Below are 115,343 nucleotides of genomic sequence, written 5' to 3'. Positions count from 1 at the left end.
ATAAAGCAAACGTACTTCAAAGCTCTATCTTGTGGCGTGAAGTCGTCGAAGAGATCGCAAAAGACTACACTGATGTCGAACTCACTCATATGTACATCGATAACGCGACCATGCAGTTGATCAAAGATCCTGCCCAATTCGACGTCATGCTGTGTTCAAACATCTTCGGTGACATCCTATCCGATGAATGCGCTATGATCACTGGCTCTATGGGCATGCTACCCTCGGCGAGCTTGAATGAAAGTAAGTTTGGTCTTTACGAGCCAGCGGGCGGAAGTGCACCTGATATCGCGGGTAAAAACATCGCTAACCCAGTAGCGCAAATTCTTTCTGCTGCACTCATGTTGCGTTATAGCCTTGGTGAAGAAGAGGCCGCGCGTGCAATTGAGGCCGCGGTATCGCAGGCACTAGAAGCAGGCGAACTCACCGTAGATCTTGCAAAACAGGGCCAAGCATTAACCACCAGCGAAATGGGCGACAAGATTGCCGCTTACATCCGCGGATAACAGCAGCGACCTGCACCAACAAGCGTTGCTAGGCAACTTTGACCCGGCAACGTGAGTTTGAAAAGGCAAACAGACAAGGATAATTGAGCAATGTCAGCAAAAACCTTATACGAAAAAATTTATGACGCCCATGTCGCCGTGGCTGCTGAAGGTGAAAACCCTATTCTTTACATTGATCGCCACTTAGTTCACGAAGTCACCTCACCACAAGCATTTGATGGTTTGCGTGAAAAGGGACGCCCAGTGCGTCAAGTCAGCAAAACCTTTGCGACCATGGATCACAACGTCTCCACCACCACCAAAGACATCAATGCGTCAGGTGAAATGGCCCGTATCCAAATGGAAACGCTGGCTAAAAACTGTGAAGAGTTTGGCGTCACTCTGTACGATCTAAACCACCCCTACCAAGGTATTGTTCACGTCATGGGGCCAGAATTGGGTATTACCCTACCCGGCACAACCATTGTTTGTGGTGATTCTCACACCGCAACCCATGGTGCTTTCGGGGCACTGGCTTTTGGTATCGGTACGTCTGAAGTTGAACATGTACTTGCCACGCAAACCCTGAAGCAGCCTCGCGCGAAAACCATGAAAATTGAGGTAAAAGGCAAAGTTGCAGAAGGCATTACCGCGAAAGACATTGTGCTAGCCATTATTGGCAAAACCACCGCTGCAGGCGGAACAGGTTACGTGGTTGAATTCTGTGGTGAAGCGATTACTGACCTGACCATGGAAGGCCGAATGACGGTATGTAACATGGCAATTGAGTTAGGTGCCAAGGCGGGCTTAATCGCGCCAGACCAAACAACGTTCGACTATTTAAAAGGACGTAAGTTTTCACCAACCGGTCAAGACTGGGATGAGGCCGTAGAGTATTGGGGCTCACTAAAAACAGACAACGATGCAGAGTTTGATGCCGTTGTTACCTTGAATGGTGCCGATATTCGTCCACAAGTGACTTGGGGGACCAACCCGGGCCAAGTCATTGCGGTCGATGAAGCGATCCCAGCGCCAGATTCCTTTGCAGATCCCATTGAGCGTGCATCCGCTGAAAAAGCCCTTGCGTATATGGGCTTAGAGGCTGGCAAAAAACTGTCTGATTTTGAGATTGATAAAGTCTTTATTGGCTCTTGTACTAACTCGCGTATCGAAGATATGCGTGCGGCAGCAGCGATTGCCAAAGGTCGTAAAGTTGCGGCAAATGTTCAAGCGCTTGTCGTACCCGGCTCTGAACAAGTGAAGGCACAGGCCGAAAAAGAAGGCTTAGATAAAATCTTCCTTGAGGCGGGTTTTGAATGGCGTCTACCTGGCTGCTCTATGTGTCTAGCCATGAACAATGACCGCCTAGGCCCCGGTGAGCGCTGTGCATCAACCAGTAACCGTAACTTTGAAGGTCGCCAGGGCCGAGATGGTCGTACTCACTTAGTGAGTCCTGCAATGGCAGCGGCAGCGGCTGTTGCTGGTCACTTTATCGATATTCGTGAAATCTAAGGAGAGACAAGTATGTCAGGTTTTCAACAACACACAGGTCTAGCCGTACCATTGGATGCTGCGAATGTGGATACCGATGCCATCATTCCAAAACAGTTTCTACAAAAAGTAACTCGAGTAGGATTTGGTAAACACCTTTTCCATGACTGGCGCTTCCTTGATGATGCCGGAGAGCAAGCCAACCCTGAGTTTGTCATGAATGCCCCACGTTATGCTGGTGCCAGTATCTTGCTAGCTCGTGAAAACTTCGGCTGTGGTTCGTCACGAGAACATGCGCCATGGGCACTCGCTGACTACGGTATTCGCGTGATGATTGCACCAAGCTTCGCGGATATCTTCTATGGCAACTCTATCAACAACCAGATGGTACCCGTTCGCCTCAAAGATGCGGAAGTTGATGCACTGTTTCAGTACGTCGAAACCAATGAAGGCGCAGAGATCACCGTTGATTTAGAAGCGATGGAAGTACGAGCCAATGGCGAAGTCTACACCTTTGAGATCGATGAGTTTCGTCGCCACTGCTTACTGAATGGGTTAGACAACATTGGTCTGACACTGCAGCATGAAGAGAAAATAGCCGCCTATGAGGAGAAGATCCCCGCGTTTTTGCGATAATCGTCGTCTTACATCACGTAAAGCACAGGGAGCCGACTGGCTCCCTTTGCTATTTTTCAGCCTTTACGAAGATAGGCTCAAGGCTTACGCTGGTTAAGATCCCAGTCATACTCATAGTCAATGCGATGATCGCCAAGCAAGCTATCTCGACGATAGTGATTCACATGCGCTTTAACGCTCGGCTTAAAATCCACGCCATACCAGTCGTAGATCGAGCTTAACACCGCGCGATCACCGTTGATCAACACACCTTTATCACTATTGATAAAACGCCTTGCTGCTTCCTCTAGCAGTGTCTCTGTGTTTTGGGCCGTATAAGCATGTGGCAACAGATCAGGACAACCTAAGCTCGCGCAATTAACCGCATAGTGAATGCGAGGCTCTTGCCATATAGGGCGAAGGATTCTGTGTTCAATGTCGTTGAGCGTTAATGCTTCCCCCGCAATCACCACAAGCTCATCATCCCAAGGGCCAAACTGAAAGAAGCCTCCCAGTTTCGTTATCGAAGCGAGGGGATAGTTATCAATGATCAACTGTACCGTCAGAGCGTTATAGAGATTGACCCAATAAGCAAACTGCTCTTCACGGCTAAAACCTCGCGGGTCAATTGCAGTCAGCGTGGAGAGATACTGCTGAATGTCAGTTTGGCCACTGGCTTTGTATTTCCCATAATCAAAGTAGCTTTGCGATTGTTCAACGGAGACATACCGACTCAACACCTGCTGCCATCGATCATGTGAAATAGTGGCGTTTCCAGATTGGGAAGCGTCCCACATCGGCCACAAATCCGACTTGGGCGCTGCCCAAAGCGGCAACGTCACACACCACAGTAACCACCACCACTTTCTCATTGCTCACTCCTCACGCTATCATTTGTTCACGCTATACTGAGACCCGGTGATACCAAAAAGCTTTCACCACACCGACACAGATACAAATGGCGTCAATGAATTCAATACATTCACCGCACTATCGTTACAAACAGATGAAGAGTCGTTACAATAGCTTGTTCTCATGGGGAGCCAAGATACATGCGCAACAAGCATTGCAGGCTGAGAGAGTAATTGCTATTACGATACCCAATGAACCTGATCCAGTTTAAGCTGGCGTAGGGATTGAGACTCGCTGCTCATAACCTGTGCCGCCCGACACCTTGTTTGGAGCACCGATGAAAAAGACCGCTTTGGCCATACTGATGTGCGCAGCAACACTCCCAGCAGTAGCCGCGAATGACACATTAAACATTTATACCTACAGCTCGTTTGCCAGTGACTGGGGACCAGGCCCCGCAATCAAAACCGCCTTTGAAGCACAATGCGATTGCAATGTTAACTATGTCGCACTTGATGACGGTGTTTCTATTCTCAACCGCTTACGCCTTGAAGGCGAAAAATCCAATGCTGACATCATCCTTGGTCTGGATGACAACCTCATTGTCGAAGCAACACAAACCGGTCTCATTGCTAAACACGATGTCGATACAACCGCGCTAACACTGCCAGGCGGTTGGCAAGATAGCCACTTTGTTCCTTTTGATTATGGCTACTTCGCGTTCGTTTATAACAAAACCCAACTTGAGAATCCCCCAACAAGCCTAAAAGACCTCATTGAGCGCGACGACATTAAGATCCTGTATCAGGATCCTCGCACTTCGACACCCGGTCAAGGTCTCATGCTGTGGGTCAAACATGTTTATGGTGTGAACGCCTTTGAAGCATGGGGAAAGATTGCGAAGAAAACCGTGACCGTCACTAAAGGATGGTCTGAAGCCTACAGCATGTTCCTTGATGGTGAAGCCGATATGGTGCTCTCCTATACGACATCACCGGCCTATCACCTTATCGCAGAAGAAGACAGCAACTATGCTGCTGCACACTTCGACGAGGGCCATTATATGCAAGTAGAGGTTGCCGCCAAGCTCAAGCATGCACCGAACGCCAAACTCGCCGACGACTTTCTTCAATTTATGCTTTCAGAGGGATTCCAACAACATATCGCTACAGGCAACTGGATGTATCCCGTGATTGATGTTGATCTGCCTGCGGGCTTTGAAACACTCACTGTACCCAAGACACCGCTGAACTTTAGTGCAGAAGAGGTGAATGAGAAACGCCGCGGTTGGATTCGTGAATGGCAAACTGCCCTCATTCAATAACCGTCATGATGCTATCTCAACAATATAGCGGACAAGTACGCCATGCTTAACTCGCGATATTGGTCAACGACCCTGCCCGGCCTCCTCAGTGCCGGGCTTATTGTTTGCTTTATTTTTGGCGCACTCCTCTCTTTATGGTTAATTGCACCCACCTTTGATATCCAACAGATTTGGCAAGATCCCTACCTTCGCCACATCACCGCATTCAGCTTTATTCAAGCAACCTACTCCACCTTGCTAAGCCTAGCCATTGCTATCCCTCTGGCTGAGTCACTCTCTCATCGACGCTTTCCGGGACGTCGCTGGTTACTTCGTCTTTTCTCACTAACGCAAGTGTTGCCTGTGTTGATCGTCGTCGTTGGTTTGCTGGCGATTTACGGCAACAGTGGCTTACTCAATCGCTGGTTAGGTACCTCGTTTTCGATCTATGGCTTATCGGGCATACTGCTTGCGCATGTGTTTTTTAATGCGCCGCTTTCTGCCAAGCTACTATTAATCAGCATCGAATCTATTCCCGTTCAACAACACCAGCTCGCTGCGCACCTTGGCCTCAATCGATGGCAGCGTTTCCAGCGCTTGGCTTGGCCTCGAATCCGACAGCAAATTCCACACGTTTGCGGCTTAGTTTTTATGCTCTGCTTTACCAGTTTTGCGACTGTCATGGCATTGGGTGGAGGGCCAAAAGCGACGACAATTGAGTTGGCCATATATCAAGCGATTCGTTTTGATTTCGATTTAGGCTTGGGGGCGATGCTTGCCGTGTGGCAAATGGGGATCTGTACATTACTGGTACTTGTCATAAACCGTTTTGCGAAGCCAGTAGAAAGCGCTCCTGCCCAAGGCTTTTCACGCTATCCGCATCAGGATTCATTGCCACAACGGGGCTGGGACATCATGTGGCTGAGCATAGGCTTCTTGCTTGTGCTTCCTCCTTTCATCGCCGTTGTTAGCGCAGGCATTAACACCCGCACCTTTGACGTTTTGTTAAGCCCACAACTGTGGCAAGCCACCTTGCACTCACTACATATCGCCCTGTTTGCCAGCCTGATTGCGATCGCTTTAGGTATCACCCTCTTAAATACCAGTCGCCACTGGCGGCTAGCAAATAAACGCCGTGCTGCCGATAGTTTGGAACTGGCCGGAAGCTTAATTTTGGTCACGCCAGGGTTGGTCATTAGCACGGGGCTATTTTTAATGGTTCGTCACTTCAGTCGCGTCTACGATCATGCCCTGTGGCTTGTCATCACCGTGAATGCGCTAATGGCAATGCCGTTTGTCCTAAAAGCCCTATCGCAACCGCTACTTCACTGTGCTCAGCAGTTCAATCCACTCTGTGAAAGCTTAGGAATGCGCGGGGTTCAACGTTGGCGACGCGTCGAGTGGCCTTTGCTCGCGCCAACATTCGTCCATGCTTTTGCGCTTGCTTTTGTGCTGTCACTTGGTGATCTTACGGCTATCGCCTTGTTTGGTAGCCAAGACTTCCAAACCTTGCCCCTCTATCTTTTTCAATTGATGGGCAGCTATCAGCTTGAAGCGGCTGCCGTGGTTGCGCTCGTACTCCTTGTGCTCAGCCTCAGTCTTTTTGCTCTCGCGGAGAAATGTCTTGTTAAACGTCAATCAACTTAGTTACACCTATCTGCACGAAGATAAAAGTCAATCACTGACGTTTGATTTCGCATTACAAAACGGTGAAGTCTTGGCCGTGCTTGGCGCAAGCGGCGCAGGAAAAAGTACACTACTGGCGCTACTGGCTGGTTTTCTGACACCAGAGTCTGGTGAGGCCAGCTTGAATAAGCAGACATTTACCGATCAAGCCCCGCATAAAAGGCCGCTTTCCATGCTTTTTCAATCACATAACCTGTTTCCGCATTTGAGTGTGAAAGAGAACATTGGGCTGGGTATTCATCCGGGACTAAAGCTCACTACGATGCAGTGGCAACAAGTCGATGAGGCTTGTGAGAATGTTGGCTTACATCAGTTGCAAGAAAGATTACCGACCACACTGTCCGGTGGCCAGCAGCAGCGCGTGGCTTTAGCGAGGGCGTTAGTCCGTCAGCGCCCACTGCTGCTGCTAGATGAGCCATTTTCTGCCCTCGACCCCGCGTTACGTAAAGAGATGCTCATTGTCGTTAAACAAATCGCTCAACAGCAAAATACGACGGTGATCATGGTCACCCACAGTCCAGAGGATGCCCACGCTATCGCTGACAAAGTGGCCTTTATCGATAGTGGTCACATCCTTGCGTTTGACTCGGCGGCGACCGTCATCGGCCACCCCACCCATGAATCAGTTAAGCGTTATCTAGGCACACATTGACATGACACACTATAGATTTTGTTCGGCATATTCTGCCAAACGACTGCGTACCACGCCATTGAGGTAGAGGCTGGCACTGCCTTCAAAGTCTTTAAAACGCTCAACGATATAGGTGAGCCCAGAGGTTACCGGGGTTAAGTAGGGGGAATCAATTTGCGCCAAATTACCAGAGCAAACCAGTTTGGTTCCTTCCCCACAACGGGTAATGATGGTTTTAATCTGCGATGCCGTTAAGTTTTGACACTCATCGAGTAGGACAAAGGCATTTTGAATCGACCGGCCTCGCATGAAGTTGATCGATTTAAACTGCAAGTTTGCCTTCTCATAGATGTACTTCATCGAACCTTCTGTACAGACATCATTCTTATGCAAGGCTTCCATTGTGTCGGTGACGGCGGCAAGCCAAGGCATCATCTTCTCTTCTTCTGTGCCCGGCAAGAAGCCAATTGACTCCGCAATATCCGGCGTGTTTCGCGTCACGATGATCTTGTCATACATCCCTTTTTCAATCACTTGCTCTAAGGCCGTGGCCATCGCCAAAATGGTTTTACCACAGCCGGCAGGCCCTGTAAGAATCACGAGATCAATACTTGGATCCATCAAGGCATCCATCGCCATTGCTTGGTCAATGTTCTTAGGGTGTACATCCCACGCCGTGCGACTCATCAGGCGTTCACGGCTAATGTCTTTAATCTCGACCGTCTCCTCATTGACCGCCTTCACCCGCGCAGCAAATTCTGTTCCCTCGTCGAGTAGATATTGATTAATGAATGGGTTCTCGAAATAGTGTTTAGGTAAAGTATGAATCGTACTTCGTCCACGGTTTTCACTGTGGCATTCATCAATTTTTTCCCAAAACAGGCCGTCGTGCTCGACATAGCCTTTCGTCAAAAAGCGAATGTCTTCAATTAACTGGTCGGTACGATAGTCTTCAACAAAGCGTACGCCAGCTCCTTTCGCTCGCAACCGCATATTGATGTCTTTCGTCACCAGTACTACCTGTCGCGGTGTACGTTTGTTTTGCAAGTACAGCGTGGCATTTAAGATACGGTTGTCACCGTGCTTATCGGCAAAGGCTTGAACAGTCTCCTTAATTTCGTAGTCTGCCAGAATGGCGATTGTCCCTTTACTTTCTTCTTGCGTACCCAGTGGAATCCCTTCAGAGATTTGATCTGGGGTCGCATCGTGGAACAGGTCCTCTAACGCACGAATCGCGACGCGTGCATCGCGGGAGACATCACGTTTGCTGTCTTTAATGCGGTCGAGTTCTTCGAGGACAGTCATGGGAATGACAACATCATGTTCTTGGAATGAGTATATGGCTAGGGGTTCGTGCAGCAGGATATTCGTATCGAGAACAAAAATCTTCCGATCAGTGTCGCCCATAGGCACCTCCTTGGTGGTGTTAGGCAAAGTTGCACCACTAACTAAAGCGTAAGCCATATTGAGTGAGCAATTGATAAAAATGTCACATTTGAGACGCACCTTGGCAAATCGATGGCCTCCTCTCGCCTCTTCCATAAAAACAAGCTAAATTGACAAGAATGTGACAATCAAAACCCCTTCATCACCGGATGTGCAGACTGTTTGAAAACTATGCAGATTCCCGCAACAAAAACGTGTAAATCACCGTGACGTCAATCACATCATGCAGTACCATTAGCCCCCTTTTGTTTGGACTGAGCGACTACACTTATCTGTCAGCGCTCGCTGATATAGGCAGCGTCGTTCATTCTCCCCGTTTCACAGCAATAAATAGATATAAGAAGAAGGTGTGCTCTTTATGCCATTTACTCTGGGACAACGTTGGATCAGTGATACCGAGCACGAACTCGGCTTAGGTACCGTCGTCGCCGTCGATGCTAGAACCGTGACACTGATGTTTCCTGCCAGCGAAGAGAACCGCGTCTATTCGCGCAATGACGCGCCAGTAACACGCGTGATGTTCAATGTGGGTGATGTTGTCGACAGCCATGAAGGCTGGTCTCTCAAGGTAGAAGAGGTGGTCGAAGATAAGGGCGTATTTACCTATCTTGGCACACGCACCGATACGGAAGAACCGGGTGTGGCGCTGCGCGAAATTATGCTCAGCCATCAAATTCGTTTCAATAAGCCACAAGATAAACTGTTTGCGGGTCAAATCGATCGTATGGATCGTTTTGCCTTGCGTTTCCGCGCGCTTAAGAATCAATATCAGCAGCATCGCAGTCCACTACGTGGCCTCTGTGGTATGCGCGCAGGGTTGATACCTCACCAGCTTTACATTGCGCGTGAAGTCGGACGCCGATATGCCCCTCGTGTATTACTGGCCGATGAAGTTGGCCTTGGTAAAACCATTGAAGCGGGTATGATCATCCACCAGCAAGTCCTCTCAGGCCGAGCTGAACGCGTATTGATTGTTGTGCCAGAAACGCTGCAGCATCAGTGGCTGGTGGAAATGATGCGCCGTTTTAACCTGCACTTTTCTATCTTTGATGAAGAACGCTGTGTCGAAGCCTTCGCTGATGCCCATAACCCTTTCGACACTGCACAGTATGTCCTTTGCTCGCTCGATTTCTTGCGTAAGAGCCGTCGACGCTTTGAACAAGTTGTCGAGGCGGATTGGGATCTGTTAGTGGTTGACGAGGCGCATCATCTTGAATGGAGCGAAGAGAAGCCAAGTCGCCAATATCAAGTTGTCGAAGCACTCGCTGAAAAAACGCCAGGGGTATTATTGCTAACTGCAACCCCTGAACAGCTTGGCCGCGAGAGCCACTTTGCTCGATTACGCTTACTCGACCCTGACCGTTTCTTTGAATTTGAGACTTTCATTGAAGAAGAGCGCCAATACGCGCCTGTCGCTGATGCTGTTGCAAGCCTGCTTTCTGGTAATAAGCTCAGCAACGAAGAGAAAAACGCGATTGGTGAGCTACTGTCAGAGCAGGATGTTGAACCACTGCTGCGCATCATTGAAGCCAGTGATGTCGCTGAAGAGCAGCGTGCGGCAACTCGCCAAGAGCTTGTTGAGCATTTGATGGATCGCCACGGCACAGGCCGAGTCTTGTTCCGAAATACCCGTGGTGGCGTTAAAGGCTTCCCTAACCGGCACCTTAACCTCTACCCTTTGACCATTCCAAGCCAATATCAGACGGCAATGAAAGTCGCTGGCATGATGGGGGGAGCGACTGGCGCAGAAGAGAAAGCACTGCAAATGCTCTACCCAGAAGACATCTATCAGCAGTTTGAAGGGGATAGTGCAACGTGGTGGAACTTCGACCCACGCGTCGATTGGTTGATCAGCCACTTGCAAGCCAACCGTCAAGAAAAAGTGCTAGTGATCTGTGCTCGTGCTCAAACGGCATTGACTCTCGAACAAGCGTTACGTGAGCGTGAAGGTATCCGTGCCACTGTGTTCCACGAAGGCATGTCAATCATCGAGCGAGACAAAGCCGCAGCTTACTTCGCCGATGAAGAGGGCGGCGCACAAGTCCTACTGTGTAGCGAGATCGGTTCAGAAGGTCGCAACTTCCAGTTTTCGAATCAGCTGGTCATGTTTGACTTACCGATGAATCCGGATCTTCTCGAGCAGCGCATCGGTCGTCTTGACCGTATTGGTCAGCGCCGTGATATCGAAATTCACGTCCCTCACCTTGAAAATACATCACAAGCAACATTAGTGCGCTGGTACAACGAAGGTTTGAATGCCTTTGAAGAGACGTGCCCAACAGGACGCTCTGTCTTTGATGCAATTCAAGGTGAACTCATTGAGTTACTCGGTAAGGGTGGCAACGATCTCGATGCCTTGGAAAGCATGATTGAGCGCAGCGCTGAAATGCATAATCACTTAAAGGCGAAACTCGACCAAGGGCGGGATCGCCTACTCGAGATGCACTCTAACGGTGGTGATGACGCACAAGCGTTAGCCAAAGAGATTGAAGCACTGGATGGGGACACCGATCTTGTCACTTTTGCATTGGGTCTGTTCGATACCATCGGGCTTAACCAAGATGACCGAGGCGACAACGCCATGGTCGTCACCCCTTCCGAGCATATGATGGTGCCAAGTTACCCTGGTCTTCCTTACGAAGGCTGTACCATCACCTTCGATCGCGACACAGCACTGTCACGTGAGGACATGCATTTCGTCAGTTGGGAGCATCCCATGATTCAGGGCGGCATCGACCTGCTACTAAGCGAAGGTGTCGGTACGACCGCTGTCTCGCTGCTCAAGAACAAAGCACTACCCGCAGGTACTCTATTACTGGAACTCATCTATACCATTGAGGCGCAAGCACCAAAGCAGTCAGGCATCGGTCGCTTCTTACCCCAAAAACCAGTGCGCATTTTACTGGATGGCAAAGGCGGTAATCTCTCTGCCAATGTGGAGTTTGAAGGTTTCAACCGTCAGCTCAGCCCAGTCAACCGTCATCTCGGCAGCAAACTGGTGAACTCTGTTCAGAAAGAGATCCATAGTCTCATTACCGTTGGCGATAAAGCGATTGAAGCAGAATTAGCGCAGGCTAAAGAGGAATCAATCCAAGAGATGAAACAGTCGCTTGGAGAAGAGCTCGATCGCTTACAAGCATTGAAAGCGGTCAACCCGAACATTCGCGATGATGAGTTAGAACAACTCGAAGAGCAGATGAAAGCGCTAACTGGTTATATTAATAGTGCACAAGTCCAACTTGATTCATTACGATTAATTGTCGTAAGCCATAATTAATAATTCCAAATATGGGGTGTGGATATGTATATCCACACCTTAATCCCTTTCCGCGCATCAAAAGATAACTGCCAAAAATAAAACAACCAATAAACAAAAATTAAATTAATATTCCGCCTTCAAAACAATCATCTTAACCAGAGCGTCACTTTAGATTTTGCAGCTATATATTTACTTACAGTTCACTTAGACTTACCTCGCAATAATTTCACCTTTCTTAACATGAGCATTAATTAGTCGATATTATAGACTCTCACCTAAAATAGGGAGATAACAATGCTAAGAAAAATAGTATCCCTGCTGTCTATTACGATGATTTTAGCTGCTTGTAATAGCTCAGGATCGGGGGATATTAACTCAGAAATTGACACCCCAGATAACACTCTCATATCAGGCACACCCGACTCAGAAGAAATTAAGTCTGTCATGGAATCCGGTACTGTCAATCATGACACGACAATATTAGTGCCCGAGTCAGATTCAGGTGAAAAGGTATTTACCCTTTCTGCTGATATGAATTCAAAAGGAACTCTGACTGTCTCTGAGAGCACATTAACAATTAAGTCATTATAAAAGGACGCATAATGAATAAACTTGCTTTGATACCACTGCTAATCTCTAGCGCAGCGCTAGCAGAGGGCACCGCCATTTTAAATGTTGAGGGTGAAATCCAGATTAATGGTCAAACTGTTATCAACTCAGAAGGACAGGTTATTTCGTCTGACACCCTTAATATTGTGGACTATCTCGCCGCTTCGGGCTCGAAAAAAGTCACATTAACCGCTTCAACGAGTCAGGGTGAAAAGCAGCTTGTTACCCACTGGAAAGATGGACAATGGAAAGAGGAAATTACAACACTAGATGGCGAAATAGAATTCGCGATTAACGTTTTATCAGTAGAAGGAGATACTGTTACTCAAGAAGTAACGTGGGGAAACTGCACACAAACTCGCACTATTGAGACACTAAATTTCTCAGGCTACACAGATGTTCGCCTTGATCAAACCACGACTCGATATACTGAATATATCATGACTGAACTCACTAATAGTTGTGGTGAAGTCTATGCAACACCACTGCACAATGATGAATTATTTAAAGTCACCCCAATTGCAAAAACCAGCTATCAATATGATGGTGGCAGCTTGGACAACTGTATTTTTGTTCTCCAAGAGAACATCAACTTTGGAGATGAATTTTCTAATCCATCTCAAAAATCGTATCGGACATACTGCGAAGGTGTCGGAATGGTCGAGCTTCGATTATCTCAACCCTACGATTTCGACTCAGAATTCTTAAATACGAGTTATGAGCGTGTTACCTACAAACTGACATCGGTAGAATAGTGGCGTTGTCATAGTATTGATGCTGGCATGGTATTGTCAGCATCTCTTACGAACAAAGCACCTCACCTTGCTTTTTATCCATCAGTAAATCACACTACGGACATCCTTTATTTCTATTAACTTGCTTATCTGTTTTGTCCAACTTCATCTATAACCCACCCACAGACCCTTGGTTGGATGTCTTGCACCTTGATAAAGACATTATTGCGGTTAACAAGCCGTCTGGCTTACTGTCGAATCCGGGACGAGACCCGATTCACGCTGACAGCGTCTGGACTCGAGTACGCGAACACCACCCCAACTCACAAATCATCCACCGCTTAGATATGTCCACATCGGGACTCTTGGTACTCGCTCTGCGTAAAAAAGCTGAGCGCCATATGAAGATTCAGTTCATGAACAGAGAAACTCGCAAGCTATATTACGCGAGGGTGTGGGGCGAAATGGCCCAAGATACTGGATTGATTGATCTGCCCTTAATTTGTGACTGGCCCAATCGACCAAAGCAAAAAGTTTGCTATCAGGAAGGAAAACCCTCACAAACTTACTTCGAAGTGATAAAGCGTGAGAATGGCACCACCCTCGTTGCTCTCTACCCAATCACCGGTCGCTCTCATCAACTTCGCGTCCACCTTTTGTCACTTGGTCATCCCATTCTTGGCGATCGTTTTTATGCCCATCAAGACGCACTGGCGATGGCTCCACGTTTACAGTTGCATGCGGCTGAGCTTACGTTCAAGCACCCTTATTCTGAAGCCCCCATGCACCTCTTTGCCCCCTGTAACTTCTACCCTGAGGCAAAAAAAGCGCGGCTACTGCAAGATATAAATACCTACAGGGAATTTATAAAATGATAACTTTTATCATTTTATTCAGTGAGATATTTCATTTATAAAAATATCATTTTCAAATACAATTCCTTTCATATTCCTTTTAAGCATCTAAACTAGAAGAGCTGTTTTCTAGTTAAGGTGTAAGGAACGATGAGCACTAAGGTAATCATGTCATGGGTGTTTGGCGCTATCTGTCTCAGCGCTATCATCACTATCATATTAATGGCGCAGTTAATCTCCGGGGCTGACCAATTTAAGGAAAATGCCGACCGTCGCTACGCCTCCTATCAAGCCGCTGACGAGCTAAGACAAAGCTCAGATGATCTCACTCGTTTAGCACGAACCTATGCCCTCACAGGTAACGAAGATTACGAAAGGATGTATCTCGATATCCTGTCGATCCGGAATGGCGACTTACCTCGCCCGGTCAATTACCACCAGATCTACTGGGATCTCGTATTAACCTATGGCAGTAAACCCAAACAAGACGGGCCCAGGCAGGACCTCCTCGCACACATGCGAGAGCTCGGCTTCAGTGACAAAGAGTTCAACCTGCTCAATACCGCAAAAGCAAACTCCGATGCGTTAGTGGCGCTCGAAGTGAAAGCCATGAATGCGGTAAAAGGGATCTTTGCCGACCCAACAACGGGGGAATATAGCGTTCGTGCAACGCCTGACACGGCGCTCGCGGCAGAATTACTCCACAGCCCAACGTATCATTCGGAAAAAGCCAAGATCATGCGTCCTATCGACGGTTTTTTTACCGAACTTGAGCAACGCACATATGCCGAGCAAAGTGCCTCTTTCAAAACCCTTAAAGCCGAGGTAAATGCCACACTTGTCATGGCGTTCATAGTATTCTTCGCTTCGATTGCTGGCTTCATATTGGCGCATAGAAACGTTTCCAAGCCAGTCACCGAACTCAATGCCCAGTTGAAAGCACTGCACAACAACGCATCACTTGATACTCGAATTGATATCAAGGCCAAAGGGGACATTCAGGATATCGCTATTGAGATCAACCATTTACTCGAAGCCATTGCAAGAAACCAGCAGGCTTCGACCGAGATCTCTCGCACTGTCAGTCAACTTGCCTCTGATACGCATCAAAATGTGACGTCAAGTAAAGCACGCTCAGACGAGCTTGAGCATCAATTTGAGAGTGTTTCCGTTGCCATAGAAGAGATGTCAGTGACGCTAAAACGTGTCTCAGATGTCACTAACGATGCTGAGTCCATTGCAAGAGACAATGAAGGCAGTGTCATTAATGGCCAAGAGTCGATGCAAGTGGCCATTGATTCTATCCAAACCCTTAGCCAAGAGTTTTCAAACACACAAACTGCAATGGAAGATTTGGCATCTGAAAGCGCACAAGTCAGTAGTGTCCTTGATGTAATTAAAGCCATTGCCGAGCAAACCAACTTACTTGCCCTTAATGCTGCAATTGAAGCGGCGAGAGCAGGCGAACAAGGACGGGGATTTGCAGTCGTTGCCGACGAGGTTCGCTCACTGGCACAACGTACTCAAGACTCAACGCAAGAGATCGAGACGATTATTGGTAGTTTACAAAACAAGACCAATCAAGTCGGTGAAACCATTAACCGCGCAGCTTCCTTGATGGAAAGCTCAGAGCAGAGCATTTCACAAATAGGCGGTGTGTTTGATGCGATCAAAGAGTCGACTGGCCAGCTGTTTAGCCTCAACTCTGAAATCGCGTCTTCGACCGATGAACAATCAAATGTGTCACACTCACTCGCCGAAAGCATCAGCTCTATACGTAATATATCGAGCGACGTTGCAGAAACCCTTGGACGTATCGAGCAAACCGCGCAAGAGCTTGATGAGAGCTCACATCGCCTCTCTAGTTAACTGCTCTACAATAAAAAAGCGCAGCCTATTTGGCTGCGCTTTTATACTCAAACAGCGTTAACGTGCATTCATCTCTGTGAGTTTTTGACCGACAGGTCCAGAGAAGTTGAAGCCATCATGTTGGTCCCAGTTGATTGACCACGTCATCACACCACCAAAGTTTGGATACAACTTGGTCGGCACAACCGAACTACATTTCTGCCCTAATGTCAGACAATCCAACGCATCGACTATGTTCTGAATGGGCGCTTGTCCCGAGTTTGCAGAGCTTGGTCCCGAAGGCAAGCCAATCGCCACTTGGTCATCACGTAGTGGACTAAACCAAGTGCCATCCGCTTTCTCAAACCCTTCAACCAACATTTTCGCAGATGCAACCATCATGTCGACTGAACCTTCAGGTGCGGCGCCATTGGTATAAGGGTTTGCAAGACCACCATTGTTATAAAGCTGAACATGCAGAAGATCGAGCGTACCGCGCAGTTCATCAATCAATGGGATGTAAGCGCCCCAAATTCCCGAATAGGCCACCATACCACCCTGTACATACGGATGCTCAGGCGCCATGGTTAAGTACATATCTCCGCCAGTATTCGCTTCAATTTGCTTCAGCGCACGTGGCAAGCGCGCCTGAATTTGCGAACCATGGACGAGGTTAGAACCACTCTCGAGATCAATATCTAGACCATCAAAACCCCACTCTTTAATGATGTCAGTCAAGCTTGAAACAAAGTTAGCTTCATCTGAGTCAGTATTAAGCGTAATCGTACCTTCCGCGCCACCAAGAGAGAGAACAAACACTTTCCCTTCTGCTTGGAGTGCTTTGATATCAGCCTTAAAGCGCACAGGATCAATAGGTGCACAGTCACTGTAGATATCGCCATTGTAGAGGTTGAAGTGCACCGTGCCGTTGGAGTTACGATCGTTATCCGCAAATGCAATATCGATCACATCCCAATCTTTAGACATCTCACTGAGGTTCATTGGACAACCCGCACCGTTAACAAAATTGTGCCAGTAACCAATTAGCTGATGGCGCTTACCGGAGATCGCTCTTACGGATACTGAGGCCGCGTCTGACAATGCCGTGCTTCCAGCGCTGTCCGTCACTTGGGCGGCAACAGAGTAACTACCCGCAGCGGCTGGCGTCCACACACCATCGAAAGGTGCGACCGTATCCGTTGCAACGATGCTACCATTGACAAGGAAATCCACTTTTGCCACACCACCGGTCAACGCAGCCGCGTCGGCAGCAAGGGCAACCGTTTTACCCAACGCAATACTGTCACCACTCGATGGGGATGTTAAAGAGACCACTAGCGGCTGGTCGGTTACACTGACTTGAATTTGGCTTTCACCTTTGTTGCCTTCATTGTCTGTTGCAATCGCTGTCAATACCGTGTTGCCGATAGTGCTAGGCTGCCACTCAACTTGATAAGGTGTAGAGATGGCAGAGCCAATGGTTGTTGCCCCTGCTTTAAATTCAACCCCTGTCACTGAGCCGTCACCATCGGTTGCATCAACACCCACCGTTACCGGAACGCCCGCGAGTAATACGCTGCCGGGCGCTGGTGACGTAAAGCTCACTTCTGGGGTAATGGCACAGATGCCTTGCTCAGTCCACGCATCCTGCCAATGTGCACCTGTTCCTGGTGCGTAAGCCCAAGCCGCATCAGAAGAACACCAGCCGGCAACATCGCAGCGGTAACTATAGTTATCCACCTGCACGACATCACCCGCGGCATAATTTTGCCCGGCGACATACGTCGGCACGCCTGCGCAACCGCCGCCCGACACTTCACCTTTAACACTGAATGAGACAACAGAGGAGGTCGTCGCGGCGAGTTCGTTATCAATCGCTCGGGCATACAGTGCGTAATTACCTATCACTGCTGGCCAAGTCAACGTATAAGGTGCAACAGTATCATCGCCTACAAGGACATCGTTCAAGTAGAACTCAACGCGATCGACGGCGCCATCAGCATCACTGGCATCCGCAGTAAAGGTAATCTGAGTGCCATCCGTCAACTGTGCGCCATCGCTTGGTGCGGTCACAGCGACCTGTGGTGGTTGATTCCCTCCTGCCGCCGTTACTGTGACACTCACCGTGTCGCTGCTGCTTAAGCCGCTATCACTAAAGACGGTCGCTTCAATCGATGCATTGCCTACCACAGCCACCCACGGGAGCTCGTAAGGCGCTGAAAGCACAGATCCGATCCGGTTGCCATTCACGCTAAATTGCACTTCAGTGATCGAATGCACAGCATCTTTCACATCCACAGCCAGTACGATGGTCGAACCTTCGACAAACTGCCCCCCCGCTTGAGGCGAGGTCACGGTAATTTCAGGGGGTAGCGTTCCTATGACATCACACGCTGAGACCCAACTCCACTCCTGCCAATCACCTGAGTTCGCGGCCGGATCCTGACCTTGTGTCCACCAGTTTGCTTTATAGATGTCGCCTTGATGCTGAACCTCTGTTCCACCACCATACGCGGTTGCACTATCCCAAACGGCCAAGTTACTGCAATCTGCTGCAAACAATGGCGGCGCAAAGATGAGTGCTATCGCACTCGCTAGTATCGCTTTCTTCATTCTGCTATCCCTATGTCTATATCCAATCAGTAATCTGTCTGTTACCCAGACAGAGACGTCATATTGAGTAGTAGAACGATTAAAATCCGTTTGCTAAAAATGTGTATTGAAAATTGTGACTCTTTGCCTCACAGTCACAACACACTGGCGAAAAATTACAGCTCGCGACTAGGGACTTTCGAGTCACTTCAAGAAAAAAATCAGTGTATTTCCAAGCAACTTCACAAGCGCAATCATGATTGCACTCTCGCATGAGTTACGCATTGTACTCACTATTCGGTATGATGATTCAAACCCATCTCAGCGAACGTCATCATGAGCCATAAGATTGTTTTTCTCGATACCGCAACAATTCCAACACACATTACTCTCCCTACGCCGTCGTTTCCTCATCAATGGCAAAGCTACCCAATAACGACATCCGATCAGATAGTTGAACGTTGCCGCGACGCAAGCATCCTCATTACCAACAAAGTTATGCTCAACAAAGACACCTTGTCTCAACTCCCCAAGCTGCAATTGATCGCGATTGCTGCGACAGGGACGAACAACGTCGACTTAGCCGCCTGCCAAGCGCTTGGTATCAAGGTATGCAACATTCGCAACTACGCCGCACAGTCAGTCACTGAGCATGTGATGGGGATGATATTTTCATTACGTCGAAATCTCTTCGGTTACCACAGCGATATTCAGAACGGCGAATGGCAACGCCATGGCCAGTTCTGCTTCTTTACGCATCCGATTGGCAATGTCTCAGGCACAACGCTGGGGATAATCGGGAGAGGAAATTTGGGACAAGCCGTCGGTACAACGGCAAAAGCATTAGGTATGAAAGTCATGTTTGCCGAACATAAAGGGGCGGATCATTGCCGTGATGGGTACTATCCGTTTGAAGAGGTTATTACCCAAGCCGATGTCATCAGCTTGCACTGCCCGCTTACCGAAAAGACGCAAAATATCATCGAAAAAACGACGCTCAAAGCGATGAAGAACAACGCGATACTCATCAATACTGGGCGAGGAGGACTTGTCGATGAAGAGGCGCTCGTACAGGCTTTACAAGAAGGTGAAATCGCGGCTGCGGGTGTCGATGTATTCACAGAAGAGCCTGCCAATGAACTAAATCCGCTCATCGCGCAGGCTCATTTACCCAACTTGTTACTGACCCCACATGTTGCTTGGGGCAGTGATTCGGCGATAACAACCTTGGTACACCAATTGTTCGAAAACATTCAATGCTTTGTCGAAGGTCGTCCTCAAAACCTCGTGGTTTAAGTGACGTTTACAAGCAACTTAGCGCAGCAAATGTTATTTAAAGCCGCGTTCTTTCTTGATCAAATCGTAGGCGGCTTGAATCTCTTGCGCTTTCTGCTTGGCAACTTCCATCATCTCCGGAGGCAGACCTTTCGCGACAAGCTTATCGGGATGGTGTTCATTCATCTGCTTACGGTAAGCGCGTTTTAACTCTTGCTGGGTTGCTGACGCCTCAACCCCAAGCAATTGATAAGCATCCGCCAATTGGTCGCGACTTGGCGGCGCTTGATAGTGCCCGCCACCATGCGACTGATGTTGATGGTATCCCCCTTGTTGAAAGCGAAATGCCGCTTCTTGCATCCGCAAACGCTGGTCTAACTGACGGTGCGAGTACCCCAAATGCTCCGCAATTCGATACAATAGCGCTTTCTCAACTTGCTCTAAATTACCATCAGCATAAGCAGATTGGATTTGTAGCTCTAAAAAGAACTGCAATAGGTCGGAACGTCCTCCACAGTCCTGACGAACTTCATCGAGCACATCATCCAGTGGAAAATCACTCTCTTTACCCTCTCGAAACGCGTCTTGAGCTTGACGACGCGCTTCACCACGCAATCCCATACGATCCATAAACAGTGTCGCAAGGCGTATCTCTTGTTCCGTCACTCGACCGTTAGCTTTCGCCATATGTCCCATGACAGCAAAAGCATTGCGAAAAAACGCGGCTTGTTTTGCTTGCGGATTCCCACCACTCCCAAAGCCGCCCATACCACGGCTGAAATAGAGTCGACGACGGGCGATATCAAATTGGTGCCCGAGGAACAAGCCAAGCAGAAAGCCCGGAAACCCCATCAAAATGATACCAAATAGTGCCCCAATCAATTTACCCATAGGTCGCCTTTATCACTCACTGTAATTTTAATTCACTGATTTAAAGTAGAAGGGTGTCGCGAAACTGAATATCGATTATGATAACATCCATTTATCAGGAAAGCGGTCGCTGCGCCCTTGCAGTGCACAGCATAAACTACAGGAAAGTTAAATTAAATGTCATTGACCTCCCGCAGTGTTATCGCGACTGCGATCTCCTTAGCGCTTTATGGGCCTCATGCCGTTGCAAAAGATTGCCTGCAACGCCCCGGTATTGATCAACCCGTTGAAAATATCTGTATGCAGGCGCCGTCTCCTAGTGAGATCAATGCCATGCCCGTTGTTATCGAAGCCGATTACGCAGAGGCGCATCAAGACAATAAAGCGACTTATCAAGGCAATGTGGTTGTCACTCAAGGTCCGCGTCGTATGGAAGCCGAGCAGGCTATTATCCGCCAACCTGAAAATGTGGTCACCGCCTATGGCGATGTGTTAGTCACAGATCCACAGTTCGTCGTCAATGCAGATCGGGTTCATGCCAATCTCACTGACGAAACTGCCACTATGTATCAAGCTGACTACAGCTTAATGTGTGAACTTGGCCGTGGAGAGGCGGGACTAATTGCCAAAGAAAGCGCAACTGAACTGCGCTTAAAAGAAGCCAGCTTTACCACTTGCCCCGTCAATGATAACAGTTGGTCATTCTCCGCAGAAAACATCGAGTATGATCAAACTCAACCTTATGCTGATCTGTATGGCGCCAAGTTTGCCATTAAAGATGTCCCTGTCATGTATATCCCCTATATTCGCTTACCGGTCGGCGAAGAGCGTTTAACGGGCTTTTTATACCCGAATGCAAGTTACGGCTCTCGCAATGGTCTAGAAATTGAAACCCCCTTTTACTGGAATATTGCGCCTAACTACGACTTGACGCTTACCCCAACCTTTATGCAACGTCGTGGGGTGTTAGGTCATGCCCAGTTCCGCTACCTCAATGCTGTCGGTGAAGGCTCGTTGACGGGGGAATATATTCATACCGATCGCGAAAGCCGTGCTGACGGTGCTATGTGGGCTTACAACTGGACGCACAACGCTACCTATGCACAGCACTGGAGCTTGAGTACCAACTTCAGCGAGGTGAGTCAGTTTGACTATTTTGAAAAAGGACTAGGTTCAACGCTCGGTAGTCGTGAAGATTCAAGCTTATTGCAAACGGGGTCGATCGGTTATCGCAGTGCCAACTGGGATACCACATTGACAGTAAAGGACTTCCAATCTTTAACTGTTGACGGCACCAGCAACCTTTATCGGGTCATGCCGCAGTTCACTGCGAACTACTATGATCTCATGCTGCCGCTGGGGTTAGAAGCGTCGATAATGGGGCAAATGAGCCGCTTTGAGAACGATGATAAAACCAAACCGTCGGCTGGTCGTCTTCACTTGGAGCCAACACTCTATTTCCCTTATGCCGCTTCTTGGTGGACGCTCGAATCTGAAGCAAAACTCATGTACACCCGCTACGATCAGGAATTTGATCCTGTCCTGAATCCGGACCTCGTTGGATTACGTGAAAATGCCACACGAACCGTGCCGAGCATTCGCGTTTTGTCCGGCGTCACACTTGAGCGAGAAGCCAATGCCTTCGGCAGTGCTTACTTACAAACACTCGAACCTAAGGTTCAGTATCTGTTTGTCGAAGAAGTCGAGCAAACCGGTATCTACAACCCGCTCAATGCTGGGCAGACTGGCTATGACACTAGCTTACTTCAGCTTGACTACCATGGATTATTCCGTGACCGCCAATACAGTGGCGTAGACTACATCGCTCCCGCGAATCAATTTACTATTGGTGCTTCAACACGATTTTTTGATGAGCAATACCGCGAACGCTTTATCTTCTCCTTTGGACAGATCTTCTATCTCAACAAGGTGACCAACTTTACTGGAAACGAAGTCGATTATTCAGCATCGGCGTTTGAAACAGAGTTTAACTACGGTGACCGCACCTTCTTCACCGCAGGACTGCAATATGACGGCAGTGAAAAAGAGATCCAATATGGCCATGTCACGGGTGAGTACCGTATAGGCGAAAACTACTTACAAGCGAACTATCGTTACATCTCGCAGTCATACCTACAACAGAGCTTACCGGATAATGATATCAGTAGCTTTACAGAAGAAGGGATTTCACAAGCAGGTTTCTCTGCCGGTTTACGCCTGACTGACAGCTGGTTTGCGTATGGCGATGTCTTCTACGACACCAATGAAGCCATCATGTCAGAAAGCCAAATCGCGCTAATCTATGAGTCCTGCTGCTGGGCGGTCTCATTTGGCTACAATGAATACCTTAAGTTCCGTGAGAACCTAACAGCAGAGCCTGAATACGATACTAACGTCAGCTTGTCATTCCGACTGCTTGGCCTCGGTGGACGTAGCGGGTTTGAGTATAAACAAGCGAGCGGTAATGCCCTGAGTTATGGCCGTCCGTTTTACCTGAACAACTAATCGCCTGACAATCTCAGGGCGTCGAAACGCAAATTAGGATGTATATGAACAATTGGAAGCAGTGCGTGGCCGGCTTGGTCATGGCAAGTCTCAGCCTTACTGCCAATGCAGCACCGCAAGAGCTTGATCGCATCGTCACTATCGTGAACAACGGCGTGATATTACAAAGTGACATCGACAATATGTATGACAGTGTGGTTCGCAATGCGACCAGCAGTGGTCAAAGTCTCCCACCGAGCAACATTTTGCGCGAGCAGATCCTCGAACAGCAAGTACTGGAAACACTACAGATCCAAGAAGCAGATCGCTACGGTATCCGCATTGATGACAACATGCTCGACCTGGCTATCCAAGATATAGCGGAAACACAACAGCGCACCGTTTCCGAACTGCGCCGCATGATTGAATCTGATGGCATGAGCTATAGCGCTTTTCGTGAGCAAGTACGTCGTGAGTTAACTGCATCAGAAGCGCGCAATGCATTAGTACGTCGCCGCATTAACATATTACCTCAAGAAGTCGAATCTCTCGCTGACCGTATCAGTGAGGAGACTCTGTCAAACGTGCAATACAATATCAGTGATATTCAACTGCGTTTCCCTGATGGGGCAAGCAAACAGCAGCGTGATGATGTCAAAGCGCAGGCTGAGCGCCTCGTCGCACAGCTTGAAGCTGGTGCAAATTTTGCGGAACTCGCTATTGCTTACTCGAAAGGGCCGCGCGCGCTACAAGGGGGTAGTTGGGGATGGCAACGCAAAGAAGAGATGCCTACCGTCTTCGCTGACGAAATCGATGCCCATGGAAAAGGCGCCATCATTGGGCCATTCATGAGTGGTGTCGGTTATCACATCCTCAAAATTGATGATGTCAAAGGACTTGAGTCTGTTTCAGTGATGGAAGTCAATGCGCGCCACGTGCTCGTTAAAACCTCCGTCATTCTGAGCGATGAAGGCGCGCAACGCCAACTAAACCGTGCTCGTCAAGCGATTATCGAAGGTGACAAGATCTTTGGCGATGTTGCCGCAGAACTGAGTGCTGATCCTGGTTCAGCAGCCCAACAAGGTGAGCTCGGTTGGCAAACACCTGACCTTTACGTACCTGAATTTAAAGAGATGGTAGAAACACTGCCTGTCGGCATCGTCAGTGAGCCCTTCAAAACCGTCCACGGTTGGCACATTGTTGAAGTCATCGAGCGTCGTAACGTCGACCGAACAGATGCGGCATTTAAAAACCGTGCCTACCGCATATTGTTCAACCGTAAGTTCAACGAAGAGGCGCAAGCTTGGATGCAAGAGTTAATGGCTGGCGCCTATATCGAAAATGTCGAGGCTGATAATGACATCTAACTGTCAACGTTTAGTCATTACACCGGGAGAGCCCGCTGGTATCGGCCCCGATTTAGTGCTCGCGTTGTTGCAAGAGGCGTGGCCTCACCAACTCGTTATCGCCGCAAGTGCTGCGATGTTAGAGCAGCGAGCCATAGAACTTGGTCTGCCTCTTACCATTAAAGAGTATCGCGCTGACGAGTCCCCTCAGCCCAATCAACCCGGCGTTGCGATTGTCGATGACATTCCCCTTGGTTCTCCCGTTGTGACGGGAGAACTCAATGAAAAGAATGGTCAGTATGTTCTCGATACGCTCGCGCGTGCCGCACAAGGCTGTTTAAGTGGTGAATTTGCTGCGGTCGTCACGGGTCCTGTACACAAGGGGGTCATTAACCGCGCTGGGATCTCCTTTAGTGGCCACACCGAGTTCTTTGCCCAGCAGTCCAACACCCCACAAGTGGTCATGATGCTGGCAACAGAAGGATTGAGAGTCGCCTTAGTCACGACTCATATCCCACTTGCTTATGTCTCTCAAGCGATCACCCCAGATCGCCTCAAAGAGGTCATTCGCATCCTACATCAAGACTTGAAAAACAAGTTTGGGTTAGCGGATCCAAAAATCTATGTCTGCGGGTTAAATCCTCACGCAGGCGAAGATGGCTGTTTGGGCACCGAAGAAATTGATACTATTACGCCAACATTGGCGACCTTACGTGATGAAGAGGGTATGACCCTGATAGGTCCCCTGCCTGCAGACACCATTTTCCAGGAAAAATACTTGGCAGATGCTGACACTGTACTCGCGATGTACCACGACCAAGGGCTTCCTGTCCTAAAATATAAAGGTTTTGGTAAATCCGTTAACATTACGTTAGGCTTACCATTCATTAGAACTTCAGTAGATCATGGTACCGCACTGGATTTAGCCGGTACCGGACAGGCAGACTTGGGCAGTCTTCGGACAGCACTGGCCCACGCCTTAGAATTGGTAGAAAAACATAAATGAGTAGTGATCAGGTTCACTTAGGTCACCGCGCTCGTAAGCGCTTTGGTCAAAATTTCCTTCATGATGAATACATCATTGATGGCATCGTTTCCGCCATCAACCCACTTAGTGACGATATATTAGTTGAGATCGGCCCTGGTCTCGGTGCATTAACTGAGCCTGTAGGCCGTGAAGTTGACCACTTTCATGTCGTTGAGCTGGACCGTGACTTGGCAGAGCGTCTTCGTCACCACCCGTTTCTAAGCAGCAAATTGACCATCCACGAAGGGGATGCCATGCAGTTCGACTTCGGTCAGCTACTGCAAGAAGATAAACAACTGCGCATCTTCGGTAATCTGCCGTACAACGTATCGACACCCTTGATTTTCCACCTTCTAACCTTCCACGACAAAGTGCAAGACATGCACTTTATGCTGCAAAAAGAAGTGGTCAATCGCCTTGCTGCGGGACCAGGCACCAAAGCCTATGGTCGCCTTACGGTGATGGCGCAATATTACTGTAAAGTGGTACCTGTTCTCGAAGTGCCGCCTTCAGCATTCAAGCCAGCCCCCAAAGTTGATTCGGCGGTAGTCCGCTTAGTCCCCTATGATGTCCTACCACATCCAACCACCAGCCTAAAGTGGCTGGAGCGCGTATGTCGAGAAGGCTTCAATCAGCGCCGTAAAACAATACGGAACTGCTACAAAGGGCTTTTGAGCGCCGAAACCTTAGAAGAGTTGGGGATCAACCCTTCCATGCGCCCAGAAGGCTTAACCATTGAACAGTTTGTTGCGATGGCAAACTGGTTGGATGCCAACCACAAAGCAGCCTAATCAAATGGTCCTACGCCCCACGTTTGGGGCGTTTTTGTCAGGAAATATCGTCTATGGAAAGCAAACCACTATTTACCTACCACGTCGTTACCCACTACATTGAAGATCAATCTCAGCCCGACCAAGATCGTTACGCGTTTTCCTATACGATTACGATTCGCAATGTCGGCACCGTAGCAGCAACGCTCCAGTCACGACGCTGGCTAATCACCGACGCCAACGGCAAACAGAGTGAAGTCGAAGGGCCTGGCGTGGTTGGGAAGCACCCGCATATCTTGCCAAATGATACCTTTACTTACACGAGCGGCGCTGTCATCGAAACCGAAGTCGGCGTCATGCAAGGTTTCTACCTTTTCGAAGATAATGCTGGCCAGCAGCACCAAAGTGACATTCCTCCTTTTCGCTTAGCGATACCTAACATTCTGCATTAACGAGCGTCTATGGCTAATTACATTATTGGCGACTTACAAGGCTGCTTCGAGGAGTTCGATGCCCTCCTCGCGCAAGTTCAGTTTCACCCCAAGCGAGACACACTATGGTTATGTGGCGATCTCGTCGCGCGTGGTGAGGACTCGCTGCAATGTCTGCGAAAAGTGATCGCATTAGGGGACAGCGCAAAAACCGTCCTCGGCAATCACGACTTACATTTGCTAGCGACGGCTGCCGGATTTAAAAAGGCAAAGCCCAAAGACAAGGTTCAACCCATTCTGGATGCAGAAGACAGTCATGCCCTGCTTCACTGGCTGAGTGAACAACCTCTGTTGCTGGAACACGAAGCGTTCGTGATCACCCATGCGGGTATCCCGCCGCAATGGGATATAAAAACGGCTAAAAAACAAGCCCAAAAAGTCAGCGACATCTTACGATCAGAACGAAAACACTGGCTGTTAGAAAACATGTACGGCAACCAACCTGATCGCTGGCAACCCGATCTATCGGAAATTGAATCGCTACGTTTTACCATTAACGCTCTAACACGAATGCGTTTTTGCTATCCTGACGGCACCTTGGATGCGGAGTGTAAATTTGCGCCGGATGATTTACCGAAAGAGAGCCCGCTTGCACCTTGGTTTGAACTCGCTGATAGAAAGCCGCTCAAAAAGCCGGTCGTGTTTGGCCACTGGGCCGCTCTCAATGGCAAGTTTGATGGTCCAGAATATGGCTTAGACACCGGATGTGTCTGGGGAAATGTACTCACCATGCTACGTTGGGAAGACAAGCAACGCTTTACCCAACCCGCGCTCCGCTAGACCTCCCCGTTTGCTCATTTCGTTGAAACTGTGGGCTTAGTCGCAACAGGACTCCACTCAACTTGATGAGCATCAACAAAATCCTTGTTGAGTTCTTTGATACTAATTCCACATACTGCTCACATCACCGCCATCATTAACATAGAAACCGTGACAATAATCCAGGCCGTGAGTGCGCATTGACCCTCGCTGAGCACAAGCCAGCAGTATCAAGGAAGATAACTATGAGCAAGTTCTCTCTTCGCAATATCTCTATCTTTAAGAAGCTTAACGGCTTGATAGCCATTGCGATACTGACCCTTATCGTCTTGGTTGCGATCAGTGTCAATGCACTGAGAAACACCGCATTTAATGAGCGCCAAAGCCAACTGCAAGCACAGGTCGAAACGGCGATCAGTGTCGTTGAATCGTTTATTGCGCAAAGCAACTCTTATGGGCGAAACAGTGCAGAATCGCTTGCAAAAGTAACACTCAACTCCATGCGGTATAACGAAGATAACTTCTTTTGGATCATTGATAACAAAGGCCGTATGGTTAACTACCCGATTGATAAATCTCAAGAAGGGAAAGTGATGACCAACGACCTTGATGCGAATGGATTTAACTTTTGGCAAGTGATCATCAATCAAGCGGCGGCAGAGCAACAAGGCTACATCGAATATACCTTGCTTAATGCCAATGGCCAGCCCGTCGATCTCCTCGGTTACTTTGAATATGTTGAAGAGTGGGATTGGATTGTTGGCACGCGCTTGCATATTGAAGACATCAATCAACAGGTGATCACCGATACCTTGCCACAAATCATCATCACTTTGATCGCTTCGCTCTTTTTATTGATCGTCGGCTACTTCTTCACGCGAGACATCACTCGTCCTCTGAGTCGCATCATGAGCCAGTTTGAGCAGATCTCAGAGGGGGATCTACGCGTCGATCTAAAACTCAAGCGCAAAGATGAGCTGGGACAAATGGCTGAACGCCTCGATGAGTCCATCGATAATATCCGTGCCATTCTTTCGCTCGCCAATGAGTCCGCTCAAAAGTCAACGGCGATGGCGGCTTCAATCGCCTCTGCCTCTGAAGAAACGGCACAGAGCGTCACCGCACAGCAATCCGAACTAGAACAACTTGCTGGCGCGATGTCACAAATGACATCCTCGATATCTGACGTCGCGAAGAATGCGGAGCTAGGTGCGCAGAGTAGTCGAACCGTCGCCGCTCAAACACTGGAAGGCAGAGACGCGATGCAGCAAACCGTCGCCACCATCAACAATGTGCAGGCGCAAATTGGCCAAGCTGGCAAAATCGTCGATACCTTAAAACAAGGCGTGCTACAGATCGGTGATATCACCACTGTCATCGGGGGGATTTCCGAACAGACCAACCTACTCGCGCTTAACGCCGCCATTGAAGCGGCACGTGCTGGTGATCAGGGTAGAGGTTTTGCTGTGGTAGCCGATGAAGTAAGAAACCTCGCAGGACGCACATCAGATTCAACCGGGGAAATCGAGCGCACCATTGAAAGCCTCACCCAAAGTGCATTGGATGCGGCAGAAGCCATGGAACGGAGCCTCAATGACACTATCGCCAGTGTTGAACAGGTCAATCATAGCCAAGGCGATTTAAATAACATTGCCACAGAAGTCAGTGAAGCGAGCGATATGGTTTCTCACATCGCAACATCAGCAGAAGAACAAGGACAAGTTGCTGCAGACGTGAATCGCAGTGTTGGCAACATCCGCCAATCTGCAAATGATGTCAGTGAAGCCGCCCAGCATCTCGCTGAGCAGAGTAAAAGCCTCGCGTTTACTGCAGAAGAGCTCGGCAACCAAATTCAGCTCTTTAAGATCTAACCCACTCAATCACGCCGCCGCGTTTCACACGCGGCGGCGTCAAGCTCAATGACATCTTCTCACAATGCCAGAACTGCCATCACTCACTGCGTTCCCACACCGTAAAGGTCAGGTTATACGCATTTTTCTCATCTGCGTTATGCATCTCAGTGTGCGTCGTTTGCCACGCTTCACCCCACTCAGGGAAACGCGTATCCCCATCGATATCGGCATCGATAAAGGTCAAATAGAGTAAGTCCGCCTCAGGTAAACAGTGCTCGTAAAAACGTCCACCACCGATGACCATTAACTCATCCTCACCTTGTACCAAGGCTTTTGCCGCATCAAATGAGCCCACAACATCCACACCTTCAATCTGAAGTTCAGTATTTCGGCTCACTACAATATTACGGCGCCCTGGCAATGGTCGACCGATAGACTCGTACGTTTTTCGCCCCATCACAACAGGCTTGCCCATAGTACAACGCTTAAACCAAGCGAAGTCAGCGGGCAAATGCCACGGCATATCATTGTCTTTACCAATGACTCGATCATTTGCCATCGCGGCGATCATGCTAATTTTCATACGGCTCCTCAACACTGCCATTACACCACACTGCGGCGACGATAAAACAATAGCCCGGGCAATGCTAGCCCTATTGCCAATCCTGCGATAATAAACAAAGCTTTTAACAGATTCTCAAACAGTGCCGCCAACAAAGGCTCACTGAAGCCTTGTTGATTGATCTCTACCAACGCAATCATCGCTTTAAACGCAAACACACCCGGCACCATAGGGATAACTGCGGCGACAGTGAAGACTTTCGGGTGTGCCAAAAAGCGCTGCGACCAATACACACCGAGAAAACCAATTGCCGCTGCGGCAATAAAACTCGACATCTCAATCGACAGCCCACAGTCAATTAACAGGTAACGAAGCATATGGCCTAGCGCACCGCCCATCGCACAGAACTTTAATGCCTTAACTGGCACGTTAAAAAGCAGTGCAAACCCCACGGCTGGCACGATGGCAAACAAGCCATTATGTAGCATCATCATCACGGTGTTCATGCCAACCACCCCCAGACATCAAGCAAGTTCATTGCTAATACAATGCCTAAACATGTGGATAGCGTCAGTAGAGAAGCCATTGTCCAGCGTGCAATCCCCATATTGATAAACCCTTTCACCATGTCAGAGACCGCATTAATCAGCGGTACACCTGGAACTAACATCAATACAGATGATGCCATGACGAGAAAAGGTTGATTCCCTAATTGAAAACGCACGCCTAGGGCCGCAATCGCAGTCGTTACAAACGCAGTCGCACCAAAATTGATCAATGGATTAAAATGGCGATGGGCTAAGGTCTGTCTCACCAGCATGCCACAGCTGGATGCCGTAAAGGTGAGCGCCATGATCAGCAAGTCCCCACCCGCGATCCGCGCAAAGCTTGCACAGGAAAGTCCGATCATGATCAGAACAAGCCAACGGTTGTAGCGCATGGGCACGAGCCGCTCTAGCTTCTCCATCACTGCGCGTCGATCTGCGATACCATGCTCCGCCATAATACAGATCCGTTGCACTTGCGTGATCATCTGCATGTTAATGCCGCGATCTGGGCATCGGCGGGCGGTGGTAATACAGTGACCATCAGCCAATGTTGTTAACACCATCGAGCTCGCAGATAGCGAGACCTCAACACTATCGACGCCTAAAGCCAACCCCATTCGTCGCGTAAGATCAACAACCAAGGCACTCTCCGCACCATGCTGCAATAAGATCTGCCCTACTTTTACACATACACGTGCGACGGCACGCTGCTCTTCTTGCGTCGTCGAATCCCTCATGACTGCATCATTCCTTGTCGTTAGAAACAAAAAAAGCCGCATCGCTGCGGCTTTTTGTTCACTGAGTTGATTAAGGCTTGTAGATGATTTCGACATCGTAGTCGTCTTCATTCCAGTCGTCCCAATCATCGTCGTCATCGTCATCAGACTCAGCTTGTTCAGACTCACGCAGCTTCTGCTCGTGATAGTCGTCCCACTTAAAGTCGACTTTATCTTCTTCGCTCTCTTCCGCTTCCAACTGGCGTGGTAACGTCTCAATGAAGGCCATCAAGTCATAGATAAGCGGCTGCGTATTCAGACGGTTCAGCGCAGAAATACAATAGTAATCACCTTCCCAGCTCAATGCATCGAGGATTTCATCAATCTTAGCTTGCGCCTCTTCTTCAGGAAGTAGATCCACTTTGTTGAAGACGATCCAGCGCGGCTTATCAGACAGCTTCTCGCTATATTGCTCTAGCTCATTGATGATAGTAAACGCATTTTCTATTGGGCATGACTCATCCGCTGGCAACAGATCGATCATGTGCAACAATACACGACAGCGCTCTAGGTGCTTCAAGAAGCGAATCCCAAGACCCGCACCATCGGCGGCACCCTCGATCAAACCCGGGATATCCGCGACAACAAAGCTACGATCACTGTCGACACGCACCACACCCAGACTTGGAATTAGGGTGGTGAATGGGTAATCAGCCACTTTGGGCTTCGCCGCTGAAACCGCACGAATGAAGGTCGATTTACCGGCATTGGGTAAACCCAACATACCGACGTCAGCAAGCAATAGCAGCTCTAAACGTAAGTGACGAACTTCACCTTTTGTCCCCATCGTCTTTTGACGCGGAGCGCGGTTCACCGATGACTTAAAACGGGTATTACCCAGGCCATGGAAACCCCCTTTAGCCGCCATGATCTTCATACCGTGCTCAGTCAGATCAGCGATCACCTCTCCGGTATCTTCATCCACTGCACGTGTTCCGACAGGAACATGCAATACACAGTCATCACCACGCTTACCCGTACAGTTACCACCGCGACCGTTCTCACCGCGGCCTGCCGCATAGAAACGGGTAAAACGATAGTCAATCAAGGTATTCAGGTTCTCATCAGCAACCAGATAAACGTCACCGCCGTCACCACCATCACCACCGTCAGGGCCGCCTTTAGGCACGTACTTTTCACGACGGAAGCTGACTGTACCGTTACCGCCATCACCCGCATCAACGCGAATGACCGCTTCATCTACAAACTTCATGCTATTTCTCCACGCTATCGCGTCTCGTTGTGCTCACCTGTAAACAACAGAAACACGGCTTTTCCACAGTATATACCCAAGTCGCTCAGGTATCGTGCATGGGCACTTCTCTCACCGCTCGCCCGTCTGTCCTTAACGCTACAGGGCACTTGGATGTGCTTAGCATTCCCCACTACCCATTTGGCAGTGCTACCCCGACTAGGTATCAGAGAATGCTAAACAATCCGCCCAATACGGATCCATGTCACAGTGAAAAAAGCCTTTCACTGAAAAAGAAAAACCCCGCCATTAAGGCAGGGCTTTTAGAATTCTATTTCGGAGCTAAAATTACTCAGCTTCGATAGAAATGAACTTACGGTTCTTAGGACCTTTAACTTCGAACTTCACTTTACCGTCTGCTAAAGCGAATAGAGTGTGGTCTTTACCGCAACCTACGTTGTTACCAGCGTGGAACTTAGTACCACGTTGACGAACAATGATGTTACCAGCAAGAACTGATTCACCACCGAAGCGCTTAACACCTAGGCGTTTACTTTCTGAATCACGGCCGTTACGAGTAGAACCGCCAGCTTTTTTGTGTGCCATCTCTTAAATCTCCTCTAATTAAGCGCTGATGCCAGTAATTTTGACTTCAGTGAACCACTGACGGTGGCCCATTTGCTTACGAGAGTGCTTACGACGACGGAACTTAACGACTTTAACTTTATCGCCGCGACCGTGAGAAATAACTTCTGCAGTTACTTTGCCGCCTGCAATTAGAGGGGCACCTACAGTTACTTCTTCGCCATTTGCAATCAGAAGAACGTTGTCAAACTCTACGCTTGAGCCAGTTTCAACGTCCAGTTTTTCCAAGCGTAGGGTTTGACCTTCGCTTACTCGGTGTTGTTTACCACCACTTTGGAAAACCGCGTACATATCTAATACTCCGATTCCGCATAAGCCAGTGTTTAGATTCTAAACGTGGGTATGCGCTTAAACTTGTCATCAATAGGGCGCGAATGTTACGCGAAAACATCGCCTCTGGCAACTAATTCAGTAAAGAAAATTGGTGAAATGCTGCTCAGCGATGTTTAAACCACTTAAATGATTGATTCAGGGTATGTAGAACACCCAGAAATGGTGTAGTATTGGAAACAATTTATCAATAATAAAAAGAGTACAAACTCTTTGATATAAAGGTCGCAAGCCGAATGGATTTCAAGACTATTCAAACACTTACAAACGATGACATGGCACAGGTCGATCAAAAGATCCTTGCTCAACTTAACTCCGATGTAGTGCTTATTAATCAACTCGGCTTTTACATCGTAAATAGTGGCGGAAAACGTCTTCGTCCCATTCTTGCCGTTTTAGCCGCTCGCGCACTAGGCTATCAGGGTGAAAATCATACAACGGCAGCCGCCTTTATAGAGTTCATTCACACCGCCACATTATTGCACGATGATGTCGTGGATGAATCCGATATGCGACGCGGAAAAGCAACCGCGAATGCCACTTTCGGTAATGCAGCAAGCGTTTTAGTCGGTGACTATATCTACACCCGCTCTTTCCAGATGATGACAAGCCTGCGATCTTTAAAGATCCTCGATATTATGAGTGAGGCAACCAATGTGATCGCTGAAGGTGAAGTACAGCAACTCATGAACATTCATGATGCGAACGTCACCGAAGAAAACTACATGCAAGTCATCTACTCGAAAACCGCGCGTCTCTTTGAAGCAGCGACGCAAATTGGCGCCATCTTAACTGACGCAGATGAATCGACAGAGACGGCAATGCAAGATTACGGCCGCTATCTGGGTACTGCCTTTCAGTTGATCGATGACCTACTCGACTATACCGCCTCAGCGGATGAGATGGGGAAAAATGCCGGTGATGATCTAGCCGAAGGAAAACCAACCCTTCCCCTACTTCACGCTATGCAGCATGGTAATCAAACGCAAGCGGCAATGATCCGCTCTGCGATCGAGAAAGGGGATGGACGCGATCTCTTAGCGCCTATCCTCTCGTGTATGCACGAAGTCGGTTCACTCGATTACACCCGTCAACGCGCAGAAGAAGAAGCGCAAAAAGCCATTGATGCGATTGCCATCATTCCAGAGTCAGAATACAAGACTGCACTCATCGCGTTAGCGGGTCTTGCGGTTAATCGCAGTAAATAGAACGCCCATCAAACCCAATTGCCCTGTTGTGGCTCTTATTACGTAAGCATAAGGGCCAAAACACAGCAGGAGCACCCGATGAAAGTAGCAGACTTACACAAAGGCAGCCGTATCGACTCAACCCATGGTCTGGCCGATATTATCGACATCGATAGCGACAACAACACCATTCTGGTTGAACGATGCCAAGATCATCAACAAATGATCCTACAAGAAGAAGAGATCCTTATCGAACCACAACTTCACCTTGGCTGCGATAAGTATTACTAGAAATAAAAAAAAGCGGCCTAGGCCGCTTCAGATTGATGACGAACCCCGCTTTTTAAGCGGGGTTCTTTTTTGGAAGCGACCGTAGGTCGCGATCGCGATATTTTTTGCTATGTCGTGCGCAGAAGTTTCCGTTCATTACATAGGCATACAGAAGCAAGTATTTGCCTCATTTCTGCCATGTTTAAGCCTATTTTTCGGAGATAGTTCATCACCAGCGCTATCTTCTTGATGTTTTGGGCTGCCGCTGCCAACCAACATTGCATTTGCACATTGGCTAGACCGCGGAAGCGAGCATAACGATGACCGTGATGTTGCTTAGCGTCTGCAAAGCTACGTTCTACTGTTTCACTTCGACGTCTATAAGTCTTCTTGCCGTAGGAAGAGAGCCGCATTTGGTTTGCCCTCTCTACTGCGTCACTATAGATATGCCGTGTAATCACTTTCTTCATATTTCTGCTTTGAGTACAGTCATCCCTCATTGGACAGAGCGCACATTCTTTGGGGCTGAGTGGTATTCTCGATACGCATCGCGTGAGGTAGTTTTATAAAGCAACTCCTGACCATTCGGACATTGGTAGCTGTCTCTTTGCGCATCGTAAGTAAAGTGTTTCTTTTGAACGTATTTTTCGTTCTAGATGGACGTCGATAACCGAACACGCCAAGAATAGCTCGACGTTCAAGTGACTCCGCCACTGGAGCAGTAAAGTAGCCCGCATCCAGTCCAACAGCTATCGGGTTCAATTGGAATGTGGCAAGCGTGTAATCTAAGCGTTGAACGTAAGGCTGTGAGTCATTGATGTTACCCGCGGTGGTGTAGGTATCGAGAATAATTCCGTGTTGACCATCAACGGTTCGATGGTCGAGATAAAAGAAGCCTTGAGGCTTATTATCACGAGTCATGAAGCCACTCTCTGGGTCAGTGGTGCTGGTTTTAGTATTCTTTGTTTTTGGCTCTGACTCCCGAGCCTTAAGTGGCTTCTTACCTGCTTTTTCTCGGTCTAAAGCGACGTCTTCATCCAGCATATCAAGATAGGTACTGGCACGAACCGCCGTGACTTTATTGGTGTGTTTATTCTTGTTGGCGTTCGCTTTGAGATGAGTACTGTCCGTAAAGAGCTCTTGACCCGCGACCAAGCCTTTCGACATGGCTTGCTCTACGATATTGATAAAAATACGTTCGAATACATCCGTGCCATTAAAGCGACGAATGCGGTTCTGGCTGAGAGTAGAAGCGTGAATGACTTTCTCTGTTAATGACATCCGCAAGAACCAACGGTAAGCGACATTCACTTCAATCTCTTTGACGAGCTGACGCTCACTTTTTATGCCAAAGATGTAGCCAAGTAAGATGATTTTGAAGAGGTGGACAGGGTCAACAGGTGGGCGTCCATTATCTTTACAGTAAAGATGAGCGACTTCATCTCGAATGAATTCGAAGTCGATAGCATTATCGATTTTACGCACTAAATGGTTTTTAGGAACTAACTGTTCCATCGTCACCATTTCCAGTTCGTATTGTTGCGGAGTAGGCTCTTGAAGCATAACGGAGTGTCCATATTTCGATACCCCTATTAGATCAAAGGTCTAGCTCGAAAGCTAGACCTTTGTCAGCAGTCTGAAGCGGCCTAGGCCGCTTTTCTCTTTTCAGATGATGTCGCTTACTTCGCGAACTCTTCACCCTTAGCAATATCGCCTTGTAGTGTGTCAAGCATACCTTCAAGTGCTGCTTGCTCGAAACCGCTAAGCTCACCGTAGCTCAATACTTCTTCCACGCCTTCTTTACCTAACAGTACAGGCTGCGCGAAGAAACGAGCATGTTGACCATCACCTTCAACATACGCACACTCAACAACGTTTGACTCACCTTGCAGTGCTCTTACAACAGAAAGACCAAAACGGCATGCTGCTTGACCCATAGACAGGGTTGCAGAACCACCACCCGCTTTCGCTTCAACCACTTCGGTACCCGCGTTTTGAATGCGAGGTGTCAACGCTTCGATCTCTTCTTGTGTAAACTCAACACCTTCTACTTGAGAAAGTAACGGCAAGATAGTCACACCCGAGTGGCCGCCAATGACTGGCACGCTTACGTCTAGTGGGCTCTTACCTTTTAATTCGGCAACGAAAGTTTCAGAACGAATAACATCCAGTGTCGTCACACCAAATAGGCGACGCTTATCATATACACCTGCTTTTTTCAGCACGTCAGCGGCGATAGCAACAGTAGTGTTCACTGGGTTAGTGATAATACCTACAATCGCTTTTGGACAAGTTACTGCAATTTTTTCAGCAAGCGACTTCACGATACCGGCATTCACATTGAACAAGTCTGCGCGATCCATACCAGGCTTACGCGCAACACCCGCAGAAATGAGGACAACATCCGCACCTTCTAATGCAGGCGTCGGATCTTCACCACTGAAACCTTTAATCGAAACAGGGGTTGGGATATGGCTAAGATCAACAGCGACGCCAGGTGTAACTGGAGCGATGTCGTATAGCGCTAGGTCTGAGCCCGCTGGTAGTTGATTTTTCAACAACAGAGCCAATGCCTGGCCAATACCACCTGCAGCGCCTATAACAGCAACTTTCATGTTCATTCTCCTTAATTCAGACGTTTCACGATTTCTATCTTTGGTTAGACCGTATAGCAAGCCTATTGTAAATACAATCAGACAGCTCCGGCTTTGCGACCTTACGCATGGTGGATAATATACGTGCTACAAACTTGTAACAAGCCGTGTCACAACAACCTTTATCGAGGTCTCAAAAATCGCTATTCATCGGTACATTTTTTCCTCAATCCGCCATACTCCCCCATTAAAGTTTCTAAGGAAGATGTTGATTATTTGTCACGAAATCCAGCAAGTTATTCATACCGATATATGGATTAACATGCAAAATCATTGAATGTCGAAGCTTCAACAAACACCTTTAACATGCTGTTTGACTGTCCAGCAGGTAGAGTTGTGTAAACATATATGTCCTATTCTGTCTGATGAATCACATTGCCTGTTTCAGTCACTATGTGCCACAATATCCACAACAGTTATCGAATAAGAAAAAGTAATAGATATGCGAAGTGCCGATAAACAAGAACGCTTGATCAAAGCGTTTAAAGCGATTCTGAAAGAAGAAAAATTCAGCTCCCAAGGTGAGATTGTTGAAGCGCTGAAAGGCCAGGGCTTTGAGAATATTAACCAGTCCAAAGTCTCACGCATGTTAACCAAGTTTGGTGCTGTGCGTACTCGAAACGCGAAAATGGAGATGGTCTACTGCCTGCCCGTTGAGCTCGGTGTGCCCACGACGTCGAGTTCGCTCCGCGAGCTCGTGATGGACATTGGTTACAACAATGCCTTGGTGGTGATTCATACTGGCCCTGGTGCAGCACAGTTAATTGCCCGCTTACTTGATTCACTGGGTAAAGCAGAGGGCATCTTGGGCGCCGTTGCTGGCGATGACACCATCTTTATCACGCCGACTCAGGAGATGACCACTAAAGAGCTCTATGACTCAGTTTGCGAGCTTTTTGAATTCAGCGGCTAAATGCTTCCTAACCCAATAATGGGTAAGACATACAGGCAAGGCATACCACCTTGCCTTTTTTGTTGCTCGCATTTCAGTCGAAAATAGATGTTTCTCCCCGCCTTTGCTCACAAAAACATCAAAAAAATACTATTAATACGTAACTAAATAATATTTTACTCTTCCCTTTCTGTTACACACAGGTAAAATTTAACCGTTTTTTAATATCGGAGATGTCTTCTCAATCCATCCGACGCATTCAAATACAACATCAAACGCATAATAAGGAATCCCATGAACAACATCATCAAAGCGACCGCCTTCCTCACCGCGGCCTTCGCGAGTTCACCGGCATGGAGTAGCCAAGAGTTCATTACTATCGGTACTGGCTCTGTCACTGGTGTGTATTATCCAACGGGTGGTGCGATTTGCCGCCTCATTAACAAAGACCGTAAATCACACTCCATTCGCTGCTCTGTCGAATCAACAGGTGGCTCCATTTACAACGTCAATACCATCCGCTCGAAGGAGCTTGATTTCGGCATCGTACAATCTGACTGGCAGTATCACGGCTTCCATGGCACCAGTAAGTTCCAAGAGCAGGGCCCTAATCCAAATCTGCGAGCAGTATTCTCTCTCCACACCGAACCGTTTAACATCATTGCGCGCAGCGATGCTGGCATTGATAAGCTCGAAGACTTGAAAGGGAAACGCGTCAATATCGGTAACCCAGGTTCCGGTGACCGCGCCACGATGAGCATGGTCATGAACGCGCTTGGGTGGGAAACGTCAGACTTTAAACTGACCTCAGAGCTAAAAGGCTCTGAACGCTCACAAGCGCTGTGTGACAACAAAATTGATGCCTATGTGTATGTGGTTGGCCACCCAAATGGTGCCATCAAAGAGGCAACAACCTCTTGTGATGCCAAGTTAATTTCAGCTGAACACCCTGCGATCACCAAAATCGTAGAAGACACCCCCTATTACGCAATGAGTACTATTCCAGGCGGCATGTACCGTGGTACTGATTCTGACGTAAACAGTTTTGGCGTTGCTGCAACACTCGTCACTACATCTGATCTCAGTGAAGAGACGGTGTATCAGGTTGTGAAATCTGTCTTTGAAAGTTTTGACACCTTCCGACGCCTCCACCCAGCCTTTGCTAACCTGAAAAAAGAAAATATGGTTAGTGATGGCCTATCCATCCCTCTTCACCCGGGTGCGGTGAAGTACTACAAAGAAATTGGTCTGCTGTAAATAAGCTTAAAACGGCTATGATTAAAGGGGCTTCGGCCCCTTTGATATTTAGACCGCAGACATCTCATTTCCATCATTCCAAGGATGTTCTATGGCAAAAACAACTCCTGACGTACAGGATATGGTCGCACAGGCAGATTCCGGTGCACGAAATCCTAGTGGTATTGCAGGCCGTATTTTATGGCTTGTGCCTTTGTGTTGGTCTTTATTCCAACTCTGGTACGCCTCACCACTACCTTTCATTTTTCGATTTGGTGTACTAAACGATACGGAAGCAAGGGCCATTCACTTGGCATTTGCCATTTTCCTCGCTTTTACGGCCTACCCGGCACTCTCTCGCTCACCGCGTGATTACATTCCTTTTCAGGATTGGATTCTGGCGCTGGCAGGGAGCTTCTCGGCGGCTTATATCTACCTATTCTACGAATCACTAGCGGGTCGTTCTGGTGCCCCAACCAGTTTTGATATCGTTATCGCAGTGACAGGAATGGTGCTTCTACTCGAAGCTACCCGCCGTGCCTTAGGCCCACCATTGATGGTGGTGGCATTGGTGTTCCTGCTCTACACCTTCGGCGGCCCACATATGCCCGATGTCATCGCGCATAAAGGCGCAAGCTTGAACAAAGCGATGTCACACTTGTGGCTCACCACGGAAGGGGTGTTTGGCGTTGCACTAGGAGTCTCAACCTCGTTCGTCTTTTTATTCGTGCTCTTTGGGGCGATGTTAGAAAAAGCAGGCGCTGGCGCTTACTTCATCAAAGTCGCCTTCTCGCTACTTGGACACATGCGTGGCGGTCCAGCAAAAGCGGCGGTTGTTGCCTCTGGCTTATCTGGGCTGGTATCTGGTTCATCTATCGCAAACGTTGTGACAACAGGTACGTTCACGATTCCATTGATGAAGAAAGTGGGCTTCCCGGGCACCAAAGCCGGTGCGGTCGAAGTGGCAGCTTCTACCAATGGCCAGTTAACGCCTCCTATCATGGGTGCTGCGGCATTCTTGATGGTTGAGTATGTAGGCATCTCCTACGTCGAAGTTATCCGTGCAGCCTTGTTACCGGCACTCATCTCCTACATCGCCCTGCTCTACATTGTGCATCTCGAAGCCTGTAAAGCGGGAATGACAGGCTTACCGCGTCGTTACAAACCGACCTTAGCGCAAAGCCTACTCTCCTTTGTGGGTACGATTCTTGGTCTTGTCGTGATAAGTGGTGCTGTTTATTACGGCATTGGCTGGACGAAAGATGTCTTTGGTGCTGCCGCGACGCCGATCATTGCAGTATTGCTACTGGTGGTTTATGTCGCGCTTGTGAAAATCGCAGCTGGCTACCAAGACATCGCTGAAGCGCCAACCGAATCTTTAACTGAAGTTCCTCCTCCGGGGCCAACCCTCAAGTCAGGTTTGCACTTCTTGCTGCCAATCGTCGTGCTTGTCTGGTGTTTGACCGTTGAACGTTTCTCACCTGGGCTTTCGGCATTCTGGGCGACGGTGTTCATGATTTTCGTCCTGTTAACGCAGCACCCATTACTGTCCTTCTTCAGTCAAAAACACACCTTGTCTGAAGCGGTTCGTAAAGGCATCGATGATCTTGCAGGTAGCCTTGTGACGGGTGGCCGAAACATGATCGGTATCGGTGTTGCAACGGCCGCCGCTGGTACAGTTGTCGGCGTAGTTACCCTGACCGGTATTGGCTTAGTCATGACCGACTTCGTTGAGTTCATCTCTGGCGGTAACATCATGCTGATGCTGATCTTTACGGCGATCATTAGTTTGATCTTGGGTATGGGTCTACCAACAACCGCTAACTACATCGTGGTCTCCACCTTGATGGCCCCCGTGATTGTGACGCTTGGCGCACAAAATGGCCTGATCATTCCATTGATCGCGGTGCACCTTTTTGTGTTCTACTTCGGTATTCTTGCCGACGATACACCGCCCGTTGGTTTAGCTGCGTTTGCTGCTGCTGCCATCGCCAAGTCGGATCCAATCCGTACCGGTATCCAAGGTTTCACCTACGATATCCGTACCGCCATATTGCCCTTTATGTTCATCTTCAACACACAGCTGCTGATGATGAACATCGACTCGGCATGGCACCTTGCGCTCACCGTTATCTCGGCGACAACAGCCATGCTCACCTTCTCGGCTGCGACGCAGGGGTGGTGGTTCACTAAGACCAAGTGGTGGGAAGTCGTACTGCTACTTTTAATCACCTTCTCTCTGCTCCGCCCGGGTTACTGGTGGGACAAAATCTACGAGCCCAAAATTTTGCTCGCGGGGAGTGAAATCACCGAGGTCGCGGGTGAGCTACCTATTGGTGCCCCACTGGAGTTACAAGTGCGCGGTGAAAACCTTGAAGGCGATATCATCAGTAAACACGTACTACTGCCTTTCGATGAAGACGCCGTTACCGCGGAAGATCGTGTTGCCTCTACAGGCCTGATGCTGATCGAAAATGATGGCCGTACGCTTGTCGATATGATCGAGTTTGGCAGTCCTGCAGAAGCCGCAGGCATCGATTTTGATTGGGAGATTGTTGAAGTCAGTTTACCAACAGATAGACCAATGAAAGAGTGGGTTTTTGTTCCAACCCTACTACTCTTAGGTGTATTAGCATGGAATCAACGTCGTCGAGCCGTTAAGCTAGCAGCGGACCAATAACTAATAGGGAGCTTTGCTCCCTAATATATAGAGTGACCCTATGTATAAACAGATCTTAGTGCCTGTCGATCTCAACGAAAAAGGCTTTGCTGATAAAGCAGTACAACTTGCCGTTTGGCATGCTAAACACAGCAATGCGCATATCCATCTTCTCAATGTGCTTCCCGGTATTCACATGTCGATGGTCTCGACCTATTTCCCAGCCGATGCGGTGAAGACCATGCGTAAAGATACCGAAGCGCAATTGACACAGTTTGCAGAGCAATTCATCCCTGAAGAGTTGATCTACCAAACCCATATTGCGGAAGGTAAGCCTTATGCGACGATCTTGGATCATGCTGAGCGACTCGGTGCTGATCTGATCATACTGCCAAGCCACAAGCGCTCTAAGCTGGACAAAGCGATGCTGGGCTCAGTGGCGGCTAAAGTGGTCGAAAACTCAATGATCAATGTGCTTGTAGTAAAACCTCAAGGGGCGTTACCGCCCGAGCATGAAGATTAAGTCTCACTCTTAACAAAGTAAAACGGAAGGCGCACTGCCTTCCGTTTTTATTTCTGCTCCGGTTAGAAATCAACAACGCTTTCTCTTTTCCGCCTTAAAACTGACTGAGCCATCGACGCAAAACAATCCCCATCGGGGTAGTGAATCCTGTCGTCACATGCCTAACTTCGCCTTGATACACAATCGCAATGGTTGGCGTGACTTTGACCGACCAATCGTGACTCCACTCCCCTCGGCTATCATTGAAGGTCAGCATCTGATATTCATGCGCATCAATATAGCCTTGCAAGCGTTCATCATCACCCGAACGTAATGCCACGGATACAACAGGCATAGACTGACTCAACCAATCCACACTCGGTGACACCCATTTGCAAACACCGCACCATGTTGCCCAGAAGTAAATCACCACAGGCGTATCTTCACTCATTTCTGCAATGTCTAACTGCTGACCATTAAGCAGTGCGATCTGGGTATTCACATTCAAGGTGTTGGGCATATCTCTGCCTCGCCATATGTCGATAGCGATAGTCATAACGACCAGCAATACAAGGCTGACAGCGATCTCTTTTAGCCATTTTCGTTTCATCATGACGCTCCTTTTGCTTTTGCAAGTGCCTCGATAACGGCCTCTTTGCTGAGAATCGTGGGCAGAGGTATGCCTAGTGGCGCGCCGGGACCATAAACAATATTGAATGGCACGCCATACTGACCATGCTGCCTTAACAAATCGGTCACCGTCTCGTTGGGGACCGTCCAGTCGGCATGTAAGGTCGTCACGCCTTCAGCTTGCAGCTCACTGTAGACAGGCTCTTGCAACAACACCCCAATCTTGTTGGCCTTACAGGTAATACACCAATCGGCGCTCGCATCGACAAACACGATATCACCAACAGACAACGCCTTGTTCACCGCCTGCGACGAGTAGTCTTGCCACACCCAGTCTTTCGGCAATGGCGTCGCCCAATGGTGCGCATTCAGGCTCAATAACAGCGCCATCAAGCCTGAAGTCAAGAGCGACAGCGAAAAGCAGATCATGGCAAGCTTGGCACCATGTACGGTTTTAACTCTGACCAAAATCACGGTAGCAATGAGCAGGGTTGCCATACCCAAAACCCCCGCATTCACATGATGCCGTAGCAGAGTCAGAAGCCATACGGTGGTCAACGAGATCATCAATCCCATGATAACCTTAAGCGTCGACATCCAACGGCCAGGCTTAGGTAACCAAGCGACACAAACCGGAAATAGTGCGACCACCAGCCACGGCAATGCCATCCCTAAACCGAGCAAAGTAAAGATCAACAGCAGCATGCCAGTCTCAGCCCCTAAGGCAAATGCCACAGCCGTGCCAAAAAAGGGGGCACTGCACGGGGTCGCCAACAACGTCGCAAATGCACCTTGGGTAAAGTGTCCAACACGTGAGTCTCCCCCCTGTTGCGCTATCCATGTCTGCCAACTGCTAGGGAGATTAACCTGCCAAAGCCCCCATAAGTTGGTCGCAAACAGCAAGGTGATGACAACCATAAACAGTAAAAAATACGGACTTTGAAACTGTATTCCCCAGCCGATGCTTTGCCCTGCAAGCTTCAGCCCAATTAGCATTGCCGCGATCAACCAAAACGAACAGAGAATACCAAAAGCAGAGGCGACAAATTGCTGGCGAACACGACGCTTCGCTTTGCCTGCCACCGCAGTCACGGATGTCAGCTTCAACCCTAAAACGGGCAGTACACACGGCATGACATTGAGAATAAGTCCACCTAACAGAGCAGCAATGAGTACCTGCCAAAAAGGTTGGTGCTGGCTAACAGGTCCAAGCACAGCACGCACCGTCTGCTCGGCAATAAAATGCTGATCACTGAACGTCACCGCCAAGGGTGCTGACATTAAATCGACGGCGTTTAACCAAGATGCCACCTCAAACTGTGCTTCGAGGTAGTGCCCCTCAACGGTCAAATTTAATGGCTTAAACGTCACATCATCCAATCCTTCACCATCGATTAATACCTTTGGCGACAGCCATGGGATGGTACGCTCTGCGATAACGCTGACTCGATTCTGCTCTGGCGACCACGCTATTGCGACCGCGTCGAGTTGAGGCGAGGGCTGAGGTACCCGGCTCATCCACTGATTAAACTGATACTGTCGCTCAATCTCTGGTTCGAGCGCTGTCGCTGTAAACATCAAGTCAATCGGGTAGTCTGTTAATACACAAACAGAGGTACATGACGGCAGGGTTAGCGTACCGCGTAAGACGGCGGGTTCACGGTTGTCCGCCAGTGTTATCTGCAAAGGAAAAGAGACCGCTTTCTGGTAGCCGTAAGTCTGAATACCCGCAACACTGAAGGCTTCGGGTAAAGGCCAATACCAGTCAATAGCACGAATATTCTCTGACGCAGACCAATCTAAACTCGGTTTGACGCCTCCTTCACCGGGACTGCGCCAATAGGTTTTCCAGTCATCGGCTAAACGCACATTCAGTAAGGCATCAACCCGTTGCTGCGCTTTGTCCTGTCGGCCTGTCAAAGCAATTTCAACGCTCACAGGAGGGTGGTCATGAGTGACTAATGGCCCTGTTGTCGGAGCCGTTAGTGTGCTCGCTTGCAGCAGCGAGATAGGCCACCACATGAGGCACAACACCATAAAAGTGCGGACAGTGTTGGGGATATTTTTCATCGTCTTTCCATAGAGTAAACGGGGGATGCAAACGATCGAAGTCACTCAACGCGTTAACAATCCAATTGAACGTCCTATCTACTGACAAGGCGTTCATTACAAGAAACCAAAAGGGTTTAGGCACCTAGGTTTACACCTTTAGGCACGTTGAGTGTCTACTCTCGAAATACACAGAGGGTTAAATGTCGCCGATAAGGCGAGCTGATTGGCTCGGTGAAATGTACTAGATCGCTGCAACGGCCAACGACCGTCATTACCGTCAATACGGCAAAGAGAAGGATGGGGAGCGCGACAAAGTTGAACACCGCCGCCTTCACCAATAAGTGGTCGACAAGGTCGCATCCGTCATCCGTATCATGGTCGACAGTTTGACTATAAGCACAGCTTGTCGCGCCGCCCAAATGAGCATTTACTGATACGCACAACACCACCACCCAGCTGACGAGTGCTAGGGTTATCCAGGCTCTACGTTGTAAATACTTTGGGATCAAACTGTTATCTCTTGCCTACTCTTTAGTGTTTGAGACGTGTTATCGCAAATAGTTCCTTCTCGACACTTTTCAATCTACGCCAACCGCGATATCAGTGTCGGTGCTGGCTTGATGAATGAGGTGACGCAATACACGGGCATCTTTGAGAAACTGTGCATGGTCATCACCAAGCACAAATTCCAGGCTCACCCAAGTTGAGCGGGCAGCCTGTAGGAGGGTCTCAAGATAAGTCCGCCATTCACCTTGCCCATCTCGCAAAGGTTTCCTGACGATTTCATCCTCTTCTCTGACCCAATAAAAGACATGCACATTGGCCAATTTATTTCGGGCTAGCAGGGCCTCAAGGCCGGCATTGCGATAAGCGATGGTGCAGTCATGAGGCGGTTGCCAATAGATCTGCAGCAAGGGATGATCCAGCCTATCTAAGATCAGATCAATCGCCGCATTGTTATCGGTTAACGTTCGGGCATGAAACTCTAGGCCAATGGCAATGCCAAACGGCTCTGCCATGGTTAGCATTTCGGCAAGCTGGGTGAAAAAGTCGGCGAGTTGCTCTGTCGTGAACGCCTCACTGGGTTGATTCCCCGCCCATACCCGTATCAGGGGCGCACCTAATGCCTGCGCCGTCGCTAAACAAGCTTGCCATTCTGAGAGCGAGTCTCGCCCCACCACAAAATAGCTACCATACGCGGAGGTAAGTAGGCCTGCTGCGGCCATCTGTGCATTGACCTGTGCGGCATGCTCAAGATCCCCAACAGGGACATGCCTATCACTGCCCCACTCAATGCCAGAAAGCCCACCTTGTTGAGCCAATGCAATGACTTGTGCGACATCGCTATTTCGAAACGTCACCGATAACAACCCGGCGAGAAGACTAGTTGCGATGATCGTATCCCCAGCGTGGTACCAACTGCTGCTCTAACCCAAGATGGTCAAGAACACGTGCCACCATGAAATCCACAAGGTCATCAATGGATGTTGGCTGGTGATAGAAACCCGGTGCGGCGGGCATGATGGTCGCCCCCATGCGAGAGAGCTTGGTCATGTTCTCTAGATGCAGTGTCGACAACGGCGTTTCTCGAACAACAAGGAGTAATTGGCCACGCTCTTTTAGCACAACGTCTGCCGCACGTTCGAGCAGGTTATCTGACATACCATGCGCGATAGCAGCTAAACTGCCTGTCGAGCATGGGCAGACAATCATTTTCTTCGGCGCCGCAGACCCCGATGCCACTGGAGAAAACCAATCTTCTTTGCCACACACTGTCAGCTTGCTACTATCGACATGTAGATGCTCGACCAATGCCGCTTTTGCCGCATCCGGCCCCGATGGCAACTTCAAACCATGTTCAGTCGCAAGGACCACACGCGCAGCCGAAGAGATCAGCAGAAAAACCTCGTAGTCCGCAGCCAACAGGCACTCCAACAGCCTCAAGCCATAGGGTGCGCCAGACGCCCCCGTCCAAGCCAATGTTATACGTTTATCCGTCATATTTTTCCTGCAGTGCCGCCAGCAATTTATTGTGAATACCACCAAAGCCACCGTTACTCATCACCAGTAACTGATCGCCCTTCTCAGCCTGCGCCACGACATCCGCAACCAAAATATCAATATCATCATAAAGCGCCGATGGTGGTGCACAATGGGTTATCTCTTCTTGCAACCACTCGATACCCTCAGGTTGATACAACGCAATCCGATCTGCCTTGGCGAGTGCAGGTGCCAACCTACCTTGATGCACACCCCGCTTCATGGTTGCCGAACGCGGCTCAAGAATCGCATGGACACGACGTTCAGGGTCACGTTGACGCAATGCTTGCAGAGTGGTTTCTACCGCTGTCGGGTGATGTGCAAAGTCATCGTAGACAACGATGCCAGCCACTTCGCCGCGCACCTCTAGGCGACGTTTGGTATTAATAAACTTCGCCAATGAGGCACAAGCGAGCTCAGGTGTCACCCCCACATGGCGTGCCGCTGCTATCGCCATCATTGCATTAGCAACATTGTGATCACCAATCAAGTCCCAGTGCACCTCGCCCACTTTTTTGTCCTGTAAATAGACATCAAAGGCACTGCCATCGGCATGTTGTTTTTCAGAGCGCCAGTCACCACCCAGCGTCTCTTCTTCACTCCAGTTCCCCATGGCTAACATGTCATCGATCGCTTTCACCCCATGAGGACGTATCACCCGACCATGGCTTGGAATAGTGCGCATCAAATGATGGAACTGCTTCTGAATCGCGCCTAAATCATCAAAAATATCGGCATGGTCAAACTCCAAGTTATTAATAACTAGCGTTCGAGGATGGTAATGCACGAACTTAGAACGCTTATCAAAAAAAGCACTGTCATATTCATCCGCCTCGACAACGAAGAACATACTCTCCCCTAAGTTAGCGGAAGTATTGAAGTTTCCAGGAACGCCGCCAATCAAATAGCCGGGATTGTAGCCATTATCAGACAATATCCAGTTCAACATGCTGGCCGTGGTAGTCTTCCCATGTGTCCCAGAAACCGCTAATACCCAGCGGTCTTTTAACAACATTTCATGTAACCACTGCGGGCCAGACGTGTATGGGATACGATGATTGAGCACGTACTCAACACACGCGTTCCCACGGCTCATCGCATTACCTATCACCACGAGATCGGGCGTAGGATGAAGCTGTGATGGGTCAAAACCTTCTGTAATTTCAATACCCTGCTCTTCTAGCTGAGTACTCATTGGCGGGTAAACGTTTGCGTCGCTGCCTGTGACCTTGTGTCCAAGTTGACGCGCCAAAATCGCTGCGCCACCCATAAAGGTGCCACAAATCCCTAAAATGTGTATATGCATACTATCCTTCTATAGTGACTGCTTTGGTATGCTGCATGGGCCTTGCAGTTACTTTACTACCCGTAAAAAGTTCTTCTGTTACAATAAGATAAATAAAAACATAACAAAACTGAATAACACTAAATTTAAGGGCTACCCCAAAAAAATTCACCTAGCCCTTACCTTTGAAAACAACAACAGAAAGCAAGGATAGACTATGTCCGATATTAAAACGCTTGGCGAGTTCATTGTCGATAAGCAGCATGATTTTCCCCATGCTAGCGGTGAACTCTCTTCGTTACTCGGCTCTATAAAACTCGCAGCAAAAATAGTAAACCGTGAAATTAACAAGGCTGGCCTCGTCGACATTACTGGTGCGATTGGCAGTGAAAATGTCCAAGGCGAACAGCAACAAAAGTTAGATGTCTACGCTAACGAAAAATTCAAAGCCGCATTGCAGGCCCGCGACCAAGTCTGTGGTGTCGCCAGTGAGGAAGAAGATGAAGCGGTCAGCTTTGATAGCGAACATAGCCGCAACGCCAAATATGTCGTCCTGATGGATCCACTGGATGGCTCATCAAACATCGATGTGAATGTCTCAGTGGGCACTATCTTTTCAATTTACCGACGTATCTCTCCTGTCGGCACCCTTGCGACCGAAGAAGACTTCCTTCAACCCGGCCACCGTCAAATTGCCGCTGGCTACATCATTTACGGCTCATCAACCATGTTGGTTTACACCACGGGTAATGGTGTACACGGTTTTACTTACGATCCTTCATTAGGGGTCTTTTGCCTATCTCACGAGAATATGACGATCCCAGATGATGGCCGCATCTACTCTATCAACGAAGGCAACTATATTCGCTTCCCGAATGGGGTGAAACGCTACATTAAATATTGCCAAGAGAACGTCCCTGAAGATAACCGCCCCTATACATCACGCTATATTGGCTCGTTGGTATCAGATTTCCACCGCAACCTACTCAAAGGCGGTATCTATCTTTATCCGAGCACCGCGAGCCACCCGAAAGGCAAACTGCGCTTACTTTATGAATGCAACCCGATGGCATTTTTAATCGAGCAAGCAGGCGGTAAGGCCAGCGATGGTTGCCAACGTATTCTCGATATCGAACCATCAGAACTGCATCAACGTGTACCTTTCTTTGTTGGCTCAACTTCGATGGTCAATAAAGTTGAAGAGTTTCTAGAAACCTACCCTGACAACGACTAAACCCTTGAGCTCAGGCTAGCCTGAGCTCACTCCCTTCTGAAAACAAGCGTTTATCCATACACCATCCCGTGCGATACGCGACAACTTCTTGTTACAACGCGGTTAACACTGTTCTTTTCAAAAAGCGTCGTTATAATCGACATTTCAACAACAAAAAGTTAACCAAAAGGAACCCATCATGAGCCTGAATCAGGTACCAGCCGGTAAGTCACTACCAGAAGATATCTACGTTGTTATCGAAATTCCTGCAAACGCAGACCCAATCAAATACGAAGTAGATAAAGACTCAGGCGCGGTATTTGTTGACCGTTTCATGTCAACGCCGATGTTTTACCCTTGTAACTACGGCTACGTGAATGACACCCTATCTCTTGACGGTGACCCAGTAGACGTATTGGTTCCAACACCATACCCGCTTGTACCTGGTGCTGTTATCCGTTGTCGTCCTGTTGGCGTCCTAAAGATGAGTGATGAGTCAGGTGAAGATGCAAAAGTGGTTGCGGTTCCGCACAGCAAACTCACCAAAGAGTACGACCACATTCAAGATGTAAACGATCTGCCTGAACTACTAAAAGCGCAAATCACTCACTTCTTCGAGCGTTATAAAGAGCTAGAAGCCGGTAAGTGGGTGAAAGTGGAAGGTTGGGCTGATGCTGAAGCGGCGAAAGCGGAAATCCTTTCTTCTTACGAGCGTGCGCAAGAGCAAAAGTAACACTCATATAGACGAAAAAAGAGCGCTAAGGCGCTCTTTTTTATTGGTTAGCGTTTACGCTTGCTAAAGAGATAGGGTCATGCTCGTTCACACCAATCCCCACTTCGAATGACTCGCTTCTGATCTTCATCGATATGCTGATAATAGTAGAGCCAAGCTGGACCATATTGGGTTTCAACGATCTCGCGACCATACAAAGTAGGGTATTCTTCCAGTTCATCCAGCTTCGCCAATATCGCGTCATTGATGCGATAAACCTCCCCCACCAAGGGCTGCGTGATCGAGGCATCCGCCATGACTGCGGGATAGGGACCCAAATCAAGCAACGCCCAACCACACGATAACGTCCCTTTTCCAATAAAGGCCGCTCCATCAAGCCAAAAGTGATTCACTTCTCCTTGACGCAGTGTGCCATATACAAATACTAAGTCGGTCATTCTCGCTCTCCGTGCTACCGCAATTTAATGAAATCTATCAGTTAAATTCAAACTGGTATAGGACATCCACCGCACTATCTAGGCCGGATACCGCTTCCACGTAGAGGTCGCGCATCAATCGATAGCGAATCGTGAACTCCGCCAAAGAATTAAAGATACCAACGCCATATTTCACTTGTAAGCCGGGCGCAATATAACCACTCACTGTCACCTGAGAGTCGTCCCCCGTCCCTGCCGTATCCAACGTCAACTCTTGGACACCAAATGCTTCACCGATGTCGCCCACCAGTTGACCACTTTGGGCAAGCACCAAACCTATCATGGCGGATGTCATCATGTTGCCACCCGCTTCACTATCGATATCACGGCCTCGAAGCAAATAAGAAAGCGCATTTTGCTGAGGCATCGCAGGCTCAGAGAAAACGTCTAGCTGCGGAGCCTCGGCAGAGCCAGTAACGCGAACGCCAGCAATGACATCATCTTGCGTGCTATCAGGATTACGAATCGCTTCAACTTGCAGATAAGGGAGATCAGGCCGGCCACTGAAGAGGATCTTACCTTCATCTATCAGTAACTCTTGTCCAAATGAGCGATAGGTACCATCTGTGATCCGCACTTCCCCAGCGACTTGCGGCCCCTTATTGTTCTGCTGCACATTGAGCTGACCACTCAAATTACCTTTCAAACCAAATGCTTCCAGCGTGACGTCATCGCCTATATTGACAAAAACATTGGTTTTAATATCAATCGGCGTTGATACCTCTTGAGAGACAGGTTCTAGCTCGTCCGTCAATATCACTTCATCACTGGAGACACCCACCGCACTAGGCGGCACGCTATCCACACGAATTCGCGCCCACGGAATATCCACTTGGCCGTTAATAACCGCCTCTTTAGGCGAAGCGCTAATGGTGAGATTGGGCGAGACCTCTAACGAGACAAGCGAAGGCACAACAACATCCAGCCGCTCACCTTGAACATTCAGGTTGGTACTCCATGCCGCCAAATCCGCCCATTGTGCATCACCGGCTAAGTTGAGCTCGCCGTCAGGAGTCTTTAACCATCCAGACAGCGTGGCACTATGCCCCGCGAAAGTGGTGGCAAAGCGCGCCTGTTCCACTTCTACCGGGACTTGCTTTCCTTTTGCGGCGATCTTATCTAACTTCAGTTCGCCATTCACCGCAGGATTGAGCACCGGGCCTTTAAAGGTCAGTTGGCTATTCAATACCCCGGCAACACTACTGTAATCGGCAACAAGGGGGGTCAAAAAACTCAAATCGATGTCGTTGATAGCGAGTTGACCAGCAATCTCTTGTGCCTCAATGGGGCGTTGCGTCAACCCTTCAATACTGGCGTCACCCACTAACGCACCATTGTCACTTAAATTGACCACCCAGTCCGCTTGCAAGTTATCGCTTAACAGATTGGCATTGACAACGATGTGCTCCCATCCCTGAGAAAAGCCTGTTTGGGTGAGCGTAAACTGCCCCGGCGTGAGCCGCAGCTTAGCGTCAACCACTGGCGCATTAATATCTTGCCACGCGGCATTCACTTCCACGTAGGCATCACCACTGAGCAACATACCTGACGGCATAAAGCGCGCAATTTTATCGAAGTCAAACTGCGTGATACTCAGTGCCAACTCACCGGATTCCCCTACATCCGCCATTTGGGTCAAACACACCTTCGATGGCGCTTGCTCCCAGCAATGTTCCCCGATACGAATCCGACTCTGACGCAAGTCAACATCAATCTCTGCGGGCTGATCAAGCGCCCACACGCCCACCGGTGTTTCAATCCGCGATTGACTTAAGGTACCTTGCCAGCCTTGCCCTCGTTGAAAATGCCCGTCCACCGCTAACACTAATCCCGTCGGCAGACCGCGCATCGCTAAACGCAGTTGGTGATCAGCTTCTGAACCTGAGATCTTGGCTCTGACTACATCGAGATCCACACTCTCTTCGTACTGCACTGACTCCGCACGAAGATCCAAGTCGACTCTGATTGGCGCCTCAGTAAACACCTGTCCTTGCAGAGTGAGCGCATCAATGTTGGCCATCGATTGCCAAACGAGCTCATCAGCACGAAGATCCACCGACAGCTCTGGGGTAAGCATCGCACCTTTGAGTCTTGCAGTGCCCTGAATGACACCTTCAGCATCCGGTAAAGACTGAGACAGGTCCGGCATATCGACCTCTAGCGCCATATCCCATGCTTTGTCGAGTTGTCCCTGAGCATGTAAACCATTTGGGCCATGCTTAAGACGCAATCCCGTTGTTTTAACCACGAGATCGCCATTGCCTTTACTGTCTAGCAGTGACACACCCCCTTTCAATGCCAATGGCATCGCCATCAGATCGCCATCAACGCTTAACTTTGGTAACTGAATATCATATCCACCACTGGCAAGCAGTTTCCCTTTCGTCACCAGTTCACCGCGCAATTTGCCGGGTAAGGTATCAACCACACCCGCTGGGTTGATGTTTTGAAAATCTAACGCGGCATCCCATTTCACTTGCGGCGACCAGATCGCTTCTGCGGTCGCGTTAACCTCTCCTTCGAGCGTTTTTACGTTTAAAGACGCCAGTGTTATGGCCTCTAAACTGCCTTTGGCGGCCAGCGTAATATCCGCAGGCGGAATGCCAACCCCCGTTAATCCGGTGCGCAAGTCTAACTGATAGTCGCTGAGCTCTCCCATTGCCGTGATAGCCGTATTTCGCACGGCAACTTCTGCCTCACCAGTCAACGGCCACTGTAAGTGCTCACTGACTATTTCCGCATCAAAAGGCAACTGAGGCGATAATGGCTGCATCTTAGCGTTCAAAGTGAGTTTCTGTGTGCCTTGCAACATTGCCGATAGAGTTAGATGTTCAACCGATTCGGAGGCACTTAACGATAGGCGATGGCCTTTCAGGTCGGCATAATAAATGTCTAAGTCGGCCTCAAGACTTAGCGGGTAGTTATCATGTAGGCCAATCTCCGATTGCACAGACAGCGAAGCTTCCGGCATCTTTAGCGACAGTGAGTGAACACTGATCTCACTCTCCCGCGCGGCAGCAGATAAGGCAAACTCTTCAATACGGACGGGATAACCGACGCCATCAAGCTGGGCATCCGTCAGTGTAAATGAAGGGACCTCTATCGCGAGAGGCAAGATAACCTCCGGAAGTACCATGGCTTCTTGCGGTGAGTGACGGCTCACTTCGCTTTCCTCATCGGCCACTGTCGCACCCTTGCTAGCAGTATCCGCAAGCGCAACACGTAATGTCTCCCACTCTGTAGAAGAGAGCGTCAAGAGCGCCTCTTGCCAAGTAACCCCTGTACTTAGGTGGGCCCACGCAACGCGGTTACCCAGTACATCGAGTTCAATATTATCGAGAACAATACGTTCAACCTGTATAGGTAAAGGCGCCGTTAACGACGTCAGTGGCTCTGACTCTGACGGCGGCTCCTCCGACGGGCTTTCTGGCAAAGCCGCGAGCTGAAAGTCGATGCCATCGATGCCGACTTCACGAATACAGACAGCCGGTTGGAGCAAACAGTTGGCTTCAATATCCCACCATAAACGGTCAATACTCAAAGGCATATGGGCGTCAGAATAGGCCACATCATAGAGCGTCATCTTGCCTAGCAACGATCCTTCACCTTTGCCGATGCTTAACTCTTCAACAAACTGAGGTGCCAGCCAGACAGCTAACTTAACCCCTGCTGGCGTGAACAGCAGCAGTCCAATGAGTACCAATAGCAACATCACCAACGAGAACAGGGCGACAAAAACACGTCTAGCACTGCGCAACAACATTAAAACTCCGGCCCTAAAGTAAAGTGAATACGGTAATCGTCACTATCATTATCCAATCCTACCCCCACATCGAGACGGATAGGTCCAACGGGCGATGCCCAACGGAGACCACCGCCCACCCCGCGATTCCAATCCGGCTTGTCATTCCAGGCATCACCGTAGTCATAAAACGCGGCCAACCACCAATTGCCATAGACTCGAAACTGATACTCAGCCGTCGCCGTCATTAAGAACCGACCACCACGTAGTTGCCCACCGCTATCGCGTGGCGCAATACTCTCATAGCCGTAGCCACGCAAACTATTGTCACCACCAGCAAAAAATCGCATTGAAGGGGGGACATGACGAATCCCATCAGCCAGCACCGCACCACCATCGACTTTAAACAAACCGCGATGGCGATCGCCAGCCGATCTTACCCAGCCTGTTCGGCCACGAAGTCGGAAAATTTCCGTATCCGAACCCAGTAACGGATCGGCATATTCCATGCTAATGAACTGTTTATCTCCCCAAGAAGGCATGGCACCCCCTCGCGCACGGGTGCGACTGTAAGTCAGCCCCGGAATAAACAACTCCATCAAACCCTCTTCTTCAGCACCCTGTTTATAATCCTCGTACAGATAGCGCAGTGACAATGTACGCTGCCAGCCAGACTCTTTTAACCAGTGGCGTTCTACCCCAAATCCCAGTTCCGTACTGACGGTATCATGGCTATCGATATACCGCAGCCCACCAACAATTTGGTAATAATCTTTCAGCACATCTTCGAGAGGAATCCGGTAAACAGTCTCGATTTTGGGCTGAACCGCTGAGATCTCCATGTTGGTGTTCCAACTGTGGCCACGTGAGTGCACCCACGGTTTCTTCCAATTCAACTTCAAACGCGCGCCGACATCGGTCGAATACCCTAAGCCGACTTCGACTTGGTTGCGATTCTGTGGCGTGAGCTCAACATGTACAGGTACTTTATAGTCCTCTGCCGCCTCTAAACGCGGCTCGACAAAAATCGACGAAAACCATTGGCTATTCGACAATGCTTGGTTGAATTCACCCAGTTGACTGGCTAGATAAGGGTCACCCTCTTCAAATGGCATAAGAGAACGGACTCGCTCTTCCTTTATTTGGCTGCCATTGATGGTCGTTGGGCCAAAGTGATAGCGCTGCCCTGTATCAAAGTGCAACACAAGAAAGGCTTGCTGCCGCCCCGGCGCCACCTTCATTGCACTTTGCTCGAAGCGCGCGTCGAAATACCCTTTTTTTAGCGCCGTGTTACTCAATGAAGACTTAAACGCCTCGTAGTAGCCATGGTTTAGTGTGCGCCCCACGTCTAGTCGGCTATTTTCTATCACCGCTAACAAATCAGGATCATTGGCACCACCGCCAATCAGCTGTATATCGCGCTCGGCAATCACGGTTTTAGGCCCTGCATTCATGTGTAAGGTAACGCGAGTATCATCTCCATCAGCTTGCCACTCAACACGATAAGAAGGTGAGTAATATCCAAGTGCACGCATTGCGGTGCTGATTTCAGATTGCAAATGTGAACGAAAGCGATCAGTGTCTTCAATACTGTCCTGATCAATCGCAGAAAGGAAAAGCTCAACGTTTTTTCGCAATGCGCCTTTTAATCCTTTGACTTCAAACTCCACTTCCGCGAGCGCAGGGGCGGAAGCAATGAGCATTGCTAAACCTGTTGTGCGTATCCAACCCATAAGTAACCTTGCTAAATGAACATGGCTGATATTCGAATTTTATTTGACGAGCCATTCTGACGAGCGCAGACAGCCATTGATGAGGTAAGTAAACCTGAAAGAACACTCACATTCACAGGTCACATACATAGAACCGCTCCAGCGTTGTAAAACGAAGCTGCCAATTAGCACGTATTGATATGACGTTGCATGGCCGTTCAGGTTCCAATCAAGTGCGATTATTGTCTAATATTGTGTTGATAATGTACATCGCGAGACACTGCACAGTTACAAAATTGTGTCTCATGATTAATATGCCAAATTTTCATGATGAAAACGTGCACGAACAAGGAATACCATGTCAGTAGATAAAACCCATATCGTTACCCCTCAAGAGGCACTTGCTGGCCGCGACACGTCCATCGAGCCGCAACTTCCCCATGCCGTCTTTGGTATCCCACTACAAAAACCCGCTGGTGAGAGTAACGCGATTGTGGTTGGAATGGGCTGTTTTTGGGGGGCTGAACGCCTATTCTGGAAGCAACAAGGTGTACTTAACACCGCGGTTGGCTATGCTGGTGGCTATACACCAAACCCAAGTTATGACGAGGTTTGCACTGGACAAACAGGCCATACTGAAGTGGTTGTCATCCATTTTGACCCCAACATCATTAGCCTCACGCAACTGTTAACACTGTTTTGGGAAAACCACGACCCGACACAAGGCATGCGTCAAGGCAATGACACCGGCACACAGTACAGAAGTGCCATTTATACGCAATCAGAACAGCAATTTACTGACGCGCAATCGAGCATGTTGGAGTATCAGCATGCATTGCAACATGCAAAAGGCCCTTACTCCCATATTACAACGGAAGTCAGACCTTTAGGGGAGTTCTATTTTGCGGAAGAGTACCACCAGCAGTATTTGGAGAAAAACCCGAATGGGTATTGTGGCTTAGGTGGCACAGGCATTTGCATGCCACCATCAGCGTAGTCATGCTATAAGTGGTGAATATGCTGCCTTGATCAGGCGGCATATTCTTCATTCAACACTTTGATTGCCCGATTAATTTCCGCCATAGCCACAAGATGAGGACGCTGTTGGTGGCGTGGCATCATCACCTTTCCGAGATCAAATTCGAAACCACCAATACCGTGAACGTAAAACCGGCCGCGATGAAAGCTCTTTACAAAACGTGCGATTTGCTGTGGTCGATATTGATGAAACACCTTAAGCATGTCGGTCTCCCTTCTCTGCGAACCTCTGTGCCCATGACAAAAAAGCGGCACCTTTTAACCAGAAAACACTCAGTACATTTCTTATGCAGATCGCTTGCCACATTTTCATACTGTTAGAAAAAGAAAGTGCAGGTTGCAACGCTTCGATATTTTATCTGGCAACGTAACGTACATACGTTAAAAAATTATAATATGTTTTATTAAAAAGTAACTTTATGGGAATTATTGCTAATTTCCACACTGGTTCTACCACGTTGCCAAGGCTTAACTAAGATAATAAGCGGATCAATAACAACTGGAACAGACCCTATGTTGAACAAGAATGCCCTCATATTGACCGTTTCTGCACTGCTTTCTTCCCCACTCCTTGCACATAACCTGACTGTTGGCGAATCTTTGCCTACCGCAAACGTCGACAAGCACGGCGAGCTCCTACTCCTCGATGGCAAGATTGAGTACGCAAAATGGAACTCAGACATGCTTGCGGGCAAAGTACGCGTCATCCAAGCCATCGCAGGGCGTAGCGCAGCGAAAGAGATGAATGCTGACCTCATGGCAGCCATCACCGCTGCAGATTTCCCTGAGGATAAATACCAAACAACCACTATCATCAATCAAGATGATGCAATGTGGGGAACGGGCGGCTTTGTCAAATCATCAGCAGAAGACAGTAAACAAGAGTTTCACTGGTCTTCTATGGTCTTAGATGCCAACGGCAGCGTGAAGCAAAGCTGGGATCTCGTGGAAAAAAGCTCTGCCATCATAGTGCTTGATACAGAGAGTCAGGTGCTTTTTGCTCACGAAGGCAAACTGACCGAGGCGCAAATTGAGCATGTTTTGACATTGGTACGTAATAACCTGAAGTAAATCGTCGTTGTCACCTTTCCGAACCACAGTGGATTGTTATAGTATTACATCACTTTTTTATTGTGGTTCGGTATGGCGCACTTCTCACGGATTCCTCATGCAGTTTGTCTATGCTTAGCGCTGTTTCTTTTTGAAACGCACGCTTCGGCGCTGCACGCCTTAGAGCACATCGAACACCATACTCAGGCTGAGTGCCAGCAAACCTTGCCGCCGGTCTTGACCCCTTCTGCGACCCTTCAAGTTGTTGAGGCGGCTTTTGCGTTACATTTACACACTGATTTTATTGCTACTCCCTGTTTTCTTCCCGAGCCGATCAATAGCCATTTTGCTCGAGCGCCACCGAGTTACACGTATTGATCATCTCCAAGAACTAACGTACTACCCTAAATTTAAGCAGGATTTATCATGAAAAAAACAGCTCTTACTTTTGCCCTGATGGCTGCACTACCTTTGATGACACAAGCAGAGTCTTACCGCGAGCACGGTGCACATGTTCACGGTGTTGTGGAACTAAACATGGCGCAAGATGGTCAACAACTATTGATTGAAGTGACAGCGCCAGGTGCGGATGTGGTGGGCTTTGAGCATGCGCCACAAAATGCAGATCAAAAAGCGCAAGTAGAATCGGCAACAGCGACATTGAATGACGCTGCTAAACTGTTCGCTTTCAGCACGCCATGTAATCTTATTGAAGCCGCTGTCTCGAACACGCTCGAAGCAGACAAGCATGACGGTCACGACCATCATGACCATGATCACCACGACCACGATGATCACAAAGGTCACGACCACCATGACCATGATGATCACAAAGGTCATGACCACCATGACCATGATCACCACGACCATGATGATCACAAAGGTCACGACCACCATGACCATGATCACCACGACCATGATGATCACAAAGGTCATGACCACCATGACCATGACCACAATCATGGCCACGGTGAGTTCAGTGCACAATACGTTTTTGAATGTGCCGATATCAATGCACTTCAATATGTTGATGTACACTGGTTTGAGCGCTTCTCAGCCACTGAAAAAATGACCGTTCAAGCAATCACAGATAAAGGACAATTTGCGGATACGCTGGACGCCAATAAGCACAGAATCCAATTTTAATGATGGGCGGGGGGCAACCCCCGCTACCTTATCCTTATGAATGTAATCAACATTGAAAATCTGACCTTTCGTTGGCCTGGCCAACAAAAAGATCTCCTCCGAATCCCTCAGTTTTCGCTTACCCAAGGTGAAAAAGTCTTCTTAAAAGGCCCCAGTGGTAGCGGGAAATCGAGCTTACTTTCGCTCTTGTCTGGCATTACGGATGCCAACAGCGGCGAGATCATGCTGTTAGACACCCCAATGAGTAGCCTTAAACCCGCTCAAAAAGACCGTTTCCGAGCGGATAACCTTGGCTATATATTTCAAATGTTTAACTTACTGCCCTACCTTTCGGTCATCGACAATGTGCTTTTGCCCTGTCGTTTTTCATCCCAGCGTAAACAAAACATATCAGGCTCTTTGGAGGCTGAAGCCAAGCGTTTGTTACTTGCGCTACATCTACCAGAAGACACCTTGGATAAACCCGTGACACAACTTAGCATTGGTCAACAACAACGCGTTGCTGCTGCGAGGGCACTTATTGGGCAACCTCCCCTTTTAATCGCCGATGAACCGACTTCGGCCTTGGATCACGACAACCGTACCGCCTTCATCGAGTTACTCATGAAAGAGTGCGACAACGCAGGCACCAGCTTGCTGTTTGTTAGCCATGACCACACTCTCGAAGCGCTGTTTGATCGCAGTATCGATCTGCTAACGCTCAATGAAGCGTATCAAGAGGTGAGCTAATAATGGCTATTTTTCGTCTTGCATGGCAAAGCCTCGCTAACCGCAAAGCCACTGCCATTTTAACGCTCCTTACCGTCGCCATTTCTGTGACGCTATTGATCAGTGTTGAACGCGTCAGAACTCAAACCAAAGCCAGCTTTGCTAATACCATTTCGGGTACCGATCTCATCGTCGGTTCGCGCTCAGGTCAGGTCAACTTATTACTCTACTCCGTCTTTCGCATTGGCAACGCCACCAATAACATCAGTTGGGAAAGCTACCAAGAACTCAGTCAGCATCCCTCAGTAGATTGGACAATCCCCATTTCTCTTGGCGATAGCCATCGCGGATACCGCGTTATCGGTACGAACGACGACTACTTCAAATTCTATAAGTACGGCCGTAGTCAACCACTGACCTTTGCAGATGGTCGCCCATTTGAAGGGCTTCTTGAGGCTGTTGTTGGCGCTGAAGTCGCGAGAAAACTGAATTACCAAGTGGGAGATGAGGTGATCATTGCCCATGGCTTAAGCGACATGGCATTCAATCGTCATGACAATGCGCCGTTTAAGATAGTCGGTATTCTTGCGCCCACTGGCACCCCGGTCGACCGCAGTGTCCATGTGTCGCTAGAAGCGATTGAAGCGATACATGTGGGTTGGGAAACAGGCGCTAACATGGGGTATACACCTGATGCAGAAACGTTAGAGCAACGCGAATACGAGCCCGCACAGATCACCGCCGCATTCTTTGGCTTAAAATCGAAGATCCAAACATTTGCCTTACAACGCCATATTAATACCTATCGCCAAGAACCACTCAGCGCCATTATGCCGGGCATCGCCCTGCATGAACTCTGGGGAATGATGTCTATCGCTGAACAAGCGTTAATGGTGGTCTCTGGATTTGTTGTCGTGGCTGGCCTTCTCGGGATGCTGACCGGACTACTGACAAGTTTAAATGAGCGCCGCAGAGAGATGGCTATCCTTCGTGCTATGGGCGCGCGTCCGGGCCATATCTTCTTCTTACTGGTCAGTGAAGCGACAGTATTAACCACGGCGGGTATTGGACTAGGGCTTGGCTTCTTATATGGCTTGCTAGCATTACTGCAACCCCTCGTTCAGCAACAATTTGGCATCTACTTGGCGATCACACCACCAACGCAATATGAGTGGATTCTGCTCGCAATTGTGCAACTGGCAGGTATTATAGTCGGACTTATCCCGGCATTTCGGGCATATCGTCATTCCTTGGCGGATGGCATGACAATAAGAGTATAACTGGAGAGCAGATGAAACGCTTACTTCTCGCCCTATTTTGCTGGTTGCCTTTGATGGCTGCCGCAGACGACGTACTCACGCTAAACTGGCTGGATTTGATCCCTGAAGCCGAGCGTGAAGCATTTGCGGCAAACGCAGGCCGCGCAGCGATCGGCGCTCATGATGAGAGCAGCGATTTACGCGCACAACAATCGTTGATCGGTTCGGTACGCGAAGAGCTCAATGGCAGTAAAGTAAAAATTCCCGGCTTTGTCATTCCGCTTGAGGGTGATAATAAAGTCGTCACGGAGTTTTTATTGGTACCCTATTTCGGTGCTTGTATCCACGTACCGCCACCACCACCAAATCAAATTGTTTACGTAAAATTCCCGGAGGGCGTGCCTATTCAGCAACTTTGGGACGTGATTTATGTAAATGGAACGTTAAAGACAGAAGCCGTCAATCATGATTTAGCCCAGGTAGGGTACATGATCGAAGGGATTGCTATCGAAGACTACGTCTACGAATAAAACCTGAGTCTATCTGGTGGGTTACAGCAAACTTGCCAGATAGACTAGCGTCCCAAGATAACCCAAGAAGATAATCGTATTTCCTAGTTTGTAACGCAGCACAATATACTCCTCATTCAGCCGCCGCAATGTTAAACCCTCATTAACAATTATCCAACAGCTTTCACCCATTCTATTGTTTTAGATCAATAAATTGACAATTGCCAAAATAGGCCATCAAAGGCAAGATAGTTTTCTACCCTTAATTGCACAGAAAGTCGGGATATCATGAAGTCAGAGCAGGTTGTCGTCGCCACGCAGAGCAGCAGTCAGTCAAAAAACCTTTCGTCTAGCCAAGGGGTTATCAAGCAGTTAGCTTCTGAGCAAGGCATTGATGCACTGATCAGCAAAGGTGAGGCGAAAGCCCTTGAAGAGCGAGTCACGCAACGTCAGCAACTTCTGCTTCAACAGCAGCAGCGCAATCTCGAAAAGATTATTCAAATCGCCTTTCAAAGCTGTAAAGACGAGGTCTCTCAACGTCCTGACCCTGATTGGTATGCACGCTTTCTCTCCTTTGCTACCCATATCCATGGCCTCCCCATGCAGCAGCTATGGGCACAAGTACTTAAGACTGAAATCATCCAACCTGGCACGATTTCCTATAAAGCACTATCCGTCCTCAATAACATGAGTAAGCATGAAGCGCAGATACTGCAACAAGCAGCGAGTCTCTCTTGTGCTTTTGGTAGTGAAAACACGCTAAAGATTGTCACTGGATTGCGTTCTCCACAAGGTAAAATGCTGGGGCTTTTCCGACGCCCCGCTTCCGCGACAACGCTGCAGATCGGGCAGTACCAGCTACCTTACTCCAGTTTGTTAGTGCTCATCGATCTCGGCCTCGTCTTGAGCAGTGAACTGGTTTCAGGGGCATTCAGTACGGAAACGAACACACCGCTACACTATCAAGATCAAACGTGGCAACTACGACCATCAGAACCCGGCATCACTTTGGTTTATTACCGTTTTAGTCCAACCGGACAAGAGCTATGCCAACTACTGGGTAAGCGCAAGCACAATCAATACCAGCAAGCACTGTTAGGCATCCTCAACCAAGCTTTTGCGGTTGAGAGCGAGAGCAGTGGTAGTGAGTTTGACGCTGAGTAAGCACCTTCAAGTCGCTAGCGCCTAATAAGCAAAAAAGCACCTCGAAAGGTGCTTTTTCATTCCTGCTAAGCCTAGTTATTGAGGTTAGGTCCAAGCCATTTCTCAATCTCTGCGCCATCCCAGCCCTTACGTGCTGCATAGTCTTCCGCTTGATCCTGTTGAATCTGCGCCACCGCGAAGTAACGTGAGTCTGGATGAGAGAAGAACCAACCAGAGACCGATGCCCCCGGCCACATTGCATAACTTGTCGTGAGCGTCATGCCTGTATGCTTCTCCGCATCGAGCAAACGCCAGATAGTCGCTTTCTCTGTGTGTTCAGGGCATGCTGGATAACCAGGTGCGGGGCGAATACCTTGATACTTTTCACGGATCAGATCATCATTACTGAGATCTTCATCTGCTGCATAGCCCCAAAGCGATTTACGCACTTTTTCATGCAAGCATTCTGCAAAAGCCTCGGCAAGACGGTCCGCAACAGCTTGAATCATAATGGCATTGTAGTCATCACCCGCTTGCTTATACTGCTCAGCGATATCGTACTCGCCAATCCCACCAGTAACAGCAAAAGCACCAACCCAGTCAGATTTACCACTCTGTTTAGGTGCAACGAAGTCAGACAAACAGTAGTTTGGCCCTTTGGGTTTCTCCGTTTGCTGGCGAAGGTTATACAAGGTTTCAATGACTTTCGTTCGTGTCTCGTCAGCATAAACCACGATATCATCACCCACCGCGTTCGCGGGGAACAAACCACACACACCATTTGCTTTGATGATGCCATCCGCTTCAATTTGATCCAGTAACGCATTTGCATCTTCGAAGAGCTTTGTTGCCTGCTCGCCGACAACTTCATGACGAAGGATGGTAGGATATTTACCACTCAATGACCACGTCATAAAAAATGGCGTCCAATCAATATACTTGCGCAGCTCACTGACCGGGAAATCTTCGAAAACATGAACGCCCGGTTTTAGAGGCGCCGCCGGGGTATAGTTTTCCCAATCGAGATCAAGCTTGTTGGCCTGAGCCGCCTCAAGAGTAATGGGTTTTGAGCGCGGCTTCTTACGAGCATGTTGCTCGCGCACTGTTTCATGCTCTTTGTCGAGGCGCTCAATAAATGGTGGTCTTAACTCATCAGATAACAATGATGAACAGACTCCCACCGCGCGCGAAGCATTAGGCACGTAAACCACGGGGCCGTGATAGTTTTGCTCGATTTTGACCGCCGTGTGCGCTTTCGAGGTCGTCGCTCCACCTATCAACAGCGGCACTTCAAAGCCTTGACGCTCCATCTCTTTGGCGACATACACCATCTCATCCAATGAAGGCGTAATTAACCCAGATAAACCAATAATGTCGACATTTTCTTCCTTGGCCACCTTGAGGATTTTTTCGCACGGTACCATCACGCCAAGATCAATGATCTCAAAGTTATTACATTGCAATACAACGCCAACGATATTCTTACCGATATCGTGAACATCCCCTTTCACAGTGGCGAGCAGTATCTTACCGTTCGAAGAGCCGGCTTGTTTCTCTGCATTAATATAAGGCTCGAGATGAGCAACCGCCTGCTTCATGACGCGTGCAGATTTCACCACCTGAGGTAGGAACATCTTGCCTTCGCCAAAGAGGTCACCCACCACGTTCATGCCCGCCATCAATGGCCCTTCAATCACTTCAAGTGGTTTACTGGCTTGCAGACGAGCAGTTTCAGTATCTTCAACAATGAACTCAGTGATCCCTTTCACCAGCGCATGCTCTAAGCGCTTCTCAACTGACCAAGAGCGCCACTCTAAGGCTGCACTATTATCTTGTTCAACACCGCTATCACGATACTTATCCGCCACATCAAGTAAGCGTTCAGTCGAGTCATCGCGGCGGTTGAGGACAACATCTTCGACCGCAACGCGTAATTCTTCTGGCAGGTCATCGTAAATCGCCAACTGGCCGGCGTTCACGATACCCATGTCCATGCCTTCTTTAAAACAGTGATAGAGGAAGACCGCGTGTATCGCCTCACGAACAGGGTTGTTACCTCGGAAGGAGAACGACACGTTTGACACACCACCGGAAATCATCGCATGAGGAAGCGTGGCTTTGATATCTCGCACCGCTTCAATGAAATCAACCGCGTAATTGTTGTGTTCTTCAATACCGGTTGCGACGGCAAAGATATTCGGGTCAAAGATGATATCTTCTGGCGGAAAGCCCACTTCATCGACTAAAACACGATACGCTTCAGTACAGATCTCGACTTTACGCTCGCGCGTATCCGCTTGCCCAACTTCATCAAACGCCATCACGATCACCGCGGCACCATAGCGGCGGATCAACTTGGCTTGTTCAATGAACTTCTCTTTCCCTTCTTTCAAAGAGATAGAGTTGACGATAGGCTTACCCTGAACGCACTTCAAACCGGCTTCAAGGACTTCCCACTTCGATGAGTCGACCATGATCGGGACTTTGGAGATTTCAGGTTCTGTCGCACACAAGTTTAAGAAACGAGTCATGGCCGCTTCTGCATCCAACATGCCTTCATCCATGTTGATATCAATAACTTGTGCGCCTGCCTCGACCTGTTGGCGAGCAACTTCGAGAGCCTCGTCATAAAGCTCTTCTTTAATCAAGCGCTTGAAGCGAGCAGAACCGGTCACATTGGTACGCTCACCGACGTTGATAAAGAGCGATTCGGCTTCGATATTGAGTGGCTCTAGACCCGAGAGTCGACAAGCAACTTTAATCTCTGGCAGCTTACGCGGCTTAACATTAGCCGTTACCGCGGCCATTTGGCGAATGTGCTCAGGCGTTGTACCACAACAACCACCGACTAAGTTCAAGAAGCCACTTTGTGCCCATTCCTGAATATGGATCGACATTTCACCCGCTTCGAGATCGTACTCACCAAACGCATTCGGCAAGCCAGCATTGGGGTGCGCAGACACATAGGTCTCAGAAATGCGCGATAACTCTTCAACATAAGGGCGCAACTCGTCCGGACCGAGTGCACAGTTAAGTCCGAAGGAGATCGGTTTTACATGACGCAATGAGTTGTAAAAAGCTTCTGTCGTTTGTCCCGACAAGGTACGTCCTGAAGCATCGGTAATCGTACCTGAGATCATCACAGGTAACTCGATACCTTTTTCTTCAAACACAAGTTCAACAGCAAACGCACAGGCTTTCGCATTGAGGGTATCAAAGATTGTCTCGATCAAGATAAGATCAGAGCCGCCCTCGATAAGGGCGCGCGTCGATTCTGCGTAAGCTTCAACTAACTGGTCAAACGTGACGTTACGGAAACCGGGATCATTTACATCGGGAGAGATTGAAAGCGTACGGTTAGTCGGCCCCAATACGCCAGCAACAAAACGGGGTTTATGCGGGGTTTTCTCTGTCCATTCATCCGCAACTTGTCGGGCTAATTTGGCCGCCTCCAAGTTAATTTCTTCGCTAAGGCTTTCCATGTCATAGTCAGCCATCGCGATCGTCGTTGCGTTAAAGGTGTTGGTTTCAAGGATATCAGCGCCAGCTTCTAAGTACTCCGCATGAATCGACTTAATGATCTCTGGCTGTGTTAAAACCAACAGATCATTGTTCCCTTTCAGATCGCAGTGCCAGTCTGAGAATCGTTCGCCACGATAGTCATCTTCTTCCAGCTTATAGCCCTGAATCATCGTCCCCATACCGCCATCGATAATCAGGATGTTGTCCTGCAAGCGCGATACTAAGGTCTCCTTAATTGTTGCCACGTTACTTCCTCATTGCTCTGTAATCGTTTCAATCTCGTGTGAAGTTTTCTTCTGAGAATTTATCGAGATCGTAAGGTGTCTGCTGGTAGACACAGTAGTTTAGCCAATTTGAAAACAACAAATGGCCATGGCTTCGCCAACTTGCAATTGGTTGGCTATTTGGATCGTCTTTAGGAAAATAGTTTACAGGAATTGCGGGTTCCATTCCCTGAGAGAGATCGCGATGATATTCGTTTGCCAGCGTATTAACATCATACTCAGGATGACCAGTCACGAACACATTTCGTTTGTCTTTTGTTGTCGCCAGGTAGACACCGGCGGTATCAGACGTCGCCAAAATATCGAGGTCGGTATGTTTCTTGAGAAAATCAGGGGCAAAATCAGCATAACGAGAATGCGGGGCAACAAAAGTATCATCAAAGCCACGTAATAGCGGATGGTGATGGTCGTGGATTCGGTGGGTATATACCCCAGACAGTTTATCCTTACGTGTACGCTTAGGTAGGCTGTAATGCAAATTCAGTGCAGCTTGAGCAGCCCAACAAACAAACATGGTTGAAGTGACATGATCCTTCGCCCAGTTAAGAATAATCTGTATTTCCTCCCAGTAGAGCACATCTTCAAATTGGACGAGCCCCAACGGTGCACCTGTCACAATCATGCCATCAAAATTACGGTCTTTGACCGTCTCAAACTGGCGATAAAAGGTATCGAGGTGCTCAGTCGGGGTGTTTTTTGTCGGCCGGTTGTCAATGCGTAAAAGCTCAACATCTACCTGCAAAGGACTGTTTGAAAGCAGACGCAAGAACTGGGTTTCTGTCTCAATCTTCTTTGGCATCAAGTTCAACAGCAATACCTTCAGAGGACGAATTTCCTGACTGGCTGCGCGCTTTGCTGACATAACAAAAATGTTTTCGCTACGCAGAATATCGGTGGCGGGTAGTTGGTCGGGAATTTTAATCGGCATTGTTGCTCACTCCATGCACTAAAGATGTTTAGACGTCCAGATACCTAAAAACTACCTGAAAGTGTGACTAAGGGCAAGGAATAACTGCCTTTGAAGACAGAAGAGAAGCTGAAGAACACGGGAATAGAACCATAAAGAAGAGACTTGGGTTTAGAGAGCTTTCGAGTTGCCATGATCTAAAAGCCTCATTGGCTGATCAGAAGAAGAATACGCGGAAGGATGTGATGCGCCAATTGGCTTTCAGGCCGCTATTTACACAATGCAGCGAGTAGAAGTGACGACATAAGTGATAAGGTAAAAAGGACCGAATATGAGATTGTCGAGATGGTAGATACGAAAAAGCCCAGCTAATAAGCTGGGCTTGAAATTTGTGTTCAGCGATGTCCTACTCTCACATGGGGAGACCCCACACTACCATCGGCGCTATTGCGTTTCACTTCTGAGTTCGGCATGGGTTCAGGTGGTGCCACAACGCTATGGTCGCTGAACAAATTGTGGTGCTAGTACCCAGATTTGAACTGGGGACCTCACCCTTACCAAGGGTGCGCTCTACCAACTGAGCTATACCAGCAAACTCTGCTAATAGAAGTCTTACATTTGATTGCTTCGATTAGACTTAATTCAAAGCCTGGCGATGTCCTACTCTCACATGGGGAGACCCCACACTACCATCGGCGCTATTGCGTTTCACTACTGAGTTCGGCATGGAATCAGGTGGGTCCACAATGCTATGGTCGCCAAGCAAAATTTGTTCAAACTAGGAAAGCTGATTCGTCTTGCTCTCAACACACTCAAGCGCGATTAAGTCCGATAAAACACCTTGGGTGTTGTATGGTTAAGCCTCACGGGCAATTAGTACAGGTTAGCTCAACGCCTCACAACGCTTACACACCCTGCCTATCAACGTCATAGTCTACGACAACCCTTTAGGACAGTTAAACTGCCAGGGAGAACTCATCTCAAGGCTCGCTTCCCGCTTAGATGCTTTCAGCGGTTATCGATTCCGAACTTAGCTACCGGGCAATGCGTCTGGCGACACAACCCGAACACCAGAGGTTCGTCCACTCCGGTCCTCTCGTACTAGGAGCAGCCCCTTTCAATTCTCCAACGCCCACGGCAGATAGGGACCGAACTGTCTCACGACGTTCTAAACCCAGCTCGCGTACCACTTTAAATGGCGAACAGCCATACCCTTGGGACCGACTTCAGCCCCAGGATGTGATGAGCCGACATCGAGGTGCCAAACACCGCCGTCGATATGAACTCTTGGGCGGTATCAGCCTGTTATCCCCGGAGTACCTTTTATCCGTTGAGCGATGGCCCTTCCATTCAGAACCACCGGATCACTATGACCTGCTTTCGCACCTGCTCGACTTGTCAGTCTCGCAGTCAAGCGGGCTTATGCCATTGCACTAACCTCACGATGTCCGACCGTGATTAGCCCACCTTCGTGCTCCTCCGTTACGCTTTGGGAGGAGACCGCCCCAGTCAAACTACCCACCAGGCACTGTCCTCACCCCAGATAATGGGGCCAAGTTAGAACATCAAACATACAAGGGTGGTATTTCAAGGATGACTCCACGCTATCTGGCGACAACGCTTCAAAGTCTCCCACCTATCCTACACATGTAGGCTCAATGTTCAGTGCCAAGCTGTAGTAAAGGTTCACGGGGTCTTTCCGTCTAGCCGCGGGTACACAGCATCTTCACTGCGATTTCAATTTCACTGAGTCTCGGGTGGAGACAGCGTGGCCATCATTACGCCATTCGTGCAGGTCGGAACTTACCCGACAAGGAATTTCGCTACCTTAGGACCGTTATAGTTACGGCCGCCGTTTACCGGGGCTTCGATCAAGAGCTTCGACCGAAGTCTAACCCCATCAATTAACCTTCCGGCACCGGGCAGGCGTCACACCGTATACGTCATCTTTCGATTTTGCACAGTGCTGTGTTTTTAATAAACAGTTGCAGCCACCTGGTATCTGCGACTCCCGTTAGCTCCATCCGCGAGGGACTTCACCGACAGGAGCGTACCTTCTCCCGAAGTTACGGTACCATTTTGCCTAGTTCCTTCACCCGAGTTCTCTCAAGCGCCTTGGTATTCTCTACCCGACCACCTGTGTCGGTTTGGAGTACGATTCCTTACAATCTGAAGCTTAGAAGCTTTTCCCGGAAGCATGGCATCAATGACTTCACTGCCGTAGCAGCTCGACGTCGTATCTCAGTCTTAGGTGTCCGGATTTGCCTAAACACCCAACCTACATACTTGAACCTGGACAACCGTCGCCAGGCCCACCTAGCCTTCTCCGTCCCTCCATCGCAATTGTAAGAAGTACGGGAATATTAACCCGTTTCCCATCGACTACGCTCTTCAGCCTCGCCTTAGGGGTCGACTTACCCTGCCCCGATTAACGTTGGACAGGAACCCTTGGTCTTCCGGCGAGGGGGTTTTTCACCCCCTTTATCGTTACTCATGTCAGCATTCGCACTTCTGATACCTCCAGCATGCCTTACAGCACACCTTCAACAGCTTACAGAACGCTCCCCTACCCAATACGCATAAGCGCATTGCCGCAGCTTCGGTTTACTACTTAGCCCCGTTACATCTTCCGCGCAGGCCGACTCGACCAGTGAGCTATTACGCTTTCTTTAAATGATGGCTGCTTCTAAGCCAACATCCTGGCTGTCTGAGCCTTCCCACATCGTTTCCCACTTAGTAGTAATTTGGGACCTTAGCTGGCGGTCTGGGTTGTTTCCCTCTCCACGACGGACGTTAGCACCCGCCGTGTGTCTCCCGGATAGTACTTACTGGTATTCGGAGTTTGCAAAGGGTTGGTAAGTCGGGATGACCCCCTAGCCTTAACAGTGCTCTACCCCCAGTAGTATTCGTCCGAGGCGCTACCTAAATAGCTTTCGGGGAGAACCAGCTATCTCCAGGTTTGATTGGCCTTTCACCCCCAGCCACAAGTCATCCGCTAATTTTTCAACATTAGTCGGTTCGGTCCTCCAGTAAGTGTTACCTCACCTTCAACCTGCCCATGGCTAGATCACCTGGTTTCGGGTCTACACCCTGCAACTGCACGCCCAGTTAAGACTCGGTTTCCCTACGGCTCCCCTATTCGGTTAACCTTGCTACAGAATATAAGTCGCTGACCCATTATACAAAAGGTACGCAGTCACCCCGAAGGGCTCCCACTGCTTGTACGTACACGGTTTCAGGTTCTATTTCACTCCCCTCACAGGGGTTCTTTTCGCCTTTCCCTCACGGTACTGGTTCACTATCGGTCAGTCAGGAGTATTTAGCCTTGGAGGATGGTCCCCCCCTATTCAGACAACGTTTCACGTGCGCCGTCCTACTCGATTTCACTGATAAGGGATTGTCGGTTACGGGGCTATCACCCTGTATCGCGGCACTTTCCAGAGCCTTCACCTAATCCCAAACCAGCTTAAGGGCTACTCCGATTTCGCTCGCCGCTACTTTCGGAATCTCTGTTGATGTCTTTTCCTTCGGGTACTTAGATGTTTCAGTTCCCCGAGTTCGCCTCATAACGCTATGTATTCACGTTATGATGACCGCTTATGCGGCCGGGTTTCCCCATTCGGAAATCCATGAGTATAGTGACTCTTACCGTCTTCTCATGGCTTATCGCAGGTTAGCACGTCCTTCATCGCCTCTGACTGCCAAGGCATCCACCGTGTACGCTTAGTCACTTAACCATACAACCCCAAGGCGTCTTTATTTCACTTTACAAAAGTGAAGACACATAGGCGTATGGCAAACAACCAAGGTTTACATGTTTTCGCCGGACTCAATACAAGACACTTGAATGTGTTTGTTGTATTTACTTGCGTAAATACATTTTGAGAACTTGTTCATTTTTCAATGAACGATTCAATCTATCGATTGAATTTACTAGTCAGCTTTCCAGTTTGTTAAAGAGCATGTGTGTCTTTCAACACCACTATCTTAAGCTTCTGCTTCAGCAAAAGATTGAGATAGTGGCGTCCCATAGGGGAGTCGAACCCCTGTTACCGCCGTGAAAGGGCGGTGTCCTAGGCCTCTAGACGAATGGGACACATCGTGTTCTACATTATTACCAAGCAATCTGTGTGGACACTGCATTTAACAGCAGTCTTATCGTTAAGGAGGTGATCCAGCCCCAGGTTCCCCTAGGGCTACCTTGTTACGACTTCACCCCAGTCATGAACCACACCGTGGTAAACGCCCTCCCGAAGGTTAAGCTATCTACTTCTGGTGCAGCCCACTCCCATGGTGTGACGGGCGGTGTGTACAAGGCCCGGGAACGTATTCACCGTAGCATTCTGATCTACGATTACTAGCGATTCCGACTTCATGGAGTCGAGTTGCAGACTCCAATCCGGACTACGACGCACTTTTGGGATTCGCTCACTTTCGCAAGTTGGCCGCCCTCTGTATGCGCCATTGTAGCACGTGTGTAGCCCTACTCGTAAGGGCCATGATGACTTGACGTCGTCCCCACCTTCCTCCGGTTTATCACCGGCAGTCTCCCTGGAGTTCCCACCCGAAGTGCTGGCAAACAAGGATAAGGGTTGCGCTCGTTGCGGGACTTAACCCAACATTTCACAACACGAGCTGACGACAGCCATGCAGCACCTGTCTTACAGTTCCCGAAGGCACACTCGAATCTCTTCAAGCTTCTGTAGATGTCAAGAGTAGGTAAGGTTCTTCGCGTTGCATCGAATTAAACCACATGCTCCACCGCTTGTGCGGGCCCCGTCAATTCATTTGAGTTTTAATCTTGCGACCGTACTCCCCAGGCGGTCTACTTAACGCGTTAGCTCCGAAAGCCAGTGTTCAAGACACCAACCTCCAAGTAGACATCGTTTACGGCGTGGACTACCAGGGTATCTAATCCTGTTTGCTCCCCACGCTTTCGCATCTGAGCGTCAGTCTTTGTCCAGGGGGCCGCCTTCGCCACCGGTATTCCTTCAGATCTCTACGCATTTCACCGCTACACCTGAAATTCTACCCCCCTCTACAAGACTCTAGCCTGCCAGTTTCAAATGCGGTTCCGAGGTTGAGCCCCGGGCTTTCACATCTGACTTAACAGACCGCCTGCATGCGCTTTACGCCCAGTAATTCCGATTAACGCTCGCACCCTCCGTATTACCGCGGCTGCTGGCACGGAGTTAGCCGGTGCTTCTTCTGCAGCTAACGTCAAATCTAGCAGGTATTAACTACTAAACCTTCCTCACTGCTGAAAGTACTTTACAACCCGAAGGCCTTCTTCATACACGCGGCATGGCTGCATCAGGGTTTCCCCCATTGTGCAATATTCCCCACTGCTGCCTCCCGTAGGAGTCTGGACCGTGTCTCAGTTCCAGTGTGGCTGATCATCCTCTCAAACCAGCTAGGGATCGTCGCCTAGGTGAGCCGTTACCTCACCTACTAGCTAATCCCAACTGGGCCCATCCTAACGCGAGAAGCCCGAAGGTCCTCCTCTTTGCTCCGTAGAGATTATGCGGTATTAGCCATCGTTTCCAATGGTTATCCCCCTCGTTAGGGCAGGTTCCCAGCCATTACTCACCCGTCCGCCGCTCGACGCCCTTAACGTCACCCGAAGGCTTAGTTAAGTCGTTTCCGCTCGACTTGCATGTGTTAGGCCTGCCGCCAGCGTTCAATCTGAGCCATGATCAAACTCTTCAATTAAAGATTTTTGATTTGGGCTCAATGAATACTGATATTCACTACCGAAGTAATGAATGAATTGACTGTGCTAAGACCGAAGTCTTAATTTGGTCACTAGTATCATTGATGCCATATTTGCTTTCACTTTTAAAAGTGAAGACAAACAGTTTTGACTATCTATTCAACGAGTGCCCACACAGATTGCATGGTCATATTGTTAAAGAACGTTGACTGGTAACGCTGTTACCGTGTCAGGGCTGCGTATACTACGCTTTCCTGTTTTGATGTCAACAAGTAATTTTAGTTATTTTCAAAACCACTTTTTGACATCCCTCTTTCGAGGCTAACTCGGTGGGCGACATTGCTTTTCAGCGCCGTGCTCCGTGTCAGTGAGGCGGCATTATAGAGATCAATTTCTGGCTGACAACCCCTTTTTGCATTCTTTTCTTCAACTGCACAAACAATAGCCACTTCGGTGCGAAATACAGTCAAAATGCCTAACAAGCAAACAAGATACTTAAGAATACGCGTTTCAAGCTAGAAAAGCAGATGGCAGATAGCAGATGGCAGATAGCAGATAGCAGATAGCAGATAGCAGATAGCAGATAGCAGATAGCAGATAGCAGATAGCAGATAGCAGATAGCAGATAGCAGATAGCAGACGTTATACCCGTGGTGAGCACAAACAAGGGTTTCTTGAATTCTACATATAAAAAAGCCGGGTAAACCCGGCTTTTTCATAGTTCAGTAAAAACTTTTGCTTATTCAGCAGCAGCTTCTTCCTGAGCTTCTGGACGATCAACTAGCTCGATGTAAGCCATAGGGGCTTTATCGCCTGCACGGAAACCGCATTTTAGAATGCGAGTGTAACCGCCAGCGCGAGCTGCGAAACGTGGACCCAGTTCGTTAAATAGTTTCGCTACGACTTCGTTATCACGAGTACGAGCGAATGCTAGACGACGGTTAGCTACACTGTCAGTCTTAGCTAGTGTAATCAAAGGCTCAACTACACGGCGCAGTTCTTTAGCTTTTGGTAAAGTCGTCTTGATGATTTCGTGACGAACCAATGAGCTAGCCATGTTGCTGAACATCGCTTTGCGATGACTGCTATTGCGGTTGAGTTGACGACCACTCTTACGATGGCGCATGACCTAATCCTTCTAACTTAGTATCAGTAAATCTGATTAATTTTCAGCGATTGATGCTGGCGGCCAGTTTTCTAGGCGCATACCTAGAGACAGACCACGCGATGCGAGAACGTCTTTGATCTCAGTAAGCGATTTCTTACCAAGGTTAGGCGTTTTCAACAGCTCAACTTCAGTACGCTGAACCAGATCACCAATATAGTGAATCGCTTCTGCTTTCAAACAGTTTGCAGAGCGAACAGTTAGTTCAAGATCGTCGACAGGACGCAGCAGGATTGGATCGAACTCTGGCTTCTCTTCTTTCTCCTCAGGTACACGCACATCACGAAGATCTACGAATGCATCCAACTGCTCAGCAAGAATAGTTGCTGCGCGACGGATAGCTTCCTCAGGTTCTAGAGTACCGTTAGTTTCCATATCGATAACTAGCTTATCAAGGTCAGTACGCTGCTCAACACGTGCTGCTTCTACAGAGTAGGCAATACGGTCTACAGGACTGAACGTTGCGTCAACTAGTAGACGACCGATAGGACGTTCGTCTTCTTCGCTATGAATACGTGCCGATGCAGGTACGTAGCCACGACCACGTTCTACCTTGATGCGCATGCTGATATCAGCATTGTCATCAGTAATATGGCAGATCACGTGTTCAGGGTTCGCAATCTCGACATCACCGTCGTGAGTAATGTCGGCTGCAACTACAGGGCCCGCACCAGACTTAGTCAGGGTTAGAATAACTTCGTCTTTCCCTTCAACCTTTACGGCTAGGCCTTTTAGGTTGAGAAGAATCTCGAGAATGTCTTCTTGAATACCTTCTTTGGTACTGTACTCGTGCAGTACACCATCGATTTCTACTTCAGTGACAGCACAACCTGGCATAGAAGAAAGAAGAATACGGCGTAGCGCATTACCAAGAGTGTGGCCAAAACCACGCTCTAGTGGCTCAAGAGTTACCTTTGCATGCGTCGTATTAACTTGTTCAATATCAACAAGACGCGGCTTTAGAAATTCTGTTACAGAACCCTGCATTATGTCCTCTCTTTTGTTCAGCCTTACTTAGAGTAAAGCTCGACGATCAGGTGTTCATTGATGTCAGCAGACAAATCTGAACGTTCTGGTAGGCGCTTGAAAGTACCTTCCAGCTTGTTGCTGTCTACTTCGATCCAAGTTGGTAGTTCGCGTTGGGTAGCAACTTCTAGTGCACCTTTAATACGCGCTTGGTTCTTAGCTTTCTCGCGAATGCTAATTACGTCGTTAGCACGAACCTTGAAAGAAGGAACGTTAACAACTTGACCATTAACTAGGATCGCTTTGTGGCTTACCAGCTGACGTGCTTCTGCACGAGTTGAGCCGAAGCCCATGCGGTAAACAACGTTATCCAGACGACCTTCAAGAAGCTGAAGCAGGTTTTCACCTGTGTTGCCTTTCTGGCGTGCAGCATCTTTATAGTAGTTACGGAACTGTTTTTCCAGTACGCCGTACATACGACGAACTTTTTGCTTCTCACGAAGCTGAACGCCGTAGTCAGATAGACGGCCGCGACGAGCGCCGTGTACACCTGGGGCGTTATCAATTTTACACTTGGTATCGATCGCGCGGATACCAGACTTAAGGAATAAGTCAGTACCTTCACGACGGCTAAGCTTCAGCTTAGGACCCAAATATCTTGCCATGATTCTTCTCCAATAGTCCTAGAAACGTTATACGCGACGTTTCTTAGGTGGACGACAACCGTTATGAGGGATTGGTGTCGCATCTACGATGTTAGTGATGCGGAAACCTGCAGCATTCAGAGCGCGAATAGTTGATTCACGGCCTGGACCTGGACCCTTAACCATAACTTCCAGGTTCTTAACGCCGTACTCTTTGGCCATTTCGCCAGCGCGCTCAGCAGCAACCTGTGCAGCGAACGGAGTAGACTTACGAGAACCACGGAAACCTGAACCACCTGCAGTAGCCCAAGAAAGAGCGTTACCTTGACGGTCAGTGATAGTCACGATTGTGTTGTTGAAAGAAGCATGGATGTGCGCGACACCGTCAGCTACTTGCTTACGTACGCGCTTACGAGCGCGAGTTGGTTGTTTTGCCATTGTACTCTACCTTATCCGACTATTTTTTGATCGGCTTGCGCGGACCCTTACGGGTACGTGCGTTGGTTTTAGTACGCTGTCCACGTAGAGGTAGACTGCGACGGTGACGAAGACCACGGTAACAACCAAGGTCCATTAGACGCTTGATGTTCATGGACACTTCACGACGTAGGTCGCCTTCTACTGTGTACTTGGCAACACCATCACGCAGAGTATCAATCTGCTCTTCAGTTAGTTCACTGATCTTAGTGCTTTCAGCAATACCCGCTTCAGCTAGAATAGCTTGAGAACGAGTCTTACCGATACCGTAAATCGCAGTCAATGCGATTACAGCATGCTTCTGATCAGGAATGTTAATGCCTGCAATACGGGCCACTATTCACTCCTAGTACTTTAAATAAGTAGAACCGCTGTAAAGCCCGTCTAGGATACACAGCGGCTTAATACCACTTCTTCTGTATGCACAAAAGATGGGCTGACGATTATAGTCAGCCTATCCTTGTCTTGCAACTAAAAAATGTCTGCTGATTAGCCTTGGCGTTGCTTGTGCTTTGGCTCACTGCAAATTACACGCACAACACCGTTGCGCTTGATAACTTTACAGTTACGGCAGATTTTCTTAACGGAAGCACGAACTTTCATTACTAAACTCCGTAAAAGTAACCGAACGGCTTAATTGCCCTTCAGGTTAGCCTTCTTCAATACTGACTCATACTGCTGAGACATCAAATGTGTCTGCACTTGAGCCATAAAATCCATGATAACAACTACAACAATCAGTAGTGATGTACCACCGAAGTAGAACTGTACGTTCCAGTAGCCGACCATGAACTCAGGGATCAGACAGATAAAGGTAATGTATAGCGCACCAGCAAGGGTTAAGCGAGTCATTACTTTATCAATATATCTAGCGGTCTGCTCACCCGGGCGAATACCAGGTACGAATGCACCAGACTTCTTCAAGTTATCTGCCGTCTCACGCGGGTTAAATACCAACGCAGTGTAGAAGAAACAGAAGAAGATAATTGCAGTCGCATACAGCATCATATATAGCGGTTGGCCAGGACTCAGTGCCAATGACACATCAGTCAACCACCCAAAGCTACCTTGACCGTCACCACCAAACCATTGGGCTAGGGTACCTGGGAAAAGGATAATACTCGATGCGAAAATTGCCGGAATTACACCTGCCATGTTGATTTTCAACGGCAGATGCGTGCTTTGCGCAGCAAAGACACGTCGACCTTGTTGACGCTTCGCATAGTTAACAACGATTTTACGTTGACCACGCTCCATGAAAACAACAAAGTAGACTACAGCAACAGACAACAGCGCAATACCAAGTAACAGAAGGAGGTGCATTTCACCTTGACGCGCTTGCTCAATGGTCTGTCCAATCGCAGGTGGCAATCCTGCAACGATACCCGTGAAAATAATCAAGGAAATACCGTTACCAATACCTCGCTCTGTGACTTGTTCACCCAACCACATTAAGAACATGGTACCGGTAACCAAACTCACAACCGCAACAAGGTAGAAACCAAAACCTGGGTTTTCAACCAGGCCAGGCACCATACTTGGCAAGCCGGTAGCGATACCAACGGCTTGGAAGGTTGCCAAAACGAGCGTGCCGTAGCGAGTGTACTGACTGATCTTACGACGGCCAGATTCACCCTCTTTCTTCAACTCAGCCAAAGCTGGGTGAACAACGGTCAACAGCTGGATAACAATCGATGCCGAAATATACGGCATGATACCCAATGCTAGTATAGATGCTCGTTCAAGAGCACCACCAGAGAACATGTTAAACATTTCAATGATGGTGCCTTGTTGCTGCTCAAACAGATCAGCAAGGACAGCAGCGTCAATACCAGGAATAGGCACAAACGAACCTGCACGGAAAATTAAGATCGCAATTACTACAAAAAGTAATCGAGATTTCAGTTCGGCTAGGCCGCCTTGCGCACTACGAAAATCTTGTCCTGGTTGTTTAGCCATCTGTACCTCATCCTCGAGTTAATTATTCCTCGATTTTACCGCCCGCAGCTTCGATTGCAGCTTTTGCGCCTTTAGTCACGCGAAGACCTTTAACAGTCACTGCACGAGCGATTTCACCAGAAAGAACGATTTTTGCAAATTCAATGTTCTTAGTGATAAGACCAGCTTGCTTCAGTGTGTTTAGATCTACTACGTCACCTTCAACTTTCGCTAGTTCACCAAGGCGAACTTCAGCTGAAACTAGGCTCTTACGCGAAGTAAAACCGAATTTTGGTAGACGCTGTTTCAAAGGCATTTGACCGCCTTCAAAACCTGGACGTACAGAACCACCTGAACGTGATTTCTGACCTTTGTGACCACGGCCACCAGTTTTACCCAGACCTGAACCGATACCACGACCTACGCGTTTAGCAGTAGGCTTAGAACCCGCGGCCGGTGATAGAGTATTCAAACGCATTCTGATTACTCCTCAACTTTAACCATGTAGTAAACTTTGTTGATCATGCCGCGTACGCAAGCAGTATCTTCAAGTTCTACAGTGTGGTTGATGCGACGAAGGCCTAAGCCACGCAAAGTAGCTTTGTGCTTCGGCAGACGACCGATTGAGCTCTTAGTCTGCGTTACTTTAATAGTCTTAGCCATGTCGATTACTCCAGAATTTCTTTAACAGAAAGACCGCGCTTAGCCGCAACTTTCTCTGGAGAGTGCATGCCGTTCAAACCATCAATAGTCGCGCGAACGATGTTGATTGGGTTTGTAGAACCGTATGCTTTTGCCAGTACGTTGTGAACGCCTGCAACTTCCAGAACAGCACGCATCGCACCACCGGCGATGATACCGGTACCTTCAGATGCTGGTTGCATGTACACTTTAGAACCAGTGTGACGGCCTTTAACTGCGTGGTGCAGAGTACCGTTGTTTAGCGATACCGTAACCATGTTACGACGCGCTTTTTCCATTGCTTTTTGGATCGCAGCAGGTACTTCACGGGCTTTACCGTAACCGAAACCTACACGACCGTTGCCATCACCAACTACTGTAAGAGCGGTGAAGCTGAAAATGCGACCACCTTTAACCGTTTTTGAAACACGGTTAACAGCAATCAGCTTTTCTTGCAAATCAGATTGTTGTGTCTTTTCGTTAGCCATTTTCCGCCTACCTTAGAATTTCAGACCAGCTTCACGAGCAGCTTCTGCTAGTGCAGCCACACGGCCGTGGTATTGGAAACCGGAACGATCGAATGCAACGTCAGAAACGCCTTTTTCGATCGCGCGCTCAGCAATGATTTTACCCACTACTGCAGCTGCGTCTGTATTACCGGTGCTCTTAACCTGCTCACGGATCGCTTTTTCTACGGTAGAAGCGGCAGCGATAACCTCAGAGCCATTTGGTGCAATTACCTGAGCGTACACGTGACGTGGAGTACGGTGTACTACTAGGCGAGTTGCACCCAGCTCAGCAATCTTGCGGCGTGCGCGGGTCGCACGACGGATACGAGATGCTTTCTTATCCATAGTGTTACCTTACTTCTTCTTAGCTTCTTTAGTACGCACGATTTCATCGGCGTAACGAACACCCTTACCTTTGTAAGGTTCTGGGCTACGGTATGCGCGGATATCCGCAGCAACCTGACCAACCAACTGCTTGTCGCAACCAGTGATTACGATTTCAGTTTGAGAAGGACACTCTGCTTTGATACCTGCTGGCAACTCGTGCTCAACTGGGTGAGAGAAGCCTAGGGTTAGACCAACAGCGTTGCCTTTAATGGCAGCACGGTAACCTACACCTTTTAGGGTTAGTTTTTTGGTGAAACCTTGAGAAACACCAACCACCATGCTGTTAACAAGTGCACGTGCAGTACCTGCTTGTGCCCATGCATCAGCGAAGCCGTCGCGAGGACCAAAAGTGATTTGGTTTTCTTCTTGGTTCAATACTACTGCTGGGTTGAAAGCGCGAGATAGTTCGCCCTTAGGACCCTTAACAGTAACTTCCTGACCGTTTAGTTTAACTTCTACGCCGGCAGGAATAACTACTGGTGCTTTTGCAACACGAGACATTTTCCTACTCCTATTACGCTACGTAGCAGATAATTTCACCGCCAAGACCCGCTTTGCGAGCACCGCGGTCGGTCATAAGACCCTTGGAAGTGGACACTACAGCAATACCCAGACCACCCATCACGCTTGGTAGTGCATCTTTTTTCTTGTAGATGCGCAGACCAGGGCGTGAAACGCGTTGGATTTGCTCGATAACTGGTTTAGCTTCGAAGTACTTCAGAGTAACTTCTAGCTCTGGCTTCGCTTCGCCTGAAACAGCGTAGTCAGCCACGTAACCTTCTTCTTTAAGCAGTGCTGCAATTGCGATTTTCAGCTTAGAAGATGGCATTTTGACAGCGACTTTGTTCGCTGCCTGACCGTTACGAATGCGGGTCAGCATATCCGAAATCGGATCTTGCATGCTCATAAGTCTATTCTCCAGTGATTCTTAAACTAGCTGGGATTACCAGCTTGCTTTACGCAGACCCGGAATCTCGCCTTTCATGCAAGCTTCACGAACCTTGATACGGCTAAGACCGAACTTACGTAGGTAGCCGTGTGGACGTCCAGTCTGGTTACAGCGGTTACGCTGACGAGAAGGACTTGAATCACGTGGTAGAGACTGAAGTTTAAGCACCGCATTCCAACGATCTTCTTCAGACGCGTTCACGTCACTGATAGTTGCTTTCAAAGCAGAACGCTTTTCAGCGAACTGGGCAACTAGCTTCGCGCGTTTTGCTTCGCGCGCTTTCATTGATTCTTTAGCCATTACAGTAACCCTTACTTTTACTTACGGAATGGGAAGTTAAAAGCAGACAGCAGAGCACGCGCTTCTTCGTCAGAGTTTGCAGAAGTCGTGATAGTGATATCAAGACCACGCAGACGATCGATTTTATCGTAATCGATTTCTGGGAAGATGATCTGCTCACGAACGCCCATGCTGTAGTTACCACGACCATCGAATGACTTAGGGTTTAAACCACGGAAGTCACGGATACGCGGTACAGCGATAGAGATTAGACGCTCGAAAAAGTCCCACATACGTTCGCCACGTAGGGTTACTTTACAGCCAATAGGGTAGCCCTCACGGATCTTGAAGCCAGCAACAGATTTACGTGCTTTAGTAATCAGTGGCTTTTGACCAGCAATCGCTGTTAGGTCAGACACTGAGTTTTCTAGCAGTTTTTTGTCGTTGATCGCTTCGCCCACACCCATGTTAAGGGTGATCTTTTCGATCCTTGGGACTTGCATGATGCTCTTGTATTCGAACTTTTCAGCAAGTTCTTTTACAACAGTCTCTTTGTAGTAATCATGCAGTTTCGCCATAGTACTACTCCAAATTACTTAATAGTTTCGCCATTAGACTTGAAGAAACGCACTTTTTTGCCTTCTTCAAATCGGAAGCCTACACGGTCTGCTTTACCAGTAGCCGCGTTAAAGATTGCAACGTTAGAAGCATCAACTGCTGCTTCTTTTTCAACGATGCCACCCTCGAGACCAAGAGCCGGTACAGGCTTCTGGTGTTTTTTCACGAGGTTGATACCTTCAACGATAACTTTACCGGTTGCTAGAACCTTAGTTACTTTACCTTTCTTACCTTTGTCTTTACCGGTAAGAACGATAACTTCGTCGTTGCGACGGATTTTAGCTGCCATTGTATCGCTCCTTATAGAACTTCAGGCGCCAGTGAAACAATCTTCATGAATTTCGCATTACGAAGTTCACGAGTCACAGGGCCAAAGATACGAGTACCGACTGGTTGCTCAGTAGTGTTGTTCAACAATACACAAGCGTTTCGGTCGAAACGAATGACAGAGCCGTCTGGACGACGTACGCCTTTACGGGTGCGTACTACCACTGCTTTTAGCACATCACCTTTCTTCACTTTACCGCGAGGAATAGCTTCTTTTACGGTAACTTTGATGATGTCACCGATGTGTGCATAGCGGCGGTGAGAACCACCCAGGACCTTAATACACATTACTCTGCGAGCGCCGGAGTTATCGGCTGCGTCCAGCGTACTTTGCATTTGGATCATGTTTAGTGCTCCGCTAAATAAATCATCTAGACCCTCTCGGGTCGGGTTGCCTTATAACTTAAGGGCGGCGAATTATAACACCCTAATAGGCACTTGAATAGACAAAAAATAAACGACCCCGAAAAAAACGGGGTCGCTTTGTCTAACTATATAGAAAAAGTACGAAAATTAACCGCGCGCTTTTTCTACAACGCGTACCAAAGTCCAAGATTTCTTCTTAGACAATGGACGACACTCACGAACTTCAACAGTATCGCCTAGGCCACACTCGTTGTTTTCATCGTGAACGTGTAGCTTAGTCGTACGCTTGATGAACTTACCGTAGATTGGGTGTTTCACCATGCGCTCAATAGCAACAACGATAGACTTGTCCATCTTGTCGCTAACAACACGACCTTGCTGAGTACGAATTTTATCGCTCATTATGCGCCCGCCTTCTCAGTCAGAACAGTTTTAACACGTGCGATATCGCGACGTACAGCCTTCAGAGTGTGAGTTTGTTGCAGCTGACCAGTTGCAGCCTGCATGCGCAGGTTGAACTGCTCGCGCAGTAGGTTCACAAGCTCAGCGTTCAGTTCTTCAACGCTTTTAGCGCGCAGATCTTGTGCATTCATCACATCACCGCCTTAGTTACAAATGTTGTTTTGAAAGGAAGCTTACGTGCAGCAAGGTTAAATGCTTCACGAGCCAACTCTTCAGAAACACCATCCATTTCATAAAGAACTTTACCTGGTTGAATCTGTGCTACCCAGTACTCAACGTTACCTTTACCTTTACCTTGACGAACTTCAAGAGGCTTAGAGGTAATCGGTTTGTCTGGGAATACGCGAATCCAGATTTGACCTTGACGTTTGATATGACGAGTCATTGCACGACGAGCAGCCTCAATTTGACGCGCAGTCATACGACCACGGCCAGTAGCTTTAAGACCGAACTCACCGAAACTTACGTCAGTACCTTTCGCTAGACCGCGGTTACGACCCTTATGAGTCTTGCGGAATTTAGTGCGTTTTGGTTGCAGCATCTATAGACTCCTTACTTACGGCCTTTACGCTGTTTCTTAGGCTTGTCAGCCTTAGGTTCAGCGTTAGCAACAGGCATACCGCCTAGAACTTCACCTTTGAAGATCCAAACTTTAATACCGATTACACCGTATTGAGTGTGAGCAGAAGAAGTTGCGTAGTCGATGTCAGCACGCAACGTGTGTAGTGGCACGTTACCTTCACGGTACCATTCAGTACGCGCGATTTCAGCACCGCCTAGACGGCCGCTAACTTCGATTTTAATACCCTTCGCACCAAGACGCATAGCGTTCTGTACCGCACGCTTCATAGCACGACGGAACATAACACGACGTTCTAGCTGAGACGCAATGCTGTCACCAACTAGTTGAGCGTCTAGCTCAGGCTTGCGTACTTCTGCGATGTTGATTTGAGCAGGAACACCTGCAATCTTCGCAACGCGAGCGCGCAGTTTCTCTACGTCTTCACCTTTCTTACCGATAACTACGCCTGGACGAGCAGTGTGAATAGTCACACGGATGCTCTTAGCAGGACGCTCGATAACGATGCGTGATACAGACGCTTTAGTCAGTTCCTTGGTAAGGAACTGGCGTACCTTGAAGTCGCCGTCTAGGTTGTCAGCGAACTCTTGGCTATTAGCATACCAAGTGGTGTTCCATGGCTTAACGATGCCAAGACGAATACCATTAGGATGTACTTTTTGACCCATTGCTTTCTCTCCTAGTCTCTTAGCGGTCAGCTACAACAACGGTGATGTGGCTAGAACGCTTCAAGATACGGTCGGCACGGCCTTTCGCACGAGGCATGATGCGCTTCATGGTTGGACCTTCATCAACGAAGATTTTTGCTACTGATAAATCATCAATATCAGCGCCTTCGTTGTGCTCAGCGTTAGCGATAGCAGATTCTAGAACTTTCTTAACAAGGTCAGCAGCTTTTTTGTTGCTGAACGTTAGAATTTCCAAAGCTTGTGCAACAGTTTTACCGCGCACTTGATCTGCAACCAAACGTGCTTTCTGCGGTGAGATGCGAGCAAAGCGATGTTTAGCGATAGCTTCCATTACTTAACTCCTCTTAGCGCTTCTTAGCTTTCTTATCCGCAGCGTGACCGCGGTAAGTGCGTGTTGGTGCAAATTCGCCAAGCTTGTGACCGATCATTTCATCAGAGATGAAAACAGGTACGTGCTGACGACCATTATGGACAGCGATGGTCAAACCGATCATTTGTGGAATGATCATTGAGCGACGGGACCAAGTCTTAACAGGCTTCTTGTCACCGCTTTCCACCGCTTTCTCTACCTTCTTCAGCAAGTGCAGGTCAATAAAAGGACCTTTCTTGAGAGAACGTGGCATGGCGTATCCTCTTTAAAATTACTTGTTACGACGACGTACGATGTACTTGTCGGTACGCTTGTTCTTACGAGTTTTGTAACCCTTAGTAGGAACACCCCAAGGTGTAACTGGGTGACGACCACCAGAGGTACGGCCTTCACCACCACCGTGTGGGTGGTCAACTGGGTTCATTACAACACCACGTACGGTTGGACGTACGCCGCGCCAGCGAGATGCACCCGCTTTACCCAGTTCACGTAGCATGTGCTCCGCGTTACCTACTTCACCAAGAGTCGCACGACCCTCAGAGAGAACTTTACGCATTTCACCAGAACGTAGACGGATAGTTACGTAAGCACCATCACGTGCAACGATCTGCGCGTATGCACCAGCAGAACGAGCTAGCTGAGCACCTTTACCTGGCTTAAGTTCAACGTTGTGTACAGTTGAACCTACTGGGATGTTGCGCATTGGTAGGGTGTTACCTACTTTAATCGCCGCATCTGCGCCAGATTGGATTTCGTCACCAGCTTGGATGCCTTTAGGTGCGATGATGTAACGACGCTCACCGTCACGGTATAGTACCAGTGCGATGTTCGCGCTACGGTTTGGATCGTATTCAAGACGCTCAACAACAGCTGGGATGCCGTCTTTGTTGCGTTTGAAGTCGATAACACGGTAGTGCTGCTTATTACCGCCACCAATGTGACGAACAGTGATACGACCGTTGTTGTTACGACCACCAGATTTCTGCTTTTTCTCAAGCAGTGGTGCGTATGGCTTACCCTTGTGCAGGTCAGAGTTAACCACTTTAACTACGTGGCGACGACCTGGGGAAGTCGGCTTACATTTAACAATAGCCATTCTTCAATCTCCTCGTCTTACTCTGCGCTACCAGCGAAGTCGATGTCTTGACCTTCTTTCAAGATAACGTAGGCTTTTTTCACGTCTGAACGACGGCCTTGACGCATACCTTGACGCTTGGTCTTACCCTTAGTGATAAGAGTATTTACAGACTTAACTTCAACTTCGAACAGTTTCTCAACTGCAGCCTTGATCTCACGCTTAGTCGCGTCCATCGCTACTTTGAATACGATAGTGTTACCGTTTTCAGCAGCCATGGTTGCTTTCTCAGAGATGTGCGGAGCACGCAGAACTTTCAGGATACGCTCTTCAGTGATCATGCTAGCATCTCCTCAACTTGCTTAACTGCAGCAGCAGTCATTACAACTTTATTGAAAGCGATCAAGCTAACTGGGTCGATACCAGCAACGTCACGTACGTCTACTTTGTAGATGTTACGCGCTGCTAGGAATAGATTCTCATCTACTTCGCCAGTTACGATAAGTGCATCAGTAAGCTCAAGCTCTTTCAGCTTAGCAACTAGTGCTTTAGTTTTTGGCGCGTCAACTGCGAACTCGTCAACCACGATCAAACGATCTTGGCGAACTAGCTCAGACAGAATGCTCTTCATCGCACCACGGTACATTTTCTTGTTAACTTTCTGGCTGTGGTCCTGTGGACGAGCTGCGAAAGTTACACCACCTGTACGCCACAATGGGCTACGGATCGTACCTGCACGTGCACGGCCAGTACCTTTCTGACGCCATGGCTTAGCGCCACCGCCAGAAACATCTGAACGCGTTTTCTGTGCACGAGTACCTTGACGGGCACCTGCTGCGTATGCAACGACTACCTGGTGAACCAGAGCTTCGTTGAACTCACGCCCGAAGGTAGATTCGGAAACAGTCAGTGCATCAGCACCTTTTACTACCAATTCCATTACTAACTCCTCGACGTTACGCTTTAACAGCTGGTTTAACGATCACATCGCTACCGGTTGCGCCTGGTACTGCACCTTTAATAAGAAGCAGGTTACGCTCAGCGTCAACACGTACGATTTCTAGGTTTTGAGTCGTTACACGCTCAGCACCCATGTGACCAGCCATTTTCTTGCCTTTAAACACGCGGCCTGGAGTTTGACACTGGCCAATAGAACCAGGAGCGCGGTGAGACAATGAGTTACCGTGAGACATATCTTGAGTACGGAAATTCCAACGCTTAACTACGCCTTGGAAGCCCTTACCTTTAGATGTGCCGGTAACGTCGACTTTTTTAACTTCGTTGAACAGCTCAACAGTTAGCTCAGCGCCTACTGCAAACTCTTCGTTGTTTTCCAGACGGAATTCCCAAAGACCGCGACCAGCTTCTACACCTGCTTTCGCAAAGTGACCAGCTTCTGGCTTAGTTACACGGTTAGCTTTCTTCGCACCTGAAGTAACTTGAATTGCGTTGTAGCCATCAGTGTCAACAGATTTAACCTGTGCAACACGGTTTGCTTCAACTTCAACAACAGTTACTGGGATAGAAGCGCCTTCTTCGGTAAAGACGCGGGTCATGCCCACTTTACGACCGATTAGACCAATCATTTCTTAAACTCCCCCTATTAACCTAGGCTGATTTGGACGTCAACGCCCGCAGCAAGGTCAAGACGCATCAGAGCATCAACAGTTTTATCAGTTGGCTCAACGATGTCGATCAGACGCTTGTGAGTACGAATTTCGTACTGGTCACGTGCATCCTTGTTGACGTGTGGAGAGATAAGAACAGTAAAACGCTCTTTGCGAGTTGGTAGAGGGATTGGACCCTTAACCTGTGCGCCAGTGCGCTTAGCTGTTTCAACGATTTCCGCAGTAGAAGCGTCGATCAAACGGTGATCGAATGCTTTTAGGCGGATACGAATACGTTGGTTCTGCATGAGACAGAGCTCCAAATTAAAAAATTTACACAAACAATATCGCCACTCAAACTCGAAAATACGAGAGAATGCCGATTGATTTATGTGAAACCGTAGTCCCCAAATCGGGAACGTTGTCAGTCAATTTAATGACTGCGAACGTAAGCTGAGTATACATTTAATAGAAGCTTTCGCTTCTCTTCCTCACTTGCTCATTGGTTCACAACTGCGCTTACAAGACGATGATGTCTTAAGCAGTGTCGGGCATTATACAGATCACAGTTTGCTTTGCAAGCACCGATTAAAAATGAATCAGATAAGCCTTAGGCTCTGTCCGGCTTTATAAGCCTCAGTCTCTAGTAAAAACAAAAAAGGAGGCCAACTTGGCCTCCTACACTATCTATCGCGTTGTCGCTTAATACAGTAACGAGTTAATCATCACACTCAATGATCTGCGCTTGGTTATAGTTCTCTATACCCACTTTCTCTATTAAGCCCAGTTGTGTCTCTAACCAATCCACATGTTCTTCTTCATCTTCGAGAATATCTTGAAATAGGTCACGAGAAACATAGTCACGAACTGACTCGGCGTATTCAATCGCATCACGTAGATCTGGAATAGCATCAAGCTCCAATGCGAGGTCACACTCAAGCATTTCTTTCGTATCTTCACCGATACGAAGCTTGCCTAAGTCTTGGAGGTTTGGGATACCTTCTAAGAAAAGAATCCGTTCAGTCAACTCATCAGCATGCTTCATCTCATCGATAGACTCTTCATACTCTTTGTCGGCGATCACTTTTAATCCCCAGTCTTTATACATTCGGGCGTGGAGGAAGTACTGATTGATCGCAATGAGTTCGTTGCCGAGGATTTTGTTGAGGTGTTGAATGATTTTTGGATCGCCTTTCATGACAATACGCTCCTTTGATGGTTTACATAAATGTAGACCACCTAAAGAGGTAGAGATGAAAATTTTATAACATTTTTTTAACTAACTGACTTTCGGTAATTGCGCCTCACTTTTCAAACCTTGAAGAATGTCCTTCGTCATCCGGATACACTTACCGCACTGCGAACCTAAAGGCGTAATCTGGCGAATCGTTTTCACGTCATAAGCGCTACGCTCTATCGCGAGTTTCGTGATCGTCTTATCTGAGATCCCGTGACAAATACAAACGTACATAAATAGTATCCAAAATCATCTAACAAAAGAAATATAAACGAGAACAATTACTATTTCCAGTGCTAAATAGGAATAATTTCTATCTAATTGAAAGCTAAGGAAAGATTTATTACAGCTGTGTCGCCGCAGCAATACCTCAGTGTTACCTAAGATTAACCGAACGTCGGATAACAAAAAGAGGAGCCGAAGCTCCTCTTTTCAGTAGTAAGATCAGACTATATATTAGTCGAAGATCTTAGCTACAACACCAGCACCAACGGTACGGCCACCTTCACGGATTGCGAAGCGTAGACCTTCATCCATTGCGATTGGAGCGATTAGCTCTACAACCATCTTAATGTTGTCGCCTGGCATTACCATCTCAACGCCTTCTGGCAGCTCGATAGTACCAGTCACGTCAGTTGTACGGAAGTAGAACTGTGGACGGTAGCCTTTGAAGAACGGAGTATGACGGCCGCCTTCGTCTTTTGAAAGTACGTATACTTCTGACTCGAACTTAGTGTGCGGAGTGATTGAACCAGGCTTCGCTAGTACTTGACCACGCTCAACTTCGTCACGCTTAGTACCACGTAGTAGAACACCAACGTTCTCACCAGCACGGCCTTCGTCTAGAAGCTTACGGAACATTTCAACACCAGTACAAGTTGTAGTGGTTGTCTCTTTGATACCGATGATTTCTACTTCGTCACCTACGTTGATGATACCTTGCTCAACACGACCAGTTACAACTGTACCACGGCCTTGGATTGAGAATACATCTTCGATTGGTAGGATGAACGGCTTGTCGATTGCACGCTCTGGCTCTGGGATGTAGCTGTCTAGCGCTTCTGCTAGCTCAACAACTTTGTCTTCCCACTCTTTCTCACCGTTAAGTGCACCTAGAGCTGAACCCATGATTACTGGGCAGTCATCACCTGGGAAGTCGTACTCAGAAAGAAGTTCACGAACTTCCATCTCAACTAGCTCTAGTAGCTCTTCATCATCAACCATGTCACACTTGTTCATGAATACGATGATGTAAGGGATACCAACCTGACGACCTAGTAGGATGTGCTCACGAGTCTGAGGCATTGGGCCATCAGTCGCAGCTACTACAAGGATACCACCGTCCATCTGTGCAGCACCGGTGATCATGTTCTTAACGTAGTCAGCGTGTCCTGGGCAGTCAACGTGTGCGTAGTGACGAGTTGGAGTATCGTACTCTACGTGTGAAGTAGAGATTGTGATACCACGCTCACGCTCTTCTGGAGCGTTATCGATAGATGCGAAGTCTTTCGCTTCACCACCGTATACTTTTGACAAAGTAGTACAGATAGCTGCAGTTAGAGTAGTTTTACCGTGGTCAACGTGGCCGATAGTACCAACGTTAACGTGCGGTTTCGTACGTTCAAATTTTTCTTTAGACACGATCGTGTTCCTTCCTAGTTGATTGTCATTTTCACCGTCGTGAAAATGTTCAGAAGTCTTAACAAAATGTAGCGCTAACGCGAAGTCAGCGCCAAATTACCACTAATTACGCTCAGCAATAATATTGTCAGCAACGTTCTTAGGTACTTCAGCATATTCACTGAATTCCATCGAGTACGATGCACGACCTTGGGTTGCAGAGCGGAGATCCGTTGCGTAACCGAACATTTCAGCAAGCGGCACTTGAGCACGGATAATTTTCAGTCCCGCAGGACCTTCTTCCATACCCTCGATCATACCGCGGCGACGGTTCAAGTCACCAACAACATCACCCATCCAATCTTCAGGTGTGGTCACTTCCACTTTCATCATAGGCTCTAGAATCACAGGGTTGGCATCAAGCGCACCCTTTCTGAAAGCCATTGAGCCAGCGATTTTAAACGCCATCTCATTTGAGTCAACATCGTGGTAAGAGCCATCAAACAGAGTTGCTTTGACATCCAATACTGGGTAACCCGCAAGGACACCATTGTTCATCTGCTCTTCAACACCCTTGGCGACCGCACCGATGTATTCCTTCGGTACTACACCACCAACGATTTCGTCTACAAAGACGAAACCTTCACCCGGCTCGGAAGGTTCGATCTTCAGCCACACATGACCATATTGACCACGGCCACCTGACTGACGAACAAACTTGCCTTCCACCTCAGTCTTGCCGCGAATCGTCTCACGGAAAGCAACCTGAGGTTTACCGACATTACATTCCACGCTGAACTCGCGACGCATACGGTCAACGATGATGTCCAAGTGCAGCTCACCCATACCTGAGATAAGGGTCTGACCTGATTCATCATCCGTTTCAACGCGGAAAGAAGGGTCTTCTGCAGCCAGTTTACCGAGGGCAATACCCATCTTCTCCTGGTCTGCTTTTGATCTTGGCTCTACTGCAATCTGAATAACTGGCTCAGGGAACTCCATACGCTCCAGAACAACTTTGTCATCCATACTGCAAAGCGTGTCGCCCGTTGTGACATCTTTTAGGCCGATAGCGGCAGCGATATCACCCGCACGAACTTCTTTGATCTCTTCACGCTTATTTGAATGCATCTGTACGATTCGGCCGAAGCGCTCACGCTTCTGCTTCACAGAGTTGTATACCGTGTCGCCAGAGTTAACGACGCCAGAGTAAACACGCATGAAGGTCAATGTACCGACGAATGGGTCAGTCGCAATTTTAAACGCCAATGCCGAGAACGGTTCATTGTCGTCTGAGTGACGCTCGATTTCGTTACCTAACTCATCCTCACCGCGGATCGCTTTCACATCCGTCGGAGATGGTAGGAACTCAATCACGGCATCCAGTACTGCCTGAACACCTTTGTTTTTGAATGCTGAGCCACAGGTTGCTAGAACAATCTCATTGTTCAGTGTGCGCGCACGCAGACCTGCTTTGATCTCTTCTTCTGACAGCTCACCTTCTTCAAGGTACTTATCCATCAGTTCTTCAGTCGCTTCAGCCGCTGATTCGATCATGTGTTGACGCCATTCTTCGGCCTCATCCACCATGTCAGCAGGGATAGCTTCGTATTCGAAAGTCATACCCTGATCAGCTTCACTCCAGTTGATTGCCTTCATTTTAATAAGGTCAATCACACCTTTGAATTCATCTTCTGCGCCAATATTCAATTGAATAGGCACTGGGGTTGCGCCAAGACGGTTTTTAATCTGGTCAACAACACGTAGGAAGTCAGCACCAGCACGGTCCATCTTGTTCACGAACACCATACGTGGCACTTCGTATTTATCCGCTTGACGCCATACAGTCTCAGACTGAGGCTCAACGCCAGAAGAACCACAGAATACAACTACAGCACCATCAAGCACACGCAGAGAACGCTCTACTTCGATAGTGAAGTCAACGTGTCCCGGAGTATCGATAATATTGACGCGGTGTTCTGGGAATTGTGCTTCCATACCACGCCAGAAGGTCGTAGTTGCCGCAGAGGTAATGGTGATACCACGCTCTTGCTCCTGCTCCATCCAGTCCATGGTAGCAGCGCCGTCGTGCACTTCACCGATCTTATGAGAAAGGCCTGTGTAAAACAGAATACGCTCGGTAGTCGTTGTTTTACCGGCATCTACGTGAGCACAGATACCAATATTACGGTAGCGCTCAATAGGAGTTTTGCGAGCCACTGTTGTATCCTCGTACTAAGGAAATCCTTAGGTATAAAAAGTGGCGCAGCAAAACTGCTGCGCCAGCAAAGGTATTACCAACGGTAATGAGCAAACGCTTTGTTCGCTTCTGCCATGCGGTGAACGTCTTCACGTTTCTTAACAGCAGAACCTTTGTTGTCAGCTGCATCTAGCATTTCGTTTGCTAGGCGCTGAGCCATAGATTTTTCACCACGCTTACGCGCAGCTTCAACCAACCAACGCATAGCAAGTGCGTTACGGCGAACCGGACGAACTTCTACAGGTACTTGGTAAGTTGAACCACCCACACGACGAGATTTAACCTCTACCGCTGGGCGAACGTTTTCAAGAGCTTTTTCAAAAATAGCTAGGTGTTCTTCACTTGAACGCTCAGCCATTGTGTCTAGTGCAGTGTAAACAATTTTCTCTGCAGTAGATTTTTTACCGTCAACCATCAGGATGTTGACAAATTTTGCCAGCAGTTCAGATTTGAACTTTGGATCTGGAAGGATCTTACGCTGACCAATTACGCGACGACGTGGCATGGAAATTCTCCGTAGTCTTTTTCTTCAGGTTATCCAAAACTTTGCAGTTTCTTCAAAAATTAATAAATAATTTTAGTGTTTGGCCTTACTTAACGCTTCTTTTTAAAAAGAAGGGCATTAAGACTTAGGACGCTTCACACCGTACTTAGAACGACCTTGTTTACGGTCATTTACGCCTGCACAGTCAAGTGCACCGCGAACGGTGTGGTAACGCACACCTGGCAAGTCTTTAACACGACCGCCACGGATAAGAACAACACTGTGCTCTTGTAGGTTGTGACCTTCACCACCGATGTAAGAAGTAACTTCGAAACCGTTGGTTAGGCGAACACGACATACTTTACGTAGTGCCGAGTTAGGTTTTTTAGGAGTAGTGGTGTAAACACGAGTACAAACACCACGCTTTTGCGGACACGCAGACAGCGCTGGCACGTTGCTTTTTGCAACTTGCTTTGCGCGTGGTTTACGTACCAGCTGGTTAATAGTTGCCATTAAATAGCTCCTGATTATTTTTGAAAAACGTGAAAAATCTAGCCCCCTACTAGGAGGGGACGCGAAATTTTAGGCGTCGAGCATAGAGGTGTCAAGATTTATACAAGATCATTTGGGGATCTTTTTGTACAAAAACCGCACACGGCGTAAATTAGCGGGGTTTTACTGCCAATTAATCTGTTGTGTGTGCTGTACGGTCAGGGCGACAAACGCATTATTGTCGATTTGCGGGAAACCACTGACTAACTTCTTTTCGACTCCACGCGCCTGAATATCCGGTGCGTACACATAAACTTGTCCACTTCGCTGCGCCAACGCGTTGGCGTATGGCGTCTCTGCTAGCGCAGCAAACACCGCATCCTGCATCAAGATTATTTCATCTTCATGACTACTATAGCGTAGACAGGTTTGCAGGCTTTGGCTGGAAAAGGGAGAAGAAGTCACAATATGTAGCATGGTTAGAACACCATTATCTGATCACAATCCGCCAACTGCTGACGAATCACTTGCGGAGATACGGCATCTCCCTCGATTAAACAGTCTGCCACAGTCAGCCCTCGCTCTTTTAAAGAAAGTTCGCAGAAGTAAATCTCTTCAATATCGTACAAATCGAAGAGCTTGAAGCTATGACTGTAATCACGACTATAAATACCGCTAGTCTGTTGGCCACTCAGCGATTGCGTGACCCCATCCGCGAGAAAGAACACTTTTATCTGCTCACAGTAGGCGGCAGTCGCAAGGATTGCGTCAGTCCCCTCTCGACCCGCATTGACCATATGCGGTGCAGACTTAAAAATAAAACCCAGTGTTTTCATCTCTCCCTCCGCTTACTCATGGTACTGCTCAAAACTGTAAAACGCGGTCTGCGGTAAGTAAGGACTCCGCGAGCACACCAAGGCCCGACTGGGTAAATCCCTCAGCCATATTGCTTGCAGGTAAGCCTTCTTGGCTTGCTTCGATATCGCTCACAACACCACGTCTAAGTGCCGCGGCTATGCATGTGTGAAGTTCAACTTGATGTACAGACGCTAGCGTTTGCCACGCGGCAACAAGATCGAACTCATCAGATGCTGGCGCAGTCAATGCTGATGCATTGTGCACCCCATCTTGATAAAAGAAGATTTGACTTAACTTATGCCCACCTTCAATGACGGCTAATGCGACACCATACGCGGTTCTCGCCGCTTGCGTACCGTAAGCAGGGCCATTAATCACCAGGGCGTAAGTCAGGCTCACTTTTCACCATCCTCAGTTTTACGCTGGCGAATGTAGAGATAGACAGTATGTTTCGAGATATTCAGGCGGTCAGCCACACGGTTAATCGCATCTTTAATATCAAAAATACCTTTATCATAGAGCGCCATGACGATTTGACGGTTCTTAGCATTATTAGACACGTCCTTATCGGCATTGATCTCTTCAATCGTGCGTTCTACCGTTTGGTCGACCAGCTCGTCCACATCACTTGCAAAGTTGACTGATGAGGCAGCTTGCTTCGCTTCTTCATTCGGCATAAAGGCTTGAAGAATCTGAGAGAAAGGCGCGTCAAGATTGATATTGATACATAGCAAGCCGATAACACGTTCCTCACCGTTGCGAATCGCAATGGTGATCGACTTCATTAACACGCCACCTTTAGCTCGGGTGAAGTAAGCACGAGAAAAGTTGCGCTCTGAGCCTTCGATGTCACGCAGCATGCGTAGCGCAAGATCCGTAATCGGAGAGCCTACTTGGCGCCCGGTTATCTCTCCATTCGCTATTTTCACAGCCGATGTGTTCAAGTTGTCCAATGAGTGCAACACAATCTCACAGTGGCCGCCAATCAGTGCCGCTAAACCATCTACTACCGCCTCATAAGAGCGAAGCAGCGTATAATCTTGTTCGGTGAAAGCACGGTCCTGAATCAACTCGCTTTCCACTACTACATCCTGAACAAGGTTTTCATCCGTTGTCATCACAGCTATGCCCTTGTAGGTTCAAAATCAAAATATTCTGGTAAGTTTATCAGATTTTTAACATGCTCCAACGAAAAGACCCCGCTTAAGCGGGGTCAAAAACATGATCTATAGCAAGTAAAGTAAATTTTACTGGGTTTGTTCTTCAGCTTGCTGAGATGGGATGCTTAGTAGCTCAACTTCGAAAACCAATGTCGAGTTAGCTGGGATTGTTGGTGTATTTTGCGCGCCGTAAGCGAGCTCAGGCGGAATAACAAACTTGAACTTAGAGCCAACCGGCATCAATTGTAAACCTTCAGTCCAGCCAGGAATCACTTGATTCAATGGGAAAGACGTCGACTGGTTGCGCGAGTATGAGCTATCAAACTCTGTACCATCAATCAAAGTGCCACGGTAGTGAACTTCAACAGTATCCATCTCAGATGGCTTAGCGCCTTCACCCTGAGACAGCACTTGGTAAAGTAGACCCGTGTCTGTCTTCACACTGCCTTCTTCCGCTTCGAATGCCGTGCGGAATGCTTCACCCGCTTCAATGGTTTTCTTCGCTTCTTCTTCCATCTTCGCGGTGACAAGCGCAGAAACTCGCTGATCTAGCTCTTGCAGCGCAGCTTGCATCTCTTCTGGTGTCATTTTGCTTTCGCCAGCGAATGCATCTTGTACACCTTGTAGTACGTCTTTGCTATCTAGCGACAAGCCGAGTTCAGCTTGTTGCTCAAGATTTGTCGCTAGGTACTGACCCAAAGATGCACCAATCGCGTAAGCCGCTTTCGCATCGTCAGTTGCGAATAGCTCTTCTGCTGCGACTTCTACTTCCGCAGCCTCAACCACTTGCTCTACTGCTGTCGATTCAACTGCTTGCTCTACAGCGACAGGCTCTGGCGTTTTTGTCTCAGCAACAGATTCGCCTTGGCAACCCATTGCCAGAAGTACAGTGGCAGCGATCGCTGTCATTTTTAGAACAGGTTTCATAATTTCTCCGTGATAATGAGAGACAAGAGCCTCTTTTCTCTGCCTGTAAGGTCGCAGGCAGTACTAATGCTTGTAATAATCAATATACTAGTCCCAGTAGCAACATAACATAGCGGAACAAAAACTTAATGGTATTCGCGCGTCGATTTATTTTGCTGTTTTGGACATTGCTCACGATTATTGGATGTGAGTTTTGGCAAACCGAACAACAACGTTGGACATTGGCTCCAGAAGGGGCGCCCAGTATGGCGCTCAGTCGAGATGGCCGCTTCGCCCTTTTTTACTCTGTTGAACAAGATATCGTTCTCTATGACTTAGGCAGTAATCAAGCCTTAGCCCGATTTGGTGCACAAGACCCACGTGGTAGTGCCGTTGTCACCGCCACCATCGCCGATAATCCTCGCTACGCACTAACCGCGACTCAAGACAACTTTGCTGTCTGGGATCTCGCATGGGGGCAAGCAGAGGGGCTCTGGTCCATTTCAGATGGCGTCATCATCGACGCCGATATCGCATCCAATGGCGAGCAAGTTTTGCTCGGTCTCACCAATGGCAAAGCCATTTATGTCAACTTGGGCACTGGACGGCGCTTAGAGTTCCTCGCCCACCAAGAAAAAGTGAATTCTGTGGCGATCGCCCCAAATGGACGCTACGCCCTTTCTGGCGGTAACGACAAAAATGCCTATTTCTGGGACACCAACACTGGCCAAGCGCTTTATCACTTCCCTCATCGCGCACGTGTTCGCCAAGTTGCGTTGCAGCGCGATGGCAACTATGCGTTTACGGCTGACAGCGAAGGGAATGGTTTCATCTGGGATCTGAGCAACGGCGAAAAAGTCACTGAACTGAGTATTTCCGTGCGTCAGCAGAACTTCAGCAGTGCCCGCTTTTCTGATGATGGTCAATTCCTCGTTACAGGCACCCCAGGCCGATATGTTGAGGTTTGGCGCACTGCAGATGGCAAAAAAATTCACCGCTGGCAATCAGCAGCATTGGAGAATGCTCGCCCTCCGAGCGCAGTGGTGTATGATGTCGCTTTGGATTCACAGAACCGGGTAATATCTGCAACCTCAGCAGGTATCGTTCAGGCCTGGCAGGCAGAGATGAAATGAAGCAGCAAGATACCGCGCAACTACGCCAACGTATTGATGAGTTGGAAATGAAGGTCGCCTTTCAAGACGATACGATTGACGCACTAAACAATGAGATTGCGGCACATCAACTGGCCTTGGAGAAAATTCAGGTCCAAATGCAGCACCTCGTCGAGCGGGTGAAAAGTGCCTCAAGTTCAAACTTAGCCAAAGAGTCGGAAGAAACCCCGCCCCCTCACTACTAGTCGAGATCAAAAAAAGGTGCTGCTCAGCACCTTTTTTATCGTTTTCATCACGTAAAAATTAGTGGCTACCGCAGTTACCGCCGCCACAACACTCGTGATCATCACCTTTGTCTTCTTTGTCACCGCAGCTACCACCACCGCAACAACCACCTTCTTGGTGTAGATGACCATGCTCTGCTTCTTCTGCGGTCGCTTCGCGAACAGCAACAACTTGTACTTCAAACGACAAGCTTTGACCCGCTAGCATATGGTTACCATCTACAACAACATGGTCACCGTCGACTTCTGTAACCTCAACAGGCACTGGCCCTTGATCCGTATCGGCAAGAAAACGCATACCGACGGTGATCTCATCGACACCTTGGAACACGTCTGCTGGCACGCGCTGAACAAGTGCATCTTGATACTCACCGTAGGCTTCTTCAGGTGCTACCGTTACCTCGAAGCTTTCGCCTTCGGCTTTACCTTCTAAGGCTTTTTCCAAACCAACAATCAAATTGCTATGGCCATGCAAGTAATCGATTGGCGCTTCTACACTTGATTGATCAACCACTACACCCTCTTCAGTCTTTAGGGTATAAGCAAGACTTACTACTGTGTCTTTTGCAATTTTCATATTGACTCCAGGATAAAAGATTTAAAAAGCACCTTCGCTCTTTGTTTCGCGGGCATCATAACCAACCTTTATGTGAGATGCGAGAAACATCCTACATCCTTTAAGGATATTCGTCGGTGAGATGGCGGCGCTTAGTCAGGTTTAAACACCCCGATCATCGCCCCTTTGTTATTTGCTGTTTCTTGCTCCACCGACTTAGGTAACCGTTGGTCTTGATGCTGGCAAGCGACACACTCAACATGCTCTATATTGTTCTCCACCCACCAGCGCAACGTATCAGTAGCCTGACACGCAGGGCATTTCGCACCAGCGATAAAGCGTTTTTTAGTCATTACTTTCTCTCAATTTATTCGCGACAGCATGGTGTTCATTCCAATCTTCTTGGCCATCGCGTTCATTCTGCATTTCTCTATCAAAGATCTCTTCGAGTTCTTGACGCGCTTCTTTGGCGCGCGTCGCCAACGTAACGTCTTCACTGTGTTGCGGCAACAAGTCTCTGAGCACAGCGAGATCAAGCTTACGAAAATGACTCTCTGCTCGCTTAGCCTTATACGGATGCATCCCCAAAGCGACTAACGCTTGTCGACCCAAATCTAAGGCGCCATCAAACGTTTCGCGAGAAAAATGTTCAATCCCCAAACTGAGCAACTGATACGCCTCAACACGACTACGTGCTCGTGCAAGGATCTTTAAATGCGGAAAATAGTGTCGACACAGTTCCACCACTTCCATCACTTCGTCGGGTGAGTCGGTACAGATAACAATCGCTTCCGCATTATCAGCACCCGCGGCGCGCAACAAGTTCAACTGCGTCGCATCACCATAGTAGACCCGATAACCGAACTTTCTTAACAGTGCAATTTGGCTAGGATCGCGCTCGAGTACAGTCACAGGAATTTTGTTAGCAAACAATAGACGCCCGACAACCTGACCAAACCGACCAAATCCGGCGATGATCACCCGGGGATTATCATGATGGATATCGCTGGCATTCGGTTTCGGCGCGCTATCTGCAGCAAAACTCCGTTTATACCAGCGTCGCTGCATAATGAGTAAAAGCGGCGTGGTGACCATAGACAAGCTGACAATGACCAGCAAATACGCCGTCAGCTCAGCAGACAACATGCCCTGCATTTTTGCCGCAGTGAAAATAACAAAGGCAAACTCACCGCCTTGACTTAAGATCACCGCAACTTGGCTGCGTGTCTTTGAAGGCAGTTTCATCGCATAACTCAAGCCATAGAGCACAGATATCTTGATCGCTACCAGCCCAGCTACGGCACCCAAAATCATCAAGGGGTTTTGCCAAAGCAGCTCTAAGTTGACCGTCATCCCTACCGCGATAAAAAACAAGCCCAGCAGCAACCCTTTAAAGGGTTCTATCGCAATCTCTAACTCATGACGATACTCACTTTCTGCCAGCAACACGCCTGCCAAGAAAGCACCCAAAGCCATCGACAAACCCAATGAGTTCATCAATAGCGCAATACCGACCACCAGTAAAAGGGCAGCGACATTGAACAACTCACGTACACCGCTCATCACCACCCATCGGAACAGTGGACGCAGCAAATAGTGGCCCGCCACCAAAAGCAGTATGATTCCTGCCACCATATAAAACGCTGAGGCGCTATTCCCTCCCGCTTGCCCTGCCAACAGTGGCAACAACGCTAAAATGGGGATCACCGCAATATCTTGAAACAACAGCACCGCAAAACCAGACTGCCCCGCTTCGGTACCCACTAACCCTTGTTCTTCAATTAACTTGAGCGCCACAGCAGTCGATGACAATCCCAACCCCAACGCAATTAAAACGGCGGTATTCACTGAGCTGCCCATCCCGATTAAGGGCACCATCAATGCCAACGCCGTAAAGAGCAACTGACCACCACCGAATCCAATGATCGGCTTTCTCATTTGCCAGAGCTTTTTGGGGTTCAGCTCTAAGCCAATCAAAAACAACAGCAAGACCACACCAAACTCGGAGAAGTGCAAAATCGCTTCCACATCACTTATCAGTCCCAGTCCCCATGGCCCTATCGCTACCCCCGCAATTAAATAGCCAAGCACCGAACCCAACCCCAGTCGCTGAGCAAGGGGCACTGTGACCACGGCAGCAGCAAGAAACACCACACTGCTTTCTAAAAAATCAGCGGCCATCGTTTACCTCCTCCGTGGACACTAAGTCAGGCCGGCATAACCACTGACGATAACGCAAAGCATGATGCTCTAACTCTTGCTGTGGAAGCCGCCGAGCCCAATGCACCACCATAGGTGGAATCCATACCATTTGGCATAAGGCTGCAATCAGTTCAAACGGGCGCAGAATGGAATCAATGTCGTAGCGGTTATAGCCAGTCGCACTGTACGCATCTGCCGAGCCTCCCGTCGTGATAATGCTACGCCAATATTTCCCCGCCAACGCACTCCCCTCACCATGGGCATAATCCTTTCCGAGCACTCTATCGAGCCACTCTTTTAGCAACGCTGGGCAAGAGTACATATACAACGGGTGCTGAAAAACAATCACATCGTGCGCAGCCAGCAAAGCACGTTCTTTTTCCACATCAATAAAAAAATCTGGATAACTGGCGTAAAGGTCATGCACGGTGACATTGGCCAACATACGTGAAAACTCAAGCAGTGCATGGTTGGCGATCGATTGCTGTGGATCAGGATGGACAAAGATGATCAGCACTTTCGGTGGGGAAACGCCGTCCTCACTTCCTTGAGCTTGCTCCCAGCTCTGCGACGTTCTGCTCTCTACCATGAGTACCCCTAAAAAATTTAACACTTTCTTTACCTTAGCAAATCTTTATACCCAAGCCACCCACAGAGAAAAGAAGTTTCATTTACAGACCGAGAATGAGACGCCGCTGTCGACAATTCACACCACAACACATAAGATGCCGTCGTTAACACTATCACGGAGCGGTTTCCGAGCATTCTCATGATCACCATCTCAGACATTCAGCTGCTACGTGGCGGCAACATTCTTCTCGACCAAACATCTGCCACTATTCACCCCGGCGACCGAGTGGGCTTAGTGGGCAAAAACGGCTGTGGTAAATCCACCCTCTTTGCCTTGCTAAAGCACGAACTCTCCCTCGATGCAGGTTCCTATCAGTACCCGGCGAACTGGGAGCTGGCTTGGGTTGCCCAAGAAACACCCGCATTAGAGCGAGAAGCAATTGAATATGTTATTGATGGCGATCGTGAATACCGTGATTTGGAGCGTCAACTCGCGCAAGCTGAAGCTGACGACAATGGCACCCTAGCGGCAGAACTCCATGGCAAGCTGGATATCATTGGTGGCTATACTATCCGCGCCCGCGCAGCAGAATTGCTCAATGGTTTAGGGTTCTCGCAACAACAGATGGGTTGGATGCTCACGCAGTTTTCTGGTGGCTGGCGAATGCGCTTGAACCTCGCTCAAGCCCTTATCTGCCGCTCTGATCTGCTACTACTCGATGAGCCCACTAACCACTTAGACCTCGATGCCGTGATGTGGCTTGAGCGCTGGTTACAAGCCTATCCCGGCACACTGATTTTGATTTCTCACGACCGTGACTTTCTCGACCCCGTTGTGAGCCGCATTATTCATGTTGAAGCGCAAAAGCTGAATGAGTACACCGGCAACTACTCATCGTTCGAAAACCAACGTGCTGAGCGTCTGCTTCAACAGCAAGCGCAGTTTCAGAAACAGCAGAAGCAGATGGCGCACATGCAGTCATACATTGATCGCTTCCGTTACAAAGCCAGTAAAGCTCGCCAAGCGCAAAGTCGCTTGAAAGCGTTGGAGCGTATGGAGAAAGTACTGCCAGCGCAGTTCGATAACCCTTTCAGCTTTGAGTTTCGCGAACCCCATGCCTTACCCAACCCCATCCTAATGATGGATGACGTTGCTGCCGGCTACAACGATAACACCATCCTTGAGAAGATCCGCCTCAACTTAGTTCCGGGAAGCCGAATTGGTCTGCTTGGCCGCAATGGCGCGGGTAAATCTACGCTGATCAAACTGCTCTCTTCAGACCTATCCGCGCAAGCAGGTGATCTGACCTACTCTCAAGGCGTCAAAATCGGCTACTTTGCCCAGCATCAAGTTGAAACCTTGCGCATGGATGACACGCCACTGCAACACTTGAGTCGACTGGCGCCAGACAAGGGCGAGTTAGAGCTTCGTAACTACCTCGGCGCTTTTGGTTTCCATGGAGACAAAGCTCTAGATGTTGTCGGCCCCTTCTCTGGCGGAGAGAAAGCACGCCTAGTATTGGCTTTGATCGTGTGGCAGCGTCCTAATCTACTCTTACTTGATGAGCCGACCAACCACTTAGACTTGGACATGCGCCAAGCATTGACGCTAGCACTGCAATCATACGAAGGGGCCATGGTCATCGTCAGTCACGATCGGTACCTACTGCGCGCCACAACCGATGATCTCTACCTTGTTCATGACCGCCAAGTCGCCCCATTCAATGGCGACCTCGACGATTACTATAAATGGCTAACAGAGCAGCAGCGCGAGGAACGTAAAGCACAAAGCGCAGAAAAAAGCGCCGATAGCAATGAGATGACCAAACCTTCGCTGTCCCGCAAAGAGATAAAGCGCTTGGAGGCAGCGTTTAGACAACAAACGGCGCCATTACGTAAATCACTAACCAAGCTAGACAATGAGATGGATACGCTCTCTCATCAATTAACAGAGATTGAAAATCAGCTTGCAGATAGCGAAATCTATAACGCAGAAAGCAAAACCAAGCTCACCACCCTACTGCAACAACAAGCCGAAGCTAAAAACAGCCTAGAAGAGACGGAGATGTCTTGGATGGACATCACTGAACAACTTGAGTCCGCAGAGGCAGAATTTAAGCGCTCCATAGAGGGGTGAGTGAGAAAAAGACGCTGTGGCAGCGCCTTGCCCCAGCGTCCTTCTGATTGCTCGAGTTGAAACAAGCAGATTGAGGGAACAACCTATGGGTCAAGATCACCGTGCTATCACGCTCACTCTGGATGCTTTCTGGCAATTCAGCGTATCCCACTATCAAAAACCCGGGGTTGAGGCAGCTTGTTTGACCCTACAAGATCACTATCAGGGCAATGTTAACCTTGCCCTTTTTCTCATTTATCTTGAACAGCAGCAGTATCAGACGAACGGTTTGCTTCTCAATAAGTTGCTCGCTTGCCTTCACGCCATCAGTCACACAACTGACGACTTTCGCCGACTGCGCCGGCAGTTGAAGCCACGATTAAACCACGCAGATTACCAAGCGTTGCTGGACTTCGAACTCTCTTTAGAAAAGCAGCAGCAAGCGACATTAATCCAACAGTGGGAAACACACGTAGCAGATAACATAGTGCAACCTACGTCCTCGGTGCAGCCTGCGTCCTTGCAACCAAAGGCATCACAAGCACAAGGTTTAGCGCTCTATTGTGCCCAACTTGGCGCCCCCCATTTAGAACAGGCATTACATGGACAGGGATAATCACTTCACACCACTCACCGGCTGTAGCCATCCACATTTACAAACCTTGTTGCCACGCTTCCTTCGTCGACAACCTCTGTTTACGCCGCGAAATCAACGCTTAGTCACCCCTGATGGCGATTTCATTGATCTGGCTTGGACCACCAACAATGCGGAGAAACACGCCCCACTGTTCGTGCTCTTTCATGGATTGGAAGGCTGCTTTCACAGCCCTTATGCGAATGGTTTATTACATTCTGCGGCACAACAAGGCTGGTTGGGCGTAATGATGCACTTTCGGGGCTGCAGTGGCGAGCCCAACCGCTACGCAGCGAGTTATCACTCAGGCCACACACATGATGCGCGCTATGTACTTCAATGGCTACAGCGTCATCATCCACAGCGCCAGATTATTGCAGTCGGTATTTCCCTTGGCGGCAATATGCTGGCCAACTACCTCGCACAATATCGCCAAGACACTAAAATTTGCGCGGCGCAAATCGTCTCAGCGCCACTGCAATTGGCAAGCTGTGCAAAACGGATCCAACAAGGTTTCTCCAAGATCTATCAAGCTTATCTTCTTAACAGCTTGAAAAAGCGCGCAGCCAAAAAACAGCAAGCCTTCCCCGCGCAATTTGTCCTAGATAGTCAGCAGATACTTAACATCAGCAACCTGTACCAATTTGATGATGTGGTTACCGCACCACTCAATGGTTTCAAGGATGCCCAAGACTACTATGCAAAATGCAGCGCCTTACCGCGCTTATCTGACATCACCATACCTTGTCGATTCATCCATGCGATTGACGACCCCTTCATGGACAAGAGTGTCATCCCTGCGCGCGAGACACTACCCGACAATATTCACTATGATTTGCTCGATAGAGGCGGCCATGTAGGTTTTGTTGGAGGCACGCTCCGAGCGCCACACTTCTGGCTAGAGCAAACCGTGCCTTCGTGGTTTCAAGCGGCACTCTGCGAAAAACTCAGGTGAGTTTGACGACTTGTGGGCTAAGCCGCTTATGAAACCTGCATCTTGAGGTGGTTTGAGTATATAAGGTAAGCTATCAACAACTATTTATGCAGTATATTCGAGCGTCATGATTATTCCCTGGCAACAATTAGACTCCGAAACCTTCGACAATTTAGTCGAAAGCGTTGTGTTACGAGAAGGCACTGACTATGGCGAAAGCGAGCTTTCTCTTGAGGAAAAAGTCAATAACCTCAAGCAATTATTGCAAAGCGATGAGGCGGTCATCGTTTTTTCACAACTCCATGAAACAGTAGATATCAAACTTAGGCGTGATCTCAGTTCCGCCTCTATCACTTGATCTCTGATGCATAGACTGTTAATAACTTGCATCTAATGCGTTAACCTCAGGTAGCTTATGTCTGCAAAACATCCCATTATCGCGGTAACAGGTTCGTCGGGTGCTGGCACCACCACCACCTCTGAAGCCTTCCGCAAAATGTTCAATATGATGCGCATCAATGCCGCATGGCTCGAAGGCGATAGCTTCCACCGTTTCACGCGTCCTGAGATGGACGTAGAGATCCGCAAAGCCCGAGAGCAAGGCCGACATATCAGCTACTTTGGACCGGCAGCTAATGACTTCGAAGCGCTGGAGCAATTTTTTAAGCAGTATGGTGAAGATGGAACGGGGAAATTCCGTCGCTATCTGCACACTTTTGATGAAGCCGTCCCGTACAACCTCATGCCGGGCACTTTTACGCCTTGGCAAACGTTACCTGAAAACACCGATGTGCTGTTTTACGAAGGCTTACATGGTGGGGTCATGGATGGTGATGTTAACGTCTCTCAGCATGTTGACCTGCTCATTGGTATGGTGCCCATTGTTAACCTAGAGTGGATCCAAAAGTTTGTTCGTGATACGCGTGACCGCGGCCACTCACGCGAAGCGGTGACCGATTCCATTGTCCGTTCAATGGACGATTACCTCAGTTATATCACGCCGCAATTTTCGCGCACCCATATCAATTTCCAGCGCGTTCCCACTGTTGATACCTCGAACCCACTGAATGCGAAAGGTATCCCTTCACTCGATGAAAGCTTTGTCGTGATCCGATTCCGTGGGATAAAGAACGTTGATTTCCCATTCTTACTTTCGATGATTCAAGGCTCTTTTATGTCGCGTCACAACACCATTGTGGTCCCGGGCGGTAAAATGAGCTTTGCAATGGAGCTGATCATGCGCCCATTGATTCAAAACCTAATAGAGACCGGTAAGATTGGTTAGGTTTTAGAAACCTGGAGAGCCGAAAAAAGTAAGGGACGCAACAGCGTCCCTTTTTAGTGGCAAACCCTACCGCTGCGCGCTAGGCTTCAATGACCTCAATGGAGTGTGTCATCTCAACACCTTTCCCCAACATCAGGCAAACAGAACAGTATTTCTCAAGTGAGTCAGCCACGACACGCTCGACAATCTTGCTGTCCAGTTGATGACCAGTGACGGTGAAATGGACATTCACTGCCGTAAAATAACGTGGCGCTTCATCACGACGCTGTGAGGTTAACGCCGCCTCACAGCTAACCACTTGCTGAGCCGCGCTTTTCAATCCATCGACGACATCAACAGAACTACAGCCGCCAGCAGCCATTAACACTAGCTCCATTGGGCTTGGGGCTTTCTCTCCACCATTGCCGTCCATCACTACACTGTGACCCGAATCGGACTGACCTAAGAAGGTCATTCCTTCCACCCATTTGACTCGTGACTGCATAAGTCTCTCCAAGTATCTCGTCAGTGTGTGATCATGTGCACACTTATGAGTAAAAAATGCCCGTTTCTCATCGATCTACATCAAGAAAAGGACGCCAAAACACGGTAAACTCAGGAATAAATTTGGTAAGTACGCTTGCAGCGTCGCAGCGGACTACATATCCTAGACAACGCACCAATACCATTGAGTTAATGCTCGATTATAAGGATATCGTTGTTGGGCAACAAATGCAGAGGAAGTTATTTTTATGGTTCCAGGTAAACCTCAAACTGATCCAACTTTAGAGTGGTTCCTGTCTCACTGTCACATTCACAAGTACCCATCAAAAAGTACTTTGATCCATGCAGGTGAGAAGGGTGAAACCCTTTACTACATCGTAAAAGGCTCAGTTGCAGTATTGATCAAGGATGAAGAAGGCAAGGAGATGATCCTGTCTTACCTTAACCAAGGTGACTTTATCGGTGAGCTTGGCCTATTTGAAGAAGGTCAAGAGCGTACGGCGTGGGTTCGTGCCAAGACCCCATGTGAAGTTGCTGAAATTTCTTACAAGAAATTCCGCCAGCTTATTCAAGTGAACCCAGACATCCTAATGCGCCTTTCTGCGCAAATGGCGAACCGTCTGCAAGTCACTAGCCAGAAAGTCGGTGACCTAGCGTTCCTCGATGTCACAGGCCGCATCGCACAAACACTGCTAAACCTAGCGCGCCAACCGGATGCGATGACGCACCCTGATGGCATGCAGATCAAGATTACCCGTCAAGAGATCGGTCAAATCGTTGGCTGTTCACGAGAGACGGTTGGTCGTATCTTGAAGATGCTAGAAGAGCAGAACCTGATTTCTGCACACGGTAAAACTATCGTGGTATACGGTACGCGTTAATCTGCTCTCAGCAGTCGCCTTCTCAACGGCAAACGTGAATCAAAAAAGCTCGCCTAGGCGAGCTTTTTGTTTGCTTCTCTTTTCCCTTTCATCCGTTTCGGTGGGTGCTCTCAAAAATCTTATCTGCCGATGCAGCAACGAAACCGGGGTATAATCGCCCATCCGCTTGTGGGTAACGTTTAGCAAACTCATAAAACCCGCCCGGAACAGTGGCCTCACCGTCACTGAATGTCACTGGCACGGCATCAGCCATGGTCGATGATTGTGCCAAGAGTACCTCTGGTCCTCCCTTGACTTCGCCGCCAGCATCATTCAACACGAAGTCATGTTGCTTCAAATAGGTATTCACTGTTTCTACTTCGTCAAACGTCGATAGTGCATTTATACTGACCGTAAAGTGATTTGCGCCATAACCGTGGGCCGCCACCCATGCCGCATATTCACTCTCTTCCGCCAAGGCTTGATACGTTGACAGAGATAACTGCCATGGTCGCCCTAACGAGAGAAAAGCACCATGCGGGTCCAACGGTGTCTCCATTTGCGCGACCAATGCACGCACATCGGATTGCAATCGGCTTGAACACTGTCCAACTAACAGCTCACTGATGAATACTTTCGGTGCTTCAGGATCCGGATGCTCAAAATGCTCAGCATAGAGGCGTTTTTTCTCAAAATGGTATTCCCCACCTCGCACGTACCCTGCAGCGATAAACGGCGCAGCCAACGCATCCAACCCCACATCAGGCAAATTAAATGTGCGTAACGCAATATGGTCATTAACCAACGGCTCTCCTTCACTCAGCAACGCATGAACACGCAATGCTGAGGGACAAAGTCGACGCGTATAATCTTGCCATAGGTGTTCAAACAGTCTTTTATACATAGCATCACCAGTTTTCGAGTCCGGGGGAACGTTGCGTTGGCATCAATGGGGTCTCTCCCTCCATTGACGCCATGGGATAAGCGCAATAATCCGCAGCATAATACGCACTTGGCCGTAAGTTTCCTGATGCACCCGGCCCGCCAAAAGGCGCATCCCCACTCGCGCCAGTGAGTTGCCGGTTTCGATTTACTATCCCAGCACGGATATGTTGCACGAAGAAGTCCCACTCCGAATCATCGGTAGAGATAAGGCCCGCAGACAGGCCAAAACGGGTGTTATTGGCCAGCTCTACCGCTTCGCTGAGAGCGGTATAGCGAACAACCTGCAACAAGGGGCCAAAGTACTCTTCGTCCGGTAATGTCTCAATCGCGCTCACATCCAAGATTGATGGCGTAACCACTGCGCCCACACCTCGCTCAGCAGATAACAGAGGAGCAGCACCCAACTCTAAAAGTCGTTGCTGCGCCGCCATAATACCGTCAGCGGCGACCGATGATATTTGCGGTCCCATAAAAGGTGCGGGCTCATCGAAAGGCCCACCAATTTGAATCGCTTTGGTGGCTTGAACTAGACGCGAAACAATCGCATCACCTATCTCTCCGTTGGGTAGGTATAACCGTCTAGCGCATGTGCATCGCTGACCCGCGCTGATAAACGCTGACTGGATGATGGTGTAAACAACCGCATCCACTTCCCCACAATGCGAAGAGACAACCAGCGGATTGTTTCCTCCCATCTCCAATGCCAACATTTTTCCTGGCTGACCCGCAAACTGTTGATGCAACAGATGCCCCGTATGCGCGCTTCCCGTGAACAACAGTCCATCTATGCCTGTATGACTCGCTAGCGCTTGGCCTGTCGACTTATCACCTTGCACCAAGTTCACTACCCCGGCAGGAAGTCCAGCTTGTTGCCATAGTTTGATCGCAAGCTCTCCCATTTTAGGCGTCAGCTCCGACGGCTTAAAGACAATAGTATTGCCAGCCAGTAGTGCTGGCACGATATGGCCATTGGGAAGGTGGCCGGGGAAATTGTAAGGGCCAAACACGGCTAACACACCAAGAGGACGGTGACGTAAAACGGCGGCGGTATCACCAAGGGATTTAGCTCGCTCCCCGGTTCGCTCTTCAAACGCGCGCTTTGAAATCGCAATTTTGCCCTTCATCGCGGCGGCTTCAGTACGGCTTTCCCACAACGGTTTGCCCGTCTCTTCCGCTATTGTTCGGGCGATTTCTTCGCTGTGCGTTTCAACCAGCTCCGCAAAGCGGTTCACTAAGGCATAACGTTCATCAACAGACGTCTGACGCCACTGCAAAAATGCGGCACGCGCTGCAGCAACCGCGAGAGACACTTGCTCCGGAGATGCGCTATCACCCTGCCAGACCCGCGCTTCACTATAGGGGTTGATAGACTGCATTGCTGCGCCCTCTCCCTTCACCCATTCCCCCGCAATCCAATGAGTACTCATGGCGACTCCTTATCTATCTGGGATTCACTCGTGCATTGCCAACAGGCGTACCGTCTCTCCGGCCTCTACCAATAGCGCATCGGCAATCTCAGCGCCCATGACAACCACCCCTCGCTTTTCGTCATAATGCAGATCAGCGGCTGTGGCACGAAAGTCAGCAAACTGGCTATTGCAGACGAGGAAGGGCTCACCCGCGTTAACGTCACCCACTTCGACCTGCGCTTGAAAAGAGTGACGGACAGACTCTATGTGGCGACGTTCGCATTCAACCGTTGGCCCGCCATCAAAGATGTCGACATAACCGCGGCAAGAGAAGCCTTCCTGTTCCAATAACCTCAAGGCTGGTCGCGTGTTGTCATGGACATGACCGATCACCGCCTGTGCTTCTTTACTCAGCAAGCTGACGTAAATTGGGTGCTTTGGCATCAAATCGGCAATAAAGCCTTTCTTACCGATCCCTGTCAGGTGATCGGCCAAGGTGAAGTCGATAGAAAAGAAGTGCTCTTTGAGCCACGCCCAGAATGGCGAGTTTCCTTGAGGATCAGACACACCACGCATTTCGGCGAACACGGTTTCAGAAAAACGCTCTGGATGTTCAGCCAACATAAGAAAGCGACACTTTGACATCAGTTTGCCATTGAGACCCTTCCTCCACCGTTCGCGCAGAAAGAGCGTGCAAATTTCGGTGCAGCCTGTGTAGTGATTTCCCAGTGCAAGCACTTCAACGACATTATGTACGCCAAGCTTAGGCGATGAATGGACGACTTTGGAAAGATGATAGCTGTAGAAAGGGACATCGAGCCCGATCGCGGCTTCAATCGCAGTAGTGCCGACAACGTCTCCTGTGGAGATATCTTCAGCCACCATCAAATAGCCTTGGTCACCCGCATGATCGACAACTTGCGCGAAACTCTGCTCGGAATGAGCAATACGCTTTTTGAGTAACTCTTCACTCACGGGTAGGGATGTAAAGCCATGGCCAGACTCTTTAGCACAAGTGAGTAACGCAGGGTAGTCAGCCATGGTGATAGGACGTATAACAAGCATGCAATCCTTCCTCCTGTACGCCAGCGGTGCGATACCCAAGCGACCTCACAGAGCCAATGAAAAGATGGCTTAGGTCCCTTTAGTGTAGCCAGCGCCCACAAAGCTGGGGCGCTAGTTAAGGAGATTTATACTGCTAAGCTGGCAATTGCTCTTTCCAGTCTTTCAAGACCTTGTTCCACTTCTTGCTGTGAGATAACAAGTGAAGGTGTGAATCGAACAACGTTTGGTCCTGCGACCAAGACAAGAAGCCCTTCCTGACCTGCCGCGATAAGAATGTCTCTTGCACGCCCCTGCCAAGCATCATTCAACGCCCCGCCAAGAAGCAAACCTTGACCACGAATCTCGCTAAATAGCTGGTATTTCTCGTTGATCTTGCCGAGACCTTCTCTGAACCAAGTTTCACGGACTTTGACGCCCGCCAACACTTCATCCGTGCTCACAACATCAATCACTGCATTCGCGACGGCACAAGCTAATGGGTTCCCCCCGTAGGTTGAACCATGCGTGCCCACTTTCATGTGTGCGGCTAACGCTGATGTTGTTAACATCGCACCAATAGGAAAGCCACCCCCAAGTGATTTTGCTGTGGTGAGAATATCCGGCGTCACACCTTGGCCTTGGTATGCATAAAAATGCCCAGTACGGCCGTTACCTGTCTGTACTTCATCAAAAATAAGCAATGCATCGTGCTTATCACACAGTGCGCGAACACCTTGAACAAACGCATCGCTCGGCGTAATGATGCCACCTTCACCTTGCAGCGGTTCCATCATAACGGCACATGTTTTATCAGAAATATGCGCTTCAAGTGCGGCAAGGTCGTTGTAATCCAAATGGGTGACATCTTGAGGCTTGGGGCCAAAGCCATCTGAATATGCCGCTTGACCACCCACCGTGACGGTAAAGAATGTGCGACCATGGAATCCTTGGCTAAAGGCGATAATTTCCGATTTTTCCGCACCATGTTTTTCAAAGGCAATGCGACGGGCCAATTTCAATGCCGCTTCATTCGCTTCGGCCCCAGAATTGGCGAAAAACACCTTTTCGGCGAAACTGATCTCTGTCAGTCGCTTTGCGAGCGCCAACGCCGGTTCATTCGTCATGACATTGCTGAGGTGCCAAAGCTTATTGGCTTGCTCGGTGAGCGCATTGACCATGGCTGGATGAGCGTGGCCTAAACAACTTACGGCGATCCCCCCCGCAAAGTCGATGTAATGCTTCCCTTGCTGATCCCAAACGCTTGCCCCTTCTCCGCGCACAGGGATCATTTCCATTGGGGCATAACAAGGCACCATCACCTCATCAAATAGGGATCGACTCATTGTCTGTTCCATATTACTCACTCCTTCCACTGTGCAGCGACTTCCTGACAGTATTAACAATTTATTAACCAATTCAATAGCAGAATCTGCTGTTCTTTCTTCTATTCATACCATAGCGATGGCAGAGTAAGACATAGTTATGCAGTTTTTATTGGCATTTATTAAGACATTGAGACGCAATAGACTCTTTCCAGAGAGGAAATGACAACAGAAAGGATACGGAATAGCAGTGAATAAATTTTCGCCACTGTGTTAAGTCAATCAGCAGCGAAGAAATGTTGCGATTAGTGATGAAGATCGAAATTAGTCTCGCAGAAAGTTCGCTAACAGCTCGTGCCCTTGCTCTGTCAATATACTTTCCGGATGAAACTGGACACCGTGAAGAGGCAACTGTTTATGATGAAAGCCCATGATGATCTTCCCATCCCCTTTCGCTGTTGGGCACCATGCTGTGACTTCAAAGCAATCCGGTAGTTGAGTGACAACCAAAGAGTGATAACGCGTCACTTGCAGTGGATTGTTTAAACCAGCAAACAAGCCGTGTTCGTTGTGGCGGATAAGGCTTGTTTTGCCATGCATCGGCTGATCGGCACGAACGACTTCCCCACCATAGACCTGAGCGATAGATTGGTGACCGAGACAAACCCCAAGAATAGGTAGCTTGCCCGCAAAGTGTCGAATTGCTTGCAGAGAAATCCCCGCTTCATTTGGCGTACAAGGCCCCGGCGAGATGACCAAATGAGTCGGTGACAACGCTTCTATCGCAGCGATATCGACGTCGTCGTTACGCACGACTTTGACTTCTATCCCCAACTCACAAAAATATTGATACAAGTTATAGGTGAACGAGTCATAGTTATCGATAATCAGAAGCATATACACCACAATGCTAGCACGTTTTTGAGAAGCGCCTATTTTGCCCACTCTGACTCAAAAGGCAAGAAAGGATCCGATGAGTACTGTATTAGGGGGAAAAATGACAACGGATTATCATCAAAAGCTCTTACCGGTTATCCGTTATTTGGAAACTCACTTCAATGAGCCACTGCAACTCGAAGACACCGCGGCAATGGCCAATATCTCTCCCTACCATTTTCATCGCGTGTTTAAACTCGTCACTGGTGAACCCTTCGCAGCTTACTTACGTCGCTTAAAAATGGAGCAAGCCGTCGCTTGGCTGCTTTACCACAAACGCTCAGTCACCGATGTGGCACTCACACTCGGCTTTTCAAGCTCGCAAAGTTTCTCGAAGGCATTCAATAAACACTTTGGTGTGACGCCAAGTGAAATGCGCGGCTGCGCTGATCTCGCCGCGTTCTATCAACTACTCGGTAAAAATAGCAAGTTTGGACACCTATATAGCAAGGATGAACACGCGCCAACTTGGTCGCTCATTCATACTGATTCTCAACCACCACAGAGGAGAATCAATATGGAAATCCAACAATTTGAAAAAATGCACGTTGCCTTTGTACGCGTCACAGGCCCCTATGGCAAAAACTATGAGCAAGCCTGCGGCCAACTCTATCAATGGGTAGAGATGAATCAGCTGCCGTTGCAGCCTGCTATTTTCATCTACCACGACAATCCAGAAATTACCGCACCCGATCACTGTCGCACTGATATCTGTACCCCGGTTCCTGAAGGTACTTCCGCTTCTTCAGGTGTCGAAATCAAAACACTACCTGGCGGGAAATATGCATTTACTCGACAACAAGTCACAGAAAAAGCTCAGTATGGCGAGTATTGGGAAGCGCTGATCGCGGATATTGTTGAAGCTAAGTTAGAGATGGATGACCGTCCTTGCTTTGAGTATTACCACCACTTTGATCCTGACACCTATACGGCAGATGTCAGCTTTTGTACGGCATTGAAGGAATAAAAAAAAGCCACGCACTGCGTGGCTTCAGACTGCTGACAAAGGTCTAGCTTTCGAGCTAGACCTTTGATCTAATAGGGGTATCGAAATATGGACACTCCGTTATGCTTCAAGAGCCTACTCCGCAACAATACGAACTGGAAATGGTGACGATGGAACAGTTAGTTCCTAAAAACCATTTAGTGCGTAAAATCGATAATGCTATCGACTTCGAATTCATTCGAGATGAAGTCGCTCATCTTTACTGTAAAGATAATGGACGCCCACCTGTTGACCCTGTCCGCCTCTTCAAAATCATCTTACTTGGCTACATCTTTGGCATAAAAGTGAGCGTCAGCTCGTCAAAGAGATTGAAGTGAATGTCGCTTACCGTTGGTTCTTGCGGATGTCATTAACAGAGAAAGTCATTCACGCTTCTACTCTCAGCCAGAACCGCATTCGTCGCTTTAATGGCACGGATGTATTCGAACGTATTTTTATCAATATCGTAGAGCAAGCCATGTCGAAAGGCTTGGTCGCGGGTCAAGAGCTCTTTACGGACAGTACTCATCTCAAAGCGAACGCCAACAAGAATAAACACACCAATAAAGTCACGGCGGTTCGTGCCAGTACCTATCTTGATATGCTGGATGAAGACGTCGCTTTAGACCGAGAAAAAGCAGGTAAGAAGCCACTTAAGGCTCGGG

Annotated in this window: 115 protein-coding genes, 2 tRNA genes, 4 rRNA genes, 2 pseudogenes and 1 riboswitch (2 of these 124 running past the window's edge); of the genes and pseudogenes, 44 read left to right on the top strand and 79 right to left on the bottom strand. The window is 48.6% G+C overall.

The window, feature by feature from the left end; translation table 11 throughout:
- The 3 genes from leuB to leuD form a co-directional block, all read left to right on the top strand.
- A protein-coding gene (gene leuB, locus TSUB_RS01715) for a 3-isopropylmalate dehydrogenase (protein WP_087025306.1) crosses the window boundary here: on the top strand, positions 1 to 506 show its 3' end. 580 nt of this gene lie to the left of the window's left edge; 506 of the gene's 1,086 nt are visible here — the last part of the coding sequence; its start codon lies beyond the left edge, outside the window; its stop codon occupies positions 504 to 506.
- Positions 507 to 596: 90 nt separating this feature from the next.
- A complete protein-coding gene (leuC, locus tag TSUB_RS01710; protein WP_087025309.1) occupies positions 597 to 1,997 on the top strand; it encodes a 3-isopropylmalate dehydratase large subunit in 1,401 nt (466 codons plus the stop codon).
- Positions 1,998 to 2,009: 12 nt separating this feature from the next.
- On the top strand, positions 2,010 to 2,612 hold the full coding sequence (gene leuD, locus TSUB_RS01705) for a 3-isopropylmalate dehydratase small subunit (protein WP_087025312.1): 603 nt from the start codon (positions 2,010 to 2,012) through the stop codon (positions 2,610 to 2,612).
- Positions 2,613 to 2,689: 77 nt separating this feature from the next.
- Here the strand turns inward: leuD and TSUB_RS01700 are convergent, their stop codons facing one another.
- Positions 2,690 to 3,463, bottom strand: a complete 774-nt coding sequence (locus tag TSUB_RS01700) for a DUF547 domain-containing protein (RefSeq protein ID WP_087025315.1) — start codon at positions 3,461 to 3,463, stop codon at positions 2,690 to 2,692.
- Between the two features lie 154 nt (positions 3,464 to 3,617).
- Positions 3,618 to 3,745: riboswitch (TPP riboswitch) on the top strand.
- A 35-nt stretch (positions 3,746 to 3,780) separates the two neighbouring features.
- Between TSUB_RS01700 and thiB the strand changes: the two genes are divergently transcribed.
- From thiB to thiQ, 3 genes are read left to right on the top strand one after another with little or no spacing between them, the layout of a single operon-like run.
- Positions 3,781 to 4,767 (top strand): thiamine ABC transporter substrate binding subunit, encoded by a 987-nt coding sequence (thiB, locus tag TSUB_RS01695; RefSeq protein ID WP_087025318.1) that lies wholly within the window; start codon positions 3,781 to 3,783, stop codon positions 4,765 to 4,767.
- Between the two features lie 42 nt (positions 4,768 to 4,809).
- Complete coding sequence (thiP, locus tag TSUB_RS01690; RefSeq protein WP_087025320.1) at positions 4,810 to 6,393, top strand: thiamine/thiamine pyrophosphate ABC transporter permease; 1,584 nt, start codon at positions 4,810 to 4,812, stop codon at positions 6,391 to 6,393.
- Complete coding sequence (gene thiQ, locus TSUB_RS01685; RefSeq protein ID WP_087025323.1) at positions 6,371 to 7,084, top strand: thiamine ABC transporter ATP-binding protein; 714 nt, start codon at positions 6,371 to 6,373, stop codon at positions 7,082 to 7,084. The genes thiP and thiQ overlap by 23 nt, the downstream gene beginning before the upstream one ends.
- 9 nt (positions 7,085 to 7,093) lie before the next feature.
- On the opposite strand, the gene TSUB_RS01680 is transcribed toward thiQ, so the two are convergent.
- Positions 7,094 to 8,470 carry a PhoH family protein gene (locus tag TSUB_RS01680; protein ID WP_087025326.1) on the bottom strand — a complete coding sequence of 459 codons (1,377 nt, stop codon included), beginning with the start codon at positions 8,468 to 8,470 and terminating at the stop codon, positions 7,094 to 7,096.
- Between the two features lie 397 nt (positions 8,471 to 8,867).
- Here TSUB_RS01680 and rapA point away from each other — a divergent pair, with 397 nt between their 5' ends.
- The 5 genes from rapA to TSUB_RS01655 all read left to right on the top strand — a co-directional run bounded on the left by rapA (position 8,868) and on the right by TSUB_RS01655 (position 15,834).
- Positions 8,868 to 11,786: an RNA polymerase-associated protein RapA gene (rapA, locus tag TSUB_RS01675; RefSeq protein WP_087025329.1), complete on the top strand. Its 2,919-nt coding sequence runs from the start codon at positions 8,868 to 8,870 to the stop codon at positions 11,784 to 11,786.
- Positions 11,787 to 12,062: 276 nt separating this feature from the next.
- A complete protein-coding gene (locus TSUB_RS01670; RefSeq protein WP_087024611.1) occupies positions 12,063 to 12,359 on the top strand; it encodes a hypothetical protein in 297 nt (98 codons plus the stop codon).
- 11 nt (positions 12,360 to 12,370) lie between these two features.
- Positions 12,371 to 13,132 carry a hypothetical protein gene (locus TSUB_RS01665; protein ID WP_087024614.1) on the top strand — a complete coding sequence of 254 codons (762 nt, stop codon included), beginning with the start codon at positions 12,371 to 12,373 and terminating at the stop codon, positions 13,130 to 13,132.
- A gap of 134 nt (positions 13,133 to 13,266) precedes the next feature.
- Positions 13,267 to 13,986: a bifunctional tRNA pseudouridine(32) synthase/23S rRNA pseudouridine(746) synthase RluA gene (rluA, locus tag TSUB_RS01660; RefSeq protein ID WP_221274552.1), complete on the top strand. Its 720-nt coding sequence runs from the start codon at positions 13,267 to 13,269 to the stop codon at positions 13,984 to 13,986.
- 129 nt (positions 13,987 to 14,115) lie between these two features.
- Entirely contained in the window at positions 14,116 to 15,834 is a 1,719-nt protein-coding gene (locus TSUB_RS01655) for a methyl-accepting chemotaxis protein (RefSeq protein WP_087020824.1), read from the top strand.
- A 57-nt stretch (positions 15,835 to 15,891) separates the two neighbouring features.
- Here the strand turns inward: TSUB_RS01655 and TSUB_RS01650 are convergent, their stop codons facing one another.
- Positions 15,892 to 18,426 (bottom strand): Ig-like domain-containing protein, encoded by a 2,535-nt coding sequence (locus TSUB_RS01650; protein WP_087020827.1) that lies wholly within the window; start codon positions 18,424 to 18,426, stop codon positions 15,892 to 15,894.
- A 315-nt stretch (positions 18,427 to 18,741) separates the two neighbouring features.
- Between TSUB_RS01650 and TSUB_RS01645 the strand changes: the two genes are divergently transcribed.
- Positions 18,742 to 19,701 (top strand): D-2-hydroxyacid dehydrogenase, encoded by a 960-nt coding sequence (locus TSUB_RS01645; RefSeq protein WP_087020830.1) that lies wholly within the window; start codon positions 18,742 to 18,744, stop codon positions 19,699 to 19,701.
- Between the two features lie 33 nt (positions 19,702 to 19,734).
- Here TSUB_RS01645 and djlA read toward each other — a convergent pair whose 3' ends face one another.
- Positions 19,735 to 20,571, bottom strand: coding sequence for a co-chaperone DjlA (djlA, locus tag TSUB_RS01640; protein ID WP_087020833.1), 837 nt, complete (start codon positions 20,569 to 20,571; stop codon positions 19,735 to 19,737).
- 156 nt (positions 20,572 to 20,727) lie between these two features.
- Between djlA and lptD the strand changes: the two genes are divergently transcribed.
- The 7 genes from lptD to TSUB_RS01605 all read left to right on the top strand — a co-directional run bounded on the left by lptD (position 20,728) and on the right by TSUB_RS01605 (position 29,298).
- Positions 20,728 to 23,055: an LPS assembly protein LptD gene (gene lptD, locus TSUB_RS01635; RefSeq protein ID WP_087020836.1), complete on the top strand. Its 2,328-nt coding sequence runs from the start codon at positions 20,728 to 20,730 to the stop codon at positions 23,053 to 23,055.
- Positions 23,056 to 23,099: 44 nt separating this feature from the next.
- Entirely contained in the window at positions 23,100 to 24,401 is a 1,302-nt protein-coding gene (gene surA / locus TSUB_RS01630) for a peptidylprolyl isomerase SurA (protein ID WP_087020840.1), read from the top strand.
- A complete protein-coding gene (gene pdxA / locus TSUB_RS01625; RefSeq protein ID WP_159064904.1) occupies positions 24,391 to 25,386 on the top strand; it encodes a 4-hydroxythreonine-4-phosphate dehydrogenase PdxA in 996 nt (331 codons plus the stop codon). The genes surA and pdxA overlap by 11 nt, the downstream gene beginning before the upstream one ends.
- Entirely contained in the window at positions 25,383 to 26,198 is an 816-nt protein-coding gene (gene rsmA, locus TSUB_RS01620) for a 16S rRNA (adenine(1518)-N(6)/adenine(1519)-N(6))-dimethyltransferase RsmA (protein WP_087020846.1), read from the top strand. The genes pdxA and rsmA overlap by 4 nt, the downstream gene beginning before the upstream one ends.
- 53 nt (positions 26,199 to 26,251) lie before the next feature.
- Complete coding sequence (gene apaG, locus TSUB_RS01615) at positions 26,252 to 26,629, top strand: Co2+/Mg2+ efflux protein ApaG (protein WP_087020849.1); 378 nt, start codon at positions 26,252 to 26,254, stop codon at positions 26,627 to 26,629.
- 9 nt (positions 26,630 to 26,638) lie between these two features.
- A complete protein-coding gene (gene apaH / locus TSUB_RS01610; RefSeq protein ID WP_087020853.1) occupies positions 26,639 to 27,448 on the top strand; it encodes a bis(5'-nucleosyl)-tetraphosphatase (symmetrical) ApaH in 810 nt (269 codons plus the stop codon).
- 224 nt (positions 27,449 to 27,672) lie between these two features.
- Complete coding sequence (locus TSUB_RS01605; protein ID WP_087020856.1) at positions 27,673 to 29,298, top strand: methyl-accepting chemotaxis protein; 1,626 nt, start codon at positions 27,673 to 27,675, stop codon at positions 29,296 to 29,298.
- A 79-nt stretch (positions 29,299 to 29,377) separates the two neighbouring features.
- Here the strand turns inward: TSUB_RS01605 and folA are convergent, their stop codons facing one another.
- The 6 genes from folA to rplU form a co-directional block, all read right to left on the bottom strand.
- Entirely contained in the window at positions 29,378 to 29,863 is a 486-nt protein-coding gene (folA, locus tag TSUB_RS01600; RefSeq protein WP_087020859.1) for a type 3 dihydrofolate reductase, read from the bottom strand.
- A 20-nt stretch (positions 29,864 to 29,883) separates the two neighbouring features.
- A complete protein-coding gene (locus TSUB_RS01595; protein WP_414718357.1) occupies positions 29,884 to 30,357 on the bottom strand; it encodes a threonine/serine exporter family protein in 474 nt (157 codons plus the stop codon).
- The gene (locus TSUB_RS01590; RefSeq protein ID WP_087020879.1) at positions 30,345 to 31,127 is read right to left on the bottom strand and encodes a threonine/serine exporter family protein; all 783 of its coding nucleotides are present in this window, start codon (positions 31,125 to 31,127) and stop codon (positions 30,345 to 30,347) included. The genes TSUB_RS01595 and TSUB_RS01590 overlap by 13 nt, the downstream gene beginning before the upstream one ends.
- A gap of 70 nt (positions 31,128 to 31,197) precedes the next feature.
- Positions 31,198 to 32,379: an Obg family GTPase CgtA gene (gene cgtA, locus TSUB_RS01585; RefSeq protein ID WP_087020865.1), complete on the bottom strand. Its 1,182-nt coding sequence runs from the start codon at positions 32,377 to 32,379 to the stop codon at positions 31,198 to 31,200.
- Between the two features lie 327 nt (positions 32,380 to 32,706).
- Positions 32,707 to 32,964 (bottom strand): 50S ribosomal protein L27, encoded by a 258-nt coding sequence (gene rpmA / locus TSUB_RS01580; protein WP_087020867.1) that lies wholly within the window; start codon positions 32,962 to 32,964, stop codon positions 32,707 to 32,709.
- A gap of 18 nt (positions 32,965 to 32,982) precedes the next feature.
- Positions 32,983 to 33,294 (bottom strand): 50S ribosomal protein L21, encoded by a 312-nt coding sequence (rplU, locus tag TSUB_RS01575; protein ID WP_087020870.1) that lies wholly within the window; start codon positions 33,292 to 33,294, stop codon positions 32,983 to 32,985.
- 275 nt (positions 33,295 to 33,569) lie between these two features.
- Between rplU and ispB the strand changes: the two genes are divergently transcribed.
- Together ispB and TSUB_RS01565 are read left to right on the top strand one after the other, a co-directional pair.
- Positions 33,570 to 34,541, top strand: coding sequence for an octaprenyl diphosphate synthase (ispB, locus tag TSUB_RS01570; RefSeq protein ID WP_087020873.1), 972 nt, complete (start codon positions 33,570 to 33,572; stop codon positions 34,539 to 34,541).
- A 78-nt stretch (positions 34,542 to 34,619) separates the two neighbouring features.
- Entirely contained in the window at positions 34,620 to 34,811 is a 192-nt protein-coding gene (locus TSUB_RS01565) for a hypothetical protein (RefSeq protein WP_087020876.1), read from the top strand.
- Positions 34,812 to 34,918: 107 nt separating this feature from the next.
- Here the strand turns inward: TSUB_RS01565 and TSUB_RS01560 are convergent.
- Together TSUB_RS01560 and mdh are read right to left on the bottom strand one after the other, a co-directional pair.
- Positions 34,919 to 36,353: pseudogene (locus tag TSUB_RS01560) on the bottom strand (IS1182 family transposase).
- A gap of 116 nt (positions 36,354 to 36,469) precedes the next feature.
- Positions 36,470 to 37,405, bottom strand: a complete 936-nt coding sequence (gene mdh, locus TSUB_RS01555; protein WP_087026614.1) for a malate dehydrogenase — start codon at positions 37,403 to 37,405, stop codon at positions 36,470 to 36,472.
- Between the two features lie 481 nt (positions 37,406 to 37,886).
- On the opposite strand from mdh, the gene argR reads away from it, so the two are divergent.
- The 4 genes from argR to TSUB_RS01535 all read left to right on the top strand — a co-directional run bounded on the left by argR (position 37,887) and on the right by TSUB_RS01535 (position 42,754).
- The gene (gene argR, locus TSUB_RS01550) at positions 37,887 to 38,357 is read left to right on the top strand and encodes a transcriptional regulator ArgR (RefSeq protein WP_087026617.1); all 471 of its coding nucleotides are present in this window, start codon (positions 37,887 to 37,889) and stop codon (positions 38,355 to 38,357) included.
- A 273-nt stretch (positions 38,358 to 38,630) separates the two neighbouring features.
- Positions 38,631 to 39,593, top strand: coding sequence for a TAXI family TRAP transporter solute-binding subunit (locus TSUB_RS01545; protein ID WP_087026620.1), 963 nt, complete (start codon positions 38,631 to 38,633; stop codon positions 39,591 to 39,593).
- 91 nt (positions 39,594 to 39,684) lie between these two features.
- A complete protein-coding gene (locus TSUB_RS01540) occupies positions 39,685 to 42,252 on the top strand; it encodes a TRAP transporter permease (protein WP_087026623.1) in 2,568 nt (855 codons plus the stop codon).
- A gap of 40 nt (positions 42,253 to 42,292) precedes the next feature.
- Positions 42,293 to 42,754, top strand: a complete 462-nt coding sequence (locus TSUB_RS01535) for a universal stress protein (RefSeq protein WP_087026627.1) — start codon at positions 42,293 to 42,295, stop codon at positions 42,752 to 42,754.
- Positions 42,755 to 42,848: 94 nt separating this feature from the next.
- Here the strand turns inward: TSUB_RS01535 and TSUB_RS01530 are convergent, their stop codons facing one another.
- The 6 genes from TSUB_RS01530 to mpl form a co-directional block, all read right to left on the bottom strand.
- Complete coding sequence (locus tag TSUB_RS01530) at positions 42,849 to 43,346, bottom strand: protein disulfide oxidoreductase (protein WP_087026630.1); 498 nt, start codon at positions 43,344 to 43,346, stop codon at positions 42,849 to 42,851.
- On the bottom strand, positions 43,343 to 45,433 hold the full coding sequence (locus TSUB_RS01525; protein WP_087026633.1) for a protein-disulfide reductase DsbD family protein: 2,091 nt from the start codon (positions 45,431 to 45,433) through the stop codon (positions 43,343 to 43,345). Before TSUB_RS01525 ends, TSUB_RS01530 begins: the two co-directional genes overlap by 4 nt.
- Before the next feature lie 155 nt (positions 45,434 to 45,588).
- A complete protein-coding gene (locus TSUB_RS01520) occupies positions 45,589 to 45,924 on the bottom strand; it encodes a hypothetical protein (RefSeq protein WP_159065061.1) in 336 nt (111 codons plus the stop codon).
- 69 nt (positions 45,925 to 45,993) lie between these two features.
- Entirely contained in the window at positions 45,994 to 46,776 is a 783-nt protein-coding gene (locus TSUB_RS01515) for a sugar phosphate isomerase/epimerase family protein (RefSeq protein WP_159065062.1), read from the bottom strand.
- Between the two features lie 22 nt (positions 46,777 to 46,798).
- The gene (locus TSUB_RS01510; RefSeq protein WP_087026639.1) at positions 46,799 to 47,416 is read right to left on the bottom strand and encodes a flavin prenyltransferase UbiX; all 618 of its coding nucleotides are present in this window, start codon (positions 47,414 to 47,416) and stop codon (positions 46,799 to 46,801) included.
- Positions 47,406 to 48,761, bottom strand: coding sequence for a UDP-N-acetylmuramate:L-alanyl-gamma-D-glutamyl-meso-diaminopimelate ligase (gene mpl, locus TSUB_RS01505; RefSeq protein ID WP_087026642.1), 1,356 nt, complete (start codon positions 48,759 to 48,761; stop codon positions 47,406 to 47,408). Before mpl ends, TSUB_RS01510 begins: the two co-directional genes overlap by 11 nt.
- A gap of 196 nt (positions 48,762 to 48,957) precedes the next feature.
- Between mpl and fbp the strand changes: the two genes are divergently transcribed.
- Together fbp and ppa are read left to right on the top strand one after the other, a co-directional pair.
- On the top strand, positions 48,958 to 49,974 hold the full coding sequence (fbp, locus tag TSUB_RS01500) for a class 1 fructose-bisphosphatase (RefSeq protein ID WP_087026644.1): 1,017 nt from the start codon (positions 48,958 to 48,960) through the stop codon (positions 49,972 to 49,974).
- A gap of 178 nt (positions 49,975 to 50,152) precedes the next feature.
- On the top strand, positions 50,153 to 50,686 hold the full coding sequence (gene ppa, locus TSUB_RS01495; RefSeq protein ID WP_087026649.1) for an inorganic diphosphatase: 534 nt from the start codon (positions 50,153 to 50,155) through the stop codon (positions 50,684 to 50,686).
- Between the two features lie 77 nt (positions 50,687 to 50,763).
- Here the strand turns inward: ppa and TSUB_RS01490 are convergent, their stop codons facing one another.
- The 3 genes from TSUB_RS01490 to tamA are packed head-to-tail and all read right to left on the bottom strand — an operon-like array spanning position 50,764 to position 56,637.
- Positions 50,764 to 51,123, bottom strand: coding sequence for a gamma-glutamylcyclotransferase family protein (locus TSUB_RS01490; protein ID WP_087026652.1), 360 nt, complete (start codon positions 51,121 to 51,123; stop codon positions 50,764 to 50,766).
- A gap of 37 nt (positions 51,124 to 51,160) precedes the next feature.
- Positions 51,161 to 54,925 (bottom strand): autotransporter assembly complex protein TamB, encoded by a 3,765-nt coding sequence (tamB, locus tag TSUB_RS01485; protein WP_087026655.1) that lies wholly within the window; start codon positions 54,923 to 54,925, stop codon positions 51,161 to 51,163.
- A complete protein-coding gene (gene tamA / locus TSUB_RS01480; RefSeq protein WP_087026659.1) occupies positions 54,925 to 56,637 on the bottom strand; it encodes an autotransporter assembly complex protein TamA in 1,713 nt (570 codons plus the stop codon). The genes tamB and tamA overlap by 1 nt, the downstream gene beginning before the upstream one ends.
- A 337-nt stretch (positions 56,638 to 56,974) precedes the next feature.
- Between tamA and msrA the strand changes: the two genes are divergently transcribed.
- Positions 56,975 to 57,613, top strand: a complete 639-nt coding sequence (msrA, locus tag TSUB_RS01475) for a peptide-methionine (S)-S-oxide reductase MsrA (RefSeq protein ID WP_087026662.1) — start codon at positions 56,975 to 56,977, stop codon at positions 57,611 to 57,613.
- A gap of 32 nt (positions 57,614 to 57,645) precedes the next feature.
- Here the strand turns inward: msrA and TSUB_RS01470 are convergent, their stop codons facing one another.
- On the bottom strand, positions 57,646 to 57,858 hold the full coding sequence (locus tag TSUB_RS01470) for a DUF1107 domain-containing protein (RefSeq protein ID WP_087026665.1): 213 nt from the start codon (positions 57,856 to 57,858) through the stop codon (positions 57,646 to 57,648).
- A gap of 309 nt (positions 57,859 to 58,167) precedes the next feature.
- On the opposite strand from TSUB_RS01470, the gene TSUB_RS01465 reads away from it, so the two are divergent.
- The 6 genes from TSUB_RS01465 to TSUB_RS01440 all read left to right on the top strand — a co-directional run bounded on the left by TSUB_RS01465 (position 58,168) and on the right by TSUB_RS01440 (position 63,490).
- Positions 58,168 to 58,725 carry a YtfJ family protein gene (locus tag TSUB_RS01465; protein ID WP_087026668.1) on the top strand — a complete coding sequence of 186 codons (558 nt, stop codon included), beginning with the start codon at positions 58,168 to 58,170 and terminating at the stop codon, positions 58,723 to 58,725.
- 405 nt (positions 58,726 to 59,130) lie between these two features.
- The gene (gene zrgA, locus TSUB_RS01460) at positions 59,131 to 59,850 is read left to right on the top strand and encodes a zinc uptake protein ZrgA (RefSeq protein WP_087026674.1); all 720 of its coding nucleotides are present in this window, start codon (positions 59,131 to 59,133) and stop codon (positions 59,848 to 59,850) included.
- Positions 59,851 to 59,886: 36 nt separating this feature from the next.
- Positions 59,887 to 60,579 (top strand): ATP-binding cassette domain-containing protein, encoded by a 693-nt coding sequence (locus tag TSUB_RS01455; RefSeq protein WP_087026678.1) that lies wholly within the window; start codon positions 59,887 to 59,889, stop codon positions 60,577 to 60,579.
- A complete protein-coding gene (locus tag TSUB_RS01450; protein WP_087026681.1) occupies positions 60,579 to 61,838 on the top strand; it encodes an ABC transporter permease in 1,260 nt (419 codons plus the stop codon). The genes TSUB_RS01455 and TSUB_RS01450 overlap by 1 nt, the downstream gene beginning before the upstream one ends.
- Positions 61,839 to 61,849: 11 nt before the next feature.
- Positions 61,850 to 62,347: a DUF3299 domain-containing protein gene (locus TSUB_RS01445; RefSeq protein WP_087026684.1), complete on the top strand. Its 498-nt coding sequence runs from the start codon at positions 61,850 to 61,852 to the stop codon at positions 62,345 to 62,347.
- Between the two features lie 267 nt (positions 62,348 to 62,614).
- Entirely contained in the window at positions 62,615 to 63,490 is an 876-nt protein-coding gene (locus TSUB_RS01440; protein WP_087026687.1) for a TIGR03899 family protein, read from the top strand.
- A gap of 71 nt (positions 63,491 to 63,561) precedes the next feature.
- Here the strand turns inward: TSUB_RS01440 and metH are convergent, their stop codons facing one another.
- From metH to fkpA, 47 genes are all read right to left on the bottom strand, one after another.
- On the bottom strand, positions 63,562 to 67,236 hold the full coding sequence (gene metH / locus TSUB_RS01435; RefSeq protein WP_087026690.1) for a methionine synthase: 3,675 nt from the start codon (positions 67,234 to 67,236) through the stop codon (positions 63,562 to 63,564).
- Between the two features lie 28 nt (positions 67,237 to 67,264).
- Positions 67,265 to 68,203 (bottom strand): homoserine O-acetyltransferase MetA, encoded by a 939-nt coding sequence (gene metA / locus TSUB_RS01430; RefSeq protein WP_087026693.1) that lies wholly within the window; start codon positions 68,201 to 68,203, stop codon positions 67,265 to 67,267.
- Positions 68,204 to 68,575: 372 nt separating this feature from the next.
- A 5S ribosomal RNA gene (gene rrf / locus TSUB_RS01425) occupies positions 68,576 to 68,691 on the bottom strand.
- 7 nt (positions 68,692 to 68,698) lie between these two features.
- Positions 68,699 to 68,774 (bottom strand) — tRNA-Thr (locus TSUB_RS01420).
- A 55-nt stretch (positions 68,775 to 68,829) separates the two neighbouring features.
- Positions 68,830 to 68,945: ribosomal RNA gene (rrf, locus tag TSUB_RS01415) — 5S ribosomal RNA — on the bottom strand.
- Positions 68,946 to 69,034: 89 nt separating this feature from the next.
- Positions 69,035 to 71,919, bottom strand: a 23S ribosomal RNA gene (locus TSUB_RS01410).
- A 283-nt stretch (positions 71,920 to 72,202) separates the two neighbouring features.
- Positions 72,203 to 72,278, bottom strand: a tRNA-Glu gene (locus TSUB_RS01405).
- Between the two features lie 66 nt (positions 72,279 to 72,344).
- Positions 72,345 to 73,894 (bottom strand): 16S ribosomal RNA (locus TSUB_RS01400).
- The 16S, 23S and 5S rRNA genes sit together here with 2 tRNA genes alongside, the layout of an rRNA operon.
- A 740-nt stretch (positions 73,895 to 74,634) precedes the next feature.
- Positions 74,635 to 75,021 carry a 50S ribosomal protein L17 gene (gene rplQ, locus TSUB_RS01395; RefSeq protein ID WP_086938986.1) on the bottom strand — a complete coding sequence of 129 codons (387 nt, stop codon included), beginning with the start codon at positions 75,019 to 75,021 and terminating at the stop codon, positions 74,635 to 74,637.
- A gap of 36 nt (positions 75,022 to 75,057) precedes the next feature.
- The gene (locus tag TSUB_RS01390) at positions 75,058 to 76,047 is read right to left on the bottom strand and encodes a DNA-directed RNA polymerase subunit alpha (RefSeq protein ID WP_087017501.1); all 990 of its coding nucleotides are present in this window, start codon (positions 76,045 to 76,047) and stop codon (positions 75,058 to 75,060) included.
- Positions 76,048 to 76,070: 23 nt separating this feature from the next.
- Positions 76,071 to 76,691, bottom strand: coding sequence for a 30S ribosomal protein S4 (rpsD, locus tag TSUB_RS01385; RefSeq protein ID WP_087017503.1), 621 nt, complete (start codon positions 76,689 to 76,691; stop codon positions 76,071 to 76,073).
- A gap of 27 nt (positions 76,692 to 76,718) precedes the next feature.
- Positions 76,719 to 77,108, bottom strand: a complete 390-nt coding sequence (gene rpsK, locus TSUB_RS01380) for a 30S ribosomal protein S11 (protein WP_036817716.1) — start codon at positions 77,106 to 77,108, stop codon at positions 76,719 to 76,721.
- A 19-nt stretch (positions 77,109 to 77,127) separates the two neighbouring features.
- Entirely contained in the window at positions 77,128 to 77,484 is a 357-nt protein-coding gene (rpsM, locus tag TSUB_RS01375) for a 30S ribosomal protein S13 (protein ID WP_087017505.1), read from the bottom strand.
- Positions 77,485 to 77,636: 152 nt separating this feature from the next.
- Positions 77,637 to 77,750, bottom strand: coding sequence for a 50S ribosomal protein L36 (rpmJ, locus tag TSUB_RS01370; protein WP_000868186.1), 114 nt, complete (start codon positions 77,748 to 77,750; stop codon positions 77,637 to 77,639).
- Between the two features lie 30 nt (positions 77,751 to 77,780).
- On the bottom strand, positions 77,781 to 79,106 hold the full coding sequence (secY, locus tag TSUB_RS01365) for a preprotein translocase subunit SecY (RefSeq protein WP_087017507.1): 1,326 nt from the start codon (positions 79,104 to 79,106) through the stop codon (positions 77,781 to 77,783).
- 22 nt (positions 79,107 to 79,128) lie between these two features.
- A complete protein-coding gene (rplO, locus tag TSUB_RS01360) occupies positions 79,129 to 79,563 on the bottom strand; it encodes a 50S ribosomal protein L15 (protein WP_087017509.1) in 435 nt (144 codons plus the stop codon).
- 5 nt (positions 79,564 to 79,568) lie between these two features.
- Positions 79,569 to 79,748: a 50S ribosomal protein L30 gene (gene rpmD / locus TSUB_RS01355; protein WP_005302823.1), complete on the bottom strand. Its 180-nt coding sequence runs from the start codon at positions 79,746 to 79,748 to the stop codon at positions 79,569 to 79,571.
- Positions 79,749 to 79,753: 5 nt separating this feature from the next.
- Positions 79,754 to 80,254 carry a 30S ribosomal protein S5 gene (rpsE, locus tag TSUB_RS01350; RefSeq protein ID WP_087017511.1) on the bottom strand — a complete coding sequence of 167 codons (501 nt, stop codon included), beginning with the start codon at positions 80,252 to 80,254 and terminating at the stop codon, positions 79,754 to 79,756.
- 12 nt (positions 80,255 to 80,266) lie between these two features.
- A complete protein-coding gene (gene rplR / locus TSUB_RS01345) occupies positions 80,267 to 80,620 on the bottom strand; it encodes a 50S ribosomal protein L18 (RefSeq protein WP_087017513.1) in 354 nt (117 codons plus the stop codon).
- Positions 80,621 to 80,629: 9 nt separating this feature from the next.
- The gene (rplF, locus tag TSUB_RS01340; protein ID WP_087017516.1) at positions 80,630 to 81,163 is read right to left on the bottom strand and encodes a 50S ribosomal protein L6; all 534 of its coding nucleotides are present in this window, start codon (positions 81,161 to 81,163) and stop codon (positions 80,630 to 80,632) included.
- Between the two features lie 13 nt (positions 81,164 to 81,176).
- Positions 81,177 to 81,569: a 30S ribosomal protein S8 gene (rpsH, locus tag TSUB_RS01335; RefSeq protein WP_087017518.1), complete on the bottom strand. Its 393-nt coding sequence runs from the start codon at positions 81,567 to 81,569 to the stop codon at positions 81,177 to 81,179.
- A gap of 36 nt (positions 81,570 to 81,605) precedes the next feature.
- Complete coding sequence (gene rpsN / locus TSUB_RS01330; RefSeq protein ID WP_087017520.1) at positions 81,606 to 81,911, bottom strand: 30S ribosomal protein S14; 306 nt, start codon at positions 81,909 to 81,911, stop codon at positions 81,606 to 81,608.
- Between the two features lie 17 nt (positions 81,912 to 81,928).
- Positions 81,929 to 82,468, bottom strand: coding sequence for a 50S ribosomal protein L5 (rplE, locus tag TSUB_RS01325; RefSeq protein ID WP_087017522.1), 540 nt, complete (start codon positions 82,466 to 82,468; stop codon positions 81,929 to 81,931).
- Between the two features lie 14 nt (positions 82,469 to 82,482).
- Complete coding sequence (gene rplX / locus TSUB_RS01320) at positions 82,483 to 82,797, bottom strand: 50S ribosomal protein L24 (RefSeq protein ID WP_087017523.1); 315 nt, start codon at positions 82,795 to 82,797, stop codon at positions 82,483 to 82,485.
- A gap of 11 nt (positions 82,798 to 82,808) precedes the next feature.
- The gene (rplN, locus tag TSUB_RS01315; RefSeq protein ID WP_086938971.1) at positions 82,809 to 83,180 is read right to left on the bottom strand and encodes a 50S ribosomal protein L14; all 372 of its coding nucleotides are present in this window, start codon (positions 83,178 to 83,180) and stop codon (positions 82,809 to 82,811) included.
- Between the two features lie 168 nt (positions 83,181 to 83,348).
- Positions 83,349 to 83,603 carry a 30S ribosomal protein S17 gene (rpsQ, locus tag TSUB_RS01310; protein WP_087017525.1) on the bottom strand — a complete coding sequence of 85 codons (255 nt, stop codon included), beginning with the start codon at positions 83,601 to 83,603 and terminating at the stop codon, positions 83,349 to 83,351.
- Positions 83,603 to 83,794 (bottom strand): 50S ribosomal protein L29, encoded by a 192-nt coding sequence (gene rpmC / locus TSUB_RS01305; protein ID WP_007469134.1) that lies wholly within the window; start codon positions 83,792 to 83,794, stop codon positions 83,603 to 83,605. The genes rpsQ and rpmC overlap by 1 nt, the downstream gene beginning before the upstream one ends.
- Positions 83,794 to 84,204, bottom strand: coding sequence for a 50S ribosomal protein L16 (gene rplP / locus TSUB_RS01300; protein WP_087017526.1), 411 nt, complete (start codon positions 84,202 to 84,204; stop codon positions 83,794 to 83,796). The genes rpmC and rplP overlap by 1 nt, the downstream gene beginning before the upstream one ends.
- Positions 84,205 to 84,215: 11 nt before the next feature.
- A complete protein-coding gene (rpsC, locus tag TSUB_RS01295) occupies positions 84,216 to 84,911 on the bottom strand; it encodes a 30S ribosomal protein S3 (RefSeq protein ID WP_087017528.1) in 696 nt (231 codons plus the stop codon).
- 19 nt (positions 84,912 to 84,930) lie between these two features.
- A complete protein-coding gene (rplV, locus tag TSUB_RS01290) occupies positions 84,931 to 85,263 on the bottom strand; it encodes a 50S ribosomal protein L22 (protein ID WP_087017530.1) in 333 nt (110 codons plus the stop codon).
- 13 nt (positions 85,264 to 85,276) lie between these two features.
- Positions 85,277 to 85,555, bottom strand: coding sequence for a 30S ribosomal protein S19 (rpsS, locus tag TSUB_RS01285; protein ID WP_087017532.1), 279 nt, complete (start codon positions 85,553 to 85,555; stop codon positions 85,277 to 85,279).
- A gap of 18 nt (positions 85,556 to 85,573) precedes the next feature.
- The gene (rplB, locus tag TSUB_RS01280) at positions 85,574 to 86,398 is read right to left on the bottom strand and encodes a 50S ribosomal protein L2 (RefSeq protein ID WP_087017533.1); all 825 of its coding nucleotides are present in this window, start codon (positions 86,396 to 86,398) and stop codon (positions 85,574 to 85,576) included.
- 17 nt (positions 86,399 to 86,415) lie between these two features.
- Positions 86,416 to 86,718, bottom strand: a complete 303-nt coding sequence (gene rplW, locus TSUB_RS01275; protein WP_087017535.1) for a 50S ribosomal protein L23 — start codon at positions 86,716 to 86,718, stop codon at positions 86,416 to 86,418.
- The gene (gene rplD / locus TSUB_RS01270; protein ID WP_087017537.1) at positions 86,715 to 87,317 is read right to left on the bottom strand and encodes a 50S ribosomal protein L4; all 603 of its coding nucleotides are present in this window, start codon (positions 87,315 to 87,317) and stop codon (positions 86,715 to 86,717) included. The genes rplW and rplD overlap by 4 nt, the downstream gene beginning before the upstream one ends.
- 16 nt (positions 87,318 to 87,333) lie before the next feature.
- A complete protein-coding gene (gene rplC / locus TSUB_RS01265) occupies positions 87,334 to 87,963 on the bottom strand; it encodes a 50S ribosomal protein L3 (RefSeq protein ID WP_087017539.1) in 630 nt (209 codons plus the stop codon).
- A 17-nt stretch (positions 87,964 to 87,980) separates the two neighbouring features.
- The gene (gene rpsJ, locus TSUB_RS01260; protein ID WP_068330617.1) at positions 87,981 to 88,292 is read right to left on the bottom strand and encodes a 30S ribosomal protein S10; all 312 of its coding nucleotides are present in this window, start codon (positions 88,290 to 88,292) and stop codon (positions 87,981 to 87,983) included.
- Positions 88,293 to 88,702: 410 nt separating this feature from the next.
- A complete protein-coding gene (gene bfr, locus TSUB_RS01255) occupies positions 88,703 to 89,182 on the bottom strand; it encodes a bacterioferritin (RefSeq protein WP_087017541.1) in 480 nt (159 codons plus the stop codon).
- An 81-nt stretch (positions 89,183 to 89,263) separates the two neighbouring features.
- Positions 89,264 to 89,455, bottom strand: coding sequence for a (2Fe-2S)-binding protein (locus TSUB_RS01250; protein ID WP_087017544.1), 192 nt, complete (start codon positions 89,453 to 89,455; stop codon positions 89,264 to 89,266).
- A gap of 222 nt (positions 89,456 to 89,677) precedes the next feature.
- Entirely contained in the window at positions 89,678 to 90,862 is a 1,185-nt protein-coding gene (tuf, locus tag TSUB_RS01245) for an elongation factor Tu (RefSeq protein WP_087017546.1), read from the bottom strand.
- A 102-nt stretch (positions 90,863 to 90,964) separates the two neighbouring features.
- Entirely contained in the window at positions 90,965 to 93,061 is a 2,097-nt protein-coding gene (gene fusA, locus TSUB_RS01240; protein ID WP_087017549.1) for an elongation factor G, read from the bottom strand.
- Between the two features lie 74 nt (positions 93,062 to 93,135).
- The gene (rpsG, locus tag TSUB_RS01235) at positions 93,136 to 93,606 is read right to left on the bottom strand and encodes a 30S ribosomal protein S7 (protein WP_087017551.1); all 471 of its coding nucleotides are present in this window, start codon (positions 93,604 to 93,606) and stop codon (positions 93,136 to 93,138) included.
- Positions 93,607 to 93,723: 117 nt separating this feature from the next.
- Complete coding sequence (gene rpsL / locus TSUB_RS01230) at positions 93,724 to 94,098, bottom strand: 30S ribosomal protein S12 (RefSeq protein ID WP_087017553.1); 375 nt, start codon at positions 94,096 to 94,098, stop codon at positions 93,724 to 93,726.
- A gap of 162 nt (positions 94,099 to 94,260) precedes the next feature.
- Positions 94,261 to 94,554: a sulfurtransferase complex subunit TusB gene (tusB, locus tag TSUB_RS01225; RefSeq protein WP_087017555.1), complete on the bottom strand. Its 294-nt coding sequence runs from the start codon at positions 94,552 to 94,554 to the stop codon at positions 94,261 to 94,263.
- Between the two features lie 2 nt (positions 94,555 to 94,556).
- Positions 94,557 to 94,913 (bottom strand): sulfurtransferase complex subunit TusC, encoded by a 357-nt coding sequence (gene tusC / locus TSUB_RS01220; protein WP_087017557.1) that lies wholly within the window; start codon positions 94,911 to 94,913, stop codon positions 94,557 to 94,559.
- A gap of 28 nt (positions 94,914 to 94,941) precedes the next feature.
- On the bottom strand, positions 94,942 to 95,334 hold the full coding sequence (tusD, locus tag TSUB_RS01215) for a sulfurtransferase complex subunit TusD (RefSeq protein WP_087017559.1): 393 nt from the start codon (positions 95,332 to 95,334) through the stop codon (positions 94,942 to 94,944).
- Positions 95,331 to 96,053: a helix-turn-helix transcriptional regulator gene (locus tag TSUB_RS01210; RefSeq protein ID WP_087017561.1), complete on the bottom strand. Its 723-nt coding sequence runs from the start codon at positions 96,051 to 96,053 to the stop codon at positions 95,331 to 95,333. The genes tusD and TSUB_RS01210 overlap by 4 nt, the downstream gene beginning before the upstream one ends.
- 129 nt (positions 96,054 to 96,182) lie before the next feature.
- Entirely contained in the window at positions 96,183 to 97,022 is an 840-nt protein-coding gene (fkpA, locus tag TSUB_RS01205) for an FKBP-type peptidyl-prolyl cis-trans isomerase (protein ID WP_087017563.1), read from the bottom strand.
- A 128-nt stretch (positions 97,023 to 97,150) separates the two neighbouring features.
- Here fkpA and TSUB_RS01200 point away from each other — a divergent pair, with 128 nt between their 5' ends.
- On the top strand, positions 97,151 to 98,134 hold the full coding sequence (locus TSUB_RS01200) for a WD40 repeat domain-containing protein (protein ID WP_087017565.1): 984 nt from the start codon (positions 97,151 to 97,153) through the stop codon (positions 98,132 to 98,134).
- Positions 98,131 to 98,358 (top strand): SlyX family protein, encoded by a 228-nt coding sequence (locus tag TSUB_RS01195; protein ID WP_087017567.1) that lies wholly within the window; start codon positions 98,131 to 98,133, stop codon positions 98,356 to 98,358. The genes TSUB_RS01200 and TSUB_RS01195 overlap by 4 nt, the downstream gene beginning before the upstream one ends.
- 58 nt (positions 98,359 to 98,416) lie before the next feature.
- Here the strand turns inward: TSUB_RS01195 and slyD are convergent, their stop codons facing one another.
- The 4 genes from slyD to kefG form a co-directional block, all read right to left on the bottom strand.
- On the bottom strand, positions 98,417 to 98,974 hold the full coding sequence (gene slyD / locus TSUB_RS01190) for a peptidylprolyl isomerase (RefSeq protein WP_087017569.1): 558 nt from the start codon (positions 98,972 to 98,974) through the stop codon (positions 98,417 to 98,419).
- Between the two features lie 131 nt (positions 98,975 to 99,105).
- Positions 99,106 to 99,306 carry a YheV family putative zinc ribbon protein gene (locus TSUB_RS01185; protein WP_087017571.1) on the bottom strand — a complete coding sequence of 67 codons (201 nt, stop codon included), beginning with the start codon at positions 99,304 to 99,306 and terminating at the stop codon, positions 99,106 to 99,108.
- Positions 99,299 to 101,134 (bottom strand): glutathione-regulated potassium-efflux system protein KefB, encoded by a 1,836-nt coding sequence (gene kefB, locus TSUB_RS01180; RefSeq protein ID WP_087017573.1) that lies wholly within the window; start codon positions 101,132 to 101,134, stop codon positions 99,299 to 99,301. The genes TSUB_RS01185 and kefB overlap by 8 nt, the downstream gene beginning before the upstream one ends.
- Complete coding sequence (kefG, locus tag TSUB_RS01175; protein ID WP_246616386.1) at positions 101,124 to 101,768, bottom strand: glutathione-regulated potassium-efflux system ancillary protein KefG; 645 nt, start codon at positions 101,766 to 101,768, stop codon at positions 101,124 to 101,126. The genes kefB and kefG overlap by 11 nt, the downstream gene beginning before the upstream one ends.
- 156 nt (positions 101,769 to 101,924) lie before the next feature.
- Between kefG and TSUB_RS01170 the strand changes: the two genes are divergently transcribed.
- The 5 genes from TSUB_RS01170 (at position 101,925) to TSUB_RS01150 (ending at position 106,694) form a co-directional block, all read left to right on the top strand.
- Positions 101,925 to 103,862 (top strand): ABC transporter ATP-binding protein, encoded by a 1,938-nt coding sequence (locus TSUB_RS01170; RefSeq protein WP_087017577.1) that lies wholly within the window; start codon positions 101,925 to 101,927, stop codon positions 103,860 to 103,862.
- A gap of 85 nt (positions 103,863 to 103,947) precedes the next feature.
- Positions 103,948 to 104,457 (top strand): TIGR02444 family protein, encoded by a 510-nt coding sequence (locus tag TSUB_RS01165; RefSeq protein WP_087017579.1) that lies wholly within the window; start codon positions 103,948 to 103,950, stop codon positions 104,455 to 104,457.
- Positions 104,444 to 105,430 (top strand): hydrolase, encoded by a 987-nt coding sequence (locus tag TSUB_RS01160; protein WP_087017581.1) that lies wholly within the window; start codon positions 104,444 to 104,446, stop codon positions 105,428 to 105,430. Before TSUB_RS01165 ends, TSUB_RS01160 begins: the two co-directional genes overlap by 14 nt.
- Positions 105,431 to 105,536: 106 nt before the next feature.
- A complete protein-coding gene (locus TSUB_RS01155; RefSeq protein WP_087017583.1) occupies positions 105,537 to 105,767 on the top strand; it encodes a YheU family protein in 231 nt (76 codons plus the stop codon).
- A gap of 57 nt (positions 105,768 to 105,824) precedes the next feature.
- Positions 105,825 to 106,694: a phosphoribulokinase gene (locus TSUB_RS01150; RefSeq protein WP_087017585.1), complete on the top strand. Its 870-nt coding sequence runs from the start codon at positions 105,825 to 105,827 to the stop codon at positions 106,692 to 106,694.
- 79 nt (positions 106,695 to 106,773) lie between these two features.
- On the opposite strand, the gene TSUB_RS01145 is transcribed toward TSUB_RS01150, so the two are convergent.
- Positions 106,774 to 107,178: an OsmC family protein gene (locus TSUB_RS01145; RefSeq protein ID WP_087017587.1), complete on the bottom strand. Its 405-nt coding sequence runs from the start codon at positions 107,176 to 107,178 to the stop codon at positions 106,774 to 106,776.
- 247 nt (positions 107,179 to 107,425) lie between these two features.
- On the opposite strand from TSUB_RS01145, the gene crp reads away from it, so the two are divergent.
- On the top strand, positions 107,426 to 108,058 hold the full coding sequence (gene crp / locus TSUB_RS01140) for a cAMP-activated global transcriptional regulator CRP (RefSeq protein ID WP_087017589.1): 633 nt from the start codon (positions 107,426 to 107,428) through the stop codon (positions 108,056 to 108,058).
- Positions 108,059 to 108,146: 88 nt separating this feature from the next.
- Here the strand turns inward: crp and TSUB_RS01135 are convergent, their stop codons facing one another.
- From TSUB_RS01135 to TSUB_RS01115, 5 genes are all read right to left on the bottom strand, one after another.
- Positions 108,147 to 108,941 carry a DUF1338 domain-containing protein gene (locus TSUB_RS01135; protein ID WP_087017591.1) on the bottom strand — a complete coding sequence of 265 codons (795 nt, stop codon included), beginning with the start codon at positions 108,939 to 108,941 and terminating at the stop codon, positions 108,147 to 108,149.
- A gap of 4 nt (positions 108,942 to 108,945) precedes the next feature.
- Complete coding sequence (gene astD, locus TSUB_RS01130; RefSeq protein ID WP_087017593.1) at positions 108,946 to 110,409, bottom strand: succinylglutamate-semialdehyde dehydrogenase; 1,464 nt, start codon at positions 110,407 to 110,409, stop codon at positions 108,946 to 108,948.
- A 24-nt stretch (positions 110,410 to 110,433) separates the two neighbouring features.
- Positions 110,434 to 111,456: an arginine N-succinyltransferase gene (gene astA / locus TSUB_RS01125; RefSeq protein WP_087017596.1), complete on the bottom strand. Its 1,023-nt coding sequence runs from the start codon at positions 111,454 to 111,456 to the stop codon at positions 110,434 to 110,436.
- A gap of 125 nt (positions 111,457 to 111,581) precedes the next feature.
- Positions 111,582 to 112,790: an aspartate aminotransferase family protein gene (locus tag TSUB_RS01120; protein ID WP_087017598.1), complete on the bottom strand. Its 1,209-nt coding sequence runs from the start codon at positions 112,788 to 112,790 to the stop codon at positions 111,582 to 111,584.
- Between the two features lie 291 nt (positions 112,791 to 113,081).
- Positions 113,082 to 113,654 (bottom strand): aminodeoxychorismate/anthranilate synthase component II, encoded by a 573-nt coding sequence (locus TSUB_RS01115; RefSeq protein ID WP_087017602.1) that lies wholly within the window; start codon positions 113,652 to 113,654, stop codon positions 113,082 to 113,084.
- Positions 113,655 to 113,754: 100 nt separating this feature from the next.
- Between TSUB_RS01115 and TSUB_RS01110 the strand changes: the two genes are divergently transcribed.
- Together TSUB_RS01110 and TSUB_RS01105 are read left to right on the top strand one after the other, a co-directional pair.
- Positions 113,755 to 114,660, top strand: a complete 906-nt coding sequence (locus tag TSUB_RS01110) for an AraC family transcriptional regulator (protein WP_087017600.1) — start codon at positions 113,755 to 113,757, stop codon at positions 114,658 to 114,660.
- A 101-nt stretch (positions 114,661 to 114,761) separates the two neighbouring features.
- Positions 114,762 to 115,343: pseudogene (locus tag TSUB_RS01105) on the top strand (IS1182 family transposase); it runs 853 nt beyond the window's last position.

Origin of the sequence: Thaumasiovibrio subtropicus (genome assembly GCF_019703835.1) — a bacterium.
Lineage (GTDB): Bacteria > Pseudomonadota > Gammaproteobacteria > Enterobacterales > Vibrionaceae > Thaumasiovibrio > Thaumasiovibrio subtropicus.
Note: the sequence above shows the minus strand (reverse complement) of the source record. Positions and strands in the feature narration are given on the sequence as shown.

Coding starts and splice junctions, on each gene's coding strand:
- leuC (WP_087025309.1), top strand. CDS start 597: ATGTCAGCAAAAACCTTATACGAAAAAATTTATGACGCCCATGTCGCC.
- leuD (WP_087025312.1), top strand. CDS start 2,010: ATGTCAGGTTTTCAACAACACACAGGTCTAGCCGTACCATTGGATGCT.
- TSUB_RS01700 (WP_087025315.1), bottom strand. CDS start 3,463: ATGAGAAAGTGGTGGTGGTTACTGTGGTGTGTGACGTTGCCGCTTTGG.
- thiB (WP_087025318.1), top strand. CDS start 3,781: ATGAAAAAGACCGCTTTGGCCATACTGATGTGCGCAGCAACACTCCCA.
- thiP (WP_087025320.1), top strand. CDS start 4,810: ATGCTTAACTCGCGATATTGGTCAACGACCCTGCCCGGCCTCCTCAGT.
- TSUB_RS01680 (WP_087025326.1), bottom strand. CDS start 8,470: ATGGGCGACACTGATCGGAAGATTTTTGTTCTCGATACGAATATCCTG.
- rapA (WP_087025329.1), top strand. CDS start 8,868: ATGCCATTTACTCTGGGACAACGTTGGATCAGTGATACCGAGCACGAA.
- TSUB_RS01670 (WP_087024611.1), top strand. CDS start 12,063: ATGCTAAGAAAAATAGTATCCCTGCTGTCTATTACGATGATTTTAGCT.
- TSUB_RS01665 (WP_087024614.1), top strand. CDS start 12,371: ATGAATAAACTTGCTTTGATACCACTGCTAATCTCTAGCGCAGCGCTA.
- TSUB_RS01655 (WP_087020824.1), top strand. CDS start 14,116: ATGAGCACTAAGGTAATCATGTCATGGGTGTTTGGCGCTATCTGTCTC.
- TSUB_RS01650 (WP_087020827.1), bottom strand. CDS start 18,426: ATGAAGAAAGCGATACTAGCGAGTGCGATAGCACTCATCTTTGCGCCG.
- TSUB_RS01645 (WP_087020830.1), top strand. CDS start 18,742: ATGAGCCATAAGATTGTTTTTCTCGATACCGCAACAATTCCAACACAC.
- djlA (WP_087020833.1), bottom strand. CDS start 20,571: ATGGGTAAATTGATTGGGGCACTATTTGGTATCATTTTGATGGGGTTT.
- lptD (WP_087020836.1), top strand. CDS start 20,728: ATGTCATTGACCTCCCGCAGTGTTATCGCGACTGCGATCTCCTTAGCG.
- surA (WP_087020840.1), top strand. CDS start 23,100: ATGAACAATTGGAAGCAGTGCGTGGCCGGCTTGGTCATGGCAAGTCTC.
- pdxA (WP_159064904.1), top strand. CDS start 24,391: ATGACATCTAACTGTCAACGTTTAGTCATTACACCGGGAGAGCCCGCT.
- rsmA (WP_087020846.1), top strand. CDS start 25,383: ATGAGTAGTGATCAGGTTCACTTAGGTCACCGCGCTCGTAAGCGCTTT.
- apaG (WP_087020849.1), top strand. CDS start 26,252: ATGGAAAGCAAACCACTATTTACCTACCACGTCGTTACCCACTACATT.
- apaH (WP_087020853.1), top strand. CDS start 26,639: ATGGCTAATTACATTATTGGCGACTTACAAGGCTGCTTCGAGGAGTTC.
- TSUB_RS01605 (WP_087020856.1), top strand. CDS start 27,673: ATGAGCAAGTTCTCTCTTCGCAATATCTCTATCTTTAAGAAGCTTAAC.
- folA (WP_087020859.1), bottom strand. CDS start 29,863: ATGAAAATTAGCATGATCGCCGCGATGGCAAATGATCGAGTCATTGGT.
- TSUB_RS01590 (WP_087020879.1), bottom strand. CDS start 31,127: ATGAGGGATTCGACGACGCAAGAAGAGCAGCGTGCCGTCGCACGTGTA.
- cgtA (WP_087020865.1), bottom strand. CDS start 32,379: ATGAAGTTTGTAGATGAAGCGGTCATTCGCGTTGATGCGGGTGATGGC.
- rpmA (WP_087020867.1), bottom strand. CDS start 32,964: ATGGCACACAAAAAAGCTGGCGGTTCTACTCGTAACGGCCGTGATTCA.
- rplU (WP_087020870.1), bottom strand. CDS start 33,294: ATGTACGCGGTTTTCCAAAGTGGTGGTAAACAACACCGAGTAAGCGAA.
- ispB (WP_087020873.1), top strand. CDS start 33,570: ATGGATTTCAAGACTATTCAAACACTTACAAACGATGACATGGCACAG.
- TSUB_RS01565 (WP_087020876.1), top strand. CDS start 34,620: ATGAAAGTAGCAGACTTACACAAAGGCAGCCGTATCGACTCAACCCAT.
- mdh (WP_087026614.1), bottom strand. CDS start 37,405: ATGAAAGTTGCTGTTATAGGCGCTGCAGGTGGTATTGGCCAGGCATTG.
- argR (WP_087026617.1), top strand. CDS start 37,887: ATGCGAAGTGCCGATAAACAAGAACGCTTGATCAAAGCGTTTAAAGCG.
- TSUB_RS01545 (WP_087026620.1), top strand. CDS start 38,631: ATGAACAACATCATCAAAGCGACCGCCTTCCTCACCGCGGCCTTCGCG.
- TSUB_RS01540 (WP_087026623.1), top strand. CDS start 39,685: ATGGCAAAAACAACTCCTGACGTACAGGATATGGTCGCACAGGCAGAT.
- TSUB_RS01535 (WP_087026627.1), top strand. CDS start 42,293: ATGTATAAACAGATCTTAGTGCCTGTCGATCTCAACGAAAAAGGCTTT.
- TSUB_RS01530 (WP_087026630.1), bottom strand. CDS start 43,346: ATGATGAAACGAAAATGGCTAAAAGAGATCGCTGTCAGCCTTGTATTG.
- TSUB_RS01525 (WP_087026633.1), bottom strand. CDS start 45,433: ATGAAAAATATCCCCAACACTGTCCGCACTTTTATGGTGTTGTGCCTC.
- TSUB_RS01510 (WP_087026639.1), bottom strand. CDS start 47,416: ATGACGGATAAACGTATAACATTGGCTTGGACGGGGGCGTCTGGCGCA.
- mpl (WP_087026642.1), bottom strand. CDS start 48,761: ATGCATATACACATTTTAGGGATTTGTGGCACCTTTATGGGTGGCGCA.
- fbp (WP_087026644.1), top strand. CDS start 48,958: ATGTCCGATATTAAAACGCTTGGCGAGTTCATTGTCGATAAGCAGCAT.
- ppa (WP_087026649.1), top strand. CDS start 50,153: ATGAGCCTGAATCAGGTACCAGCCGGTAAGTCACTACCAGAAGATATC.
- TSUB_RS01490 (WP_087026652.1), bottom strand. CDS start 51,123: ATGACCGACTTAGTATTTGTATATGGCACACTGCGTCAAGGAGAAGTG.
- tamB (WP_087026655.1), bottom strand. CDS start 54,925: ATGTTGTTGCGCAGTGCTAGACGTGTTTTTGTCGCCCTGTTCTCGTTG.
- tamA (WP_087026659.1), bottom strand. CDS start 56,637: ATGGGTTGGATACGCACAACAGGTTTAGCAATGCTCATTGCTTCCGCC.
- msrA (WP_087026662.1), top strand. CDS start 56,975: ATGTCAGTAGATAAAACCCATATCGTTACCCCTCAAGAGGCACTTGCT.
- TSUB_RS01470 (WP_087026665.1), bottom strand. CDS start 57,858: ATGCTTAAGGTGTTTCATCAATATCGACCACAGCAAATCGCACGTTTT.
- TSUB_RS01465 (WP_087026668.1), top strand. CDS start 58,168: ATGTTGAACAAGAATGCCCTCATATTGACCGTTTCTGCACTGCTTTCT.
- zrgA (WP_087026674.1), top strand. CDS start 59,131: ATGAAAAAAACAGCTCTTACTTTTGCCCTGATGGCTGCACTACCTTTG.
- TSUB_RS01455 (WP_087026678.1), top strand. CDS start 59,887: ATGAATGTAATCAACATTGAAAATCTGACCTTTCGTTGGCCTGGCCAA.
- TSUB_RS01445 (WP_087026684.1), top strand. CDS start 61,850: ATGAAACGCTTACTTCTCGCCCTATTTTGCTGGTTGCCTTTGATGGCT.
- TSUB_RS01440 (WP_087026687.1), top strand. CDS start 62,615: ATGAAGTCAGAGCAGGTTGTCGTCGCCACGCAGAGCAGCAGTCAGTCA.
- metA (WP_087026693.1), bottom strand. CDS start 68,203: ATGCCGATTAAAATTCCCGACCAACTACCCGCCACCGATATTCTGCGT.
- rplQ (WP_086938986.1), bottom strand. CDS start 75,021: ATGCGCCATCGTAAGAGTGGTCGTCAACTCAACCGCAATAGCAGTCAT.
- TSUB_RS01390 (WP_087017501.1), bottom strand. CDS start 76,047: ATGCAGGGTTCTGTAACAGAATTTCTAAAGCCGCGTCTTGTTGATATT.
- rpsD (WP_087017503.1), bottom strand. CDS start 76,691: ATGGCAAGATATTTGGGTCCTAAGCTGAAGCTTAGCCGTCGTGAAGGT.
- rpsK (WP_036817716.1), bottom strand. CDS start 77,108: ATGGCAAAACAACCAACTCGCGCTCGTAAGCGCGTACGTAAGCAAGTA.
- rpmJ (WP_000868186.1), bottom strand. CDS start 77,750: ATGAAAGTTCGTGCTTCCGTTAAGAAAATCTGCCGTAACTGTAAAGTT.
- secY (WP_087017507.1), bottom strand. CDS start 79,106: ATGGCTAAACAACCAGGACAAGATTTTCGTAGTGCGCAAGGCGGCCTA.
- rplO (WP_087017509.1), bottom strand. CDS start 79,563: ATGCGTTTGAATACTCTATCACCGGCCGCGGGTTCTAAGCCTACTGCT.
- rpmD (WP_005302823.1), bottom strand. CDS start 79,748: ATGGCTAAGACTATTAAAGTAACGCAGACTAAGAGCTCAATCGGTCGT.
- rpsE (WP_087017511.1), bottom strand. CDS start 80,254: ATGGCTAACGAAAAGACACAACAATCTGATTTGCAAGAAAAGCTGATT.
- rplR (WP_087017513.1), bottom strand. CDS start 80,620: ATGGATAAGAAAGCATCTCGTATCCGTCGTGCGACCCGCGCACGCCGC.
- rplF (WP_087017516.1), bottom strand. CDS start 81,163: ATGTCTCGTGTTGCAAAAGCACCAGTAGTTATTCCTGCCGGCGTAGAA.
- rpsH (WP_087017518.1), bottom strand. CDS start 81,569: ATGAGCATGCAAGATCCGATTTCGGATATGCTGACCCGCATTCGTAAC.
- rpsN (WP_087017520.1), bottom strand. CDS start 81,911: ATGGCTAAAGAATCAATGAAAGCGCGCGAAGCAAAACGCGCGAAGCTA.
- rplE (WP_087017522.1), bottom strand. CDS start 82,468: ATGGCGAAACTGCATGATTACTACAAAGAGACTGTTGTAAAAGAACTT.
- rplX (WP_087017523.1), bottom strand. CDS start 82,797: ATGGCAGCTAAAATCCGTCGCAACGACGAAGTTATCGTTCTTACCGGT.
- rplN (WP_086938971.1), bottom strand. CDS start 83,180: ATGATCCAAATGCAAAGTACGCTGGACGCAGCCGATAACTCCGGCGCT.
- rpsQ (WP_087017525.1), bottom strand. CDS start 83,603: ATGAGCGATAAAATTCGTACTCAGCAAGGTCGTGTTGTTAGCGACAAG.
- rpmC (WP_007469134.1), bottom strand. CDS start 83,794: ATGAATGCACAAGATCTGCGCGCTAAAAGCGTTGAAGAACTGAACGCT.
- rplP (WP_087017526.1), bottom strand. CDS start 84,204: ATGCTGCAACCAAAACGCACTAAATTCCGCAAGACTCATAAGGGTCGT.
- rpsC (WP_087017528.1), bottom strand. CDS start 84,911: ATGGGTCAAAAAGTACATCCTAATGGTATTCGTCTTGGCATCGTTAAG.
- rplV (WP_087017530.1), bottom strand. CDS start 85,263: ATGGAAGCTATCGCTAAACATCGCTTTGCTCGCATCTCACCGCAGAAA.
- rpsS (WP_087017532.1), bottom strand. CDS start 85,555: ATGCCACGTTCTCTCAAGAAAGGTCCTTTTATTGACCTGCACTTGCTG.
- rplB (WP_087017533.1), bottom strand. CDS start 86,398: ATGGCTATTGTTAAATGTAAGCCGACTTCCCCAGGTCGTCGCCACGTA.
- rplW (WP_087017535.1), bottom strand. CDS start 86,718: ATGATCACTGAAGAGCGTATCCTGAAAGTTCTGCGTGCTCCGCACATC.
- rplD (WP_087017537.1), bottom strand. CDS start 87,317: ATGGAATTGGTAGTAAAAGGTGCTGATGCACTGACTGTTTCCGAATCT.
- rplC (WP_087017539.1), bottom strand. CDS start 87,963: ATGATTGGTCTAATCGGTCGTAAAGTGGGCATGACCCGCGTCTTTACC.
- rpsJ (WP_068330617.1), bottom strand. CDS start 88,292: ATGCAGAACCAACGTATTCGTATCCGCCTAAAAGCATTCGATCACCGT.
- bfr (WP_087017541.1), bottom strand. CDS start 89,182: ATGAAAGGCGATCCAAAAATCATTCAACACCTCAACAAAATCCTCGGC.
- TSUB_RS01250 (WP_087017544.1), bottom strand. CDS start 89,455: ATGTACGTTTGTATTTGTCACGGGATCTCAGATAAGACGATCACGAAA.
- rpsG (WP_087017551.1), bottom strand. CDS start 93,606: ATGCCACGTCGTCGCGTAATTGGTCAGCGTAAGATCCTTCCAGATCCA.
- rpsL (WP_087017553.1), bottom strand. CDS start 94,098: ATGGCAACTATTAACCAGCTGGTACGTAAACCACGCGCAAAGCAAGTT.
- tusB (WP_087017555.1), bottom strand. CDS start 94,554: ATGCTACATATTGTGACTTCTTCTCCCTTTTCCAGCCAAAGCCTGCAA.
- tusC (WP_087017557.1), bottom strand. CDS start 94,913: ATGAAAACACTGGGTTTTATTTTTAAGTCTGCACCGCATATGGTCAAT.
- TSUB_RS01210 (WP_087017561.1), bottom strand. CDS start 96,053: ATGACAACGGATGAAAACCTTGTTCAGGATGTAGTAGTGGAAAGCGAG.
- fkpA (WP_087017563.1), bottom strand. CDS start 97,022: ATGAAACCTGTTCTAAAAATGACAGCGATCGCTGCCACTGTACTTCTG.
- TSUB_RS01200 (WP_087017565.1), top strand. CDS start 97,151: ATGGTATTCGCGCGTCGATTTATTTTGCTGTTTTGGACATTGCTCACG.
- TSUB_RS01195 (WP_087017567.1), top strand. CDS start 98,131: ATGAAGCAGCAAGATACCGCGCAACTACGCCAACGTATTGATGAGTTG.
- slyD (WP_087017569.1), bottom strand. CDS start 98,974: ATGAAAATTGCAAAAGACACAGTAGTAAGTCTTGCTTATACCCTAAAG.
- TSUB_RS01185 (WP_087017571.1), bottom strand. CDS start 99,306: ATGACTAAAAAACGCTTTATCGCTGGTGCGAAATGCCCTGCGTGTCAG.
- kefB (WP_087017573.1), bottom strand. CDS start 101,134: ATGGCCGCTGATTTTTTAGAAAGCAGTGTGGTGTTTCTTGCTGCTGCC.
- TSUB_RS01170 (WP_087017577.1), top strand. CDS start 101,925: ATGATCACCATCTCAGACATTCAGCTGCTACGTGGCGGCAACATTCTT.
- TSUB_RS01165 (WP_087017579.1), top strand. CDS start 103,948: ATGGGTCAAGATCACCGTGCTATCACGCTCACTCTGGATGCTTTCTGG.
- TSUB_RS01160 (WP_087017581.1), top strand. CDS start 104,444: ATGGACAGGGATAATCACTTCACACCACTCACCGGCTGTAGCCATCCA.
- TSUB_RS01155 (WP_087017583.1), top strand. CDS start 105,537: ATGATTATTCCCTGGCAACAATTAGACTCCGAAACCTTCGACAATTTA.
- TSUB_RS01150 (WP_087017585.1), top strand. CDS start 105,825: ATGTCTGCAAAACATCCCATTATCGCGGTAACAGGTTCGTCGGGTGCT.
- TSUB_RS01145 (WP_087017587.1), bottom strand. CDS start 107,178: ATGCAGTCACGAGTCAAATGGGTGGAAGGAATGACCTTCTTAGGTCAG.
- crp (WP_087017589.1), top strand. CDS start 107,426: ATGGTTCCAGGTAAACCTCAAACTGATCCAACTTTAGAGTGGTTCCTG.
- TSUB_RS01135 (WP_087017591.1), bottom strand. CDS start 108,941: ATGTATAAAAGACTGTTTGAACACCTATGGCAAGATTATACGCGTCGA.
- astD (WP_087017593.1), bottom strand. CDS start 110,409: ATGAGTACTCATTGGATTGCGGGGGAATGGGTGAAGGGAGAGGGCGCA.
- astA (WP_087017596.1), bottom strand. CDS start 111,456: ATGCTTGTTATACGTCCTATCACCATGGCTGACTACCCTGCGTTACTC.
- TSUB_RS01120 (WP_087017598.1), bottom strand. CDS start 112,790: ATGGAACAGACAATGAGTCGATCCCTATTTGATGAGGTGATGGTGCCT.
- TSUB_RS01115 (WP_087017602.1), bottom strand. CDS start 113,654: ATGCTTCTGATTATCGATAACTATGACTCGTTCACCTATAACTTGTAT.
- TSUB_RS01110 (WP_087017600.1), top strand. CDS start 113,755: ATGACAACGGATTATCATCAAAAGCTCTTACCGGTTATCCGTTATTTG.